Annotated in this window: 99 protein-coding genes and 1 tRNA gene (1 of these 100 running past the window's edge); 41 read left to right on the plus strand and 59 right to left on the minus strand. The window is 60.8% G+C overall.

Features of this window, described 5'->3' with window-relative positions:
• Positions 1-137: 137 nt before the first annotated feature.
• The 13 genes from JKL48_RS08495 to JKL48_RS08555 form a co-directional block, all read right to left on the minus strand.
• A complete protein-coding gene (locus tag JKL48_RS08495) occupies positions 138-971 on the minus strand; it encodes a transglutaminase-like domain-containing protein (RefSeq protein WP_201981370.1) in 834 nt (277 codons plus the stop codon).
• Positions 972-1201: 230 nt separating this feature from the next.
• Complete coding sequence (gene poxB / locus JKL48_RS08500) at positions 1202-2929, minus strand: ubiquinone-dependent pyruvate dehydrogenase (RefSeq protein ID WP_201981371.1); 1728 nt, start codon at positions 2927-2929, stop codon at positions 1202-1204.
• A gap of 191 nt (positions 2930-3120) precedes the next feature.
• Positions 3121-3846: a hypothetical protein gene (locus tag JKL48_RS08505; RefSeq protein ID WP_201981372.1), complete on the minus strand. Its 726-nt coding sequence runs from the start codon at positions 3844-3846 to the stop codon at positions 3121-3123.
• A complete protein-coding gene (locus JKL48_RS08510; RefSeq protein ID WP_201981373.1) occupies positions 3843-4250 on the minus strand; it encodes a GntR family transcriptional regulator in 408 nt (135 codons plus the stop codon). The genes JKL48_RS08505 and JKL48_RS08510 overlap by 4 nt, the downstream gene beginning before the upstream one ends.
• 15 nt (positions 4251-4265) lie before the next feature.
• On the minus strand, positions 4266-5057 hold the full coding sequence (locus JKL48_RS08515; protein ID WP_201981374.1) for a hypothetical protein: 792 nt from the start codon (positions 5055-5057) through the stop codon (positions 4266-4268).
• The gene (locus JKL48_RS08520) at positions 5041-5898 is read right to left on the minus strand and encodes an ABC transporter ATP-binding protein (protein WP_201981376.1); all 858 of its coding nucleotides are present in this window, start codon (positions 5896-5898) and stop codon (positions 5041-5043) included. Before JKL48_RS08520 ends, JKL48_RS08515 begins: the two co-directional genes overlap by 17 nt.
• Before the next feature lie 198 nt (positions 5899-6096).
• Positions 6097-6654 carry a hypothetical protein gene (locus JKL48_RS08525; protein WP_201981379.1) on the minus strand — a complete coding sequence of 186 codons (558 nt, stop codon included), beginning with the start codon at positions 6652-6654 and terminating at the stop codon, positions 6097-6099.
• Between the two features lie 300 nt (positions 6655-6954).
• Entirely contained in the window at positions 6955-7260 is a 306-nt protein-coding gene (locus JKL48_RS08530) for a hypothetical protein (protein ID WP_201981382.1), read from the minus strand.
• Between the two features lie 177 nt (positions 7261-7437).
• Positions 7438-7734, minus strand: coding sequence for a HigA family addiction module antitoxin (locus JKL48_RS08535; RefSeq protein WP_201981385.1), 297 nt, complete (start codon positions 7732-7734; stop codon positions 7438-7440).
• Positions 7735-7843: 109 nt separating this feature from the next.
• Complete coding sequence (locus tag JKL48_RS08540) at positions 7844-8812, minus strand: hypothetical protein (RefSeq protein WP_201981388.1); 969 nt, start codon at positions 8810-8812, stop codon at positions 7844-7846.
• Between the two features lie 73 nt (positions 8813-8885).
• On the minus strand, positions 8886-10514 hold the full coding sequence (locus tag JKL48_RS08545; protein WP_201981391.1) for an acyl-CoA carboxylase subunit beta: 1629 nt from the start codon (positions 10512-10514) through the stop codon (positions 8886-8888).
• A gap of 210 nt (positions 10515-10724) precedes the next feature.
• Positions 10725-11732, minus strand: coding sequence for an MlaD family protein (locus JKL48_RS08550; protein ID WP_201981394.1), 1008 nt, complete (start codon positions 11730-11732; stop codon positions 10725-10727).
• Positions 11733-11860: 128 nt separating this feature from the next.
• Entirely contained in the window at positions 11861-12604 is a 744-nt protein-coding gene (locus JKL48_RS08555; RefSeq protein WP_317191917.1) for an N-acetylmuramoyl-L-alanine amidase family protein, read from the minus strand.
• 182 nt (positions 12605-12786) lie between these two features.
• On the opposite strand from JKL48_RS08555, the gene JKL48_RS08560 reads away from it, so the two are divergent.
• The gene (locus JKL48_RS08560; protein ID WP_201981397.1) at positions 12787-15966 is read left to right on the plus strand and encodes a putative LPS assembly protein LptD; all 3180 of its coding nucleotides are present in this window, start codon (positions 12787-12789) and stop codon (positions 15964-15966) included.
• 31 nt (positions 15967-15997) lie between these two features.
• On the opposite strand, the gene JKL48_RS08565 is transcribed toward JKL48_RS08560, so the two are convergent.
• Positions 15998-17431, minus strand: coding sequence for a TlpA family protein disulfide reductase (locus JKL48_RS08565; protein WP_201981399.1), 1434 nt, complete (start codon positions 17429-17431; stop codon positions 15998-16000).
• Positions 17432-18226: 795 nt separating this feature from the next.
• Between JKL48_RS08565 and JKL48_RS08570 the strand changes: the two genes are divergently transcribed.
• From JKL48_RS08570 to rplS, 9 genes are all read left to right on the plus strand, one after another.
• Positions 18227-18562, plus strand: a complete 336-nt coding sequence (locus tag JKL48_RS08570) for an ANTAR domain-containing protein (protein ID WP_201981402.1) — start codon at positions 18227-18229, stop codon at positions 18560-18562.
• A 356-nt stretch (positions 18563-18918) separates the two neighbouring features.
• Positions 18919-19734, plus strand: coding sequence for a 3-methyl-2-oxobutanoate hydroxymethyltransferase (gene panB / locus JKL48_RS08575; protein ID WP_201981404.1), 816 nt, complete (start codon positions 18919-18921; stop codon positions 19732-19734).
• A 193-nt stretch (positions 19735-19927) separates the two neighbouring features.
• Positions 19928-21406 (plus strand): cell envelope integrity protein CreD, encoded by a 1479-nt coding sequence (creD, locus tag JKL48_RS08580; RefSeq protein ID WP_201981407.1) that lies wholly within the window; start codon positions 19928-19930, stop codon positions 21404-21406.
• Between the two features lie 156 nt (positions 21407-21562).
• Positions 21563-22273, plus strand: a complete 711-nt coding sequence (locus JKL48_RS08585; RefSeq protein WP_201981408.1) for an RluA family pseudouridine synthase — start codon at positions 21563-21565, stop codon at positions 22271-22273.
• A gap of 212 nt (positions 22274-22485) precedes the next feature.
• Positions 22486-23274: an acyl-CoA desaturase gene (locus tag JKL48_RS08590; protein ID WP_201981409.1), complete on the plus strand. Its 789-nt coding sequence runs from the start codon at positions 22486-22488 to the stop codon at positions 23272-23274.
• Positions 23275-23519: 245 nt separating this feature from the next.
• Complete coding sequence (locus tag JKL48_RS08595; protein WP_201981410.1) at positions 23520-24065, plus strand: 30S ribosomal protein S16; 546 nt, start codon at positions 23520-23522, stop codon at positions 24063-24065.
• A gap of 93 nt (positions 24066-24158) precedes the next feature.
• Positions 24159-24731 carry a ribosome maturation factor RimM gene (gene rimM, locus JKL48_RS08600; RefSeq protein WP_201981412.1) on the plus strand — a complete coding sequence of 191 codons (573 nt, stop codon included), beginning with the start codon at positions 24159-24161 and terminating at the stop codon, positions 24729-24731.
• Positions 24732-24807: 76 nt separating this feature from the next.
• Positions 24808-25482 carry a tRNA (guanosine(37)-N1)-methyltransferase TrmD gene (gene trmD / locus JKL48_RS08605; RefSeq protein WP_201981414.1) on the plus strand — a complete coding sequence of 225 codons (675 nt, stop codon included), beginning with the start codon at positions 24808-24810 and terminating at the stop codon, positions 25480-25482.
• A 169-nt stretch (positions 25483-25651) separates the two neighbouring features.
• Positions 25652-26032 carry a 50S ribosomal protein L19 gene (gene rplS / locus JKL48_RS08610; protein WP_201981417.1) on the plus strand — a complete coding sequence of 127 codons (381 nt, stop codon included), beginning with the start codon at positions 25652-25654 and terminating at the stop codon, positions 26030-26032.
• Between the two features lie 108 nt (positions 26033-26140).
• Here rplS and JKL48_RS08615 read toward each other — a convergent pair whose 3' ends face one another.
• Both JKL48_RS08615 and JKL48_RS08620 read right to left on the minus strand, forming a co-directional pair.
• Positions 26141-26545, minus strand: a complete 405-nt coding sequence (locus JKL48_RS08615) for a hypothetical protein (protein WP_201981418.1) — start codon at positions 26543-26545, stop codon at positions 26141-26143.
• 155 nt (positions 26546-26700) lie between these two features.
• On the minus strand, positions 26701-27408 hold the full coding sequence (locus JKL48_RS08620; RefSeq protein ID WP_201981420.1) for a hypothetical protein: 708 nt from the start codon (positions 27406-27408) through the stop codon (positions 26701-26703).
• Between the two features lie 265 nt (positions 27409-27673).
• On the opposite strand from JKL48_RS08620, the gene JKL48_RS08625 reads away from it, so the two are divergent.
• The 4 genes from JKL48_RS08625 to JKL48_RS08640 all read left to right on the plus strand — a co-directional run bounded on the left by JKL48_RS08625 (position 27674) and on the right by JKL48_RS08640 (position 30192).
• On the plus strand, positions 27674-28081 hold the full coding sequence (locus JKL48_RS08625) for a 6-pyruvoyl trahydropterin synthase family protein (RefSeq protein WP_201981629.1): 408 nt from the start codon (positions 27674-27676) through the stop codon (positions 28079-28081).
• Complete coding sequence (gene folE, locus JKL48_RS08630) at positions 28074-28733, plus strand: GTP cyclohydrolase I FolE (RefSeq protein ID WP_201981423.1); 660 nt, start codon at positions 28074-28076, stop codon at positions 28731-28733. The genes JKL48_RS08625 and folE overlap by 8 nt, the downstream gene beginning before the upstream one ends.
• A gap of 104 nt (positions 28734-28837) precedes the next feature.
• On the plus strand, positions 28838-29752 hold the full coding sequence (locus tag JKL48_RS08635; protein WP_201981424.1) for a TIGR01777 family oxidoreductase: 915 nt from the start codon (positions 28838-28840) through the stop codon (positions 29750-29752).
• Between the two features lie 149 nt (positions 29753-29901).
• Entirely contained in the window at positions 29902-30192 is a 291-nt protein-coding gene (locus tag JKL48_RS08640; protein WP_201981425.1) for a hypothetical protein, read from the plus strand.
• Positions 30193-30831: 639 nt separating this feature from the next.
• Here JKL48_RS08640 and JKL48_RS08645 read toward each other — a convergent pair.
• From JKL48_RS08645 to JKL48_RS08680, 8 genes are all read right to left on the minus strand, one after another.
• The gene (locus JKL48_RS08645; RefSeq protein WP_201981426.1) at positions 30832-33225 is read right to left on the minus strand and encodes a transglycosylase domain-containing protein; all 2394 of its coding nucleotides are present in this window, start codon (positions 33223-33225) and stop codon (positions 30832-30834) included.
• Between the two features lie 133 nt (positions 33226-33358).
• On the minus strand, positions 33359-33817 hold the full coding sequence (locus JKL48_RS08650; RefSeq protein WP_201981427.1) for a hypothetical protein: 459 nt from the start codon (positions 33815-33817) through the stop codon (positions 33359-33361).
• A 61-nt stretch (positions 33818-33878) separates the two neighbouring features.
• Positions 33879-34271 carry a hypothetical protein gene (locus tag JKL48_RS08655; protein WP_201981428.1) on the minus strand — a complete coding sequence of 131 codons (393 nt, stop codon included), beginning with the start codon at positions 34269-34271 and terminating at the stop codon, positions 33879-33881.
• A gap of 281 nt (positions 34272-34552) precedes the next feature.
• Positions 34553-34906 carry a hypothetical protein gene (locus tag JKL48_RS08660; RefSeq protein ID WP_201981429.1) on the minus strand — a complete coding sequence of 118 codons (354 nt, stop codon included), beginning with the start codon at positions 34904-34906 and terminating at the stop codon, positions 34553-34555.
• 132 nt (positions 34907-35038) lie between these two features.
• Complete coding sequence (locus JKL48_RS08665) at positions 35039-35260, minus strand: hypothetical protein (RefSeq protein WP_201981433.1); 222 nt, start codon at positions 35258-35260, stop codon at positions 35039-35041.
• Positions 35261-35447: 187 nt separating this feature from the next.
• Positions 35448-37076: a DUF4153 domain-containing protein gene (locus tag JKL48_RS08670; RefSeq protein WP_201981435.1), complete on the minus strand. Its 1629-nt coding sequence runs from the start codon at positions 37074-37076 to the stop codon at positions 35448-35450.
• Between the two features lie 396 nt (positions 37077-37472).
• Entirely contained in the window at positions 37473-37766 is a 294-nt protein-coding gene (locus JKL48_RS08675) for a winged helix-turn-helix domain-containing protein (RefSeq protein ID WP_201981437.1), read from the minus strand.
• The gene (locus JKL48_RS08680; RefSeq protein WP_201981438.1) at positions 37763-38431 is read right to left on the minus strand and encodes a hypothetical protein; all 669 of its coding nucleotides are present in this window, start codon (positions 38429-38431) and stop codon (positions 37763-37765) included. The genes JKL48_RS08675 and JKL48_RS08680 overlap by 4 nt, the downstream gene beginning before the upstream one ends.
• Positions 38432-38528: 97 nt before the next feature.
• Between JKL48_RS08680 and JKL48_RS08685 the strand changes: the two genes are divergently transcribed.
• The 5 genes from JKL48_RS08685 to JKL48_RS08705 all read left to right on the plus strand — a co-directional run bounded on the left by JKL48_RS08685 (position 38529) and on the right by JKL48_RS08705 (position 41657).
• Positions 38529-38828, plus strand: a complete 300-nt coding sequence (locus JKL48_RS08685) for a hypothetical protein (protein ID WP_201981440.1) — start codon at positions 38529-38531, stop codon at positions 38826-38828.
• A 114-nt stretch (positions 38829-38942) separates the two neighbouring features.
• Positions 38943-39140 carry a hypothetical protein gene (locus JKL48_RS08690; RefSeq protein WP_201981442.1) on the plus strand — a complete coding sequence of 66 codons (198 nt, stop codon included), beginning with the start codon at positions 38943-38945 and terminating at the stop codon, positions 39138-39140.
• 48 nt (positions 39141-39188) lie between these two features.
• A complete protein-coding gene (locus tag JKL48_RS08695; RefSeq protein ID WP_201981444.1) occupies positions 39189-39998 on the plus strand; it encodes a class I SAM-dependent methyltransferase in 810 nt (269 codons plus the stop codon).
• Between the two features lie 63 nt (positions 39999-40061).
• A complete protein-coding gene (locus JKL48_RS08700; RefSeq protein ID WP_201981445.1) occupies positions 40062-40934 on the plus strand; it encodes a UbiA family prenyltransferase in 873 nt (290 codons plus the stop codon).
• A gap of 84 nt (positions 40935-41018) precedes the next feature.
• Positions 41019-41657 carry a hypothetical protein gene (locus JKL48_RS08705; RefSeq protein ID WP_201981447.1) on the plus strand — a complete coding sequence of 213 codons (639 nt, stop codon included), beginning with the start codon at positions 41019-41021 and terminating at the stop codon, positions 41655-41657.
• A gap of 7 nt (positions 41658-41664) precedes the next feature.
• Here JKL48_RS08705 and JKL48_RS08710 read toward each other — a convergent pair whose 3' ends face one another.
• Together JKL48_RS08710 and rho are read right to left on the minus strand one after the other, a co-directional pair.
• Positions 41665-42333 (minus strand): DsbA family protein, encoded by a 669-nt coding sequence (locus JKL48_RS08710; protein ID WP_201981449.1) that lies wholly within the window; start codon positions 42331-42333, stop codon positions 41665-41667.
• A gap of 224 nt (positions 42334-42557) precedes the next feature.
• On the minus strand, positions 42558-44777 hold the full coding sequence (gene rho, locus JKL48_RS08715) for a transcription termination factor Rho (protein WP_201981451.1): 2220 nt from the start codon (positions 44775-44777) through the stop codon (positions 42558-42560).
• A gap of 446 nt (positions 44778-45223) precedes the next feature.
• Here rho and serS point away from each other — a divergent pair, with 446 nt between their 5' ends.
• Positions 45224-46498, plus strand: a complete 1275-nt coding sequence (gene serS / locus JKL48_RS08720) for a serine--tRNA ligase (RefSeq protein ID WP_201981453.1) — start codon at positions 45224-45226, stop codon at positions 46496-46498.
• A 182-nt stretch (positions 46499-46680) separates the two neighbouring features.
• On the opposite strand, the gene JKL48_RS08725 is transcribed toward serS, so the two are convergent.
• Together JKL48_RS08725 and JKL48_RS08730 are read right to left on the minus strand one after the other, a co-directional pair.
• Entirely contained in the window at positions 46681-46959 is a 279-nt protein-coding gene (locus JKL48_RS08725) for a hypothetical protein (protein WP_201981456.1), read from the minus strand.
• Between the two features lie 3 nt (positions 46960-46962).
• Positions 46963-47229 carry a UBP-type zinc finger domain-containing protein gene (locus JKL48_RS08730; RefSeq protein WP_201981458.1) on the minus strand — a complete coding sequence of 89 codons (267 nt, stop codon included), beginning with the start codon at positions 47227-47229 and terminating at the stop codon, positions 46963-46965.
• Positions 47230-47447: 218 nt separating this feature from the next.
• Here JKL48_RS08730 and JKL48_RS08735 point away from each other — a divergent pair, with 218 nt between their 5' ends.
• The 3 genes from JKL48_RS08735 to JKL48_RS08745 all read left to right on the plus strand — a co-directional run bounded on the left by JKL48_RS08735 (position 47448) and on the right by JKL48_RS08745 (position 49549).
• On the plus strand, positions 47448-48176 hold the full coding sequence (locus JKL48_RS08735) for a dioxygenase family protein (protein WP_201981461.1): 729 nt from the start codon (positions 47448-47450) through the stop codon (positions 48174-48176).
• Between the two features lie 139 nt (positions 48177-48315).
• On the plus strand, positions 48316-48852 hold the full coding sequence (locus JKL48_RS08740; RefSeq protein ID WP_201981464.1) for a hypothetical protein: 537 nt from the start codon (positions 48316-48318) through the stop codon (positions 48850-48852).
• Positions 48830-49549, plus strand: coding sequence for a pirin family protein (locus JKL48_RS08745; protein WP_201981466.1), 720 nt, complete (start codon positions 48830-48832; stop codon positions 49547-49549). The genes JKL48_RS08740 and JKL48_RS08745 overlap by 23 nt, the downstream gene beginning before the upstream one ends.
• 279 nt (positions 49550-49828) lie before the next feature.
• On the opposite strand, the gene JKL48_RS08750 is transcribed toward JKL48_RS08745, so the two are convergent.
• Both JKL48_RS08750 and polX read right to left on the minus strand, forming a co-directional pair.
• Positions 49829-50842 (minus strand): glycosyltransferase family 9 protein, encoded by a 1014-nt coding sequence (locus JKL48_RS08750; RefSeq protein WP_201981469.1) that lies wholly within the window; start codon positions 50840-50842, stop codon positions 49829-49831.
• 146 nt (positions 50843-50988) lie between these two features.
• The gene (gene polX / locus JKL48_RS08755; RefSeq protein WP_201981471.1) at positions 50989-52728 is read right to left on the minus strand and encodes a DNA polymerase/3'-5' exonuclease PolX; all 1740 of its coding nucleotides are present in this window, start codon (positions 52726-52728) and stop codon (positions 50989-50991) included.
• Positions 52729-52870: 142 nt separating this feature from the next.
• On the opposite strand from polX, the gene JKL48_RS08760 reads away from it, so the two are divergent.
• From JKL48_RS08760 to JKL48_RS08795, 8 genes are all read left to right on the plus strand, one after another.
• The gene (locus JKL48_RS08760) at positions 52871-53278 is read left to right on the plus strand and encodes a hypothetical protein (protein ID WP_201981472.1); all 408 of its coding nucleotides are present in this window, start codon (positions 52871-52873) and stop codon (positions 53276-53278) included.
• Between the two features lie 237 nt (positions 53279-53515).
• A complete protein-coding gene (locus JKL48_RS08765) occupies positions 53516-54211 on the plus strand; it encodes a thioredoxin family protein (RefSeq protein WP_201981473.1) in 696 nt (231 codons plus the stop codon).
• A gap of 97 nt (positions 54212-54308) precedes the next feature.
• Complete coding sequence (locus JKL48_RS08770) at positions 54309-55364, plus strand: FAD:protein FMN transferase (RefSeq protein WP_201981474.1); 1056 nt, start codon at positions 54309-54311, stop codon at positions 55362-55364.
• A gap of 19 nt (positions 55365-55383) precedes the next feature.
• Positions 55384-55626 (plus strand): DUF4266 domain-containing protein, encoded by a 243-nt coding sequence (locus tag JKL48_RS08775; RefSeq protein ID WP_201981476.1) that lies wholly within the window; start codon positions 55384-55386, stop codon positions 55624-55626.
• A 203-nt stretch (positions 55627-55829) separates the two neighbouring features.
• Positions 55830-57212 (plus strand): DUF3570 domain-containing protein, encoded by a 1383-nt coding sequence (locus JKL48_RS08780; RefSeq protein WP_201981478.1) that lies wholly within the window; start codon positions 55830-55832, stop codon positions 57210-57212.
• A 104-nt stretch (positions 57213-57316) separates the two neighbouring features.
• Positions 57317-57727 carry an EVE domain-containing protein gene (locus tag JKL48_RS08785; RefSeq protein ID WP_201981481.1) on the plus strand — a complete coding sequence of 137 codons (411 nt, stop codon included), beginning with the start codon at positions 57317-57319 and terminating at the stop codon, positions 57725-57727.
• Between the two features lie 114 nt (positions 57728-57841).
• Positions 57842-59440: a hypothetical protein gene (locus JKL48_RS08790; protein ID WP_201981483.1), complete on the plus strand. Its 1599-nt coding sequence runs from the start codon at positions 57842-57844 to the stop codon at positions 59438-59440.
• 263 nt (positions 59441-59703) lie between these two features.
• Complete coding sequence (locus JKL48_RS08795) at positions 59704-60258, plus strand: DUF4252 domain-containing protein (protein WP_201981486.1); 555 nt, start codon at positions 59704-59706, stop codon at positions 60256-60258.
• Between the two features lie 265 nt (positions 60259-60523).
• Here the strand turns inward: JKL48_RS08795 and JKL48_RS08800 are convergent, their stop codons facing one another.
• From JKL48_RS08800 to JKL48_RS08820, 5 genes are all read right to left on the minus strand, one after another.
• Entirely contained in the window at positions 60524-61816 is a 1293-nt protein-coding gene (locus JKL48_RS08800; RefSeq protein WP_201981487.1) for an aminopeptidase P N-terminal domain-containing protein, read from the minus strand.
• A 116-nt stretch (positions 61817-61932) separates the two neighbouring features.
• A complete protein-coding gene (locus JKL48_RS08805; protein ID WP_201981488.1) occupies positions 61933-62367 on the minus strand; it encodes a hypothetical protein in 435 nt (144 codons plus the stop codon).
• Between the two features lie 289 nt (positions 62368-62656).
• Complete coding sequence (gene trxA / locus JKL48_RS08810; RefSeq protein WP_196286315.1) at positions 62657-62986, minus strand: thioredoxin; 330 nt, start codon at positions 62984-62986, stop codon at positions 62657-62659.
• A gap of 274 nt (positions 62987-63260) precedes the next feature.
• Positions 63261-66974, minus strand: a complete 3714-nt coding sequence (gene dnaE / locus JKL48_RS08815; RefSeq protein ID WP_201981489.1) for a DNA polymerase III subunit alpha — start codon at positions 66972-66974, stop codon at positions 63261-63263.
• 162 nt (positions 66975-67136) lie between these two features.
• Positions 67137-69605, minus strand: a complete 2469-nt coding sequence (locus tag JKL48_RS08820; RefSeq protein ID WP_201981490.1) for a LysM peptidoglycan-binding domain-containing protein — start codon at positions 69603-69605, stop codon at positions 67137-67139.
• Between the two features lie 164 nt (positions 69606-69769).
• Between JKL48_RS08820 and JKL48_RS08825 the strand changes: the two genes are divergently transcribed.
• Positions 69770-71506 (plus strand): T9SS type A sorting domain-containing protein, encoded by a 1737-nt coding sequence (locus JKL48_RS08825; RefSeq protein WP_201981491.1) that lies wholly within the window; start codon positions 69770-69772, stop codon positions 71504-71506.
• A 208-nt stretch (positions 71507-71714) separates the two neighbouring features.
• Here JKL48_RS08825 and JKL48_RS08830 read toward each other — a convergent pair whose 3' ends face one another.
• The 6 genes from JKL48_RS08830 to JKL48_RS08855 all read right to left on the minus strand — a co-directional run bounded on the left by JKL48_RS08830 (position 71715) and on the right by JKL48_RS08855 (position 79318).
• Positions 71715-74630, minus strand: coding sequence for an outer membrane beta-barrel protein (locus JKL48_RS08830; RefSeq protein WP_201981492.1), 2916 nt, complete (start codon positions 74628-74630; stop codon positions 71715-71717).
• Positions 74631-74716: 86 nt separating this feature from the next.
• The gene (locus JKL48_RS08835) at positions 74717-75367 is read right to left on the minus strand and encodes an O-methyltransferase (protein WP_201981496.1); all 651 of its coding nucleotides are present in this window, start codon (positions 75365-75367) and stop codon (positions 74717-74719) included.
• A 129-nt stretch (positions 75368-75496) separates the two neighbouring features.
• On the minus strand, positions 75497-75973 hold the full coding sequence (locus tag JKL48_RS08840; RefSeq protein ID WP_317191913.1) for a YDG/SRA domain-containing protein: 477 nt from the start codon (positions 75971-75973) through the stop codon (positions 75497-75499).
• A complete protein-coding gene (locus tag JKL48_RS23540; protein WP_201981499.1) occupies positions 75966-76904 on the minus strand; it encodes a YDG/SRA domain-containing protein in 939 nt (312 codons plus the stop codon). Before JKL48_RS23540 ends, JKL48_RS08840 begins: the two co-directional genes overlap by 8 nt.
• 7 nt (positions 76905-76911) lie before the next feature.
• A complete protein-coding gene (locus tag JKL48_RS08850) occupies positions 76912-78150 on the minus strand; it encodes a M16 family metallopeptidase (RefSeq protein ID WP_201981503.1) in 1239 nt (412 codons plus the stop codon).
• A gap of 94 nt (positions 78151-78244) precedes the next feature.
• Entirely contained in the window at positions 78245-79318 is a 1074-nt protein-coding gene (locus tag JKL48_RS08855) for a glycosyltransferase family 9 protein (RefSeq protein ID WP_317191914.1), read from the minus strand.
• A gap of 166 nt (positions 79319-79484) precedes the next feature.
• Between JKL48_RS08855 and JKL48_RS08860 the strand changes: the two genes are divergently transcribed.
• Complete coding sequence (locus JKL48_RS08860; protein WP_201981506.1) at positions 79485-81410, plus strand: SPFH domain-containing protein; 1926 nt, start codon at positions 79485-79487, stop codon at positions 81408-81410.
• Between the two features lie 193 nt (positions 81411-81603).
• Here the strand turns inward: JKL48_RS08860 and JKL48_RS08865 are convergent, their stop codons facing one another.
• Together JKL48_RS08865 and JKL48_RS08870 are read right to left on the minus strand one after the other, a co-directional pair.
• Positions 81604-82068 (minus strand): Lrp/AsnC ligand binding domain-containing protein, encoded by a 465-nt coding sequence (locus JKL48_RS08865; protein ID WP_201981508.1) that lies wholly within the window; start codon positions 82066-82068, stop codon positions 81604-81606.
• Between the two features lie 405 nt (positions 82069-82473).
• Positions 82474-84690, minus strand: a complete 2217-nt coding sequence (locus tag JKL48_RS08870; protein ID WP_201981510.1) for a cytochrome c biogenesis protein CcdA — start codon at positions 84688-84690, stop codon at positions 82474-82476.
• 266 nt (positions 84691-84956) lie between these two features.
• Here JKL48_RS08870 and JKL48_RS08875 point away from each other — a divergent pair, with 266 nt between their 5' ends.
• Complete coding sequence (locus tag JKL48_RS08875) at positions 84957-86291, plus strand: hemolysin family protein (protein WP_201981512.1); 1335 nt, start codon at positions 84957-84959, stop codon at positions 86289-86291.
• A gap of 159 nt (positions 86292-86450) precedes the next feature.
• On the opposite strand, the gene JKL48_RS23080 is transcribed toward JKL48_RS08875, so the two are convergent.
• Positions 86451-87077, minus strand: coding sequence for a TM2 domain-containing protein (locus tag JKL48_RS23080; protein WP_236668689.1), 627 nt, complete (start codon positions 87075-87077; stop codon positions 86451-86453).
• A 193-nt stretch (positions 87078-87270) separates the two neighbouring features.
• Entirely contained in the window at positions 87271-87810 is a 540-nt protein-coding gene (locus JKL48_RS08885; protein ID WP_201981515.1) for a gamma carbonic anhydrase family protein, read from the minus strand.
• A 68-nt stretch (positions 87811-87878) separates the two neighbouring features.
• Here JKL48_RS08885 and JKL48_RS08890 point away from each other — a divergent pair, with 68 nt between their 5' ends.
• Positions 87879-88370 carry a hypothetical protein gene (locus JKL48_RS08890; protein WP_201981518.1) on the plus strand — a complete coding sequence of 164 codons (492 nt, stop codon included), beginning with the start codon at positions 87879-87881 and terminating at the stop codon, positions 88368-88370.
• Positions 88371-88447: 77 nt separating this feature from the next.
• On the opposite strand, the gene JKL48_RS08895 is transcribed toward JKL48_RS08890, so the two are convergent.
• The 6 genes from JKL48_RS08895 to accD all read right to left on the minus strand — a co-directional run bounded on the left by JKL48_RS08895 (position 88448) and on the right by accD (position 93677).
• Positions 88448-89431 (minus strand): radical SAM protein, encoded by a 984-nt coding sequence (locus JKL48_RS08895; protein WP_201981522.1) that lies wholly within the window; start codon positions 89429-89431, stop codon positions 88448-88450.
• A 130-nt stretch (positions 89432-89561) separates the two neighbouring features.
• Positions 89562-90335 carry an endonuclease III domain-containing protein gene (locus tag JKL48_RS08900; protein WP_201981525.1) on the minus strand — a complete coding sequence of 258 codons (774 nt, stop codon included), beginning with the start codon at positions 90333-90335 and terminating at the stop codon, positions 89562-89564.
• A 147-nt stretch (positions 90336-90482) separates the two neighbouring features.
• Positions 90483-91199 (minus strand): OmpA family protein, encoded by a 717-nt coding sequence (locus tag JKL48_RS08905; protein WP_201981528.1) that lies wholly within the window; start codon positions 91197-91199, stop codon positions 90483-90485.
• Positions 91200-91417: 218 nt separating this feature from the next.
• Positions 91418-91696: a YMGG-like glycine zipper-containing protein gene (locus JKL48_RS08910; RefSeq protein WP_201981531.1), complete on the minus strand. Its 279-nt coding sequence runs from the start codon at positions 91694-91696 to the stop codon at positions 91418-91420.
• A 213-nt stretch (positions 91697-91909) separates the two neighbouring features.
• Positions 91910-92656: an OmpA family protein gene (locus JKL48_RS08915; protein WP_236668690.1), complete on the minus strand. Its 747-nt coding sequence runs from the start codon at positions 92654-92656 to the stop codon at positions 91910-91912.
• A gap of 118 nt (positions 92657-92774) precedes the next feature.
• Positions 92775-93677 (minus strand): acetyl-CoA carboxylase, carboxyltransferase subunit beta, encoded by a 903-nt coding sequence (accD, locus tag JKL48_RS08920; RefSeq protein WP_201981534.1) that lies wholly within the window; start codon positions 93675-93677, stop codon positions 92775-92777.
• Between the two features lie 533 nt (positions 93678-94210).
• On the opposite strand from accD, the gene JKL48_RS08925 reads away from it, so the two are divergent.
• Both JKL48_RS08925 and JKL48_RS08930 read left to right on the plus strand, forming a co-directional pair.
• Positions 94211-95248, plus strand: coding sequence for an OmpA/MotB family protein (locus JKL48_RS08925; protein ID WP_317191915.1), 1038 nt, complete (start codon positions 94211-94213; stop codon positions 95246-95248).
• A 107-nt stretch (positions 95249-95355) separates the two neighbouring features.
• Positions 95356-96798, plus strand: coding sequence for a hypothetical protein (locus JKL48_RS08930; RefSeq protein WP_201981540.1), 1443 nt, complete (start codon positions 95356-95358; stop codon positions 96796-96798).
• A 161-nt stretch (positions 96799-96959) separates the two neighbouring features.
• Here JKL48_RS08930 and JKL48_RS08935 read toward each other — a convergent pair whose 3' ends face one another.
• The 8 genes from JKL48_RS08935 to JKL48_RS08970 form a co-directional block, all read right to left on the minus strand.
• The gene (locus tag JKL48_RS08935; RefSeq protein WP_201981544.1) at positions 96960-97949 is read right to left on the minus strand and encodes an MBL fold metallo-hydrolase; all 990 of its coding nucleotides are present in this window, start codon (positions 97947-97949) and stop codon (positions 96960-96962) included.
• An 80-nt stretch (positions 97950-98029) separates the two neighbouring features.
• Complete coding sequence (locus tag JKL48_RS08940; protein WP_201981547.1) at positions 98030-98755, minus strand: hypothetical protein; 726 nt, start codon at positions 98753-98755, stop codon at positions 98030-98032.
• Between the two features lie 103 nt (positions 98756-98858).
• Entirely contained in the window at positions 98859-99578 is a 720-nt protein-coding gene (locus tag JKL48_RS08945) for a GDSL-type esterase/lipase family protein (protein WP_201981552.1), read from the minus strand.
• Positions 99579-99666: 88 nt separating this feature from the next.
• Positions 99667-100299, minus strand: a complete 633-nt coding sequence (locus JKL48_RS08950; protein ID WP_201981554.1) for a hypothetical protein — start codon at positions 100297-100299, stop codon at positions 99667-99669.
• Entirely contained in the window at positions 100299-101132 is an 834-nt protein-coding gene (locus tag JKL48_RS08955; protein WP_236668691.1) for a metallophosphoesterase family protein, read from the minus strand. The genes JKL48_RS08950 and JKL48_RS08955 overlap by 1 nt, the downstream gene beginning before the upstream one ends.
• A gap of 105 nt (positions 101133-101237) precedes the next feature.
• Positions 101238-102068: a maleylpyruvate isomerase N-terminal domain-containing protein gene (locus JKL48_RS08960; RefSeq protein WP_317191916.1), complete on the minus strand. Its 831-nt coding sequence runs from the start codon at positions 102066-102068 to the stop codon at positions 101238-101240.
• A gap of 109 nt (positions 102069-102177) precedes the next feature.
• Positions 102178-104763 carry a T9SS type A sorting domain-containing protein gene (locus JKL48_RS08965; protein WP_201981559.1) on the minus strand — a complete coding sequence of 862 codons (2586 nt, stop codon included), beginning with the start codon at positions 104761-104763 and terminating at the stop codon, positions 102178-102180.
• Between the two features lie 268 nt (positions 104764-105031).
• Positions 105032-106171 (minus strand): cystathionine gamma-synthase, encoded by a 1140-nt coding sequence (locus tag JKL48_RS08970; protein WP_201981561.1) that lies wholly within the window; start codon positions 106169-106171, stop codon positions 105032-105034.
• Positions 106172-106284: 113 nt separating this feature from the next.
• Here JKL48_RS08970 and JKL48_RS08975 point away from each other — a divergent pair, with 113 nt between their 5' ends.
• From JKL48_RS08975 to JKL48_RS08990, 4 genes are all read left to right on the plus strand, one after another.
• A complete protein-coding gene (locus tag JKL48_RS08975) occupies positions 106285-107007 on the plus strand; it encodes a TVP38/TMEM64 family protein (RefSeq protein WP_201981563.1) in 723 nt (240 codons plus the stop codon).
• 107 nt (positions 107008-107114) lie between these two features.
• A tRNA-Arg gene (locus JKL48_RS08980) sits at positions 107115-107188 on the plus strand.
• A 1018-nt stretch (positions 107189-108206) separates the two neighbouring features.
• On the plus strand, positions 108207-111695 hold the full coding sequence (locus tag JKL48_RS08985; RefSeq protein WP_201981565.1) for an ATP-binding protein: 3489 nt from the start codon (positions 108207-108209) through the stop codon (positions 111693-111695).
• A gap of 525 nt (positions 111696-112220) precedes the next feature.
• On the plus strand, positions 112221-115343 hold the 5' portion of the coding sequence (locus JKL48_RS08990) for a tail fiber domain-containing protein (protein WP_201981567.1). The gene runs 264 nt beyond the window's last position; only the first 3123 of its 3387 coding nucleotides appear in the window; it begins with the start codon at positions 112221-112223; the stop codon falls past the right edge of the window.

The raw sequence follows: 115343 nt of genomic DNA on the forward strand, positions 1-115343 counted from the left end.
TCCGCCCATTCCAGGAAGGACCCCCCCCCGGGCCCCCCCGAAACTTTCCCCCCCCTTCCCTCCTTCAGCCAGGATCCCCCCCCGGAAAAAATCCCTCCGACGGCGCTCAGCAGGACGTTCGGGTTTTGTCTTGTTCCTTACTCCAGAATGCTCAGCAGCACCGCTACTTCCGCCGCTTTCATGGGCTCCTGCAGCTTTTCGAAGCTCATTTGCAGGTTGCGCAAGGCACGACGGACGATGTCGAGGTTCGAGCAGGGCTCGTAGAACATCGGGTTGGAGGAGATGTTGAGCTGGCTGACGTAATGCTCGATATCGGTGCGCGAAAGCACCAGGCCGCGGTTATAGCAATTGATGTAAAATGGCTCGGCCCCTTTTAGCTCGGGGCGGAAAGTGAGCACAAAGAGGTTGGGCAGATTCACGCCGAAGACCGGCAGATTGAGCCGCTGCGCCACCAGCAGGTAAATCACGCAGAGCGTGAGCGGGTTGCCGCGCTTGGTTTCAATCACGCGCTGCAGCATGGAATTGGCCGGCGAGTGAAAATGCTGGGTGTTGGCCGCGAACTTGTGCACCCGAAACATGATGTAGTTCAGGGTCTGAACCTGGTCGGCGGGGTGCATTTCGGGGCGCAGGGCCGTCCAGGCCTCGAAGCGGAGCTGCTCGATGGCGCGGTTCAGGGCCTGGTAGTCGGCATCGGGATATTGATACGTATTCAGCAGCCACATACCTTCGAGCAGGTCGGCAGCGCCGGCTTCGCGCCACACTTTAAGACGCTGCTGCAGCCCCTCAAATTGCAGGTGGTGAATTAAATCCTCGAGCCGCTGCTGCTGCTGGCCATCGAGGGTTTCCTCCCACGACTCCTCCAAAAACGGAATAATGCTTTCGCCCAGGTTCTGGATTTTGTCCTGAATCTGGGGCGCGATTTCGGGGTCATCGAGCAGCGAGATGAGGGCTTTTATTTCTTTGTTGGTCATTGGATGCGAAACGGCCGCCGCTAGGGTTGCGGGGCCGAATTTAACACGCGGCAGGGCCTTTTGGGTTTCGTAGTGGGGTACGTTGGGTGGTATTACATACAAGAACGTCATGCCGAGCGCAGCCGAGGCATCTCGCGTGCCACCACTAATCAACAACGATTGAATTACTGCTGCACGCGAGATGCCTCGGCTGCGCTCGGCATGACGTTCTTTTTGTTCGACGTTGCGGCCTACCGGAACAAGTTCGTTTTGGCCAGTTCCACCAGCTCGCTGCCCTTGCCGTTCATCAACGCTTTCAACGCATAAAGCCCAAAGCCCTGCGCCTGCTTCAGCTCGATGCTGGGCGGCATGCTCAGTTCCTGCCGCTTCACCACGGCGTCCACCAGCACGGGGCCGTCGTGGGCCAGGGCTTCGCGCAGCACGCCTTCCAGGTTGGCGGGGTCGCGCACGCGGAAACCTTTGAGGCCAGCCGCGGTGGCCAGCGCACCAAAGTCGGGGTTGTCCAGCTCGGTGCCGTATTCGATGATGCCGGCGGCCTTCATTTCCAGCTCCACGAAGCTGAGCGCCGAGTTGTTGAAAACGATAATTTTGACGGGAATTTTATGCTGCCGAATGGTCAGCAATTCGCTCAGCAGCATGGCCAGGCCACCGTCGCCGCACATGGCGATGACCTGCCGACCGGGCTCTGCCAGGGCCGCACCGTAGGCCTGCGACATGGCATTGGCCATGCTGCCGTGCACGAACGAGCCGATAAGCCGGCGCTTCCCATTCATGCGCAGGTAGCGCGCAGCCCAGATGGTGGGCGTGCCCACGTCGCAGGTGAAAATGGCGTTTTCGGCGGCTATTTCATCCAGCAGGCGCGCTACGTGCTGGGGGTGCAGGCTGGTATCGCCGGCCTCGCCGGTGGCCAGCTCGGCGAGGTGGGCGTCGTCGTCGCGGTGGCGCTGCTGGGCTTCTTCGAGGTGGGCGCGGTCGGTGCGCGGCGTGAGGTGGGGCAGCAGCTGGCGCAGGGTTTCGGCCACGTCGCCGGCCAGGCCGATTTCGACGCGGGTGCGCCGGCCGATGTTTTCGGGCCGGATATCGACCTGCACCACGCGGGCATTTTCGGGGTAGAACTGGCGGTACGGGAAGTCGGTACCCAGCATCAGAACGGTGTCGGCGTCCATAAGGGCATGGTAGGCGGCGGGCATGCCCAGCAAGCCGGTGAGGCCCACGTCGTAGGGGTTGCCGGGCTCCACGTGCTCCTTGCCGCGCAGCGCGTGCACCACGGGGGCTTGCAGCGCAGCAGCGGTGTGCACCAGCTCATCGAGCGCACCAGCACAGCCAATGCCGGCCAGAATGGTCACCTTTTCGCCCGCGTTCAGCAGCTCAGCCGCTTGCCGGATATCGGCTTCCGATGGCCGCAGGGCGCTGCGGCGGCCGTGCGTAGGCAGCAGCACCTCGGGAGCTTCGGTTTCGAGGTATGCCACGTCGCCGGGCAGCACCACCACAGCCACGCCGCGCTGGCCCAGCGCGGCAGCCACGGCACTCTCAATGGTGCGCACGGCCTGCTCGGGCACCGAAATCAGCTCGCAATAGTGGCTGCATTCTTTGAACAGGCGCTCGGGGTGGGTTTCCTGGAAATAGCCCGTGCCGATTTCCACATTTGGAATTTGGGCGGCGAGGGCCAGCACGGGCACGCGGCTGCGGTGGCAGTCGAACAAGCCGTTGATGAGGTGAGTATTGCCCGGCCCACAGGAACCGGCGCACACGGCCAAATCGCCGATGAGGTGGGCCTCAGCGCCGGCGGCGAAGGCCCCACCCTCCTCGTGCCGCACCGCAATGAATTCGATGTCGTGGCGGGTGCGAATGTTGTCGGTGATGCCGTTGAGGGAGTCGCCCACCACCCCGAACACGCGCTTCACACCGGCGGCTACAAGGGTATCAACAATGATTTCGGCTACGGATTTTTTGGGCATGATGAATTGGGCTTTTCCACTTCGTGTACGCAGAATCTGGGTTCGGCGCTGCCAGAATTAACCAATTTGCGAATCGTCCAAAAGCGGTAGTCTAGGATGGGCCAAAGCCCAAAAAGGCCGGCAGTAACGAATCCATAGATTCGCCCACTGCCGGCCTTTTGATGCAGAAAAAGATGAGAAAAGCTTCGTGCTTAATGTTGGCCCAGGCTGCTCAGCCCGGCGCCTGTGAGGAGGGCTTTGGTGCTATCGCCAAACTGGGTGCGCAGGCTGGCAATGCCACCGGCGTCCAGCTTCAGCTGGCCTTCGTTTTGCACGCTCAGTTGGGCCGACGCAATGCGGTTGCTGTTTTCGATGTGCAGCGTCGGGCGGCTGCCGGGGCTGTGGCCGGCCTCGGCCCGCAAAAAGCCCAGCTGGTTGCGCGCCAGCTCTACCTGCGTGCCGTGGTCCTGGCGCACAAGCAGGCTGTCCTGATGAAAGCCTTCAATGCGCAGGGTTTGACCTTCGGGGTGCTTTTCGGTCACGGTTTTGCCATTCAGCAGGTAGGTGCCGGTGGCCGTAAGTTGCGTGAGCTGCGGCAGGCTGATGGTCATGGTCTGGCGGCCGCCCATGGGCTGGCGCCCGTCGGGGAAGGCCACCGCAATGGTCAGCCGCCGGCCCTGCTGGGTCACCTTCACATACTTTTCGGCGGCCTTGTTCAGGCGCATGCTGTAGGGGCCCGACACCACTTTCAGGCCCACTATGTTGGCCGCCTGCAGGTCGATTTCCGTGAAATCCTTGAAGTTGAGGGCCACGGTATTGTAGCTCGGGTCCTTGTAGGCGCCTTTGCGGTACTCGGCGCGCAGGCCCATGTTATAGGCCGTGAGCGAGCCCAGCAGCAGCAGCAGCGCCGCCAGCAGCCATTTATTACTGGTTTTCATTGTCCATTTGGGATTTCGGTGGAAATGGGAAGACTTGCCAATTGCTCGGCCTTGAACTGGGTGTAGCGCTGCTCCAACTCTTCTAGGCTGATATCGAGCAGGAAAATGGTTTTGAACACCTCCGGCAGCTCCTGCTGCAGAAAGCGCGCCCGGCGCATCTGCTTCACCTTCTGGCCGGCATCGGGTGCCACGAAGAAGCCGATGCCGCGCTTATTGTACACCACGCCCTGGTTTTGCAGAAATTCGTAGGTCCGCATCACCGTGTTGGGGTTCACTTGTAGTTCGCTGGCCAGGTCGCGGACGGACGGGATTTTGTCGTCGGGCGGCCACTGCTGGCGCAGGATTTTCTCGCTCACGTACCCGGCTATTTGCAGGTAAATGGCTTCGTTGTCGCGGAATTCCATAGGGATTGAGGAAGATTAAAGCTGCTTTTCCGCCACCCGGAAGTACGAGGCCACCCACAGCAGCCCGGCCAGCAGCAGCGGCACCCAGCCCAGCCAGTTCATCTGGCCATCGGGCAGGCCCAGTTGCGTGGCCTGTTGCCCCTCAAACAGCGTGGGCGAGGTGAACGGCGGCATCGGCCTTAGCCCCGGAACCAAGTGCTTCATCACTTGAAAATTGAGGACTGATAGCACGCCCATCAGCAGCAGCACGGCGAACGCGGTTTTGATAAAGTGCGCTTTCTCAAAGTAGATGGCGCCCCACAGGCCCACGCCGTTCAGCAGCGTCAGGAACCAAAGCACAGCCCCCATTTCCTGGCGGGCCGAAGCGGCGAAAATGTTCACCACCTCGGGCGCTTGCCCCGGCCCCACCCCGGCGTACACCACCGCCGCATCGGCCAGGTAAAACAGCGGCGTGAACGCCAGCAAAAAAATCGGCAGCGAGTAGAGCCACGCAACCAACCATTTCTCGAAGTGCGAAGCGGGCAGCAACAAGGCCACCGAGGCCCGCCGGCGCTCGCCAAACTGCGCGAAAACCGTGCTGGCGAAAACTATTCCGCCGGCCAGCAGAAACAGCGTGAAGAAAATACCCTGCGCGGTGGTGCTGGGGGCACTTTTTTGCAGGTAGGTGAGAAAGCCCAGCACCACAAACATGAGGCCCAGGCCCACGGCGGCCATCATGAGGTAGGCGGGCAGGTGCTCGGCCGTGTGCCGGCCAAACAAGCGCGCAAAACGCGGAAAGCTGAAAGTTTGGTTACTGGACGGACGCATGGCTGGGCTGGTTTAAGTAGGAATACAGAGAAGCGGCATCGGCGTCGGTGAGGGCATTGAAAAGCAGCTCCAAATCGACGCGGCTGTAGGCACCGGTTTCGTTGGGCCGAATGGCCACCGGCCCGCGCACCGACGAGCCCATGTGAAAGGCACCCGGCGCCTCGGCCGCCGCCCCCGTGGCGAAAGTGAGCCGCTCGGCCAGCTGGTCGATTTCCTCGTTGAGCACGATTTCGCGGTTGTGCACCACCACCACGGTATCAATCAGGCTTTCGAGGTCGCGCACCTGGTGGGTCGAAATCACCATGCAGCGCTCCTCGCTCAGGGCCGACGCTAGGATTTTGCGAAACTGCACCTTGCTCGGAATGTCCAGCCCGTTGGTGGGCTCGTCGAGCACCAGCAGGCCGGTGTTGGCGGCCAGCGCGAAGGCAATCATGAACTTCTTCTGCTGGCCGTGCGAAAACTTGTTCAGCTTGGCACCCCGCGGCACCTCTAGCTCCTGCAGGTACTCATACAGTTGCTCGGTGCTGAAGCGCGGATAGAAGCCGGCCGTGTGCGCCACAAACTGCTCGGCCGTGAGGGCCGGCGCATACACTTCTTCGGGCAGGAAAAACAGGTCTTCCAGCACCTGGGGCCGGCGGGCGGCAGCCGGCTGCTCGTCAATCAGGCAAGTGCCGGCCCAGGGGAAAGCCAGCCCCACAATGTTCTTGAGCAGCGTGGTCTTGCCCGCCCCGTTCTTGCCCAGCAGGCCGTAGATGTGGCCCCGGTCCAGCGAGAGGTTGAGGTTTTGGAAGAGCGGATGCCTGCGGGCATACCCGAAGTGGAGGTTACGAATGCGAACCATGCGCTGTCTGTTTTAGTGTATTACTTAACTAGTACACTACAAACATAAGCAAGGTTGTTGGTGGCGCAATGACAATCCAGAAATATATCTTTCGGACGCAAAAAAGCCGCTGATAAAAGCGGCTTTTCCGGGTGCTATACGCGGGCACGGGCTATCGAAGAAGATGGAGCTCAACCCGAAAGCTCCTACTTTCTACCCTTAAAACCGCACGCTATACGGCCCACAGCCGGCCTTAGGCAGCTTGTAGGTTTTCAGAAACATTTTCAGCGCCGCCGGGTCGTGTCCGAAAGCCAGTATCTCAGCCTCCAGCTGCTTGATTCTCTGCTCCAAGCCCAGCTTTTGCATCTGATAGTCCGCTTCCATGGCGGCGGGCGTGGGCGTGTGGTAGTAAGGCTTGCCGGTGAACTGTAACAGGTCGGCCTGCTCGTGGTAGAGGGTTTCGTCCAGCTCGCGGGCCTGCTCTTTCAGCAGCTTGTTGTAGTATTTCAACTGGCTTTCGGCCAGGTTTTCGAGGTGGCTTTGGTCGATGCGCTGTAGCTCCAGCTGCAGGCGCAGGAGGGTCAGCAGCTCATTGGCCTCGTAGGCGGTGGTGACTTGCTTGAGCAGTTCGGTTTTGCGGTTTTTTTCGGCCTCGTCGGGCTCGCGGTCGGGGTGCAATGCCTTCACCAAGTCCACGTAAAGCGTGCGCACGGCTTTGGTGGTATTTTTCTCCTCGGCCTGCTTTTTTTCTTCGGCCGCCTGCTGCCTGGGGCTCATTTTGCGCCTGGCCCGGCGCTCGGCGGCCTAGGCTTCCTGCTTTTCGTGCTCGGCGTCCTGCTCGGCAAACTTCTGGTCGACGTAAGCCTTGAATTTCTCCTGGGTGCTAACGTCCACCTCGGGGTCGAATTCAATGCCGTACTGCAATGCCGTACTGCATCGTAAATAACTTTTTCATCAGCTCCGCCGTGGCTTTGTCGGCTTCCCGCTCCTCTTCCTCCGTGAAGGGCGGCGCGTGCTTGTCGATGATGGGCCGCAGGTCGGCGTGGCCGCGGTCGAGCAGGTCGGCGCACTGACCAATTAAACTGGAAATTTTATTTTTTTCGCCTTGGTGAGCTTGTAGGCGTCAAACGTCTGGTCGAGCTGCCGCACCAGCGCGGCGCGGCCATCGTTGTGCCGGGCTTGCAGGGGGCGGTACTCGTGTTGCACCCGCTGCCGCAGTTGGGTGGCCGCTTCGCGGAAATCGGCCACTTCTTTTTCCAGCCGGGCAATTCGTTTGGTGAGGCGGTTAAATTCCTTCTGGGCCTTGGAGAGCGAATCGGCGCCCGTGCCGGGCGATTGAATATGAACGAGTTGGAACTTATGTGCAGCAGGATTCTTGGCCATTATCGTTGCGAGACTGATAGCAGGCAAAAATAGCTACTGGTTTCGTTGCCAACCAATCGGGGCTCGCGGCAAGCCGGGCAGCGGGGTGAAGGCGGCGGCTTTGCGTGCGCCGTTGCAGGCGGCTGGGAGGTAGTGGGTTTTCGTGGGTTGAAAACGGGTGGCAAAAAAATCGGCTGGCTAAGTGGCTTCTCTGAAAGGGTGAACTACTTCCAAGTCAGCAACGTGGTTGATTTGCTCTTCTTCCAAGTCATAGTCATTCTGCAAGCCCAGCCAGAACTTGGGCGAGTTGCCGAAGTAGCGCCCCAACCGCAAGGCAGTATCCGCCGTGATGCGGCGCTTACCTTTCAGGATGGCCGCTAAGCGGGTTTGGGGAATGCGCAAGTCCTGCGCCAGCCGGTAGGCGCTGATGCGGAATTCGTTGAGAAATTCCGCTTGCAGGATTTCGCCGGGGTGAATGTTGGGGAGACGGTCCATAATCGATTTAGTGGCTTGCTCGGCGCTCTATTAGCATACTTCGCATTTAAACCCGCGCCAGTGAAGCAAGATACGTGATGCTATTATCGATGCGTCTTCAGTAAAGTCATTAATCAGTATTCCAATACGCTGTTTCTGCCTCTTCATCTGACAAGTCACGCCATGGATTATTGTCAAACGTGCTATATACCACATCGCCCCAATCTTGATAGTCACCATACTCATCATAATACGCTTGTGAATACTTGCCAGTATCATTGTTATTTTCTTCAAATATTTCAACTGGCTGATTTATAAACATAAAATAATTTTGGGCAAGAATATCTACAAAATCATTGAACACATCTTTGTCTATTGCTGCTAATTGCTTCTTCAAAAGTGCTTCAAAAGTATTTATGTTTCTAAAATTATTAAAAGCCCGCACAAGCAAATTACGATTTTGTATATGTGTCAAATCAAACTTAATACTTTTCCTGAAACATGTATTTTGAAGTAAAGCACCACAACACGTGCTGCTCACATTAGACAAGAAGCTTTTGTATATATCTTCAATTCCATCCAAAGAAAGCTTTTCTTCTTTAAGTTTGCCTACAAAATATAGAACCTTATTTCCGCCACCCAAATTTTTGGCTGTATTAAAATACTTAATAGCCGATTTAGCAGCTATTTTAGGAGCATGATTATCAAGTTGCAAAGCAATTATTCCTTTTATAAGGTTACCATAATAATTATTATTAGTCAACATGTACTTATCAATACAATAATTTGATATGTGCAATAAATCCCTATTATTACTATAGCTAAAAACAAAAGCTTTACAAAAATAATACTCACTTGGAACACATTTTTTCTCATAAATCTCATCGAAGACGTTTTCGATATCTGCATTAATAATCCATTCCTTTTGTTCGCATTGACAAGTGGTTAAATCAATGCCCTTCAAAAGGAATTCGTATGCCTTCCCAAACTCTTTACGGCAAATAAATATATATGCCTCTTTCAAAAACAATCTGCCAATAGAATCAGTATCGTTTTGATTGAGTAAGTCAATAATGCTTGGATTTTGATGTGTATGCATAAGTGATATTTGATTTTAGTTTAGAAGACTGAATGCTTGCTCAATTTAGGAACATAAATAAAACAGAGCAACCTCACACCTGAATCACCCCGACGTTGTAGGCCTTCTCAATCGGCGCGTGGTTGGCGGCGGCAATGCCTTCGGAAATGACTTTACGGGTTTCCAGCGGGTCAATTACGGCATCGACCCAGAGGCGGGCGGCGGCATAGTAGGGCGAGAGCTGCTCCTCGTAGCGGGCCTTGATGCGGTCGAGCAACTCCTTTTCGGCTTCGGGGGTGATGACTTCGCCTTTGGCTTTGAGCGAGGCCACCTGGATTTGCAGGAGGGTATTGGCCGCCGCCGCGCCGCTCATTACGGCCAGCTGGGCAGTGGGCCAGGCCACAATGAGGCGCGGGTCGTAGGCCTTGCCGCACATGGCGTAGTTGCCGGCGCCGTAGCTGTTGCCCACAATGACCGTGAATTTGGGCACCACCGAGTTGCTCATGGCATTCACCATCTTGGCGCCGTCCTTGATGATGCCGCCCTGCTCGCTCTGGCTGCCCACCATGAAGCCCGACACGTCGTGCAGAAACACCAGCGGAATGCGCTTCTGGTTGCAGTTCATGATGAAGCGCGCCGCCTTGTCGGCCGAGTCGGAGTAGATGACGCCGCCCATCTGCATGCCGGTTTTCTTGCTCTTCACGATTTTGCGCTGGTTGGCCACGATGCCCACCGCCCAGCCATCGATGCGCGCCAGCCCGCAGATAAGCGTCTGGCCGTACAGGTCCTTGTAGGGCTCAAACTCCGAGTTGTCGACCAGCCGGTTGATGATGTCCATCATGTCGTAGGGCTTCACCCGGTCCGAGGGCAGCAGGCCGTAGATTTCCTGCTCGTCCTGCGCGGGTTTGGCCGGGGCCACCCGGCTAAACCCGGCCGTGGCCTGCCCGCCCATCTTATCGAAGATGTTGCGGATGTGCGTGAGGCACTCCTCGTCGGTATCGAACTTGTAGTCCGTGACGCCCGAAATTTCGGAGTGCATGCTTGCGCCGCCCAGCGCCTCGTTGTCGATGCTCTCGCCGATGGCCGATTTCACCAGGTAGGAGCCGGCCAGAAACACCGAGCCTGTGCCGTTTACAATCATGGCCTCGTCGGACATGATGGGCAAATACGCCCCACCCGCCACGCACGGCCCCATAATGGCCGAAATCTGCACGATGCCCATGCTGCTCATCACCGCATTGTTGCGGAAAATGCGGCCGAAATGCTCCTTATCGGGAAAAATCTCATCCTGCATGGGCAGGTATACCCCGGCCGAATCGACGAGGTAGATGATGGGGAGCTTGTTTTCGATGCTGATTTCCTGGGCCCGCAGGTTCTTTTTGGCGGTGATGGGGAACCACGCGCCGGCCTTCACGGTGGCGTCGTTGGCCACCACCACGCACTGCCGCCTGGCCACGTAGCCGATGACGACGACTACGCCGCCGCCGGGGCAGCCTCCCTCCTCCTTGTACATGCCTTCGCCCGCGAAAGCCCCAATTTCAACCTGGGCCGAGCCTTTGTCCAGCAGGTAGTCAATTCGCTCGCGGGCGGTGAGCTTGCCCTTCGCCTTGTGGGCTTCGATGCGCTTGGGGCCGCCGCCGAGGGCCACTTTCTGGAGCTTTTGGGTGAGGTTGAAGCTGAGTTGCTTGAGCTGGTCTTCGTTGCGGTTGAACTCGACGTTCATAAGAAAGGCGGGGTGGGAATTTGGTGGGATGGGCACAAAAAAATCCGCCCGAAAGCGGATTTCAAAGGTACGGCTGGTTTTGAACGTTAGGCAGGCTGAAAGCATAACGTCATGTCGAGCGCAGCCGAGACATCTCGCGTGCAGTAGTAATCCAATCGATTCCACGAAGCGGGCGAGATGTCTCGGCTGCGCTCGACATGACGGCCTATATTACTTGCCAATCGAAGTCGTTTCCACTTTTTTTACTTCGGTGGTTGTGCTGCCGTCGGGCTTTTTGGTGGTTTCTACCTTGCTTTTGTCCTTGCCACCGCCAAACACCGAGAAGTGCACGTAGCGCTTGGGATTGGCTTTGAGGTCGAGCAATAGGTCGTTGGAGCTAGCGGTGGTAGCGGCCAGGTTGTTGTAGAGCGTAGAATCGTGCAGCAGACGGCCCATCGAACCCTTTTGGTCGCTAAGGGCCGTGTTGAGGCTTTGCACGGTGGTTTGGGCATCGGCCAAAGTGGAATTGAGGCGGCGCAGGGCCGGGCCTACGGGCGCGCTTTTCAGCGAGTCGGACAGCTGGCCGAAGTTCACCGCGATTTTATCGAGCTTGCCGGTGGTCTTGTTCAGGGCGGTGCTCATCTGGGCCAGGTTGCGGGTGATGAGGGCCACGTTGGCCTGGTTGGCCACAATCAGCTTTTGCAGGGCCTCGGTGCTGGCGCGGGCTCCTTGCAGCGTGCCCTGGATGTTGGTTTGGGCGTCCTTGTTCAAGAAGCCATTGATGTGGGCCAGGGTGGCGCCCACCGTATCGAGCACGGGCAGGGCCTTGGCCTGAAAGGCATCGGCAATGCCGGAAGGCGTTACGGTCCGGATTTCTTCGCCGCCGCTGAAATTCTTCGAATTCTTTCCCAGCGTGAGCGTGATGCCCTTAGAGCCCAGCAGCGAGCCGCCGAGGCTGGCCGTGGTGGAGTCGCCCACCACAATGTCCTTCTGCAGCTCCAAGGCCACGCGCACGGAATTGCCTTTGTCGGGCTGCAGCTCCATGCTCTTCACCTGGCCCACTTTAATGCCGTTGAGGGCCACCAGGGCGCCCACGTTCAGTCCGTCAACTTTGGGGTAGGTGGCGTAGTACGTATGGTCGGAGGAGAGCACATTGCTGCCGCGCAAAAAATTATAGCCTATTACGAGCGCGGCAATGGCTACCAGGGCCAGAAGCCCCACCTTTATTTCTTTAGACACGAGAGAGTAGTTGAGTTATGCAGTAATTGAGTGAACGTACGATGAAACGGCGGCGGCGGCTCAAATGGGGTGCGTTACGACTGATACTCCCTTCATTCGGGCTTTCTCAGCCGCTAATCGTGCGTTGCCTAGCCGCCTTCCAGCTCGCGCTTGTATTCGCGGAAGGCGCGGTAGATACCCGCTGCCATATACGATTGATTGGCTTTATCGTTGAGGTACCGTTCCTCGGTGGGGTTGGTGAGGAAGCCCGACTCGATGAGCACCGAGGGCATGGTCGACTTCCAGAGCACCAGAAAGCCGGCCTGCTTCACGCCGCGGCTGGGGCGCTGCACGCTGGTGCGCAGCTGCCGGTCCACGCGCTGGGCAAAGCGCAGGCTGTTGGTGATGTAGGCCGACTGAAACAGCGAGAACAGGATGTGGCTTTGGGGCGAGCGGGGGTCGAAGCCGTCGTAGCGGGTTTTGTAGTCCTTTTCCTGCAGAATCACCGAGTTTTCGCGCTGGGCCACACCCAGGTTGGCGGTGGTTTTGTGCAGGCCCATGGTCCAGACCTCGGTGCCGTGGCTTTGGCTGGGGCCGGCGTTGCAATGGATGGAGATGAACAGGTCGGCGTGGTTGCGGTTGGCAATGGCGGCGCGCTCGTCGAGTTCCACAAACACGTCGGTTTTGCGGGTGTAAATCACCTTCACGTCGGGCATGTTTTCCTGAATCTGCTTGCCCAGGGCCAGAATCAGGCTCAGGGCCACGTCGGCCTCGCGGGCACTGGCGCCGGCGCAGCCCCGGTCCTTGCCGCCGTGGCCGGCGTCGAGCACCACCGTGCGCAGGCGGTAGCGGTAAGGCGAAGCCGGGTTTGAGCCCGCCGAATCGAGCACTATTCGGGTCGAGTCGGGCGTGGTCTGGGCTTTCGCGTTCCATTCGCCGCTGCCGGCGCCCAGCAGCAGCAAAGCGGCACTGGCCAGGATGACAATAATCCGCACGTTGTTCGTTGAAGGGGCGGTAGCGACCTGCTACCTTTGTAGAAGCCCCAAAAGTAAACGAATTTAACCGCTACTATACTTTGCCTGTTTGGTTTGGCCTTCGTTTTGAAGCCGTTTTTCGGTCCCGGCCGCATTGCCCGGCCCCGCTGCGGCCCGGCATGGGGCGGCGCGGGCTGCTGCCTTTCTGCCTGCTGTTGGTGCTGGCCGCAACGGTTCACGCCCAAACGGTGACGCCCGCCAAGCCCGGCCCTAAACCGGCCAAACCCAAGCGGGCGGCCAAAATCCAGGCCCGCAAGGCGCGGGTCAAGGCTATTCTGGCGGTGCCGTCCACGCCCTCGCGCGACACCGTGACCGTGGCCCCGCGCAAGCCTACGCCCGTTGCCAAGCCCGGCCAGCGCCCCGGCAGCGCCCCTACCCCGCCGGTGCGCAACATTTCCATCGACCCGCGCGACCCCGTGGGCCCGCCCCCGCCCGGCGTGCGCAACGCCGGCCAGTCGCGGGTGCCCGGCGCCTCGCACAAACCCGTGCCCGATACCCTGGCCCGCCCCCGGCCCGCCCGCCCGCTGGGCCTGCTTTCGGATACCACGCGCCGCGCCAACGACTCGTTGCAAGTGGCGGCCAAGCCCAAGGGCCAGATTGAAACCACCATCAACTACACGGCCAAGGACTCCATTCAGTTCGACGTGACCAAGAAGGTGGCCCGGCTCTACAATGCGGCCAGCGTGGTGTATGGCGAAACCGACCTGAAGGCGGCCCTCATCACGGTGAACTACGGCACCAACACCATGCAGGCCGAGGGCAAAATGGACTCGGTGAAAAACCGCGTCATCGGCCAGCCCATTCTCAAAGATAAAGGCACCACCTACCAGGCGGGCACCATTGCCTACAACTTCAAGAGCAAAAAGGCCAAGGTGACCGAGGCCGTGACGGCCCAGGGCGACGCCTACGTGGGCGCGCAGGTTATCAAGCGCCTGCCCAACGGCGACATCAACGGCCTGATGGGGCGCTACACCACCTGCAACCTGGCGCACCCGCACTTCTACATTCAGGCCAAGAAAATGAAGGTGATACCGGGCGAGAAAGTCGTGACCGGGCCGTTCAACCTTGTCATTGGCGACGTGCCCACGCCGCTGGGCTTCCTGTTCGGCTTCTTCCCGATGCCCAACAAAATCCGGGGCTCCGGCCTGCTGATTCCCACCTTCGGGCAGGCCTCCGACCGCGGCTACTACCTCAGCAACGGCGGCTACTACTTTGCGCCGAACGACTACATCGGCATTCGCCTCACCGGGGATATTTACGCCGGCAACGCCCAGACCTTTGGCGGCTGGGGCGCCACGGCCGACATTTCTTACCTCAAGCGCTACACCTACCAGGGCAACTTCAACCTGCGCTTCTCGACGCGGCCCAGCGCCCAGATTCTGGCCACCGACGCCCTCACCACCAGCCCGGTCTACATCAAGCCGCCCTCGGCCAACTCGTTCTGGATTACCTGGAGCCATACGCCGGTGCCCAAGCCCGGCGGCGGGCGCTTCTCGGCCAGCGTGAACGCCGGCACCAGCAGTTTCAACAAGGTCAACAGCCTCGATGCCCGCCGTTATCTGTCCACGCAGTTCAGCTCCAGCATCAGCTACTCCAAGCAGATTCGCAACTCGCCCGTCAACTACGACATCCGCCTGAGCCAGAGCCAGGGGACTGATGGCTCCATGACGTTCACGCTGCCCGACATCAGCGTGGGCGTGGCCCGGCAGTACCCCTACCAGTGGTTCGGCGTCAAGCCGGGCGCGGGCGGCAAGCTGGGCGCCAGCACCTACGAGCAGTTCACCATCAGCTACAACCTGACGGCCAGCAATCAGGTGAGCAACGTGGTAGCGGCGCGCTCGCTTGCCAACGGCCTGCCGCTGCTGGGCGGCACCACCACCTCGACTAGCATTCCGGTAAGTTTCGGCAACATTGGCCGGCTGCTGAAAAACTCCCGCAACGGGGTGCAGAACCAGTTCGGTATTGGCTTGGGTTCCTACACCCTGGCCCAGCATTTCAAGCTGAACCCTTCGGTGTCGTACAGCAACGTGCTCTATGCCCAGAAGCTGAGCTACAGCTACAGCCCCGTGGCCCAGGCCGTGCGCATCGATACCACCTACGGCCTCAACAGCATCAGCAGCTACTCGGCCGCTATGAGCCTGAACACCGCGTTTTATGGCACCATTGTGCGCAAGGGCACACACAAGATTCAGGCCATCCGGCACAAGGTGACGCCGAGCGTCAACTACAGCTACTCGCCCAATTTCCTGGCAAATCAGGACGTGTATCCGCAGGGCGCCAATATTCTAAGGGGCTTGCGCGACCAGTTTGGTCAGGTGCTGCCCAACGGAACCGACATTGAGCGCGCCGTCCTCAACCGCTACGCTTTCAACAGCTACAACGGCTTCATCTACGGGGCGCCCGGCGGGGGCAAGCAAAGCCAGGTATCGTTCAGCTTGCAAAACTCGGTGGAGATGAAAATCCGCGACTCGCAGGATACGACCGGCCTCAACCCCTTCCGCAAGTCCAGCCTGATTGACGGGCTCGATTTCAGCATGGGCTACAACTTCGCGGCCGACTCGCTGCGCCTGTCGCCGCTGGGCGTAAACTTCCGCACCCAGGTGGCCAAGAAGCTGAACCTGAACACCACCGCCAGTTTCGAGCCCTACCAGCGCGACGCCACGGGCCGCACCATCAACAAGTATTTGTTTGAAGCCGACCCGCGCCGGCTGCTGCGCCTGGCCTCGGCCAGCTTCGGCACCACCTACACCTTCAACCCCGCTTCGGGCAAAAAGAAAAGCGTGGTGCCGCGCGCCGTGGCCCCCACCAACGACCCCACCCTGGGCACCGTGGGCCCGCCCAACTACTACGCCGACTACGTCGATTTTGAGATTCCGTGGGAGTTGGCCCTCACCTACGCCGCCGGCTACACCACCAATTCGGTACCGCTCACGCCCAAGGATGCCCGCCCGCCCCTGCTGGCCCTGCACACGGTGGGCGTCACGGGCTCGGTGAAGCTCACGCCCAACCTGCGCCTGAGCTACAACCTGGGCTACGACATCACGCACCAAACCGTGACCTACCCCAACGTCACGTTCTTCCGCGACCTGCACTGCTGGCAGATTAACGGCACCTGGATTCCGTTCGGAACCATCAAGGGCTACAATTTCACCATCGCGGCCAAGAGCAGCCTGCTCCAAGACCTCAAACTCAACCGCAACCGCCAGGCGCAGTACCAATAGCATTGGTTGGCCAGCCCCGCGTGGCCCAGGTTTACTCCGCCTTGGTTAGTTGTCCCTGAGCTATGGGAAGCTTAACCGCCCGAAAGGCTGCAGCCCGGCCAAACGCCGCTCGGATATCGTCGCGCAGCAGCTGGTGGCTGGGCCGCCGGGCCCTGAACTGTAGAATGCTACCGTCTTCGGCCAACAGTACGGCGGTGGGCATGGCGTCGAGCTTGTAGGTGTCGTGCACCGTTGGGCGGGCCAGGGAAGGCACCAGCACCTGCACCCCCGGCAATGGCGGGGCACTAGCCATCAGTTTGCGCCACGCGTCCTCCTGCTCGTTCAGTGCCAACACCAAAAAAGTGATGGGCTGGCCACTAAATTCCCGAATCAGCGCTTTCAGGAAAGGAATTTCGCGCTGGCAGGCGGGCTTTTGCGTGTCCCACAGCAGCAGGTACACCACCTTGCCTGCGTAGTTGCGCAGCAGCACCGTATCGCCCTGCGCTGACAGCAGGCCATCGGGCAGCAAGGGCGCGGGGCTGCCGGCGGCATATTGGCGATGCGCGGCCAGTTGCTCGCGCAGCTGCTGCACCCAGGCGGCCGGGGCCCCGCCGTTGGTGGCATAATCAGCCAGCAGCGCTTCGGCGTGGGTCCGGTAGCCGTTTCGAATGGTTTCGAGCAACACCATGCCCTGCACCACGGCGCGCCCTGCCCCCTGTGGCAGGTGGCCGGCTTCCTGGTAGCAGGCCGGGTAGTACCCCACATTGTCAATACCCAGCCCGGCTTTCCGCGCTTGGTAGTGAACGTAGTTGAGCATAAACTCCTGGTACTGCGGGCTGGCGCCGGCTTGCACATTGCCGGGCAACAGGCCGGGGTCGCGCAGGAATCCGTAGAAGTCGGCCGCAATGGGGAGGGTTTCGTTGCCCACCACCTCCGTGCGTAGTTCCGGGTACGTCAGGTGGTCGTTGGCGGTGGCGTAGCGGATTTCGGCATCGGCGAAAGCCAAAAAGGCGGCCGTCACCTTGTCGCTGGTCAACTCGCCCGCTAAAAACTTCCGTTCCTGCTTCTGGCGATAATCCAGAAACGACATAAAGGGCTGCTCCGTCAGGTGGATGTTCTCGGGAAGTGCCTGAAATTCAGAATCGTTAATGAAGCGCCGGCTAAATTCAGCCAAATAGTTGTTGGCCGCAGCGGCCGCGGCGTGGGCGGGTCCATCGGCCGATTGAAAGCGGAATACCGCCTCCTCTTTACCCTCGTGCATTTTCACGCGCAGGGCATCGCCGGGCTCCAGAAAAACCGGCGTGTCGCTCTCGCCCACGCTCAGTTGCGCCAGCAGTATGCCGCCCGCCGGCACCGGCACCTGAAGCTGAAACTCACCGCTCGCGGACGGCAGTCCTCCCACCATGTGCTCATGTTCATCAAAAGGGGTGGCGCGCCAGGTGACCAGCACGGAATCGGTGGTGCCAGCAGCCAGGTGGCCACTCAAAGTTGCTTCCTGCTGAGCCCATGCGGGCGAAGCCGCTGCAGCAAAAAGCCCAAAAATGATTATCCAAGGGCGCAACATGAAAGATAGCAGAAAAAAGGGTGCATAAAATAGAAGTGTGCTGCTGAAACCGGCCGTTGCCCGGTCCGACTCGTTGCCGCTAAGCCCCTCAGCTTGCTGGTTCGGACGGTGCTGGCGGGCCTTGGTCGGACCGCCTGCGGCAGTCCGACCAAGGCCCGCAAAAGGGCTTAAATGACCGGTATTCAATATTAATAGTAAAAATATTAATATTTATTAAATTTCTTACCATCTATTATCCCCTTTATGCATTTGCAGATTATCGAAAGCGAATTAACTCAAAGGCATTGCTGACGAATGCATTACAGCCGTTTCGAAGTCAGTGTCCGCGCGGTCAGTAGCGCGAACGTTGTCGTTCGCGTGCCAGAACGAGCTAGCGGCGCGGGGACGCGAACGACAACGTTCGCGCTACTCTACACCAACCCCGACACCGCGCTAGCCAGAATTACGGCCACGGTGCTGCTTGAGAAGAAACTGCCCGCACCACCAGGTCGTCGGCGGGCGGTTTATGGGCTCTCCTTACTCCTTCTCCGCTACGTCCAGAACTACTCTGTACTGGCGTCAAGCCCTCGCCCATTGGCCTGCCCTGGCGCCCTCTCCGGTTGTCGTTCGAGTGGTTTTTGGTGGCGTTGGCGGCATCCAGCTGTGGCATTGGTCGCTTCTGCCAGCAGCTGGGCCGTAGGGTTTTGTTTCTTGGGGTATACTTCCTTTCCCAGAGTTATGACTCCCTACCTGCTGCGTGTCGTTTTAGCGGTTGCCCCCGCTCAACAAGCTTATTTTGAGCGCTACCTGCGCGATGCCGGCCACGAAGTGGTAGCCGTAGAAGCCCGCGGCGAAACCGCCTTCAAAGCCGCGCGCCTGGTGCACCCCGACGTGGTGGTGCTCAGCGGCCCGCTTCAGGGCCCCCTCGATAGCGTGGCCCTGGCAGCGGCCCTGCGGGCCACCGAGGGCATTGTGCCCGTGGTGCTGGCCACCGACCCCGCCGAGCTGCCCGAGCTATTGGCCCGGCAATTCGAGTTGCCGGCTTTTATTGGCCCAAGGCCCCCCGACGCGTAGGTTTTGGGGCGCATGCAGGTGCGGCTTACTTTACTAGCGCAGTTTCGGGGTCGTTGTATAGTAGCGCGAACGGTGTAGTTCGCGTCGCCGCGCCGTTTGCCCTTTCTTAACGGCACGGGTTAACGGCGCGGGGTACGCGAACTACACCGTTCGCGCTACTACTGCCGTTGCTTCGGAATGTACCCTGATGCCAAAATTGCCCTAATGCGTGCTTTAGCTCCCCAACGTTTTAGCCCCTGCGCCCCGGCCAGGGGCTTTTTGCTGAGCCGGCGGCGCCGGATAACGAAATTGTTGCCAGCTTTGCGGCCCCAAGCGGCGTCTTTTCCCCAAAACACCAGCCCACGCCGCCCCACCTCATGTCCCAGCACAAGGAAGTTAAGCTCGTCACCACCCACCAGATGCACGCCATGAAGGAGCGGGGAGAAAAAATCTCCATGCTCACGGCCTACGACTACTCGATGGCCCAGATTCTGGACGGCGCGGGCGTCGACGTATTGCTCGTCGGCGACTCGGCCTCCAACGTCATGGCCGGCCACGAAACCACCCTGCCCATCACGCTCGACCAGATTATTTACCACGCCCAGGGCGTGGTGCGCGCCGTGAAGCGCGCCTTCGTGGTGGTGGATATGCCCTTCGGCTCCTACCAGGGCAATTCCAGCGAAGCCCTGCGCTCGGCCATTCGCATCATGAAGGAATCGGGCGGCCACGGCGTCAAGCTCGAAGGCGGCGCCGAGGTGAAGGACAGCATTATCCGCATTCTCACGGCTGGCATTCCGGTGATGGGCCACCTCGGCCTCACGCCCCAGTCCATCTACAAATTCGGTACCTACACGGTGCGCGCCAAGGAAGAAGCGGAGGCCCAGAAGCTGCTCGAAGACGCCCGCCTGCTCCAGGAAATCGGCTGCTTCGGGCTGGTGCTGGAGAAAATTCCGGCCGCGCTGGCCAAGCAGGTAGCCGAGGAGCTGACCATTCCCGTCATTGGCATTGGGGCCGGGCCCGACGTGGACGGGCAAGTGCTGGTGGTACACGACCTGTTGGGCATTACCAAGGAATTTAAGCCCCGCTTCCTGCGCCGCTACGCCGAGCTGCACGACATCATGACCGAAGCCGTACAGCACTACGTGGCCGACGTGAAAAGCCGCGAGTTTCCCAGCAAGGAGGAAGGCTATTAGTCGCCCGCTCCGGTCCGACCGCCTAGGGCGGTCGGACCGGAGCATCCTTGACTCAACGCCCAGCGCCACAAAAAGGCCGGGGCCGACGCGCATTGCTGCGCGTCGGCCCCGGCCTTTTTATTTTCCATCCTCATATATCAATTATTCCAATCCCAACGTTAACTTTGCAAATCAAAGTACTTCACAAAACAACATGAATCCTTTCGCCGCCCCCGCCCGCCAGAATTCCTCGGTCAGCTGGACCATTACCATTAAGCTCGTCATCATTGCGGTGTTGCTGGTGCTGCTGCTCATCCCGTCGAGCATGGTAGAAGGGCTGATAACCGAGCGGGCTGAAAACCGCGACGCGGCCACCGCCGAAATCAGCAGCCAGTGGGGCGGGTCGCAGCTGGTGCTGGGGCCGGTGCTGGTGCTGCCCTACACGGTCCGCTCGATAAGCGAGAAGAAGGTAATAAGCGAGGAAACGCGCTACCTCAGCCTGCTGCCCGACACCCTGGCCACCACCGGCACGCTGGCGCCCGAGCGTCGGCACCGCGGCATCTACGAGGCCGTGGTGTACCGGGCGGGCCTGCACGTGCGGGGCGCGTTTCAGGCGCCTCCGCTGGCCGACCTGGGCGTGCCAGCCGCCGATGTGCGCTGGTCCGAGGCCTTCGTGGCCGTGGGCATTTCCGACATGAAAGGCATTCGCAATGGTTTGGCGCTGAACTGGGACGGCCGCAACCATCCCTTCGAGCCCGGTGTGCCCAACGCCGCGGTATTGCCCGCGGGCAGCGCGCCCACCGTTTCTACGCAGTTCAACACGGTGCTGAACGAGCGGCGCCGCTATTCCAAATACCACGAGGACGACAACGAAGCGAACAACGGGGCCGCCACCAACGGCCTGAGCGTGGCCATCCCCCTACCCGACGAGGCGGCCCTGGCGCGCCGCCACACTTTTTCCTTCGACCTCGACCTGAACGGCAGCACCGGCCTGCTGCTGGCGCCCCTTGGCCGCCAAACCACCCTGCACCTCAGCGCTCCGTGGGCCGACCCCAGCTTCATTGGGGCGTTTTTGCCCGTGCGCCGTACGCTGAACGGCCAGAATTTTACGGCCGACTGGCAGGTGCTACACCTCAACCGCAACTTCCCCCAGCACTGGCGCACCGACACCGACCGCCCCGCCGTGGACGAGTCGACCTTCGGCGTGCGCCTGCTGGTGCCGGTGAACGAGTACCAGAAAACCATGCGCGCCGCCAAATATGCGCTGCTGCCGCTCACGCTTACTTTCCTCATTTTCTTCTTCGTGGAAGTGCTCACGCGGCGCCGTTTTCACCCGTTTCAGTACATCTTGGTGGGGTTGGCACTGGTCATTTTCTACGTGCTGCTGCTTGCGCTGGCCGAGCAAATGCCCTTCAATGCAGCCTACGGCGTGTCGGCACTGGTCATTGTGGGGCTGGTGACGGGCTACGCGGCGGCCAGCTTCCGGCACGCACGCCTTACGCTCGTCACGGCCGGCGTGCTGACGCTGGTGTACGGCTTTATTTTCGTCCTGCTTCAGCTGCAGGATTACGCTCTGCTGGTGGGCAGTGTGGGCCTGGTGGTGGTTTTGGGTGCGGTCATGTTCCTCTCGCGCAACGTGAACTGGTACAACCCCGCGCCGGAGCTGCCCGGCGAAGCGCCGGCAGCGGCCTAAGCCGCTTCGGTTTCGCTTCCGCGCGGCTTCGTATCTTCGTCCCAACAATAGCAAGAGCGGAGCGCCCGGTGAGTGTGGTCTGATGACGTGCGGAAGCCCCCGAGGGGCCCTGGCCCGCTCCTGCTGACACCCATACATCCCGCCCGCCCCCGCCGCGTGAATCGTCCCAACCTCTGGTCCGAAGGCAGAGAAATTCTGTTCGAAGACAACCACCTTCTCGTCATCAACAAGCCCGCCGGCCTGCTCGTGCAGGGCGACGCCACCGGCGACGAGCCCCTCTCCAAGAAAGCCGCCGAATACCTGCGCTTCAAGTACAAAAAGCCCGGCGAAGCCTTCGTCGGCGTGTGCCACCGCATCGACCGGCCGGTTTCGGGCATCGTCATTCTGGCCAAAACCAGCAAGGCGCTGAGCCGGCTGAACGAGATGTTCCGCGACGACAAGATTCACAAAACCTACTGGGCCCTCACCGGCCGCCCGCCGGTACCGGAAAGCGGCACCCTGGTGCATTGGCTGGTGAAGGACACCGTGCGCAACGTCACCAAAGCCTATCCCGACAAACATGGCCAAGGCCTGCGCTCCGAGCTGAACTACGAGCTGCTTGGCCCCGCCGGCAACCGCTACCTGCTCCAAGTGAACCCCGTGACGGGCCGCCCTCACCAGATTCGGACGCAGCTGGCCACCGGCCTCGGCACGCCCATCGTGGGCGATGTGAAATACGGCTTCATCGCCCCGCTGCCCGACGTGAGCATTGCCCTGCACGCCCGGCAGCTGCAATTGCAGCACCCCGTCACGAAAGAAGCGCTGACTTTCGTGGCGCCCTTGCCCGATGCCCCGCATTGGGACGCCGCCCGCGAATACTATCCATAGCCGCACTGAGGGGCTAGCTTGGGTGCATTAAAGTCCTTAGCAGACAAGCCTTTTTGCCTGCAAACCATTGCAGCCCGGTGACGTGCAACATTTTGGCCTTCCGCACGGTGGACACCAGCCCGCATATCGGCCGGCCGTAATTTTGTGTTCATAGGACTGAACCTAACCCCGACGTATTCCCTTTTGCGGGCAGTTCTGCTTTGCACCACCCCATGGCCATTCTCGTCTTTTTCGTTGCCCACTATTACCTGTCGCTGTTCACCCAGACGTTTTACCTGCACCGCTATGCGGCGCACAAGATGTTCACGATGAATAAGTTTTGGGAGAAATTCTTCTTCCTATTCACGTACATCTGCCAGGGCAGCAGCTTCCTCTCGCCACGGGCCTATGCCTTGCTGCACCGCATGCACCACGCCTACTCCGACACGGAGTTGGACCCGCATTCGCCCATGTTTTCGAACAATGCGTTCGATATGATGTGGAAGACCAAGAACATCTACAACGATGTGCTCAACCACAAGCACGAATTGGCCACGCGCTTCGAGGGCAATATTCCGGAATGGAACCTGATTGAGAACATCGGCGACAAATGGTACTCGCGCCTGGGCTGGGGCACGGCCTACGTGCTGTTCTATATCAATTTCGCCACGGCCTGGTGGCAGTACCTGCTGCTGCCCATTCACTTCCTGATGGGCCCTATCCATGGCGCCATCGTGAACTGGGGCGGCCACAAATACGGCTACCAGAACTTCGACAACCACGACCACAGCAAGAATACCCTGGCGCTGGATTTCCTGGCCTTCGGCGAGCTGTTCCAGAACAACCACCACAAGCTGCCCATGCGCGTCAACTTCGGCGTGAAGTGGTGGGAATTTGACCCCACCTACGTCGCCATCTGGGGCCTCGACAAGGTTGGCATCATCAAGGTGAAGCGCAAAAACATGAACTTGAATACCATTTCCAAGCTGGCCAAGCCCAAACGTGAGGCCATGGCAGCGTAGCACTTCTGTCATCCTGAGCGCAGCGAAGGACTTCATCACCGATACACGACCTGCAGTGATTCAAGCGTAATAAGGTCCTTCGCTGCGCTCAGGATGACAAACGAAATGAAGAAGCCCTGGTAGCAGCCAGGGCTTTTTTTGTGTTTAACGCTAGCTAATGCGCTGACCAAACGCTACCTTTGCACTCCCAATTTCGGGAAACCCTCACCAGATGCACGAGTTGCATCGCACAACCCCACCGGTTTATGGCAGTTAAAATCCGCCTCGCCCGTCGTGGCCGCAAAAAGGCTTCGACTTACGACATCGTAGTAGCTGACGCCCGCGCTCCGCGCGACGGCCGTTTCATCGAGAAACTCGGCACCTACAACCCCCACACCAACCCCGCCACCATCAACTACGACGCCGACCGTGCGTTTTACTGGATGATGACCGGTGCGCAGCCCACCGACACCGTTCGGGCCATGCTCAGCTACCGCGGCGTGCTCTACCGTCGTCACCTGCAGCTGGGTGTTGATAAGGGTGCCATCACCCAGGAAGTAGCCGACCAGCGCTTCAGCGCCTGGAAAGAGGAGAAAGATGCGAAAATCGAAGGCAAGCGCACTGGCTTGGTTGACGCCAAAGCCGATGCTCGCAAAGCTGCTCTCGCCGCCGAAACCAAGGTGAAAGAAGCACGCGCCGAAGCCCAGCGTCAGAAAGCCGCTGCCCTGCTGGCCGCCAACGCGCCCGCTCCGGCTGCTGAGGAAGCCACCGAGGCTCCTGCCGCCGAGGCGACCGCCGAAGCTGCCGAGTAGTTTTTAGGCATCTGAAAACCGAAAGAGTTTGGGAGTTGTGAGCCGGACCGGCTGGCAACCCCCAAACTCTTTTTCGTTACCTTCCCCTCAGCCATGACCCTCGACGACACCTATCAGCTCGGCTACGTGCTCAAAACCCACGGCCTGCGCGGCCACGTTGCCGCCCACTTCGACGTAGACGACCCGGCTGCCTACCTCAGGCTCAAAACCGTGTACATGGCCCTGCCCGGCGCCCCTGCCAAGCTGGTAGAGCACCAGGTGGAAAAGGTGCAGGCCCAGTCCGGCGCACGCGTCCTGCTCAAGCTGCGCGGCATCGACCGCATTGAAGAAGCCGAGCCTCTGCGTGGCTCGCAGCTCTACCTGCCTTTGGCCGAGCTGCCGGAGCTGGAAGACGACCAGTTCTACTTTCACGATGTCATTGGATTTACCGTAGTAGATTCAACCCTGGGCCAGCTGGGTACCGTGGAGAACTTCTATGAACTGCCCCAGCAGGATATGCTGGCCATGCGCTACCAAGGCCAGGAAGTGCTGATTCCGGTGGTAGATGAGCTGGTGACGCACGCCAACCAAGAGAAAAAAGAGATTTACGTGAACCTGCCCGACGGCTTGCTCGACGTGTACCTCAAGCCTACCACCCGCCAGCAGGACGAAGCCAACGAAGCGTAACGTAGCGTGGACTCTGCGAGTCAGCGCCTAGGCGAACGTGCTACAAAACGCGGACTCACAGAGTCCTCGCTACATTATGAGAATCGACATCCTCACCTGCCTGCCCGAGCTACTGGCCAGCCCTTTCGCGCATTCTATCGTGAAGCGGGCGCAGGACAAAGGCCTGGTCGAAATTCACGTGCATCAGTTGCGCGACAAGGCCATCAACAAGCACGGGCAGATTGACGACGCTGTGTTTGGCGGCGGAGCTGGCATGGTGCTGCGCGTGGAACCCATTGCCGCCTGGATGGATGAATTAATGGCCCAGCGGACCTACGATGCCATCATCTACCTCACCCCCGACGGTGAAACCCTGCGCCAGCCGCTGGCCAACCGTCTTTCGCTATTTCAAAACATCATCATGCTCTGCGGCCATTATAAGGGCATCGATGAGCGGATTCGCCAAACGTACATCACCCACGAAATCAGCGTGGGCGACTATGTGCTGAGCGGCGGCGAACTGGGGGCGGCCATCCTGGTCGATGCCGTGGTGCGGCTCCTGCCCGGCGTGTTGGGCAACGAAGAGTCGGCTTTGTCGGATTCTTTTCAGGACGATTTGTTGGCGCCGCCCGTGTATACGCGCCCGGCCGAGTGGCGCGGCCAGCTCGTGCCGGAAATTTTATTATCCGGCAATACGCCCAAGATTGAAGAGTGGCGGCACGAGCAAGCGCTGGCCCGCACCCAGCAACGGCGCCCCGAGCTGCTCTCGTAGAACATGCGTTAGCGTAAACTGCCTGTTTATTAACAGCAAATCAATGAACAAGCTAACGCATGTTCCACAAAGCACTTGCTATCCTCAACCGAAAGCGCTATCTTTGCGCTCCGTTTCGATAAAATACTAATTCCCGACGGCGGCGCCGTCTTTCGCAATTTTCTCAGCCATGAGCGTACTACTTGACTTTATCCAGGCCGAATCGCAGGAGCGCCGCGCCAGCTTCCCCCAGTTCGCCGCCGGCGACACCATCAACGTGCATGTAAAAATCCGCGAGGGCAGCAAGGAGCGCATTCAGCAGTTCCAGGGCGTGGTGCTGCAGCGCCGCAACCCGAGCTCGAACGGCGAAACCTTCACCGTTCGCAAAATTTCGAACCAAATCGGCACCGAGCGCATCTTCCCCCTGCTGTCGCCTAACATCGATAAAATCGAAGTTATCCGTCGCGGCAAAGTACGTCGTGCCCGTCTGTTCTACCTGCGCGGCCTGTCGGGCAAGCAGGCTCGTATCAAAGAGCGTCGCTTGAACCAAGTAGCCAAGGCTACTGCCTAAGCACTGGCACAGCCCAAAGGCTGTACTGCATACAAAAAGCCGGCTCCATGCGTGGGGCCGGCTTTTTTAGGTTTGGCATGGGCCAATTCCATGCTTACGTCCGACGGCTTAGTCGTGCGACGACATATCCTGGGGTACGGTTCCGTCGGGAGTGGCAGTCCCGCCTTTCAGCTGTTGCGCCACCGCGGTAAGGACTTCGCCCAGTTTGGCTACACGGGGCGCCGTATTGCCCTCGGCAAAGTTGGCGGCCTGCGTGGTTTGCGTGCCCAGCCGGGCCAGTAGTGGAGCAATAACGTCCACATCAAGCGTACCGCTGCCGAAATGCGCCTTAAGGGCTTGTAGGTCAACTACCAATTCATGAAAAGCGGGGTTATTGGCTTCCTTCAGGTCTTCAATCCACCGCTGCAATTGATTGTCTAGCCCGCTGCGGTCGGCTTCTTGAGCCAGGTCGCCGGTGAGGAGGTGGATGGCACTGTCTAAATGCACTTGGTGCTGGACTTCTTTCTTTTCCATGGGTGGGGTGTTGGTGGTCTGGTGTGCGGCAGCAAGGTTGCTGTCGATATGGCCAACGTAGTTCCAGACCGTGGGGTTGGCAAGGGCACCAAAACACAACGCCCCGCCAGGAGGTGGCGGGGCGTTGCGGATGCTGAAAAGTTAACCGTGGTGGGCTATTCAATTTTGTTCATGCGCTCCTTCACGGCCTCCAGGGCCACGCGCATGTTCACAATGTCGCCACGGGCGGCCTCCTGCTCTTTCAGGTTGGCGTCGATGAGGTTGTTGTACTGCTGAAGCTCGGCGGCATTGGCGGCCAGCATCTGCTGAATTTCAATTTTGCGCGCCTTGTTCTTTTCGATGTCCTTTTTAATTGTATTTGCTTTCTCAATGACGGCCATGTGGTTGTTCTGCGAGGCTACGAGGGCGCGCTCGGCTTCGGCAATCTGCGAAACCAGGTCTTCGCGGTACATCATGCGGGCAAAATCCTTCAGGTATTTCTCAGCCGACTTCCATTGCACGGGCGTTGATTCTTTGCCCAGGTAGGCACTGCCCAGGTCGATGCTCCACCACACGGTGGTGCCGGTGGGCGTGGCGTCTACTTTGCTGATGACGCGGATGGGGTTAGGTGCAATTTCTTCGATGATGACGCCGTCAAGGGTCAGGATGCCTTTGTTGTTCTTCAGCTTGCTGCCGAACTTCTCGTTGAGCTGCTTGAGCCAGGCGGCTTCCACGCGGCGATTGTCGAGCTGCATGCTCACCCGCTGACCTTTGCGCGGGATGTTGTTAATGGTCATATCTGCCTCATCCACAGGAGATTTCTGCGCAAAAGCACCCAGTGTAGTGAAGCATATAAGCAATAGGATGAGTAGGCTTCGTTTCATGGTAATAATAACTGTAGAAAGACGTAAAAATCGTTGCGCAAAAAACATTGGCAAAAGCACCGTTGTCCGGTTTCTCAAATTTAAGGTCTTTATTCTATGCAAATTCTTCTCGCTGTTACTTTTTTTGAATTATGGCCATTTTTATTCATTTAATCATAATTACCCGACTTAAAATCATACTATAATTCAGCAGCTAATTGGATTTATCGTTGGCAGTTTTCGTAAAACCGCAACAAACCTTCCCATGCAAGTGTTGAAAGCACCTATGCACGTCACCATTTGTCGTACCGAGCACTTTAACGCCGCCCACCGCCTGCACAACCCGGCCTGGGATGCGGAACAAAACCAGCGGGTGTTTGGGAAATGCAACAACCCAAACTACCACGGCCACAACTACAACCTGACCGTGCGCCTAACGGGAGCAATCGACCCGGAAACAGGGTATGTATATGACCTTAAACACTTAAGCGACCTCATCAAGCGCGAAGTGCTGGACCGCTACGACCACCGCAACCTGAACCTAGACACGGAGGAGTTTCGTAGTCTGAATCCCACGGCCGAAAACATTGCCGTGATAATTTGGCAGCGCCTGCGCCTGCACCTGGCGGCGGACTTGGCCCTTTCGGTCACGCTTTATGAGACGGACCGTAACTTTGTAGAATACCATGGATAACCCTTCCGGGCCGGCTCCGGCAACCGATTCGCACTTGCCCTTGAGCCTGCGCACCCCGCTTCGCCCCGATGCCTTTGCGCAGGATGACGAAGCCAAGATTACGGCTATTAGCACTCATTTTGAGGCCATTATGCGGGAGCTTGGTCTTGACCTGACCGACGACAGCCTGGCCGGCACTCCGCGCCGCGTGGCCAAAATGTATGTGCAGGAATGGTTTAAGGGGCTGGACCCGAAAAATCGGCCCGATGTGCGGCTATTTGAAAACCGCTACGACTACCACCAGCTATTGGTAGAGCGCGACATTACGCTGTTTTCGTGCTGCGAGCACCACTTTGTGCCCATCATTGGCAAGGCCCACGTGGCGTATCTGCCGGCCGAGCATGTGGTGGGGCTGAGCAAGCTCAACCGCGTGGTGCAGTACTATGCCCGCCGGCCGCAGGTGCAGGAACGCCTCACGCGCCAGATTTCGGAAGAGCTGAAGCAAAGCCTGGGCACCGACGATGTGGCGGTGCTCATCGAGGCCGACCATTTGTGCGTGATGAGCCGGGGCGTGAACGATACCAGCAGTTCGACGCTAACCAGCGAGTACGGCGGCCGGTTTGCTACTGACGAAGCATTGCGCCGGGAGTTTTTGCGGCAAATTGGAAAATAGTTGTCAGTTGTTTGTTGTCAGTTTTCGGACTGTTTTGAGAAAGATGGTTGAACTTTGACACCTTTTCCCTGACAACCGACAACGAACAACTGACAACTAGCTCAATGAAAGTTCTCATTACCGGAGGCACTGGTCTTATTGGTACTCGACTGGCTGAAATGCTGATTGACAGCGGCTACGAGGTGGCGCTATTGAGTCGGGAACCGGCCAAAAGCAGCCATTTTCGCAGTTTTCGGTGGGACCCACAGGTAGGTACAATTGACGAGGCCGCTATTCCATATGCCGACTACATTGTGAGTCTGGCCGGAGCCAGCGTGGCCGATGGCAAATGGACCGATGAGCGCAAGCGTGACATCATGACCAGCCGCCTGGGCGGCCTAGCGCTGCTCAGCCGCGAGATGGCTAAGCCCGGCCACCACATACAAGCGGTTATTTCCGCTTCGGCCGTGGGGATTTATGGCGATGCCGGCGAGCAATTGGTAGATGAGGAAACGCCTCCTGCAATACCCACAAACGATTTTCTGGCGGATGTCTCGAACCAGTGGGAACTGGCGGCGGCTCCCATTGCGGCCTTGGGCATCCGCACGGTAATTCCGCGCATTGGCGTGGTGCTAAGCACCGAAGGCGGGGCCTTACCCCAAATTGCCCGACCGGTGAAGCTAGGTGCTGGGGCAGCATTGGGCAGTGGGCGGCAATACATGTCCTGGATTCACTTGGATGATTTATGCCGCTTGTTCATCAGCATGTTGGAAGACTCTGCTTGGCGTGGTACCTACAACGCGGTAGCTCCGCACCCGGTGACAAACAAAGAGTTTACCGAAACATTGGCCCAAGTGCTGCACCGGCCGCTGCTGCTGCCCAAGGTGCCGGCCTTCGGCCTGAAGCTAGCGATGGGCGAAATGAGCGAAATCGTGCTGGCTTCGCAGAACGTGAGCGCGGCCAAGGTGCTGGCGCAAGGCTTCCGGTTCGAGTATCCGGAGCTGCGCGGGGCGCTGGAGGCGCTTTATGGGGGGGAGTGAGTTTGGACCTGCGCGTCACGGGCCAAGGAGCTGGACCGCATGACCGTGCGGACGGTGTATGCGGCCATTGAAGCGTTGGGTAGCTGAGGTGGCGGGGCTACACTTTGATTTAAATACAAGTTAGCAATCAAGTCAGCTGCATCATTCTTATGGAAAGTCCTTGTTTTCTCGCTTTAGAGCAATACCATTTATCGAAAGGTGAAGCTAAAAGAATCGTAATTGAAGCGCTATTGAATAGTGGTACAAAATCGCCCAAAGGTGGATGGGAAAGGGCAAATTTTAATATTCAAAACGGTGAAAGCAAATCATCCGTTTCTTTTCACGAATTATTAGAAGCAACCAGAAACACTGGAGTAGTACCCTATTTACAGTTTTCTATAGATAGGTCTGATGATGTTTTGGAGGCACGTTTGGCTTTTCAACGCCCTCTATGCTATTAGGAAAGATAACATCATCTTACGCGGGTTACTCTAAAGAACATACTCCTCCTATGACTAATCAGCCCGTTGAATGGGCAATTTCAGAAGACATTATGTTTTACAGAGAAGAGTCGTGCTTATACAGCAACGAAGATGACTTTGTCTTTTGTACAAGATACTACCGAGCCTATTTGACAGCTTGCATCTCCTTAGTTGACGCCTTTATCAACAGACACATCCTGCTTTACGATTTCCGCGGCCTAAATTCTGCTGATTTTCAAGAATTGAAGAAAACCTCAAGATTAGAGGATAGACTTAAATTATTTGCTAAAATTTCAACAGGAAAAGATATTAAGTGCGATAAATGGAGGTGATGAATGGATTCACTTTAAAAAATTAAGAGTCCTGCGCAACGAAATAACCCATATCAATGGTCCTTCTTTAGGATACTCAATTGCAGATTTTGCAGAGCACTTTAATTATGTCAGAAAAGGTATTGGAGGGCTGCTTCAAAAGGTTAGATTCCTTCAGAATAAGCCATCCCTTACATTCATAGAAGTCCTAAGGACAGCACCAGTTGTTTATTTTAATGAAATAATACACCGCGCAGATGGCAATCATATTGTTAAAAGGAGAAAATAATTTTCTCCTCTTTTCACGCTAGCGCCGCAAACTATCCGGCACGCCGCCCCCGTTGTTCATCTGCTCCAGCAGGTTGTCGGCGGCAATGGTGTCGACGGCTGCGGCGCGGCGGCGCGGCTCCGATTCGGACACGCAGGTATACTTCTTGGTGATTTTGACGGTGGGCTTGGGGAAGTGGCCGGGCGTGTAGCCCAACTCCTTGTCCTGGTAGATTTTCTCCATGAACTTGCCGAAGATGGGCAGGGCCGTGCGGCCGCCCTCGCCCTGCTGCGAGCCCACGAAGTGGATGCTGCGGTCTTCGCCGCCCACCCACACGCCGGTCATCAGGTCCTTGGTCATGCCCATGTACCAGCCGTCGGAGTAGTTGGAGGTAGTGCCGGTTTTGCCGCCGATTTGGTTGTCGTTGTGCCAGAGGTCGTAGTCCCAGAGGGCCTGGGAGGTTCCTCCCGGCTCTTCCATGCCGCCGCGCAGCATGTAAGTCATCAGCCAAGCGGTTTCGGCCGGGATGGCGCGGTGCTGCACGGGGTCGAACTGCTTGATGACGTTGCCGTTGCGGTCCTCGATGCGGGTCACGAGGCGCGGGTCGGAGCGGAAGCCGTTGTTGAGGAAGGTGCTGTAAGCGTCCACCATTTCGTATACGCTCACGTCGCCGGCCGAGCCCAGGCCGATGCTGGGCACCGGCAGCAGCGGCGAGGTGATGCCCACTTTATGGGCGTACTTGGCCACGTTTTCCCAGCCCACTTTCTCGGTCAGCTGGGCCGTCACGGAGTTCACAGAACGGGCCATGGCGTGGCGCAGGGTCATGTTGATGCCGGTGTATTCTCGGGTCACGTTGTCGGGCTTCCACTCCATGGGCTGGCCGTTTTCGACGTAGTTGATGGTGACGCGCTGGTCCCGAATGCGGTCGCAGGGCGAGTAGCCGTTGTCGAGGGCCGTGAGGTACACAAAGGGTTTGAACGTGGAGCCGGCCTGGCGCTTGCCCTGCTTCACGTGGTCGTACTGGAAAAAGCGATAGTCGAGCCCGCCCACCCAAGCCTTAATCTGGCCGGTGAAGGGGTCCATGCACATCATGCCCGATTGCAGGAAGTGCTTGTAGTAGGCCAATGAGTCGAGCGGCGACATCACGAGGGTTGTGTCGTTGTCGTCGTGTTTCCAGGTAAAAACCTTCATCGGGCGCTTGGCGTTCAGAGCCGAATCGAGGCGCTGGGGCTGGTTGCGGTAGCGGTTGGCGAGGGTTTTGTAGCTTTCCGTCCGCTTCATCTGAGTGAGGATGAAATCCGGGATTTCATTGCCTTCGTCGTCCACCCACGGGTTTTTGTCCCGGTTGCGCCAGAAGTTATCGAACTGGCGCTGCAGGGCTTTCATGCGCTCGTGCAGGGCCTCCTCGGCGTGGGCCTGCATGCGCGAGTCGATGGTGAGGTATATTTTCAAGCCGTCGCGATACATATCGTGGCCGGTGCTGTCGCACCACGCGTCGACGAACTGGCTGATGGCGCTGCGGAAGTAGGTGTCGGGCCCGTCGATGTGCTTTTCGACGTGGTAGTCGAGCACAATGGGCGTGGCTTTGAGGGCATTTATTTGGGCGGCGGGCAGCACGTTGGCCTGGGCCATGCGGTCGAGCACCACGTTGCGGCGGCGCAGGGCGGCGGCCGGGTGGAACTTGGGATTGAAGGCCGTGGGGTTGTTGAGGACGCCCACCAGCATGGCTGCCTGCTCGGGCTTGAGGCTGTCGGGCGAAGTATTGAAGAAGGTTTTCGCGGCCACTTTGATGCCGAAGGCGCTGGAGCCATACTCCACGGTGTTGAGGTACATCCGCAGAATTTCTTCTTTGGTGTAGCGCTTTTCCAGGTCCACGGCCGTCAGCCATTCCTTGGTTTTGGCCACAATGGTGCTTACCACCGGAATGTAGCCCAGGGCACCCCGGCTTTGCTGACGGCGAATCTTGTAGAGGTTTTTGGCCAGCTGCTGGGTGATGGTGGAGCCGCCGCGCTTCTCGCCACGCAACGACGAGAACACCCCGCCCAGCACGGCCTCCAGGTCGATGCCGGAGTGCTCGTAGAACCGCACGTCCTCAGTGGCAATGAGGGCTTTGATGAGGATGGGTGACATTTTGCTCAGCGGCACCGGCGAACGATTTTCGCGGAAGTACTTGCCAATCAATACCCCGTCGGAGGTGTAGAGCGTAGACGCCTGCTCGACTTTGGGGTTTTCCAAATCGGATAGACTGGGCGACTTTCCGAAGAGGAACATGAAATTGGTGCTCACCAAAAACGGGTACACCAGAAACAGAATGACGACGAGGCCGAACCCAACCCAGGCCCAGCTTGCCACCCGCAGAGGCCAGCGGCGGCGCGGTGCTTTGGGTTTGGGACCCGAAGAAAGGGAAGAGCTTGTCGGTTGGGAGTCGGCCATGCGGGGCAACGGGTGGAAGGCGGGGCCACGGCCCCGCCACGAGGAAGGGCAAATATACCAGCCCGCAGCCCCAGTGAGGCAAATGGGCCGGGTAGCGCGAAATTTCATTTCGCGGTACTCCGCCTTGCGGCTTCTAGCGGCGCTGGCGGGCGGCCAGGATGGCTTGGTGATGCACGTTGCGCCGGGCTTTGGCCCGCTGGCGCTGCCAGCGCCAGGCCAACTCCCCCAATGCCAGCAAGATGATGCCCAAGCCCAGGAAGTAGCTCCAGTGTAGCATCCGGATTTGGCCGTGCGTAGGAGCCTCCAACTCCTTGAACAGCAGCAGGCCCCAAAGCTCATCGACCAACGTAAACACCCACACCGCCATGGCAAACACGCGCCCCACGCGCCCGAGGGCCAGTTGCCAGTGCAGCAGGTAGAGCACCACGCCCGGTAGCGCCGACAGCAACACCAGCGGCGAGGCTTTTACCAAAGGCAGACCCAGGAAAATAATGGTCAGGGTTTCCTTCAGCACCTGCGCGCTGGCCAAGGCCCGCCCAAAGCGAGATATTTTGGGGATGACGGGCAGCGGGTGCAGGTGCGAGGTGGGCATAGCGCAGGCAGAACAAACAAAAGAAAAGGGCCAAGTAGGGACCAATATACTGCGCGGCTGCCTAGTACCGACGCGTCATCATGCGGGTAGCCTGGCAGCGCCAGGCCAGGATGACAATGAGGAGGCCTTTTACCGAGTCAAGCAACAGGTTTTCGGGCTTGCCAAAGGCATAATAAATGCCGATGCCAATGCCTATCCACCACACACCCAAGAGGTAGCACCAGGTGCCATACGTGCGCCGACGCTGCCACACCTGCCCCAGGGCCACCGCCGCCACCAGCGACACGAACCCCAGCAGCCACGCCACGATGTAGGCCAAAAATGCGGTTGCGGGGCCGTATTTCACCCCAAATTTTGCAAGTGTGAAAACCGGCGCAAAAAAAGCCCCTCCCGTCAGGGCCAACTCCAATACCAGCGCAATGAAAAGCACAACCAGGAGAAGCGTACGGGGCATGAGGCAACGACAATAAGGCAGCCGTCACAGGCAATTCTCAGTCTGGGAAGCCCAACGGACTGCCAAGCTAGACAATAAACTTCAATAAGTCATTATTTCAAGTTCCAGAGCTCGGCTTTGCCTGGCAAAGGCCTGAATAGTGGTTGCCATTCTCGCTTATTTTACCAAGGCACGCACGCGGTGTGTCTGTCGTTCCAACGAGCGTTTTTTGCATAAATACCGTTAAAAAGTCCTGCAAGCGGCTTGTTGCCAATGCGCAATTGAACAGCTTCTCTCCTCCGCTACTGCCGCAGCAGTTCAAGGCTTGCGATGAGACAAACCACCAGCAACGGCATCATCAGTATGGCTATTCCAATGCTGACGACCGTTGAGACTGCTCGAATAAGCAGCCGCAACCAGGCAGGGCCGGCGCAGGAAACGGCCCATTGCTTTAGGGCTGCCATGGTTTGGCCACCAGCGGCCAAGAGTAGCAGGGCCAGCAGGGCCAGATTCCAACTCAGCGCCTGCCGGTGGTGCGGCCACAGCTCCTTCCTGAAAATCAGACTGAGAATGGCCAGCCCAATAGCGAGGCCGGTGAGCCAGAGCCGAGGCGGCAGTTCCGGCCCCAGCGCCAGCAGGTATTTAAGCCGCTGCATGGTTGAAGAACGGTTGTAACTCAGAGGCTCTTGTCGACTGGCGAAAGGCATTCACAAAGAGTGTCATCAGAGGGTTGGGAGATAAATAAAGTGGAAATGAAGGTTATCGAACTGCGTCCGCTGGCGCAGTTGCTAGTGAGGGGCCCATAGCAGCATTACCTGCGTGAAAGCCAGCAACAATAGGCCCAAGAGCACGGCCACGGCGGGCAGCACGCCGCGTACCAGCCGCTGCCACCGCTCGCTGGGCGTGGGGGCCCGCTCCTGCCAGGTCAGCAGAAAGCCCAGTGCGGCCACGTCGCCAATGCAGAACAGCACGCCGAGCAGGGTGAGGGCAAATTGAGGAAGGGAAGTCATGGGGTTGAGAAGAGGTTAGTGGGAAATGAGCGGGCGGAGCTGCTGTAACGGGTTAGTAATTCGGGTTTTTGCCGCTTGTCATCTTGAGCTTGCGAAGGACCTTATCAACCCAGCACGACCGTTGTTCTGACATAAGAAGGTCCTTCGCAAGCTCAGGATGACAGGATTTTTAACTTGCTGATAAGATTCACTGTAGCGCCCGGCGGGTTTGCCAGTCGGCCCAGGTGAGACCCTGCCAGTGGTCGTAGGCCGCGTAGCGGGCGCGGGCGGCCGTGAGGGCCAGGTCGAGGCGGCGCTGGGCTTCGGCGGCGTCGATGCGCTCGGTAGTGCCGTATTCGGTTTCGACGGTGAGCTGGGACGTGTGGTTGAGCACGGCGCGCCGGGCCTGCACGGTGGGCAGCACCCGGTCGGGCATGTCGAGCAAGAAGCCGATGTCGATGCTGGGGAAGCGGCTCTGGAGGTTGTATTCAGCAATCCAGACTTCCCAATTGCCGGAGGCCAGCAGGAGCAGCACGGCATAGGCGGCCAGGGAATTGAGGCGGAAAAGGCTGTAGGCCGAGCGCCGCTGCCAGATTTTGAGCAGCACCGTGACTAGGCCGAAAAATGTGAGCAGCAGAAAGAAGCATACGCCAATGCGCTTGTACGCCAGCCCGCAATGCAGAATGTAGTAGTAATTGCGCAGCCCCACCGACACGGCCAGCACGGCATTCTGCACCACCCACACCGTAGCCCCGCCGCGCAGCAAAGGCAAACCGGGCTGGTAGAAGTTGAGGTTGCGCCGGAAAAACCACAGCACGATGCCCATGGCCAGCAGAATGCTGAAAATGAGCACATAAGTACCTTCGTGCACAAACTGCGTGAGGTTGAACCCCGGCGCGGGCACGAAGCCAAACCACAGCCAACGAATGTCAATGGCATTCACCACCAGCAGCAGCACATTCACCAGCCCGAACACCGCCGCGGCGGCAATGAACTCCTTGCGCAAATCGAGGGCGCGCACGGTCTTCAGGCGGAAATCGGGCCGACGCACGCCCAGCGAGGCCACCCTATCGCGCTGCCGCCGGATGAACTCGCCGAACCGCGACTCCTGGTCGGCAAAGAAGTATACCGGCACTGCCACGATTACACCGGCCGTGACCAGAAAACCTAACAGAATAAACAGCAGGTGGCCAAAGGAAATATCGGGCAGCAGCCGCACCAGCCAGTCGCCCAGCACCGCCAGGGCCCGGCCGCTCAATCGGTCGTACACGGGGTTAGCAATGGCAAACAGCAGGTGGAAGGCTCCCAGAATGACCAGCGGCACCAGCAGCAGCCGGGCATAAAACCAGCTTCGGCGCACGCCCGCGCCGGTATTGCGCGGGGCGCGCAGGCCGCGCAGCACCCGCAGCCAAGCCTCGGCCACACTGCCCACGGCCGTAATCAGGGCAAAGGGCAGCAGCCGGAGGTGGGGCTGGTTCACATAACCCAGCAGCAGCAGCACCGAGGCCACGCAGGCCAGCGCCGCCACTTCGGAGCCGTACACGGCCATCATGGCCCCACCGAAAAGGCTGCCGCCCACCATCAACCAGAAGTAGCCGGAGCGCCGCACCGCCGCGTGGCGCGGCAGCATCAGCAGCTGCGCCACCGCCACAAAAACGGTGAAAACAAGCATGTTCAGCCCGCCTTTTTCCAGCCAGAAAAGCCAGTTGAACAGAATGATGCCCAGCGGCAGCAGTAACTTTTGCGCAGTAGTGAGGGGCGTAACGACAGTGGCAGCAGGAGCAGCCCGGAATCGGCCGGGAGCTGCATCATTGGGCAAGGGAAAGACGGGGTTCATAGGAAGAGTATTGGGTTGGTGATTGATGGCTTGAGAAATTATTGACAGATTGATGCTGACTTTATAAAAGAACTTTGTATTTCAAAGTGCTGGTGCAAAAAAAAGAGCGGATAAAAATTCTCCGACCTTTTCTGTCGAGGTTGTGGTAGCGAAGCTGTTTAGAAAGTCAAAATCGTTGTCATCCTGAGCGCAGCGAAGGACCTTATCACGGCAGAACAACGCCTATTCTGCCGTGATAAGGTCCTTCGCTGCGCTCAGGATGACAGACGTGTAGGCAAATCAGACGTTCTAAACAGCTTCAGCATTTCTACCGCTTCGTTGAATCAGCATTGAATTAGGTACGCGGCAGAGATGCTTCGACTACGCTCAGCATGACGTTCTAATTCCTCGCCTCCCCTACCCCCGCAGCAGCTTCTCCAGCGTTTCCAGATGCTGCTGAAACGCGACTTTGCCAGCGGCGGTGGCTGAATAGGTAGTATTGGGCTTTTTGCCAATAAATTGCTTGCTGACCAGCACGTATTCGGCTTTTTCGAGAGCGGCGACGTGGCTGGCGAGGTTGCCGTCGGTGAGGTCGAGGGCGTCCTTCAGGTCGTTGAAACTTACGGATTCGTTGGCCATCAGCACGGCCATCACGCCCAGCCGCACGCGGTGGTCGAAAGCCTTGTTGAGGGTGTGGATGAGGTGCTTCACGAAGAGACGACGGGTTTACGAGCCGTGCCCGGCCGCTCGTAGCGGTTGTACATCACCAGCCCGTAGCCGATGTGGCCGAGCCCGAAACCCAGCGCAAAGAAAATCAGTCCCCAGCCGGGCAGCAACATGCACAGCAGGCCCAGCCCAATTTGGGTGAGGCCGAGCCAGCGAATTTCGTCCAGGGTGTACTTGCTGGCGTTGAGCAGCGCCAGGCCGTAGAACACCATCAGGCCGGGCACCACCATGGCCGCGTCGCCGCCCACGTACAGGCGCAGGCAAAACAAGCCGCCCGCCACCAGCGGCACGGCCAGGGCCACGGCCAGACGCCGACCCGGCGCCGCCCACAGCTTCTGCCCGTCGTGGTGCGTGCGCCGCTGAGTGAAGTAAAATGCCACCAGCAGCGCCAGCCCAATCATGGTGCCGGCCAGCAGCAGCAGAAACGGCAACGCCGCGCGCCGCTCCTGCACCGAGCTCTGCATGAGGCGCAGGTAGCCGTCGGGGTAGTGGCTTTGCAGGTAGAAATGGCCGGCCGCCACACCCGCCAGCGCCACCACGCCCGCCCCCACCCCGCTCAGGCCGGACAGCGACAAAAAGCGCGAGCTGCGCTCCATGATGGCGCGGATTTCGGTGAGCTGGGCAAGCGGGTCGGGATTGGCAGGCTTCATAACCATTGAAGTACTTTGTGATGCAAAGTTGAAGAAAATCTTTGATACATTTGCAAGGCACTACCTATTTTATTTTTCAATGTCCCCTCCCCATACTATGATAGCCAACCCCTGGCAATTGGATTATACCGTCTGGGGAAGCAGCGCTTTGCTCAATACGGCTATTTATATGGCTGGCTTCGCGCTTTTCGGCGGAAATGCGGGTATTGAACTGGGCTGCTTTGTTGGTTTGGTGAGCGGTATGGTGTCATTGCCAGCCATTGTTATGCTGCGCTGGGTCATGCCTCGGCTGCTCGCCCTGAAAACGCGCGCGAAACGACTTTTAAGCGTGATGGGCTTGGTGGTTGCACTTTTTTTATTGAAGTTGTTTAGAAAGTCAAAATCGTTGTCATCCTGAGCGCAGCGAAGGACCTTATCACGTCAGAATAGGCGTTGTTCTGACGTGATAAGGTCCTTCGCTGCGCTCAGGATGACAGACGTGTAGGCAAATCAGACTTTCTAAACAGCTTCATTGTTTGCCCTGCCCACCGGCATGGTTGCCGCAATCGGCGCTGACGATGCTAATCCAATCAAAACAGATTGGGCAGCTGCCCTCACCATCCTGGTTTTTATGCTGCCTTGCCTAGCAGGAGCACTGCTTGCCACCGGCTACAGTTGTCGCGCCTTGTTGTTTCAGCCGGAAGCTTTGCCGGAATCAATAGCCAACTGATAAGCTGCTGGCACACCGCATAGCGCCTTTTTGTCGTATGCTCGCGCTATGCGCCTACGCCTTCGGATGTTTGAGTTTGAGGACTTGCCGTGGTTTCCGGCCGTCATCCGGGCCGGGATGATGGATTATTTGCGGTTCATGATTTCCACTTTGGGCACCTACCGGCCCATTGCACCGCTGCTGGCCGAGGGACTGGCCCGCACTGGCCAAAACCACATTTTGGAGCTGGGCGCCGGCGCCGGGGGTGGCACCGAAACCGTACTAGCCGCCCTGCGCACCGAAGGCCAGCCCGATATCACTATCACCCTCACCGACCTGTACCCCCAGCCCGCCGCCTGGGCCGACATTGCCCGGCGCACACACGGCGCCATCGGCTTCGAGTCGGCTGCGGTGAATGCGTTGGCTGTGCCGGCGGAGCTGACGGGTTTTCGCACCATTTTCTCGGCCTTTCACCACTTCCCACCTCAGGCTGCTGAGGCAATGCTCCGCGACGCCGTGCGGGCCGGCACAGGCATGGGTGTGTTTGAGGGCGCCGGCAAGCATTGGGTGGAACTGCTGCTGGCCTGGACGGTACTGCCGGTGGCCCAATTGCTGCTCACGCCGTTTTTTCGGCCGTTTCGGCTTAGTCGGCTGGTGTTTACTTACCTCGTTCCGCTCATTCCATTGTGCACCATCTGGGACGGCACGGTGTCGCTGCTTCGCATGTACTCCACCGATGAGCTGCTGGCACTAGCGCACCGGGCCGACGCTGAAGGCCACTTTGCCTGGCAGGCCGGCAAAAAACGCCACTGGTGGGGGCCGCAAGTTACCTACCTCATAGGCTGGCCGGAAAAGCGCAAAGTAGCGCGAACTTTGTAGTTCGCGTCCCCGCGCCAATTGCACGATGGTGCTTGGGGACGCGAACTACAAAGTTCGCGTTACATGCTTGCCCATTACAAAAAGGCGCTGCCGCTGCTGCGCATCCCGTTTTCCATTTACCTCATGCCGGTGTTCTGGTTTGGGCTGAGCGCGCTGCGCGGGCCGTGGAGCGGGTGGCGGGCCGTGGGTGTGTTTGTGGTGCTGCACCTGCTGGCCTATCCGGCCTCCAACGGCTACAACTCCTACTATGATAAGGACGAAGGCAGCATCGGCGGCCTGAAAACGCCCCCGAAGGTGACGCCGGAGCTGCTGCACCTGGTGTGGCTGTTCGATGCGCTAGCCGTGGGGGGCGCGGCGCTGGTCTCGCTGGCGTTTGCCGGCATGGTGGTGGTGTACCTGCTGGTGTCGAAGGCCTACAGCTACGAGGGCATTCGCCTGAAAAAGTACCCGCTGCTGAGCACGTTTGTGGTGGTGATATTCCAGGGTGCGTTCACGCTGCTAATGACGCAGGTGGGCGTGGGGGCCACTGCGGCGCAGCTTTTGGAGAAAACCAACCTGCTGCTGGCCTTGGTGAGCACGCTGTTTTTGTGCGGTTCCTACCCGCTCACCCAAGTGTACCAACACGAAGAAGACGCCCGGCGCGGCGACCGCACCCTGAGCCTGCGGCTGGGCATCCGGGGCACATTCATCTTCGCGGCGGTGGGGCTGCTGGCGGGCGCGGCAGCGCTGGGGCTGGCCTATTGGCTGCGGCAGGAAATCCGGCCGCTGCTGATTTTTCTGGTGGCTACCGGGCCGGTGGTGGCCTTGTTCAGCCGCTGGGCCTGGGCCGTGTGGCACGACGAACGTGCCGCCGACTTCGAGCACACCATGCGCATGAACCAGGTATCGTCGCTGTGTTTGAGCGCGGCCTTCATCGCCATGCTGCTGTGGCGCTAAGGCTGCCGGCCGAGCAGGTTGCGTAACTGCCCGGCCGGAAAATTGCGTACTATTCAAGTGGTTCCACTCTCAACCGGCTTCGTCATGCGATTCTCTTGGTTTGCCCTATTGGCGCTGTTGGCGGCTTGTAATTCTACCCCTTCGGCTGTGAATGAAGGCGCGGTTTCGCGTGCTGCTGAGCGTACGGGCCAAGACATCCAGGATACTACCGCGCTGCCCCCGCCCGATACCGCTCGCTCCAAAGCGGTTTCAGCCGTGAGCGACACGCTGCGGGTGGTGCGCCAGCAACACAATTTCAGCAATCCGCAAGGCCCACCCGACAGCTTCCGCCTGGTATTCCGGGGCCCGTCCCTTCTGGAAGGCACCGGCGAATTCACCATTACCGATGCCCACGGGCAGGTTATTTTCCGGGAGATGCTCACCGAGCCCGACCTGGAAGCGGCCCTCGTCTACGAAATGAAAACGCCCACCGCCACCCGCGCCGAACGCGAAACCTTCGTGATGCGACGCATCGACCGGTTTTTTCTGCCCTCGCAATTCCACACCCCGGCCGTTGCCCGAAATGCCGCCTTCCCAAACGGCACCGAAAACCTCGACCAAACCACCTGGAATGACTTGCGCCAACGACCCGATGCCATCGGCTTCGATTATCTGAAAGGCAAAGAAAACGGGCAGCGCATTGCCTGGTCGCCGCTCAAGAAACAGGTGGTGCGGGTACGGTAGCCGCGCGCTAGCCGCCGGTTTCTTCGCGCAACAGTTGCTCCAGTCCCGCCCGCATTTGTTCGTAGGGTTGGTAGCCCCGGGCCAGCACGTAGCCCTGCTCGCCGATGCGCACCACGGCCGTGGGAAAGCCCTCCACGCCAATGCGGGCCACGGCAGCAAACTCCTGCTGGGCGGCGCGGGCCGCTTCGGGCGCCGCCCAGCGGCGCTGAAACTCCACCACGTCAACCCCAAATGGCGCCAGCAAATCGTTGTAAGCGGATGGGTTGTTTAGGTCCTGGCCGTCGCGGAAAAGGGCCGCTTGCACGGCGTGGGCGAAGGCTACGGCACGCGCGGGGTCCTGCGTGAGCTGGCGGAACGTGGCAATGGCCCGGCACGGGGGCTCCGAGTCGTAGCGGTAGTCGCCGGCGGCGCCCAGCGCCTTGAAAGCCTCGCCAAAACGCACGCCGGTTACTTCTTCCACGTCGTTCAGGTTGGTTTTCAGGCTATCCCAGCTTTCAGATATAGGACCTACGTCCTCCCCCTTCACCATGCCGCCGCAGAGCACCGACACGTCAATGCGCCCCGCAAACTCTTCCTGCAGGCGCTTGATAACCGGGCTCGTGCCGTAGCACCAGCCGCAGAGCGGGTCCTGGATGTAGAGCAGTTCGGGGAGGTTGGCAGGGAGCGCAGGCGTCATGGCTGGAGAAATAATAAGCCGCAAAAGTAGTCCTTATCTGCCCTGGGCGGCTATTCCTTCAAAGCCCATCAAAGTTTCGGGCTACCGGTGAATTTATTTGCTGGGCCGCCGGTTTGCCCAGTGCTAGGTTAGCTTATCGATAGGACAATTAGTTATCGTGATTTATAGAAAAAGGCCCGCTGCATTGCTGCAACGGGCCTTTTTTAGGTGCATTCGGCGCGGCCTTAGCCGTTCATGGCCAGCAGGAATTCTTCGTTGTCCTTGGTGCCTTTGATGCGGTCCTTGAGGAATTCCATGGCCTCGGTAGCCGTCATGTCCGACATGAACTTGCGGAGCACCCACACGCGGCTCAGCTCGTCCTTGGTCATCAGCAGGTCTTCGCGGCGGGTGCCGGAAGCCGGGATGTCGATGGCCGGGAACACGCGCTTGTTGGCCAGCTTGCGGTCGAGCTGCAGTTCCATGTTGCCGGTGCCTTTGAATTCCTCGAAAATAACCTCGTCCATTTTGGAGCCGGTTTCGATGAGGGCCGTGGCAATGATGGTGAGCGAGCCGCCGCCTTCCACGTTGCGGGCCGCCCCGAAGAAGCGCTTAGGCTTTTGCAGCGCGCCGGCGTCGATGCCCCCCGAGAGGATGCGCGACGAGCTGGGCTGCACCGTGTTGTAGGCCCGAGCCAGGCGGGTAATGGAGTCGAGCAGAATCACCACGTCGTGGCCGCATTCTACCAGGCGCCGTGCCTTGTCGAGGGCCATTTCGGCGATTTTTACGTGGCGGTCGGCCGTTTCGTCGAAGGTCGAGCTCAGCACTTCGGCCTTCACGGTGCGGGCCATGTCGGTTACTTCCTCGGGACGCTCGTCGATGAGCAGCACCATGAGGTAGACCTCGGGGTGATTTTCGGCAATGGAGTTGGCCACTTCCTGTAGCAGGACGGTTTTACCGGTTTTGGGCTGGGCCACAATCAGGCCGCGCTGTCCCTTGCCGATGGGCGCAAACAAATCGAGCACACGGGTACTGATTTGCGAAGGCTTGGTGCTCAGCTTGAACTTAGAATCGGCGAAAAGCGGCGTGAGGTGGCTGAACGGCACCCGGTCGCGTACTTCCTCCACGGTGCGGCCGTTCATGCTTTCCACGCCCACCAGGGCGAAATATTTCTCCCCCTCGCGCGGCGGCCGAATGGTACACACCACCGTGTCGCCGGGCTTCATGGCAAACTGCTTCACCTGCTGCGTCGACACAAAAATGTCGTCGGGCGAAGCCAGGTAGTTGTAGTAAGGCGAGCGCAGGAAGCCGTAGCCGCCGTCGGGCATCAGCTCAAACGTGCCGCCGCCGGGCACCACCAGGTCAATATCCTGGCGCTGAGGGCGCTGGGGCTCGCGGGGCTGCTGGTTCTGGGGCGTGTCGGTGCGGGGCGAGCCGTCGGGGTTGAGGGCGCGTTGCTGGCGCTGGAGGTCGCGTTGGGCGTAGCGCTCCTCGCGGGTCAGGTTGCGGTCGTTGCGCGGCTGGTCATTGCGGGGCTCGCGGGGCTGGCCGTCGCGGTTTTCGCGGGGTTGGTCGTTGCGCGGCTCGCGGGGTTGATTTTCGCGGGGCTGCTGATTGTCGCGGGCCGGGCGCTGGTCCCGGTTGTCGCGCACTTCGCGGTTGTCGCGCTCAAAGCGGTCGGCGCGGTTTTCCCGGCGGTCGGCAAAGCCGTTGCTGCCAAATTCGCGGCGGTTGTCACGGCTGCCCTCGCGGGCATCAGTACCATTTTCGGCGGCAGTTGCGGCAGCCGCAGCGGCGGCAGCCTCATTCGCCGCTTTTTCGGCGGCCATTTCGGCGGCGCGCTGCTCCGTGATGGGGCGGCCGGCGCGGTCAACCCGCTCGCGGCGCGGGCGGTCGGGGCGGGGGTTGGTGCCGTTCACAGACTGCTCACCGAACTCAGTCGAAACCGGCGCATTATCTGGACTAACTGGAGTAGCATCCGGCGCTGATGCATCGGCCAGGGAAGCACCCGTGGCCTCAGTGGCTGGCACTAGGGCCAATCCTTCGAGAGGGTCCAGAATTTCTACGGTTGGCTCGGGCGCTACCGGCGGCGCTTGGGCAGCAGGTGCCGCAGGGGCTTCGCGGCGGGGCTCGCGCGGGGCACGGGCCGGGGCTTTGGCAGCGGGCGGCGCTACATCGGAAAAGGGCCGTTCGGTGTTGTTGGGCGTGGGACGGCGGGCGGTGTTGCGGGCCGGGCGGGGAGCAGCGGCGGGAGCAGCTTCGGCCACCAGCGCCACGGGGGCGGCGGCAGGGGTAGCAGCTGGCGCGGCGGGCTGCTCGGCCACGCCGGGGGTCAGGGCCTGCTGGTCGAGGATTTTATAGATTAAATCCTGCTTGCTGAGCCGTTTGAAATTGCCCACGTTTAGTTGCTCGGCAATTTCTTTGAGGTCGGACAGCAGCCGGTCCTTCAACTCGTTAATGGTGTGCATAAAGGGAATAAGGGGAAAACATCTGCGTAAAGCAAGAAGGGGCTGGCTGCCCGCTATGGCCCACCGGGGGCGCAAAAAGCCAGCTACGACACGGAAGCGGCCAAGCCGCAGTAGGACATTCGCAGGGGGCGCGGGCTACAGCAATAGCAGCGCGCGGAGCGCAATGAATAAGCAGGAAGTTAGGTGCAGAATGGGGCCGCGGGCGGTTCAGCAAAAAGTCGAGACCGGAGGCGGGCGCTGTGGCCCGCTGGCCCAGCCACGGCGGCCGGTTGCTCCCGCAATGTTAGGGCATTACGAGCAAACTGCCAAATCGGATGCGCACGTCTTGGCATTTAAACACGGACGGTGGCAAATTAAGTTGCCGCTCGTTTCGGCGGTAGGCGGCTGGGCTGTGGTACCGGTCGGTTTTACTTACGACCTTTGCCCGGCATCCCCCAACCTGCTTTATGCTGCAACTTTCCGTTCTCCGCGACCAGACCGACCTGGTACTGGCCGGCCTCGCCAAAAAACGCTACCCCACCGGCCCCGCCGATGTAGCGGCCATCCTCGACCTCGACCAGCGCCGCCGCGCCCTCCAAACCAGCCACGACTCTTCCCAAGCCGAGGCCAACAAGCTCGCGCAGCAAATCGGCGGCCTGATGAAAGCCGGCGACAAAGCCGGCGCCGAAGTCCTCAAGGCCCGCACCGCCGAGCTGAAGCAGCGCACCCAGAGCGCCGCCGCCGAGCTGGCCCAGGTAGAAAAAGAGCAGCAGCAGTTGCTTTATAAACTGCCCAACCTGCCCCACGCCAGTGTGCCCGAAGGCCGGGCCGCTGCCGATAACGAAATTGTGCGGGAGCACGGCGCCAAGCCTGAGCTGGGGGCTGATGCATTGGCGCACTGGGAGTTGATTAAGAAGTACGACATCATTGATTTTGAGCTGGGCGTAAAAATCACCGGCGCGGGCTTCCCGGTGTATAAAGGCCAAGGCGCCCGCTTGCAGCGGGCCCTCATCAACTTCTTTCTGGACGAGGCCCGGGCGGCGGGCTACACCGAGATGCAACCGCCCATTCTGGTGAACGAGGCCAGCGGCTACGGCACCGGCCAGCTGCCCGACAAGGAAGGCCAGATGTACCACGACGCCAAGGACGACCTTTACCTCATTCCCACGGCCGAGGTGCCGCTGACCAATATTTACCGCGATGAGATTATTCCGGTGGAGAAGCTGCCCATTCGCATCACGGGCCACACGCCGTGCTTCCGCCGCGAGGCCGGTTCGTGGGGCGCCGATGTGCGCGGCCTCAACCGCCTGCATCAGTTCGACAAAGTGGAAATTGTGCAAATCACGGAGCCGGAGCACAGCTACGCCGCGCTGGATACCATGGTGGCCCACATCGAAGGCCTGCTGCAGAAGCTGGAGCTGCCGTACCGCGTGCTGCGCCTCTGCGGCGGCGACATGGGCTTCACCAGCGCCCTCACTTTCGACCTTGAAGTGTGGAGCGCGGCGCAAGGCCGCTGGCTGGAAGTAAGCTCGGCCTCGAACTTCGAAACCTACCAGGCCAACCGCCTTAAGTGCCGCTACCGGGCCGACGGCGGCAAAACGCAATTGCTGCACACCCTCAACGGCTCGGCCCTGGCGCTGCCCCGCATTGTGGCCGCACTGCTGGAAAACAACCAGATGGCCGACGGGATTGAGTTGCCGGCGGTGTTGCACAGCTACTGCGGGTTTAGCAAGATTGTCTGAACCGTTCACGTATAGAAAACGGCCCGCTCAATTTCGTTGAGCGGGCCGTTTTGCTTGTTAACTTTCTAGAACAGCTCTGGCCGGCGCTGCACCAGCGGCAGCGAATCTGCGTCAACCTCCTTCTGCCCAAATCCACAGGCGGCGCAAAAGCGCGCTTTTTTTGTACGAAGCGGCTTATGGCACTATGGGCACGGCGGCCCGTATTGGTCTACCTCATGATGCAGGACTGCATTGGGATTGGTTTCCACAAAGCCTGTGAGCAGCCGATACATTTCCAGCATCGGCTGTCGGAATCGCGCGCTGCCTTCCAACTGCATTGGAATTAGTGCACGGCCCCGACGCTTGGCTTCCGCTTCAACAACTGCCATCCCGCCTAGGTGCGCCTGCCGGACTAAAGCGGCCTCGGCGGTTTCCAGCATCAGGATTTCCTGTTGGCAGCGCCAGCACCACAGCATTTTCACGGCCTAATACTCTGCCATTTCCTCATCCACATAGCACCAGAGCCACCTTTCGCCGGGCTCGGCAGAGGAAATGACGGGGTGTTGGGTGGCGTGGAAATGCTTGGTGGCGTGTTGGTTCTTGGAATTGTCGCAGCAACCCACATGGCCGCACTCCTGGCACACGCGCAGGTGCACCCAGGTGTCGCCGAGGGCAACGCATTCGGGGCATAAGTAGGATGGCGCGCTTTTGAGGCTGCGGAGGGAGGTGAGGTGTTGGCAGGGTTCGGGCATGGGATGAAAGTAAGGTTTTTTGGGCAATGTAGGACACGGCGGGTATATGCCCAACCGGCAGTTGGGCCGCTCCGCATTCCTGGGCCCAAATCGGTCAACCGTAGATGCCGGGTGGCTACTCGCCGATTGGAGCAGGCGGAAGGGAATGATGATGTGCAGTTTTGACTTAGCCACTCAGCAACGGTTTTATCTCTGTTACCCAAACCCACTCGCGCATCATGGAAAGAAAACACTTTTTGAAGAGCCTTTTGATGGGGGCGGCGTCAGCCCCGGTGCTGCTTTCGGCCTGTGGCAAAGACACGGTTTCGCCTACTTCGAGCACCACTACCACGGGCACGACCGGAACCACCGGCACTGGCTCCGGCAGCTGCACCGTGGCCCCGACGGAAACCGAAGGACCTTTCCCGACGAAAGTGCCGGCTTCGTACGTGCGCAGCGACATCAAGGACGGCAAAACCGGCTACGAGTTGGGCATTACCATCAGCATTACGAACAGCAACAGCAGCTGCGCGGCTTTGGCCGGCGCCTTGGTCGACATCTGGCACTGCGATGCCGAGGGCAACTATTCGGAGTACGGCGGCTCGGGCATGCAGGCCACCAACTACCAGGCAGTGCATTTCCTGCGCGGCCGGCAAACCACCGATGCCAACGGCCAGGTAAAGTTCACCAGCATTTTCCCCGGTTGGTATTCGGGCCGAGCCACCCACATCCACGTGCACGTGTACGCGGCCAACGGCACGTCGCTGAAAGTGACCCAGATTGCCTTCCCCGAAGGCACGGGCTCGGCCGTGGCGGCCGTGAATGGCTACGCCAAGGGCCTGAGCGGCTACACTGCCAACGCCAGCGACAACGTGTTCAGCGACGGCGTGAGCCTGGAAATGGCCGCGGTGACGGGCAGCACCACGGCAGGCTTTCAGTTGGCTATTTCGCTGGCCGTGCCGGCGTAGGTCAATACGGCATTCTGACAGTCATGCAGAGCGCAGCGAAGCATCTCGCATGCTCAAGTAATCCAATCGATTGAGTCACTATTGCGCGCGAGATGCTTCGCTACGCTCTGCATGACCGTATTTAGGTCCTTTCCGCCATATGCCTGTCCGCACCATCACCCTGTGCTATCGGAAAATAATGGATGCCAGCGCTACCCGGCCCTGGGACAAGCTGGTGTGGGACGACAGCTACGCCGAATTTCGATTGCAGGCGCAGACGTTTAATCCCGGCAACCGGTACCGTTCGTTCGGGGAAATCCTGCACTACGTGCCGAACGCCGAGCGGCTGCACTTCCTAGTGAGCGGGGCCGTGACGGGCTATGTGCAGCAACTCAACGAACGAATGCCGGACGTTCTGGACAATTTGGGACGCCAGTTTTTGAAATTCAACCGCTTTCAGTTCGAACTCATCAATTCGGACTTGCAGGATAAAAGCAAGCACCAGGTAGCCGTCAATTTTGTATCGGAGCCGCTGCGGTGGCACGACACTGTGGGGCCCTACCTAGTGGTATCAGAAGCTAGACCAGCCGCTGCACCGACGGGAGAAATCCTGACGCACCTGGTGCAGCTGCAGCCATTTCTCAGCATCTATTCACTTCTTCCCGCTGCCCCCGATGCCTCAGCAAACGCCGGGTAAAATCTTCCTCGCCGAGGAGCGGGGCTTGGCCGAATCGGACCGGTTTCGGCGGTTTAGCACGTTTAACTTCGGGCCGTTTGCGCACGCGCACAAGGGGCCGTTTGGCCGCCTCTATGGGCTGAATGAAGAAACCCTGGCCGGCGGCCACGCGCTGGATTTCACGGTCGCGGAGGCGTCGCACGTCCTCATCCTGCCCCTGACCGGGGCGGTCACGCTGAACTGCGTCGGCCCGCCCGCCACCACCGTCGACGCCGGGCAGTTACTGATTTTAACCCTACCGGCGGCCAGCGTGCTGCACGTAAAAAATCCGTTTGCAACCGAACTGGTCGGCTTCCTGCACATTTGGCTGCTGGCCGATTCGCCCGTTTCTGCAGTAGCTGCCCGCCGCGCCGTGTTCAGCCTCGACGATTCGCCCAACCAACTGATTCCGCTGGCGCCGGTGCCGGCTCCGCCCGCCGCCCGGCCCCTACCGCTGGCCGTGAGCGTAGGCCGGTTTGCGGGCCGGCACGAGGCCATTTATCAGCCCAGTGGTTCGGATTCGCGTTTGTTTGTTTTTGTTTTAGCAGGGGCTTTTGAAGTAGAAGGCCGGCTGATGCACGCCAATGACGGCCTGGCGCTGTGGGATGCAGCCAATGTTGAACTCGAAGCCCTCAGCAACGACGCGGTACTAATGGTGCTGGAGATAGAAGCTTTTTAGACCATCATGCCGAGCGCAGCGAAGCATCTCGCGTGGGTTGCTGGCTCAATCGGTTGGTTTAAGTCGTCAAGCAAACGTAAACGGATAGTAAAGAGGTGGTCATGCTGAGCTTGTCGAAGCATCTCTACCGCAGTAGTAAATGAATTACCGGCGCGGTAGAGATGCTTCGACAAGCTCAGCATGACGGTCGAGCGAATACGGTTACTTATGCACGAGTCCTTAGTTGGGCACGCGAGATACTTCGCTGCGCTTGGCATGACGGGCGGCCGTGGGTCGCTCCTACTGGCCAGCGCCGACCATTGACCAATCCACTGACAGGTTTTGCTCGCGCATGCACTTGAAATGGCCTTGCGGACACTTGGCAAACCCAATTTTGGAGCATGGCCGGCAGCTGAGACCCTGCACTTCCAACGCTTGGTATTTGGTGCGGTACGGGTACATGCCAAATTCGGGCACAGTATTGCCCCACACACTGAAAATCGGCTTTCCGAAGGCTGCCGCCATGTGCATCAGGCCAGTGTCGTGGCTCACCACGAAATCGGCCTGCCGGAGCAGCGAGGCCGACTGGTGCAGCGAGTAGCGCCCGCAGCCATTTTCAATGGCTGAATGGGTGGATGGGTGAATGGGTGGATGGCTATTTGGGGAGGGCACGGCGCTGATAATAGCGTCCGCCACAGGAGCATCTTCCGGGCCACCGAGCAGTATGATGGGGCGCGGGGCCAGCCGCTGGCATAGTTCCACCAGCTTCTCCAAGGGCAGGCGCTTGGTGGCATGCTGCGCCCCGATGGCCACGGCCACGTAGCCCTGCTGAAACGGCGCGGGCAGCGTGGCAAGGCTTACTTCCTGGCCTGCGGGAATAAAATAATCGAGGCCTTGGCCGTCGTCTTTGATGCCCAGCGGCTGGGCGGCATTCAAGTAGCGCTGCACAATGTGCACGTCGGGCAGGCGGTTGATTTTGAAATTGACCAGCAGCCACTTCTGCCAATTCAGCTTATCGAAACTGCTCGATTTCACCCCCAGCCGCAGCTTGATGAGGCGGGTCCGCAGGTTGTTGTGCAAGTCGATAACGTAATCGAACTGCTCGGTTTTCAGCTGCTGCACCAGCTCGCCCAGGCTGCCGGTGAGGCAATGCACTTTGGTGATGTAGGGGTTGGGTTCGAGCAGGCTGCGGTAGGCGGGCTTGGTGGCAAAGTGCACCTCCGCCTGCGCCACTTGCTGCGCCAGGGCCCGCACCACCGGCGTGGTCAGCACGATGTCGCCAATGGAAGAAAAGCGGAGAACGAGGATTTTCATTTTTAGCTATTAGCCGATAGCAATAAGGCTGTCATGCTGAGCGCAGTCGAAGCAGCTCTACTGCACAAGTATCCAATCGGCTGCACCGAAGCGGTAGAGATGCTTCGACTGCGCTCAGCATGACGTTCGAGTTTTCTCCCAATTACCTACTCAAACAGCGACTTCTTGTATTCCAGCGGCGGCTTGATGTTGGCTTTGCGCGCTTCGAAATAGGCTGCCACTTCTTCTACCGACTTGGCGTTGAAGGTCATTTCCTTGGTCAGGTGGCCTTTGCGGCCCATCAGCACGCCGTAGCGCATGTCTTCGTAGCCGTTGGTGTGGTGGGCGTCGGGGTTGATGCTGAGCTGCACGCCTTGGTCGAGGGCGTAGCGCACCCAGCGCCAGTCGAGGTCGAGGCGCCAGGGGTTGGCGTTGATTTCGATGATAACCTGGTGTTGGGCGCAGGCATCAATGACAGCTTTGTAGTCGATGGGGTAGCCCTGGCGGCGCAGCAGCAGGCGGCCAGTAGGATGCCCCAGCATGGTGGTGTAGGGGTTTTCGATGGCGCGCAGCAGGCGGTCGGTGGCTTTGCGCTCGTCCATTTTCAGGTTGGAGTGGATGCTGGCCACGATAAAATCGAAGCTGGCCAGCACCTCATTGGGGTAATCGAGGGAGCCGTCGCTGAGAATGTCGCTTTCGATGCCCTTGAAGATGCGGAACGGGGCCAGCTCGGCGTTCAGCTGGTCAATTTCCTTGTGTTGCTGGCGCACGCGCTCCGCGCTCAGGCCGTTGGCATAATGCGCGGCCTGGCTGTGGTCGCACAGGCCCAGGTACTCGTAGCCGTGGTCGCGCAGCCAGGTCGCCATCTCGCGGATGCTGTGGTTGCCGTCGGACCAGGTGCTGTGGTTGTGCAGGGAACCGCGCAGGTCTTTATCCTCCAGTAGATTGGGTAGCTTTTTTTCCGCTGCAAGGGCAATTTCGCCAAGACCTTCGCGCAGTTCGGGCACTATGAATTGCAGGCCGGCCTTCTCGTACAGGGCCTCTTCCTGCTGAAACTTCTCGCGGCGCGCCAGTTGCCGGAGTGTGAATGGCGCAGCCGTGAGTGGTTCGCTCAGGTGCGCTTCGGCGGCCGAATTCAGGAAAACTTCGGTGGTAAATTCCTCCGGCTTCACCAGCAGCACTTCCACTCGCACACCCGATTCGGTGGCCGTGCCGCGCCAGGCAAACGGGCCAGAGCGGCGCGGGTCGGCGGTGAGGCCGGCGGTGGTATTCAGCAGCTGATGGGCTTGGTCGGGCTGGTCGGTGGCGGCCACGAGGGCCACCGTTTCTACTGTTTCGAGGCGCCGCCGGAGTTCGCCGGCCACGGCTACCTGCTCGGTTTTCAGGGCATCGCGCAGGCGCTGGGCCAGGTCGTGGGCGAGGCTTTCGGCTTGCGGGTAGAGTAGCTTGCCCTTGCTTTGGCCGGCAAACTCCAACGCCTCCAGAATGCCTTCCTGGGTCTTTTTGCCAAAGCCTTTCAGCTTGCTCACCTGGTCATTCTCGGCGGCCTCGCGCAGCTGCTCGGTGCTTTCGATGCCCAGCTCATGCCACAGGGCGCGGATTTTTTTCGGCCCGATGCCCTTGATACCCAGCATCTCGACCACGCCGGGCGGCGTCACGTCCAGCAGGCGCTGCAGGTCCGAAAACGTGCCGGTATCGAGCAGCTCGGCTACTTTGGCGGCGGCGGTTTTGCTCAGGCCGGTGCGGTCGGGCAGGCCGGAACGCTCCACTTCCGACACCGGGAAGCTCAGCGCATCGAGGGCGTTGGCCGTGCCTTCGATGGCGCGAATTTTAAAGGGGTTTTCGTCGTGCAGCTCCATCAGCTGGGCGGCCAGCTTGAAAGCGCGGGTCAGGGCGCGGTTATCCACGGGAATTGGGGGCTTTTGAAGAAACGAATGTAGCGTACAAGGGTCCTTACGCGGACGGGACGGGTGGCGGCCACGGGCATCCGCCGCCCCTACCCTGCTGATTCGCCTTACCTTGCGCTCCCGCCATTCTTTGCAAAAAGCCATGCTCCGGCCTGTTTTCTCCCGTTTGCTGCCCCTGGTACTGCTGCTGGCCGTGGCCTGCCATCAACAGAAGCCGGCCATCGTCACCACGTCGCCCACTTCCATGAAACAGCTGGAAGGAACCTGGCTGAGTTCCCTGGAAGACAACCAGGGCGATACGCTGGCCTACCGGCTTAACACGCACACCTTCAAATCGGCACAACACCGCACGGGCTTTGCTATCCGGCCCTACGGGCGCTTCGAGCAGTTCGATATTGCGCCCGCCGGTGGCCTGACCGGCCGCCCCGGCACCTGGACGCCCGATGGCCCCACGGGCCTGCGCATCCACCTCCAAGATGGGCAAACGCCCGACTATACCCTCGAAGTGCTGGCCCTGCAAAAGCAGGTGCTGAAGCTGCGGCGGCACTAGCCAGCGGGTGCCCGGCGGCGCGGGCGTTGGCAGTTGGCAGATGCTGCCGGGCAAACCGGCGATGAAATTCCGGGGATTCATTTGCGGTTCATCAAGCAGCCGGACTTTCGAAATGATTTCCGGCGCTCCTCAAGGCTTGCATACGCGGCCGGATTTAACCTCGGGCAGGCTGCGCCGTAAGCACTGGGCAGCATGCCGACGCGTTGCTTCGGCCCTTCACTTCATTGGTCATTTCGTATGTCATTCGCAGCTATTTTTAGCCCCGTGCGGGCTCTGGTATTCGGTTTGGCGCTGGCGGGCACGCTCCCGGCTCTCGCCCAAAAAACCGTTATCAAAGCCAAAAACAACAAGGTCAAGGCCAAAACCACCGACGCGGCCGGCACCACCAGCAAAAGCAAAACGGTGGCCGCCACCACCGCGCCCCAGCCCACTTCGCCGGTGGGCTCTGCTCCGCAACTGGTACTGCCCGCGGCCCCAAGCATCGAGCCCACCGCCGCTGTGGCAGCCGTCGCCGCAGCGCCAAATGAGCCCAAAACGGAAGGCATCAGCGGTTGGATAACTGATTTGGGCGCGGCGCAGGCACAGGCCAAGGCCACCAACCGGCCCATGCTGGCCGTTTTCTCGGGTTCGGACTGGTGCAAGCCCTGCATCATGTACGAGCAGGAAGTATTTGCCAAGCCTGAGTTTGCAGCGTTTGTCAAGGACAAGCTGGTGCTGGCGCACTTCGATTTCCCGCGCATGAAAAAGAACCAGCCCAGCGCCGCTCAGCTGAAGCTGAACGAGGCCGCCGCCGCCCAGCTCAACCGCGAAGGCGACTTCCCGCTGGCCGTCGTCATCGCGCCCGATGGCAAGGTGCTGGCCAAAACCGGCTACATCGCCGGCGGCCCCGCCGCTTTCGAAGCCTACCTCAAAAAGGTGGTGCCTACGCTGTAAAAGCAGCAAAGTCGGTTTTTTTGTAATTTTTGAGATTTAGCGTAGGGGTCGACAGCCAGTAGTGCATCTACCTGTTATCTCATTCTTGTATCGCATTATGCCGCGTTGGAAACCCGGACCGGTGCTGGGCTTATTGCTGGGGCTGCTCCTGCTGGGTAGCCAGCCGGGCCGCTCCCAGTCGGGCCCCTCAACCAGCCGCCACACCTTCACCCGCAGCGCCCACCTGATGGGCTCGCACTTCACCTTCACGGTGGTGGCCGAGAACGACTCGGCCGGGCAGCGGGCCCTGCGCTTGGGGCTGGGCGAGGTACGACGCATCGACCGCCTCATGTCGTTCTGGGATTCGACGTCCGAAGTGGTGCGCATCAACCGCCTGGCCGGTGTGCGGCCGGTGGCGGTGTCGGCCGAAACCTTCGACCTCATCAACCGCACGCTGCGGCTGTCGAAGCTCAGCGACGGGGCGTTCGACATCACCTTTGCCAGCGCCGACAAGCTCTATAAATTCGACCAGCAGGCCCACCCGGCCCTGCCCGATTCGGCGGCTATCCGGGCCTCAGTGCGCCGCATCGGCTGGCAAAAAATTCAGCTCGACGCGGCCAGGCACACCGTGTTTTTGCCCGAAAAAGGGATGCACATCAACCTGGCGGGCATTCTGCAAGGCTACGGCCTGCGCCGGGCCAAGCAGGTGCTCGACGGCCTCGGCATCAAGGGCGGGCTGATGAATGGCTCGGGCGACATTTACTGCTGGGGGCGGCAGGCCGACGGCTCGCTCTGGCGCGTGGCCATCGGCGACCCCGACCACCCGCGCAGCGTGGCTGCCTGGGTCGACGTGACCGACGTGGCCGTGGTGACGGCCGGCAACTACGAGCAGTATTTCACTGTGGGCGGGCAGGTGTACGGGCACATCATCAACCCGCACACCGGCTACCCGTCGGTGGGCCTGCGCTCGGTCACCATCATTTGCCCCGACGTGGAATTGGCCGACGGGTTGGACGAAGTCGTCTTCGTGAAAGGCCCAACCGCCGGTTTGGCTTTTATCAACAGCCTGAAGGGCGTTGATTGCACGCTGATAACCGACGACAACCGCACACTGGCCTCCAAAGGCATGACTCTGAACTACTACCACGGCACAACGCCCGCCGCCCATCCCTGATTTTCCGTACTCCATGTTTATGAAGAAGTCCCTGCTGCTTACCTATCCTCGCCTGGCGCTTGGGCTACTGCTGCTGCCGCTGGGGGCCGCGCTGCCCAGCTGCGTGACGGTGGCCGCTTACCAGAAAGTGTACCTCAACGACGAGGACATGAAGCTGGCCAGTAAAACCGTGGAAACACCCGAAACCAACTTCGAAAGCTACCGTGAGGGCGCCGGCGGCGCCAACGGCGGCAAAGTAGGCGGCGGCTGCGGCTGTAACTGAGCAATGAGCAATGAGCAATGAGCAATGAGCAATGAGCAATGAGCAATGAGCAAAAGGAACGTCCTGCTGAGCGAAGTCGAAGCATCTCTACCGCAATACTAAATCACTGCAACGAAGCAATAGAGATGCTTCGGCTGCGCTCAGCAGGACGTTCAGTAGCCTGACCGTTCAAATAGCATGACGTTCGATAATATATCCCTTCTTTGAAAAAGCTACTTTTCCCCTTACTGGCCCTGAGTGCCCTGTCGGCCACCCCGGCCCTGGCGCAAACCGGCACCACGCAAAACCCCAACCGCATCGACGGCTACGGCGCGCCCGTGAGCCCGTCGGTGCCGGTGAGCCGGGCGGCCGATGAAACGACCATCGACATCATCGGTGGCTACTACCAGCAGGAAGGCACGCACGGCGCCGTGGAAGGCGGCCGTGGCACCCAGCACCTCACCGATGTACCGCCGGCCATCATCGTGAACATTCCACTGGATACTGTGAGCCGCCTTACGGCCAACGTAGGGGCCGATTTTTACGCTTCGGCGTCGACCGACCGCATTGACTTTGCCCTGAGCACGCCCTCGGCCCACGATGTGCGCTACCACGGCGACTTTGGCTACAGCCGCGAGCACAAGGCCAAAGGCACCATCTGGGGCGTGGGCGCGGGCGTTTCGAAGGAGTACGACTACTTCTCGTTCAACGCAACCGCTTCCTTCGCCAAAACCTCGCACGACGGCAACCGCCAACTGAGCGTGGCCGGCCAGGTTTTCCTAGACCAGGTGACGCTGATTACGCCGCTGGAGCTACGAACCACCTACGTGGCGGGCGCCACCACCAACGCCCGCGGCGGCGGCCAGAACGAATACGGCTCCGATACCCGCCAGACCTACAATTTCACGGCCACCTACTCGCAGGTGCTCACCAAGCGCCTGCAAGCGGCCATCAGCACCGAGCTGGTGTCGCAGAACGGGCTGCTCAGCACGCCGTTTCATCGAGTGTACTTCAAAGACAATACGGCCGTCAATCTGGAGCCAACTACCATAGGCGGCGACTTTTCGACGCGTTTCCCTACGGCGGCCCGCATCGAAAACCTGCCCCGCGCCCGCTTTAAGTACCCGGTGAGTTTGCGCCTGAACTACTACGCCAGCGACCTGATTCAGGTGCGCGGCTTCTACCGCTTCTACAACGACAATTTCGGCATCACGGCCCACACCCTGGAGCTGGAATTGCCGGTGAAGGTGACGCAATTCTTCGCCGTGTACCCCTTCTACCGCTACCACACCCAGACGGCTGCCACCTACTTCGCGCCCTTCGCGCAACACTCCGTCAACGACACCTATTACACGTCCGACTACGACCTGTCGGCTTTCTCGGCCAATAAATTCGGCGTCGGCCTGCGCTATTCGCCGGTGTATGGCATTGGCCGTTTCCACGTGCCGGGGCAGGACGCGCAGGGCCGGCAGCACGTCATGCGCCTCAAGTCGCTGGACTTGCGCTACGCCAATTACCAGCAAACCGGCTCGTCCATCTACAGCGCCGCCGACCGGGCCGACCTGAAGGCCAACATCGTGAGCGTGGATTTGGGCTTTGCGCTTTAGGCGCTGAGGTGTGAAATGGTGAGGTGGTGAGTTTACTGTTTGGCTTATGCAAATTGCGCCGCCAAAACATCAACTCACCACCTCACCATTTCACACCTCACCATTTGAAACACTGGCTCGTTAAATCTGAACCTGAGAAGTACTCCTGGGCCACTTTTGTGCAAGAAGACGGCACTGCCTGGACCGGCGTGCGCAACTACCAGGCCCGGAACAACCTCAACCTGATGCAGCCCGGCGACCTCGTGCTGTTCTACCACAGCGTGAGCGAGAAAGCCGTGGTGGGCATTGCCGAAGTAGCGGCCCTGGCCGCGCCCGATGCCACCGCCGAAGCGGGCTCGCCCTGGGTGGCGGTGCACCTGCGCCCGGTGCAGCCCCTACCCCTGCCCGTGGGCCTGGCCCAGCTCAAGGCCGATGCCCGCCTGAGCGAGCTGGCCCTGCTGCGCCAGTCGCGCCTGTCGGTGCTGCCCGTGCGGCCCGATGAATTTGACGTGATACTGACTTTGGGCGCGAACTGAGGGCTGAAATAAACCCACCAGCACGGGCGCAGAAACGTCCTTTTCGGTTGTAACTTTCGCATAGCAACCGCTCGTTGGAGTAGGTATTCCAGCCGCTTTTTTCGACGTACGGGCATGAAACTCCGCTACCTTTTTCTACTGCTGCTTTCGGTTGGGCAGTTACCCGGTGCTGCCGGGCTGCACGCGCAAAAACGGCCGCTGCCGCCCCCACCCGCCAACGCCCCGGTGCAAAATGCCCGCACCGAGCTGCCGCTGCAACCCGCCGATAGCGAGGTGCACGTGCAGCCCCTGGCCGCCGACAGCACCGTGGTGCTGCTGCTGGGCCGCAACAAGCCGCTATCAAGCAAAGTCAGTTTCGTATTTCAGCAGTACGACCATACGCTGCACCAGCGCCACGAACTGCCCCTGGAAGTGCCCGACGAGTTCAGCTTCACGCGCATGTGCGCCGAGAGCAACACGGTGTACGCCCTGTTCACGTCGCGCAACGTGCCCGGCCGGCTGTGGGTGGCGGCCTACAACGGGCCGCTGGAGCAGGTGCGTACCCAACAGTTCGAAACCAAGCTCAGCCGCGAAGTGGTGGAGCTGAAAGCCCTCGACGGCCGCCTGTTTGCTACGGTACTGCTGAACGACCAGCTCCACGTAACTGCTCTGCTGCTCGACGTGCCTACCGGCCAGATGCAATACCTAGCGTCGGTGTACGAGCCGCTGCCGGTGCAGCTAACCTTCGTGGCCGATGCCGCCACCCGCCGCGCCGAATACGTGCTGAGCCAGACCAACGGCCGCAAAAGCCGCCTGCTGCTCAAGCAGCTCACCGATAAGGGCCAGCTGGTGAGCTCGGAGTTTGTGCAGGCCGAGAGCGACCGCAGCCTCATCACGGCCCAGGTGACGCCGCCGCAGGACACCACGGCCCGGCTGCTCATGGGCACCTATTCGCTGCGCGACCCTACCTACGCCCAGGGCCTTTTCGCCACCGACCTGCGCCCGGCCGTGGGCACGGGCGTGAAACCGGCCCTGCGGTTCTACGATTTCCTGCACCTCAAGCATTTCTTCGACTACCTCAAGCCCAGCCGCCAGGCCCGCCTGCGCCTGCGCACCGAGCGCCGCCTGGCCCGCAAGCTGCCGCCCCTGCGCTGGCACTACCACCTGCTGCTGCACGAGCTGCTGCCCCAGCCCGACGGCGGCTACGTGCTGGTGGCCGAGGTGTACTATCCGCACTACCGCTACAACAGCTACGGCAGCTACGTGGGGCCCTTCAACAGCATTGGCAACCAATACGGCACTTCGCCCTATGCCAACTCCCGCATATTCGATGGCTACCAGACCACGCACGCGCTAGTGTGCGGTTTCGACCGCGCCGGCAACCTTATCTGGGACAATAACTTCGTGGTCGAAAACCTACGCCGCTCCGAGCTGGAGGAAGGCGTCCGCATTCAAAACCTGCCCGACGGCCGCTTGGTCCTGGCCTACCTCGACGAAGACAAGCTGCGCTACAAGGTGATAAACCGCGCCGATACCTCGCCTAATGACGAGCAGGTGCCCATCAAAACCGGCAGCGCCCCCGACGACCAGCACGCCGAACGCACTACCGAAACGTCCCAGGCCGACCTGCTGCCGTGGTTCGGCAGCCGCTTTGTGGCCGCTGGCTACCAGCGCGTGCGCGTAGACCACGGCCCCGACCGGGAGGTATTTTTTCTCAATTCGGTAGTTTTTTGAGAAAATCCAGACAGGGGAAGGGCTGAACAAGAAAGAACGTCGTGCTGAGCTTGTCGAGGCGTCTCTGCCGCGCCATTTGTCATGCTGCCGAAGGAAGCATCTTCTCCCATTCTGTCGATTCGTTCCGAGGTGAGAAGGTCCTTCGCTCCACTCAGGATGACAAATGGCGCGGCAGAGATGCCTCGACTGCGCTCAGCATGACGTTCTTTTTTTCGTTTGCGTACTACTGTACGACCCTCGTTTTTCAACCCAACTTTTTTTGCATGATTACCAAACTTCGCCTTCCCCTTCTCTTGGTGTTTTTGCTGCTAGTAGGCTGCCGCGCCGGTGGCCCCAGCACTCCAGCCAAAACCGTTGCCTCATTTTTCTCTAAATACGAAGGCCGCGAAGGCTTCAAAACCACCGAATGGTCGGCCGACTTGCTTCAGCGCCTAGCCTTGGTGAAGGCCGCCAAGCTGCTCGGCGGCTCCGACCTGACCAATGCCATCACCGGCATTCGCTCGGCCAAAGTCATCAGCTTTGCGCCCACAACCGGCAGTGCCAAAGAACTGGCCCAGCAGGGTCTGCGCGCCGAAGCCAGCGGCATTCTGCAAAGCAATAAGTATGACCCATTGACCACGGCTGGCTTTGGCGGCAGCAGCTACGCCATTTCCACGCGCGGCTCCGGCGATAAAATCTCGGAGTTCGCCGCCCTCGGCAGCCTCCCCGACGTGGCCGATTCCTTCGTGCTGGTGGCGGTAGATGGCAATTTCACCCGCTCGCAGGTGGAGGCGCTGAGCAAATACCTGCCGCAGATTGTGCAGGCTACAGGGAAATAAATGAAGCTGTTTAGAAAGTCTGATTTGCTTACACATCTGTCATCCTGAGCGCAGCGAAGGACCTTATCACGTCAGAATAGGCGTTGTTCTAACGTGATAAGGTCCTTCGCTGCGCTCAGGATGACAACGATTTTGACTTTCTAAACAGCTTCAATGTGAAAATGTGGGGGAATGTGAAAAATGTGGCAGATGCGAAAATCTGAGAAATTCATCGATGCATCGGTTGAACACGGTCACATTTTTACATTCCCCCACATTTCCCACATTATTTTCTCGCCATCAAATCCTCAATCACATCGGCTTGCAGCGGAATGTCGGCCATCAGGTCCTCATTGCCGTTGGCCGTGAGCAGAATATCATTCTCCAGGCGAATGCCCAAACCCTCTTCGGGAATATAAATGCCGGGCTCCACAGTGTACACCATGCCGGCTTCGAAGGTGCGGTACTTGTAGCCCACATCGTGCACGTCGAGGCCGAGGTAGTGGCTAGTGCCGTGCATAAAATACTTCTTATAGAGCGGGGCAGCGGGGTCCTGATTTTTTACATCGGAGGCATTCAGCAGGTCGAGCTTGATGAGTTCCTGCTCCATGCACTCGCCCACCTGCTTGTGGTATTCCTCGATTTCGGTGCCGGGAATGAGGCGCGTTTTGGCGAAGGCCATCACGGCCAGCACGGCATCGTACACCTGCCGCTGACGTAGGGTGAACTTGCCATTGACCGGAATGGAGCGCGAAAGGTCGGCCGCGTAGTTGGCGTATTCGGCCCCGAAGTCGAGCAAAATCACGTCGCCGTCCTGGCACTGGTTGTCGTTGGTGGTGTAGTGCAGCACGTTGGCGTTTTTGCCGCTGGCCACAATGCTGCCGTAGGCGGGGCCCCGGCTGCGGTTGCGCATGAATTCGTGCACGATTTCGGCCTCAATCTCGAACTCCCACACGCCCGGCTTCACGAAGCCCAGCAACCGCCGGAAGGCCTTGCCCGTGATGTCGCAAGCCTGGCGCATCACCCGGATTTCCTCGGGGCTCTTGATGGCGCGCAGCTGGTGCAGCAGGCGCGACGCCCGGCGGTAATTGTGCAGCGGGTATTGGCTTTGCAGCATTTTGATGAAACGGGCATCGCGCGTTTCCACCTCTACCACGGCCCGAATGTGCTCATTCGTGTTCAAATACACGTTTTCGGCCTCGTTCATCAGCGCGGGCAGCACCGATTTGAAGCTGTCCAACCACATAATGGTCTGGATGCCCGAATTCTGGCGGGCTTCGTCCTTGGTCAGCTTGTAGCCTTCCCAAATGAGAATGTGCTCGGAAGTTTCCTTCAAAAACAGGATTTCGCGGTGCTGCGGCAGCCGCGCATCGGGAAAGAGCACCAAAATGCTTTCTTCCTGGTCGACGCCGGAGAGGTAGAACAGGTCGTTGTTTTGCCGGAAGGCCATGGTGCCGTCGGCATTGGTCGGCAGGATGTCGTTCGACTGAAAAATGGCCAGCGAGGCTGGCGGCAGCAACTCGCGGAAGCGGCGGCGGTTTTCAACGAATAATTCGGGAGCGAGGGGGGCGTAGCGCATGGATGAGGTGTGGTTGGGAATGGGAGGCGCAAGTTAGGCAGGCCGCGGCAGGCCGCCGGGCATAAAAAAACCCTTGCCCGGTCAGAGCAAGGGTTTTCAGCAGTCAAGCCCGAAAACTACATCTTGGTTTCGGTCTTTTTAACAGTCGTTTTGTTGGCTTTGTAGCGCATGTCCGGCGTGCCGTCGGCCTTCATGGGGCCGGTGTGCACTTTGGTGGTTTTGCTCGATTTATTTTCCGAGTACCGCATGTCGGGCGTGCCATCGGCCTTCATTTTGGTGCTGGTCGAGGTTTTGGTCATGCCCGAGGGCGTGGTCATGGTGCTCGACTTGCTCATCGTGCCCGAGCTTTTGCTCATGGTGCTCGATTTGGTCATGCCCGCCGGGTTCTGCATCGTGCTCGACTTCACGGTAGTTTTGGTGGCCGGCGCTTGCACGGAGCGGGTGGTCATTTTCGACGAGTTGCTGCTCGTAGTCGTCGTGGCTGGCGTTTGAGCCGCGGCAGCGCCACCGAGCAGGCTCAGGGAAAGGAGGAAACCAACGATGCGTTTCATGGAATGGGAATTTTGATGAAGGGTTAAAGATGCAACTCCTACGCAGTCTACGGCCGAGTAGTTGGGGGCCAATGTAGCTATTTTTTGTCCGTCGCCGCCCTTCCTACTGCACCCATCAGCAAACGGTTAAATCTCAGTCACTGGAAGCCCTCCAACCGGTGTCTTTTCACCGCATGCGTTGCGCCCGCTACTGGCCAAAGCCGTTCCGGGGCCGCTGAAAGACAAGCAAAAAAGCCCTTGCCGGTGAAGCAAGGGCTTTTTCTATATTCTATTCTGGCAAGCAACGGGATTAAGCTGTTACCTGAGCTTCCAGCTTCTGGGCGAGTACGTGCTTGGGCACGGCGCCTACTTGTTTATCAACGATTTGGCCATTTTTGAAGACCAGCAGCGTGGGGATGCTGCGGATACCGAACTTCATCGAGGTTTGGGGGTTGGCGTCTACGTCAACTTTGCCCACCACGACTTTGCCTTCGTATTCGCCGGCCAGCTCCTCTACCACGGGGCCTACCATGCGGCAGGGGCCGCACCATTCGGCCCAGAAGTCAACCAGTACGGGTTTGTCGCCGCCGATGATTTCTTCGAAATTGGCGTCGGTTATTTCAATTGCTTTGTGTCCCATTTCAATTTGGGTTGGGGTTAATGAAAGTCTGGCGTATACGGCCAACGGGGTCGCAAGGTAGCAGATTGGATGAGTAAACAGTGAGGGCAGTGGAAAGTTCAGCGCGGCCGGATTGGCACGGTGAACGGATGGTTTTTCTATCTGAACGCTGAAAAGAACGTCATGCTGAGCGCAGCCGAAGCATCTCGCGTGTGGTAGTAACTCAATCGTTCAACGATGCGAGCGAGATGCTTCGGCTGCGCTCAGCATGACGTTCCGTTTGTTTACATTACACCTAAATCAGCGTGCAAACTTCCATATCCAGCTCCTTCATCTTCTCGATGAAAGCCTTGGGCTCAATCTGAAAGCGGCGCGAGAACATATCCACGGCCAAATGCTCGTGCGGCTCCACGAACTGAATTTCAAGGCGCTTGCCGCCGGGCGCGTGCTCGATGGCTTCTTCTAGCCGGTCGAGCATGGGGGCGGTCACGGTGCGCAGGTCGAGGCGCACGCGGACGCCTTTGCTGCGCTTTTCGGCCACGTCGGCCAGCGGCTCCATGGTCAGGATGCGCAGGTCCCACTGGTCCTGGGTGTGGCGGCGCAGCTCCTGCTTGAGCTTCACGTACATGGGCGGCACCTGCTCGTTGGGGTAGTTGCGCGGGTTGATGAGGGGCGCGAATTTGGTGTAGTCGTCGCGGAACAGGGCCGGGTTGATGCTCGTCTCGTAGTCCTCCAGGGTGAAGGTGCAGAATGGCTGGCCGGTTTTGGTGGTCTTGAATAAAACGTTGGTAATGAGGCCGGCTACGGCCATTTCCTTGTTCTTGATTTCGTCGACTTTCTCCAGTCCGCAGGTGCAGTAGGCGTCCAGCTCCAGCTTGTAGCTGTCGAGCGGGTGGCCGGATAGGTAGAAGCCCACGACTTCCTTTTCGCGGCGCAGCTGCTCGGTTTTGCTCCAAGGCTCCATCTCGTGAATTTTGGGCATGGGCGCGGCCACCGCGCCGAATGCGCCCGCGCCAAACAGGCTGTGCTGGGCCGATTCCTTGGCCGCGGCGTGCTGCTGGCCCACGCGCATGGCCTTTTCAATCAGGTTTTGGTCGCCGGCCGGGGCATCGAGATACAGGCGGCGGTGCTTGCCGAAACCGTCGAAGGCGCCGGCCTGGGCCAGGCTTTCGAAGGTTTTCTTGTTCACGGTGCGCAGGTTCACGCGCTTGGCGAAATCAAAAATATCGGAGTATTCGCCGGTTTTTTCGCGCTCCTGCACCATGCTTTCCACCGCGAGTTCGCCGGCCCCTTTCACCGCGCCCATGCCGAAACGGATGGCGCCCTCCTGGTTCACGTTGAATTTCAGCAGGCTTTCGTTCACGTCAGGGCCCAGCACGGGCACGCCCTGCTTGCGGGCCTCCTCAATGAAGAAGGTCACCTTCTTAATGTCGCCCATGTTGTTGGTGAGCACGGCGGCCATGTACTCGGCCGGGTAGTTAGCCTTCAGGTAACCAGTCTGATAAGCTACTACCGAGTAAGCGGCCGAGTGCGAACGGTTGAAGCCGTACTCGGCAAATTTCTCCATCACGTCGAACACGTCGTTGGCCTTCTTGGCCGGAATACCGTGGATGGTTTTGGCGCCTTCGATGAATTTCTCCCGCTCCAGAGCCATCTTTTTCATGTCCTTCTTACCCATGGCGCGGCGCAGCAAGTCGGCGCCGCCGAGGGAGTAGCCGGCCAGAATCTGGGCCGTCTGCATGATTTGCTCCTGGTACACCATGATGCCCTGGCTGTATTCCAGGATGGGTTTCAGCAGCTCGTGCGGGTATTCTACTTCCTCGCGGCCGTGCTTGCGGTTGATGAAGTTCGGGATGAACTGCATCGGGCCCGGGCGGTAGAGGGCGTTCATGGCAATCAAGTCCTCGATGTTGGTCGGCTTCAAGTCCTTGAGGTACTGACGCATCCCTTCGGATTCAAACTGGAATGTGCCGATGGTATCGCCGCGCTGGTAGAGTGCGTAGGTCTTCTCGTCGTCGAGCGGAATGTTGTCGATGTCGATTTTCACGCCGTGGTTGCGCTCAATCAGGTTCATGGCGTCCACGATGACGGTCAGGGTTTTAAGCCCCAGAAAGTCCATCTTCAGCATACCTGCCGATTCAATCACCTTGCCGTCGAACTGCGTGATGAGCAGGTCGGAGTCCTTAGAGGTCGAAACCGGGATGTACTTCGTGATATCGTCGGGCGCGATGATGACGCCAGCCGCGTGGATGCCCGTGTTGCGCACCGAGCCTTCGAGCTGGGTGGCGAGGCGCAGAATCTGGCCCTTGAGGTTATCCGGCGATTCGTCGCGCCGAATCATGTCCAGTTCCTGATTTTCGGCGAAGGCGCCGGCCAGGGTGGTGCCGGGTTTTTCGGGCACCATCTTGGTCAGGTCGTTGGTTTGCGGCAGGGGCAATTCCATGGCGCGGGCCACGTCTTTGATAGACGATTTGGCGGCCATGGTACCGAAGGTGATAATTTGGGCCACCTGCGTCTTGCCGTATTTATTCACCACGTAGTCAATGACTTTCTGACGGTTCACGTCGTCAAAGTCAATGTCGATATCGGGCATCGACACGCGCTCGGGGTTTAGGAAACGCTCGAACAGCAACGAGTACTTGATGGGGTCGATGTTGGTAATGCCCACGCAGTAGGCCACGGCCGAGCCGGCGGCCGAACCCCGGCCCGGGCCCACGGCCACGCCAATGTTGCGGCCGTGGTTGATGAAGTCCTGCGTGATGAGGAAGTAGCCCGCGAAACCCATCGTCTGGATGATGCGGAGCTCGTAATCAAGCCGTTCCTCCACCTCGGGGGTGCGCTCAGAGTAGCGCGGCGGCTTGCTCATCGTCACGACGCCCTTGCCGGCGCTGGGGCCGAACGCGCCCACGTAGGTCAGCTCGCGCAGGAATTCGTCGGCGTTGGCGAAGGGCGCGGGAATGGGGAAGTTGGGCAACAGAATGTCGCGCGCCAGCTTGGGCGGCGTGATTTTGTCGACAATCTCATTGGTGTTGTCCACGCTCTCGGGCACGTCGGCGAACAGCTCGTTCATCTGCGCCTGGGTTTTGAAGAAGAACTGGTCGTTGGCGAAGCCGAAGCGGGTGTGCGGCTTGGGCTTCTGCAGCTCCTCGTCGATGCGGCGCAGCTGGCGCTGGGCGTTTTCGTCGCGGCTGTGGTCGCGGCGCAGGTTGTCGAGCAGGTCGTATTTCACCTCGCCCTTGCCCGTCATCAGGGTGTAGTAGTTGGTGCGGATGTCGCCGACGGGGATGCTGTGCTCCTCGCCGGTGTTCACGCACAGCAGCAGGTCGTGGGCGGCGTAATCGGTCTGGTCAACGTAGTGCGAGTCGTTGGTGCAGATGACTTTAACGTTGTATTTCCTCGCAAAGCCCAGCAATATCTGGTTCACGTCTTCCTGGCTTTTGCCGGTGCCGTCGAAATTCATCAGGCCGTGGCGCTGGATTTCGATATAATAGTCCTCACCAAACAAATCGAGCCACCACTTCAGCTTTTCCTCGGCCTGGGCCTCGGTGCCGAAGAGAATAGTTTGGGGAATCTCGGCGCCGATGCAGCACGAGGTGGCAATCAGGCCCTCGTGGTATTTTACCAGCAGCTCCTTGTCGATGCGCGGGAACTTGGAGTACACGCCCTCGATAAAGCTCATGGAGCAGAGCTTACTCAGGTTGTGGTAGCCGGCCTGGTCCTTGGCCAGCAGCAGCTGGTGGTGGCGGGTGTCGCGCTCGCCTTTCTCGCGGCTGAAGGCTTTTTTGTGGCGGTCTTCCACCAGGTAGAACTCGCAGCCCACAATGGGCTTCACGTTGTACTTGTTGGCCTCGGCCACGAAGTTGAACGCACCGAACATGTTGCCGTGGTCGGTGAGGGCCACGGCGGGCATGCCGTCCTTCTGGGCCTTCTTCATCAGGGCTCCGATGCTGGCCTGGCCATCAAGAAGCGAATACTGCGTGTGCGAGTGAAGGTGTGAGAACGTGGGCATCAGGCGCTGCGCTTAATGAGGAATGAGGAATGAGGAATGAGGAATTGTCGTTTGAGAATTCCTCATTCCTCATTCCTCATTTTAGTAAAGATACCCCCGGCGGGGGAGCTTTGCCAAACGCCATTTCCCTGCTGCCTGATTCCCTGAGCGCTGCGTTTTTGCTTACTTAGCTGGGGCCGATACGCGCAGCACCTCTCCTATTTTCACGGCACCGTCCGGCTTGTTGTTCCAGGCTTGCAGGTCGGCCACGCTCACTTTGTAGAGACGGGCAATGCTGTATAAAGTCTCGCCCTTCGCTACGGTATGCTGAGCATCCGTCGTGACCGAAGCTGGCGCGGGCGCTGAGGCAGTACCGGGTGAACCAGTAGCCGAAGCGCCTTTTTTGGGCACGTATAGTAAGGCAGGGTTAATGTGGCCGGTCGCACGGCCAGACGGGGACGGCACGGGAGCAGGCGCTTGGGTAGCTTGGGCCGCGGGCGCCGTTGGCTTGGCTACGGCGCCCGCGGCCGGAGCAGGCTGGGTGTCCGTAGCCGTTAACGTCAGCACTTGGCCCACATTCAGTCCATAGGGCGGCTGCAGGTGGTTGGCGGCAATGAGCGTAGCGGGCGGCATGCTGTAGAGACGGCTCACCGAGTACACTGTCTCGTGCGCCTCGACCACATGCGTGCCGGTGTTGGGGACGGTGCGAGGCCCCGGAGTCGTTGGCTTGGGCGTGGCTACAGCATTAGACGGCGCGGGCACAGAAACAGCCTTAGGCGCTACAACCGGAGCAACCGCCGCGGGAATTACTTCCTTTGCTGGCCTGGGCACCGGGCTGGGGGCGACTGGCAAAGGCTTAGCCGCAGCCGGCGGACGCTTGACAGCAGGCTCGGCAACGGCCACATCGGCCGGGCGTGGTTCATCAGCCAGGGGCGCGGGGGCTGGCACGGCAACGGGCGGCGGCAAATAAGTAGCCTTGGCGGAGGAGGGACGAAGGGGCGCGGGCACCGGGCGAGCCGGCGCCGAGGCGGGCATGGGCACCGCGGGTGCTACGGCTGCTGGCGCAGGAGCGGGCGTCGGCGTGGCTGCCGGCACCACGGCTACCGGCGCAGGCGCAGGAGCAGGTGCTGGAGCCGCTGCAGCGGTGGTGGCAGTAGAAAGCGTTTCGCCCCAGCCATCGGCATCTTCGGTGGTGACGCGCTTGGTTTTACCGGCGTCGCTCTTGACTTTAATTTTTACCTTCACCTGGCCGCTTTCGGTAGCCACGTCGCGGCGAATAGCTACTGGGGCATTGGCCTGATTTAGCAATACATCCGTTTCAGTTTCGGCGGCCGTGGCGGCCACGATGGGCCGCTCCAGAGCGGCGCCTTCGGGCAGGGTACGGTACTCAATAGCTGTTTCGCGGGGGCGGGTGTGCTGCAGCCACAGCACCCGGCCGGGGCGCAGCTCCTCCACGCGGGCCATGCGGTTTTTGCTCAGCACGGCTTTTTTGCGCATGCCGTACTTCTGGGCCACGTCAAAAATGGATTCGCCGGGCTGCAGCACGTGGTATTCCACGGCGGCGAGGTCGCGCTTTTTTTCCAGAAAATACGGCCGGCCGGTCACGGCGACATCGAAACCGGATATTTCGTTGTGATGCAAAAACTCACCCAGGCGCTGGTGGCCGCGGCGGGCCAGGTCGGCGGTAGATTCGCCGGGCAGGGCAATGAGGGCGCGCAGGTTGTTGACCCGCACTTCGGCCGAGCTGGCCGCGAGCGTGGGCATGGCCAACAGCTCTTTGCTGCTTTGCAGGCGCTGGTTGGCGGCAATGCCGGCGGCCTGGGTCACGTCGCCCACGGGCACGATGAGCGTATAGGTCTTGTCGGTGGGCACGGCGGCGGCTAGCAGCCAACGGTTGTGGGCGGCCAGCGCGGCCGGCTCCACGTGCAGGGCCAGGGCCTGGCTTTGAATGGTTTGGCCGGCCACGGCGGGAAATTCCTGGAGGCGCAGTGCCGGACTGGGGTTGAGGCCACAGGCGGGCTCAAACGCAATTTTCTGGGCCAGAAACATCAGCACGTAGGGCGCCGTGGCCTCCGTGATGGCCATTTCGGTGGCGTCGAAATCGGTGGGCAGGGTGTAGGGCTTCACGCCGCCCAGGCCCGTGTAATAGCTCAGCAGGGCATTGAGCCAATTGTGGAGGCTGGTGTTGCTGCGGGTGAGGTAGCGGGCGGCGGCGCGGGTGCTGGCCGTGAGGTGCTGCCGCTCATCCACGGCTCCGTTCACGAGCAGGCCCAGGTCGGTAGCGGTTTCCTGCTTGAGCTGCCAGTAGCCCACGGCTTCGTGGTTGCTGCGGGCGTCGCCTTGCAGGGCGCTTTCCTGCAAGGCCAGGTAGCGGAAATCGAGCGGCACGCCTTCTTCCTTCAGCACCCGGTCGATGATGGGAAACGAGGCATCGGCCAAATCGACGCGGGCCTGGAACGACGGCTGGTGGCGGCACAGGCCGTCGGCTTTCTGCTGCACCAGGCGCTGGGCTTCTTCGTTCAGCACCAAGTGGATGCCAGCAACGTTCATCGCGGCGGGCACGTCGGGGTGCAGGCGCGGGGCCAGGGGTTGGGCGGCCAGCGGGCCGGTCAGACTGACAAGTATGAGGAGAAAAGCAACGGGATTTCGCATAGGCAACGCGGGCAGGCAGTCGCCACAGCGGCGGCTTTCGGCCCGGAAGCTACAAAGAACCTGAATTTTGAGCAATTTGGGCGAAAGGTGCGCGCTAGGTCACTTCAGAACCGGTGCGCAGGGTCGGACTATATTTGATAACACTTATTCTTTTCCCTTCTTCCATGAAATCTTTCTACTCCCTGTTTCCCGTGGGCCTGCTGGCTCTGCTACTCCTCGCCAGTTGCCTGCCAGTGGCAGCCCAGGCACCGGCCTGGCAGTCGGCGCAGGCCGTGGCGGTGGCCTCAGGGGCGGCTACCAACCCCTACTCGGTAGTAACGGCCACGGCTGTCGATGCTGCGGGCAATGTATTCCTAGCCGGGCAGTTCACGAATACAGTGGCACTTGGCGGCACCACGCTGACCAGCCTCGGCAGCTATGACGTGTTCGTGGCCAAATTTAACCCGGCCAGCAACCAGTTCGTGTGGGCGCAACGGGCCGGCGGCACGGGCACAGACTATGTCAGGGCGCTGGCCGTGAGCGGCGCCAGCCTATACGTAGCGGGGGCTTTTGCCAGTGCCACGGCGGGCTTTGGTCCCACCACGCTAACCAACGCAAGCGCCAGCAGCTCTGGTGATGTGTTCGTGGCTAAGCTCACCGATGCGGGCCCTACTGGCAGCTTCGCCTGGGCACAGCGAGCCGGCAGCACAGGCGACGATATAGCGTACGCGCTGGCCCTGAGCGGCACCAGCATATACGTAGCGGGGGCTTTTGCCGGTGCCACGGCGAGCTTTGGCCCCACCACGCTGACCAACGCGGGACCCAGCAACTCTAGTGACGTATTCTTGGCTAAGCTCATCGATGCGGGCGCTACCAGCAGCTTCGCCTGGGCGCAGCGGGCCGGCGGCACGGACATTGATTATGCCAATGCGCTGGCCATAAGTGGAAACAACGTGTATCTGGCTGGCACTTTTGCTGGCGCTACGGCCGGCTTTGGCTCCATTACGCTGACCAACGCGGGCGCCGGCGCAGGCACTCCCGACGTATTTGTGGCCAAGCTCACCGATGCAGGCCCCACCAGTAGCTTCGCCTGGGCGCAGCGGGCCGGCGGCACGGACTACGATGTTATCAACGCGTTGGCCGTGAGTGGTACCAGCGTGTACGTGGCCGGCGGTTTTGGCAGTTCCATAGCAGACTTTGGGCCTGCCACCTTGGCCAGTACAGGCTTTTTGGACGTATTTGTGGCCAAAATCACGGATGCGGGCAGCACCGGTAGCTTCGTGTGGGCGCGACGGGCCGGCGGTACGCAATTCGACACTGCTTACGCGCTGGCCGTGAGTGGCACCGGCGTGTACTTAACAGGCACTTTCGGCAGCCCCACGGCCGGCTTCGGCTCCACCACCCTGACCAACGCGGACGCTACTACCGGCTTCGCCGACACATTCGTGGCCAAACTCACTGACGTAGGCAGCACGGGCAATTTCGTATGGGCGCAGCGGGCCGGTGGTATGGGAAGCGACGTGGCAACCACGATGGCCGTGAGCGGCAGCAGTGTGTATGCAGCGGGATACCTTGACAGTCCCACGGCCAGCTTCGGCCCTGCCATCATTACCAAGCCGACTGCCAACTCCTTCCTCGGCTTCCTGGCCTCCCTCACCGACCCCACCCTGACGGCCACCACGGCCGCTGGGCCTCGCGAGCCGGCCGCCCTCTTCCCCAACCCGGCCCGCCACGCGGCCACCCTGCGCCTGCCCGTCGGCACTGCCCCCGCCCCGCTCACGCTGAGCGACGCGCTGGGCCGGGCCGTGCGCCGCTACCCCGCCCCGACCGGCCCCGAGGCCGTGCTCGACCTGCGCGGGCTGCCCGCCGGCCTCTACCTGCTGCACGGCGCCGGCTCGGCTCAGCGCCTGGCAGTGGAGTAGCGCGGAGGGCGCAAACCAAGTGGCGGATTGGCCGCGTAGCGGCGGCAGGTTTGCCGTATCGATTCAACGCGAAAGGAAAAGCCGCGTAGGGGTGACAGAACGTCTCGCGCCTCTGCCACCGCTACGCGGCTTTTCCAATCTTCATAAACTGGTTGCTACAAACCTGCCGCCGCTATGCGGCTAGCGCAGTACGTTGCAACTTGGGTTTCTACTGCGGACCGCCGCCACCTTGGCCGCCTCCGCCGCCGGGGCCACCTCCCCCACCCGGCCCGCCACCGTCGGGACGGCCGAAGCCACCACGACCTTCGCCGCGCCCGCCGCCTTCGCCTGGCTGCGGGGCTATCACGTTGCCGCTGCGGATGTTGTAGGTGAACATCAGCATGAAGTAGCGCTGCAGAATGGTGGTGCTCACGTCCTCGTAGTAGGTGCTGTTCACGTTGCGCGAGATGCTGCGGTTCTGCCCCAGAATGTCGAACACGTACACCTTGATTTCGCCGCGCTGGCCGGGAAACAGCTTCTTGCCGAGGCTGGCGTTCCAGAGCGCATACGGCTGGTTGTAGCCGGCCGAGAGGCCCGCGTAGTACTGGTGCACGAGGTCGGTGGAGAAGTTGATGCCGGGCCCGATAATCCAGCCCAGGCGCAAGCGCGACACCTGCGAGAAGTAGTTGGTATTGAGCTTGGTTTGCAGGGTGTTGATGACGTAGTTCTGGTTCGAAGTCGTAGAGGCCGTGAAGTCCAGCTCGGGGCTGATGTTGGAGCTGAGCGTGAGGCCGGCCCCGAACGAGGGCGAACGGGCGTAGTTCAGGCCGCCGTTTATCAGGCCCGGCGACTGACTGTAGCTGCCGTTGGCGCTCAGGTTCACATTGGTTTTGATGGCTTTGATGGGGCGGCCGTAGCTTATCAGCGTACGTACTGAGTACTCGTGGTCGAGGTTGGTGGGCTGGGTGAGTTGGGCGCCGGCCGGCAGGCGCACGGGGGGCGCGCCCTCGGGCGTCACCGTGGTGTCGCGGATGGCCACCTGCGTGCGGTTCGAAATCGGGTTCATGTTGAACGAGCCCGACAGCACGGCGAAAAAGTTGCTCGATACTTCGGGGTTTGAAGACGAGTAGCGCATGTTGAGCGACTGCTGGAACTCCTGCCGCAGCGTGGGGTTGCCGATGGTGAGCTGCAAAGGGTTGGAGTTGTTCACCACGGCCTGCAACTGACTCACGCTCGGTGGGTTGGTGTTGGTGCGGTAAAACAGGCGCAGGTTTTTCTGGCGCGTGAAGCGCACGTTCAGGTTGGCGTTGGGCAGCACGTTCACGAAGTAGTAGCGCCCGATGCCGGGGCGCGGAAATTTCGCGTCGCTGTACAGCTCCGAGTATTGGCCCGACAGGCCCACCCCGGCCTGCACCTTGGGCGTAATGTGCCGGTAGGTAACACCGCCGGAATTCGTAAAGTAATAATTATCAAATACGTTGCTCAGGGCATTGTTAGGCAAGCGGCTATTGTCGCCCTGCACGTCGTAGGTGTATTTCTCCGAATTGTTGGGCGCGTAGTTGATGGTGTAGTTGGCCTGCACCTGGTCTTTGCGCGTGATGGCCTCGGTCACGGCCAGGTTGGCCGTAATGTTGCCGCCGTGCTGGGTCAGGTCGCTGGCCTGGTTCAGGTTGTTCAGGGCCGAGCCTGTGTCGACGGTGCGCAGCGTGGTTTCGGCCGTTTTCTGGTTATAAGAGCCCCCAATGCTGAGGCTGGCCGTGCGGCCCACCTTGCGGAAACGGTGGCGCAGCAGCAGGTCGCCGCCGGTATTCAGGCCGCTGTTGTTGGCGGCGTAGGTGCTGTTGATGCGGCTTTGCTCTTCGCCGCTCCGGCGCGTCACGCCATTCACCAGGCTGCTGGCGTCGTTGCTCTGCGAGCTGAAGCGCGGCCGGAACAACAGCGAATTGGCCGAGTCAATCTTCTGCTCCAGGCGCAGGTTGAAGCGGTTGTTCATGTTCAGGCTGTTGCCGGTGGCGTCCTGCGTGTAAGTAGTATTGGCCTGCGAGGGCAGCACGTAGTAGCGCTGCGTGCTGCTTTTCAGCGCGTTGTTGGCCCGGTTGAAGAAGTAGCTGCTCGACAGCTCGGTTTTCTTGTTCCAGTTGTTGGAATAGTTCAGGCCGGCCGCGTTGGTGGTTGTGATGCCGCCGTTCTGGTTCACCAGGAAGTCGCCGGCGTTGCCGCCGTTGCCGCCCCCGCCGCGGTTGCCGCCGCCCCCGCGGCCCCCGCCACCGGTATTGGAGTTGCCCACCACGCCCAGCAGGTCTTCGGTGCCGAAGTTCTGCTCGTTCACGTTGTTGCTCTGCGCCAGCACCGACATGCGCTGGTCGCCCTTGAACTTGTTGATGTTGCCGCTGGCTTTGTAGCGGTCAGGCCCGGCGCCGCCCACCACGCGCCCAAAAGTGCCGTTGCGGAATTCAATCTTGGTCACGATGTTCACCGTCTTCGTCGTGTTGCCATCATCGAATCCCGAAAAGCGGCTCTGCTCGCTGCGTTGGTCAAATACTTCGACTTTGTCCACCATTTCGGCGGGCAGGTTTTTGAGCACGGCGTCGGGGTCGGTGCCGAAGAAAGGCTTGCCATCGACCAGCACCTGGGTCACGGTTTCGCCCTGGGCCTGGATTTTGCCGTCGGCCCCACGGCTTACGCCGGGCATCTTCTCAATGAGGTCGCCGCTGGTCGCATCAGGGTTGGTTTTGAAGGCGCGGGCGTTGTACTGGGTGGTATCGCCCTTCTGGATGCTCTGGGCAGCCTGGCCGGTCACCACCACACCTTTAAGCTGCACGCCCCCGGCCTGCAGCGCCAACGCCCCCACCTGCACGGGCGCACCGGCCACGGTCACGCTTTGGCTCAGCCTTTGGTAGCCCACAAAGGAGGCATCGAGCACATAGCGCCCGGCGGCCACGTTATCGAACTGGAATTTGCCATCCGTATCCACGGCGGTACCGCGCTTCACCGAGTCGGGCAGGTGGATGAGCAGCACGTTGGCCCCGATGAGGGCCGATTGGTCCTTGCCATCGGTCACGCGCCCGCTCACCGTGGTGGGCGCCTGCGCGCGGGCCGTAACGAGGCCAAATAACAAAAAAACAAGCAGGGTAAAATGCCGCATAGAAAGGGAAAATAGGCAGTCGAAACTTATCTGACGGTAGTTGTCCGCCTAAGGTTTGTTATTCACTCAATCGATTGTGTAGGCTGCTACTTCTTCCGCAGCAGCAGCAGCCCATCGCGCAGAGGCAAAAAAACCGGCTCTACCCGCGCATCCTGGGCCATTTTGTCGTTGAAGGCGCGCACCAGCGGCGTGTCCTTATCGCCGGTTTTTACCTCGTGCGCGGGCAGCACCTTGCCGCTCCAGAGCACGTTGTCGACGATGAGCAACCCGCCGGGCCGCACCTGTTCAATAACTGCTTCAAAGTACGCCTCATTGTTACGCTTGTCGGCGTCAATAAAGACCAAATCCCATACTTCATCGACCAGGCCCGGCAAAACATCGAGCGCAGCACCAATAGTTAGCCGCACCTGCTCGGTGAAGCCGCCGGCCGCTACGTAGCGCCGGATGCGGGCTTCCCGCTCGGGGTCTATTTCAATGGTATGAATCAGGCCCTTATCGGCCAGTCCCTCGGCCAGACACAGCGTGGCGTACCCGCAGAATGTGCCGATTTCGAGAACGCGCCGGGGCCGCATCAGGTGGCTCAGCATGCTCAGGAAGCGGCCCTGTACGTGCCCGCTGCTCATGCGCGGCATCAGTAGCTGCAGGTGCGTTTCGCGGGTGAGCTGGGCCAATAGCGGCGGCTCGGGGGTGGTGTGCAGGGCCGCGTATTGTTCGATGGGGTCGTCGTTGGAAGACATTGTGGCGCGAAATAGTGTAGAGACGCAATATTTTGCGTCTCGTCGTTGCTGATGTTGTTTAGTTGGTGCAGTTCGTGCAGTTCGGCGTGGTTCCGGTCGTTCAACTACGAGACGCAAAATATTGCGTCTCTACGCCGTTCTGAACGGCTGCAGCCGGAACACATACACTTGGAAGCCCGATTTCCCCGGCCCGTAAGTAGAGCCCACCACTCGGTACAGCCCCTCGTAGCGGTACACCTCCAGCCCGCCGTCTTCGGCGGGTACTTTGCGCAGCACGCGCACCGGCAGGCCGGTTTCGACGCTCCGCAGCAACGCCAGGATGCCGGTAGTCGGCACCTGGTCCATGATTTGGCGGCCGGTTTTGGGGTCGCGCCCGCCGTTGCCGGAATACAGAATTTCTTCTTCGCTGAAATCATCCTCCTCGTACTGCCCGGCCAGCACGATACTTTCGGCCCCGAGTAGCGGGGTACCGCACACGCCGGCCCGGCGCGGCCGGTGCACACCGCTCAACGCCAAGTCGATGCGGTTCTGGAAGGTGTCGCCCGGCCGGTAGGTGCCGACGTGGCCGAATTGCCTACTTAATCCAGTGCGCTCAATCTTATTCACCTCTCACCTCTGCATTGGGTTGATAGAAATGGAGGCGCTGATAAGCCAGAAACGCAGGATTTAGTAGGTGCTTTTTGTGTAGTCGCAGCCTGCCGGATAGCCCGAGTAGCTGCCCGTCATCGGCCACACTAAAACTACCCAAGTCAAACAGCACATGATGGTTTGGGCACAGACATAGCACATTTTCCAACACATCGGGCCCATGATGCGGCGCACCTAACGGCCGGATGTGCGCCGCCTCGGCGTAGGGCCCGGCAGCGCCGTGAAGCCGAACGCCACAAACTTGGCAGCAGTAGTTATGAAGCAGCTTCACGCGGCGCGTCACGGCGGTGTCGCGCACAATGCGCAAGGTTGTAACCTCTTGGCGCGGGGCGGGGCCATAGCTGGCAGTTGGCTCAGCCATCGCCTGACCAGCCAAATCAAAAAGGGCCGTCTGACCTGTCGTAACTGAAGAAGGCGCTTGCTCCACAGCCGCTGCTTCCGGAAGCAATTCTAGTCGAAAACGCCATACACGGTGGCCCGATTTACCATTTTCGGCCCAATGACTTACCACGCGGTAGAGGCCGGCGTAACGATAGAAGCTGCTGTGCCCGGTGGTCACTTTCCGGGTCACTCGCAGCGGCAAGCCGAGTTGCTCATTACGCACCAGTTCCAGGTTGGCGCCGGTAAGTGTCTGGTCGGCTACTTGCTGGGCTGTTTCGGTACTGCGCCCACCCCGTCCTGTATAGATGATAACAGCACCTAAGTCTTCATCATCTTCATAGCCCCCTGATAATACGATGGATTCCGCTCCCCTATCCTGCCGGGCACTGATACCTGCCTGTGTTTGGCGATGCACGCCTGCGCTCCACAACTCCAGCCGGTTGGCGAACTCATGGCCTGGCGCAATGCCATCAATTGGCCCAAAGACGGGTGGAGAGGACTTCGGCACAGTGTGGTTATTTCCCTTCTGGCACGTATTGCAGCACGCTTAGGTGGTCCTCGGTCAGCACCTCATTGGCCATCTCGCGCAGTTCAGCAGCCGAAATCCGCTCGATTTTCTCGAAAATTTCGCTCAACGGCTCCACGCGCCCCAGGTCCAGGGTGCTTTTGCCCAGGAGCTGCATCATGCCGCCGTTGCTTTCCTCGCTCATCGCGAGCTGGCCCATGAGCTGGTGCTTGGCCGTGTGCAGCTGATTGGTGGTCAACACTTTTTCGCGCAGCAACTTCAACTCCTTCTGCACCAAGCCCAGGGTGCGTTTCACCTGCTTGCCCTCAGTGCCGAAGTAAATGCCGAACAAGCCCGTGTCGGTGTAGGGCGAATACGTGCTGTCGATGGTGTACACGAGGCCGTATTTCTCGCGCACCGCCAGGTTGAGGCGCGAGTTCATGCCCGGCCCACCGAGAATGTTGTTCAGCATGAAAAACGGGATGCGGCGCGGGTCGTTCAGCGAATAGGCGGGGCCGCCCACCAGGCAATGCGCCTGGGTGATGGGCCGGGTTTCGACCTGGGTTTTGCGCGCATACGCGCCCACCGGGCGGCGTACCCGCGGGCCCAGCCGGGCCGGCAGCGGCGCCAGAAACTTGTCGGCCAACTTCTTCACGGCCTCAAACGATAGGTTGCTCACCGAGCTGAACACCAGCCGGTCGGTCCGCATCTGCTCCTGCAAAAAGGCGTGGAAGTCGGCCGTCTGGAAGCGACTCACGCTTTCGCGGGTGCCCAGGATATTCACGCCCAGCGGGTGGTCGCCAAACACCACCGTATCGAAGTCGTCGATGATGGCGTCTTCCGGGGCATCCTGGTACATGCTCATTTCTTCCAGAATCACGCCCCGCTCCTTCTCCACCTCGCGGCCGGGAAACACGGAGTGAAACGTGAGGTCGGTGAGCAGCTCAAACGCCCGCTCGAAGTGCGTGCTCAGCAGCGAGGCATAAAAGCAGATTTTTTCCTTGGTGGTGTAGGCGTTCAGCTCGCCGCCCACGGTTTCGAGGCGGTTGAGGATGTGAAACGACTTGCGCTTCTCGGTGCCCTTAAAGGCCATGTGCTCCCAGAAATGGGCCAGCCCCTGCTGGTGCGGCGCCTCATCGCGCGAGCCAATGTCAAGCAAAAAGCCGCAATGCGCTATTTTAGTGTGCAGTACCTGCTTGTGTAAGAGGCGGATACCGTTAGGATATTCGTGAATGTGATAATCGAGCATAAGTGTACAAAGGTACCGGACGCTGCGCTTAATGAAGAATTAAGAATGAGGAATGGAGAATTACCGGGTGTCCCTCATTCTTCATTCATCATTCTTAATTCTTCATTGATAAAAGGAGTTGCCCCACCTCAATGCCATACGCACAGCGAAAGTGCCCCAGCGGACAGGCGCCGTGCCCGTGCAGCCCGCAGGGCCGGCAGGCCAATGCTTCCTTCGTTTCGACCACGAACGAAACCGGCGCCAGCGGCCCAAACCCAAAAGCCGGTACCGTACTGCAAAAAATAGCCGTAACCGGCGCGCCCACCGCCGAGCACAAGTGCATGGGCGCCGAGTCGTTTACGTAGTTCATCACGGCCCCGCGCATGAGCGCCGCCGAGGCCAGCAACCCGATTTTTCCGGCAATGCTCACCACGTTTCCCCGGCCGGCGGCAGCGGCCAGGCGCTCACAGGCGGCCACATCGGGCGGACCGCCCAGCAGGTACACGCGCAAGCCGGCCGGCAGCGCGGCCAGTAACTCCAGCCACTTCGCTTCCGGATACTGCTTGGTGAACCAGACCGAAGTGGGCGCCAGGCAGATGTAGGGGCCGGCCGCAGCGTATGGGGCCACGGCAGCTTCATCGGCGGCCGAGGGATAGAGCCGGGGGGGGTACGCTGCGCTTAATGAGGAATGAGGAATGAGGAATGAGGAATCATCCCGCGTCCTCAATTCTGCATTCCTCATTCCTAATTCCTCATTAAGCAACCGCAGGTTGCGCGTGACCTCGTGGGTGCCGTCGCCAATGGTGTGCGGAACGCGCCGCGTGAAAAACCGGCTCAGCGGGTTCTTGGCAAAGCCCACCCGCTGCGGCGCCCGCGAAAACGCCGTGAGAAAGCCCGTGCTGGCGAAGCGCTGCAAGGTGACGACCCGGCCGTAATGGGCCGCCCGAATCTGACGCAGCAACTGCCACAGCGCGGCGTATTTGCGGTGTTTCTTGTCCCAAATCAGCACCTGGCGCACGTAGGGGTGGCCGGCCAGCAGGCCTTCGTTGCCGCGCCGCACCAGCACATCCACGGGCGTGGCGGGCTCCGTCTGGTGCAGGTATTCCAGCAGCGCTGTCATCAGAATCACGTCGCCAATGAAGGCGGTTTGGATGAGCAGCGTAGCGGGTGAAGCAGAATTCGTGGGCACGGGACAAAATTACAGCGCCTTAGCGGGCAAAGTAATATGCCGGTTAGAATGCTATATTTCTGCCGACAAATTAAGCTACTGATTTACCGGCGGCTGTAATACGCAACAGCAGGTTGTCGATTCACTCACTACAAACCCTTTTTTCTGTGCTCTTTTTCTTCCCCTTATGCTCCTAGCCCTTACTGTTTCCATTTTCTACGCTTTTCTGGGGGTGCTGGTCGCCCTGTTACTGGTCATGCTGTTGGCCAAGTCGCTGCTGGGCATCGTCGTTATCGGCGAAATGCAGGTTGGCGTGGTAGCCAAGAAATTCTCACGCCGCAACCTGGCCCCCGGCCGCCTCGTGGCGCTGGAGGGCGAGGCAGGCTTCCAGGCCGATACGCTGGCGCCGGGCTGGCATTTCTTCCTGTGGCCCTGGCAATATTCGGTCACGAAGGAATTTGTGGTCGTTGTGCCGCAGGGCGAAATCGGCCTGGTGGTGGCCAACGGCGGCGAACCTATCCCGCCCAGCCACATTCTGGCCCGCGAAGTCGACTGCGATAACTACCAGGATGCCCGCGCCTTCCTCACCAAAGGCGGCGAGAAGGGCCGGCAAATCGGTATGCTCACGGCCGGCACCTACCGCATCAACACGGCCCTGTTCACCGTCATCACCCAGCGCAACGCGGCCAACATGGGCATGCGGCCCGAAGAATTGTTCATCTACCGCGTGGCGCCCGATGCCGTGGGCATCGTCACCACCCTCGACGGCATCCCCATCATGCCCGGCGAAATTGCCGGCCCCGTTATTCCCAACCACAATAATTTTCAGGATGCGCAGGCCTTCCTCAACGCCGGCGGCAGCCGCGGCCTGCAGGAACAAATCCTGCTTTCCGGCTCTTGGAACCTCAACCCGTGGTTCTGCCGCGTCGAGCAGGTGCCGATGACGGAAATTCCCATTGGCCACGTCGGCGTGGTTATTTCCTTCGTGGGCAAGCCGGCCATCGACGTCAGCGGGGCCGATTTCACCCACGGCAACCTCGTCGAAGTGGGCCACAAGGGCATTTGGGCCACGCCACTCTATCCCGGCCGCCAGCCCCTGAATACGCACATTATGAAAGTGGAGCTCATGCCCACCACCAACATTGTACTCAACTGGGCGGTGCGCACCGAAGCCCACCACTACGACGACTCCCTGAGCAGCATCACGGTGCGCTCGCGCGACGGCTTCTCCTTCAACCTCGACGTGGCCCAGATTATCCACGTCGCTGCCCTCGATGCGCCCCGCGTCATTTCCCGCGTGGGCTCGATGAAAAACCTGGTCGACCACGTGCTGGAACCCATCGTGGGCAACTACTTCCGCAATTCCAGCCAGGAATTCACCGTGCTCGACTACCTCACCAACCGCGCCGAGCGCCAGCGCGAAGCCGCTGCCTATATCCGCAACGCCCTGCAGGAATACAACGTGCAGGCCGTTGACACGCTCATCGGCGACATTGTGCCGCCGGCCCAGCTGATGACCACCCAAACCGACCGCAAGCTGGCCGAAGAGCAGAAGAAAACCTACGAAGTGCAGCAGGCCGCCCAGACCCAGCGCCAGGCGCTGGTGCGCGAAACCAGCATCGCCGACATTCAAAACTCGCTCGTGCAAAGCGAGCAGGGCGTCAACATCGCCGAGCTCAACGCCAACGCCCAGGTGAAAAAAGTGCGCGGCGAAGCCGAAGCCGCCAAGCTCCGCGCCGGTGGCGAGGCCGAAAGCACCCGCCTCCGCGCCATTGCCGACTCCGAAGCCACCCGCCTGCGCGGCGTGGGCGAGGCCGAAGCCATTCGCGCCATCGGCAATGCCAAGGCCGAAGCCTACCGCGTGGGCGTGGAGGCCCTCGGCACCCGCGAGTTCACCGGCCTGCAGCTGATGCAGATTATCGGCGACCGGCAGGTGAAGATTGTGCCCGAGGTGCAAGCCAACGGTGGCGGCACCGGCGCAGGCGGCGGGCTGGTAGAAGCCTTGATTGGCTTATTGGCCCAGCAGCAGGCCAGCCAACTCACCAACCCGGCGCCGGCTGCTCCAGTTACTCCGGCCGCGCCCGAAAAGCCCACTCCGCCTACGGAGGCGTAATTGAGCCTGAAAAAAGTTGTTTGAGGAAACAGGCGGAGTACCCCGAAATTTTATTTCGGGCCGCGCAACTACCCGTTCACCAAAGCATACGGCCCGAAATAAAATTTCGGGGTACTCCGCGTAAGCGAAAACGAGCGTCGCGCTTTCTCACAGCACGACGCTCGTTTTCGCTTTAGGCCGCTCCGCTACTGTGCTACGTCAGCTGAGTGGGGCGGTTGATAACTTCCTCCAACGATATCAGTGTCTCGGTGCGCTCGATGCCGTCGATGGGCTGAATGCGGTCGTGGAGTACGTCGCGCAGGTGCTGGGTGTCGCGGCACATCAGCCGGGCAAACACGCCGTAGGCCCCGGTGGTGAAGTGGATGTTCACGACTTCGGGAATGTCGCGCAGCTGCTCGACCACGCTCGAATACACCGAGCTTTTGAGCAGGTAAATGCCCAGAAAAGCATTTACGCCATACCCCAGCTTGTTAAAATCGATGCGCAATGTGGCGCCCTGCACAATGCCGATTTCTTCGAGCCGCGCCATGCGGACGTGCACGGTACCGCCCGAAACATTGACTTTGCGGGCAATTTCGGTGTAGGGCATTTTGGCATCCTGAATCAGCAAGTTCAGAATGTTCCGGTCAGTGTCATCAAGTTCGTAATTTCTAGCCATTTTTTACAGAAAGGAATTGGAGAGATTATAAAATTAAGTGGTGAATTTTAAATTTATAATAAATTTTGCGTTATCGAGCAAAATTATTTGCATCATCTCAGACGCCCTCTTACATTTGTTACAATCCTAGGCAGAAGGCCGCGGCAACAAAGTAGTAGAGCAAAGCACGCAATAAACCCCGGATTTCCGGCTGTATTGTTCGCTAACTCTTTTATGAAAGGCAATTCCTTTCACTACGGCTGTGGTTGGATACGGAGGAGAAGAGGGGAAAACGAGGCCGCGCATCTGGGTGGGTGCGCTCCTCACACTGGTAAGAGGCGGCCTCTGGGTGGGGGCCGCCTCTTCGTGCTTTAAAACGATTGCGGGAATCATTCGCTTCTACTGCCCAGCTTATCAGCGGGTTGTTTACCGAGCAGCCACCGGGGGACGCTGGGTGTGAAACTGTTGCACGCCGGTCCGCAAAAAGCTGCTGAACTGCGCCACATCCGGCTCGTAGGCAATGGGAGCTACCAGGGGCTTGTTGGTGGCATCGTTGGGGTCGAGCAGCACGTAATACGGCTGGGCATTCATTCCGTAGCGCGATACCTGCAGGTCGGCATTCTGCTTGCCAAGGGTGGTTTTCAGTTGCTTATCGTAGGGCGAGGTGTACCACTCTTTTTGCGGCAGCTCGGTTTTGTCGTCTACGTACAGGGCCACCACCACGTAGTCGTTGCGCAGTTGCTCCAGCACTTGCGGGTCGCTCCATACGGTGGCTTCCATCTTGCGGCAGTTCACGCAGGCGTGGCCGGTGAAATCAATAAAAATCGGCTTGTGCTCGAGGCGGGCCACACGTTTGGCCTGTTCCAAGTCGAAATAGCCGTTGAGGTTGTGGGGCAGTTCGAGGAAATCGCCGAAGCGGGGTGCTTCGCGGGCCGTCGCCGGGCCGGTTGAGGCAGTGGCCGCACCACCGTTTTCGGCGGTTGCCAACGAGAAATCGTGCTTGCTCTGGGGCGGCAGGTAGCCGGCCAGCAGCGGCAGCGGCGCGCCAAACAGGCCCGGCACCAGGTACACGGTGAAGGAAAAGGCCAGCACCGCCATCAATAGGCGACCCACGCTGAGGTGGTCGAGGGGCGAATCGTGCGAGAGGCGGAATCGGCCCAGCAGGTAAAAGCCCAGCAGGGCCGAAAGCACAATCCAGAGCACGATGTACACGTCGCGGCTTAGCAGGTGCCAGTGGTAAGCTAAGTCAGCCATACTCAAAAACTTCAGCGCCAGCATCAGCTCCACAAAGCCCAGCACCACCTTCACGGTGTTGAGCCAGCCGCCGGAGCGGGGCAGATTTTTCAGCCAGGCCGGGAAAATGGCAAACAGGGTGAACGGAAGCGCAAACGCCAACGAAAACCCAAACATGCCCACCACCGGCGTGATGCGCTGCCCGTGCGCCGCCAAACTCAGAATACTGGCCACAATGGGCCCGGTGCAGGAAAACGATACCAACACCAGCGTAAAAGCCATGAAAAAAATGCCAAACCAGCCGCCTTTGTCGGCCTGCGCGTCGGCTTTGTTCACCATGCCGCTGGGCAGCGTAATCTCAAACAGCCCCAGAAACGAGAGCCCGAACACCACGAATACGACAAAGAAAATCAGATTGGGAAGCCAGTGCGTACTAATCAGGTTCAGCCCATTTTCGCCCAGTACGACGGTCACGGCCAGCCCGATTACCACGTAGATGAAGATGATGGACAGGCCGTATACCACTGCCTTCAGAATGCCCTCGGCCCGGCTGTTGGCACCGCTGGTAAAGTACGATACCGTCATGGGTATCAGCGGGAAAACGCAGGGCGTCAGCAAAGCCCAGAGTCCGGCAATAAAAGCCCCGAAAGCAAATGTCCACAAGCTGCCGGTAGCTGCCTCGGCAGCCGGAGCAGCCGCTACCGCACTAGCGGCTGCTGGTGCAACAGCGGCAGCGGAGGGCGCAGCAGGCGTTTCGGCCGGCGCCGGTACCGCTGCTGCGCTGGCTGGCCGCTGCAAGGCGGTATCGGCCGGGGCGGATGGCGAAGCAGCCACCGGGGTGGCTTTTGCCGGCGGGGTGGCTACGGCTGTCTCCGTTTTGGCGGGCGCGGCCGGCGGCACGGCGCCGGTAGTTTTGGTCGGGGCGGCCCCTGCCACGGTCAGCGGACCAAATTTCAGGGTTTCGTTGCCGGGCACGCAGCGGCCGTCCACATCGGTGCAGGTTTGGTAGTCGGCGTCGGCCGAGATGGTAAGGGCACCGGGCTGGAGGACTTTGATGCGCTGCCGCATCTGGCCGGTTTTTTCCCAAAAAGCCACTTCGCCCTTAAATACCTCGTCTTGCTCGTGGTGCGATTTGATGGCTTGGAGCTTGCCCACCAGCGCGTAGGCCGGGCTGGGCTTGAACTTGAGGGTGAAGACTACAGGCCCCACGTCCTCGCTGAAATCGGAAGCGTAGAGGTGCCACTTGTCGTCGATGCGGGCATTCACGATGAGTTCCACCTCCTCGCCCACTTTGGCGGTGGGCTTGCTCAGGGCGGTGCTCAGGTGGGTAGGCACCAAAATTTGAGCGGCGGCCGGGCCGGCCAAGCCCAGCCAGAGCAGCAAAAACGCAAACATCCAGGAATTCTTCATTAGCTATAATTATCTGGCACAGGGAACAACCTTGCGGGTTGCGGTATAATCGAAGAAGGCGGGCTCTCACAGCCGTTCCGGCAGGCACAGGGGCCGGAAAGCCGACCAGACCAGCGTTTCCGTCCCCGCACTTCGGCCCACAAAATAAGGCTGCCCAGATGACAAACTGGTGAGCCGAAAGTTCATTATCCTAACCACCTGTGCCAAACGTGCGTACTTTTGAAGAACAATGGCCCCCAGACCGACCGCGTCGCGGGGCCGCCGACATGGGTTTACAACTACTACTTACCGTTTTTCTGGTTCTGATAAACGGGTTTTTCGTCGCCGCCGAGTTCTCGCTGATTCGCGTCCGCCTGTCGCAACTAGAGCTGAAAGCCAAAGAGGGTAGCCGCATGGCCGGCCAGGCCCTGGGCGTACTGCGCAAGCTCTACGACTACCTTTCGGCCACGCAGCTGGGCGTCACCATTGCCTCGCTGCTGCTGGGTGCGGTGGGCGAAGAGTTGTTTACGGAGATATTTAAGGGCCTGCTGCCCCGGCTCGGACTGCCCATCTCGGAGCTCACCGCCCACAGCATTGCGGTAGGGTTGGGCCTGATTGTGCTCACGTTTATGCACGTTTTGTTCGGCGAGCTGTTTCCTAAGGCGCTGGCCATTCAGCGGCCCGAGGCGGTGAGCCTGGCGCTGGTGCTGCCGTTGCGCGGCTTCTACTACATCACCCGCCCCCTGACGTGGTTTTTGTCGAAGGCCAGCAACCTGCTGCTGGGCGCGGTGGGCATTCAGAACGTGCACGGCACGGAGGCGCATACGTCTGATGAGCTGCGCCTGCTGATTGACCAAAGCAAGGAAAGCGGCGAGATTCAGGACTCGGAGCACGAGCTGATTGAGAACGTGTTTCAGTTCAACGACCGCATGGTGAAGCAGATTATGGTGCCCCGCACCAAGCTCTCGGCGCTGGATTTGAACGCGCCGGCCGAGCAGATTCTGGACATGGTGTTCAGCGAAGGCTTCTCGCGGATGCCGGTGTACGAGGGCAACATCGACAACATCGTGGGTGTCCTCAACGTGAAGGACCTGCTGCCCATCATCCGGCGCGGCGAGGCCGTGGAGCTGGCCCGCATCATGCGCCCGCCCTACTTCGTGCCCGAAACCAAGAAAATAAATCGCCTGCTGCGCCAGTTTCAGCGCAAGCACATTGTGATGGCCATCGTGAGCGACGAGTTCGGCGGCGTGTCGGGCATCGTCACCATCGAGGACATTATGGAGGAGCTGGTGGGCGAAATTCAGGACGAGTACGACAACGAGGTGCCCGTGGTGGAGAAAATTGCCGAGGACGAATACCGCGTAAACCCCGCCACACCCATCCCCGACGCCAACGAGTACCTCCCCTACCCCCTGCCCGAAGGCGAGGACTACGAAACGGTGGGCGGCCTGCTCAACGTCATCTACGGCAGCATCCCGGAAGTAGGCGACGTGGCCGTGCTCGACCCCTACGAGTTCCGCGTGCTACAACGCTCGCGCCGCGCCGTGGAACTCGTGCAGCTTCGCGTGACCACGCCCTTGGAACGCGAAGCCCCACGCGGGGAATTAGACGGCGAGTTGTAGAAAGCGCTTTTCCGGACAATTATCTGCAATAGCGGATACAGCGCCGGAAACAGCGGCTGCTACGCGACCAGCCCGCTGACGCATCCGTCAAAGCATAAAAAAGCCCCTCTCCGGTTGGGAGAAGGGCTTTTTTGTGCAATAATTACTCGGGCAGAAGAATTACAGCTTTGAGGCGTAGTCGCCGTTCTTGGGCTTTAGACTGCCCGTCAGAATGCGAATCAAATCAATGATTACCAGAATAATGCCCAAGCCAAAGAGCAGGGTCAGGAAGATTTGCAGGATGCCTTTGCCAATGTAGCCCAGGTAGAAATCGTGCACGCCGATACCGCCGAGGAAGAAGCACAGCAGCGCAGCCACCAGCTGGCTTTTGCCTTCAGCCGAAATGCGGCTGGGTGAGGTTGCTTTCTTTTGCTTGATGATTTGCCGCAGGGCTTGCTTCATTTCCTTGCGGTCGGCTTTGGTGACCGCGGGCCGGGCACTAACGGTTTCCGTCGAAGCCGCAGCGACATGGGCGGGCCGGTGGGCCACCCGAACCTTAACCGGAGCCGCGAGCGCAACGGTGGCTGCCTGAACGGGCAGCGCCGCGGCCGGAGTTGCCGAAGGGGCTTCAACAGCTATTGCTTCTGCCGTGTTCGGGGCCGCAACTGGAGCAGACGCTCTTGCGTGCGTGGTGCCTAAGTACGCCGGCGCGGCGTTGTTGAAAGAATAAGTTGCCCGGCTGCACGAGGACAGCGAGGCAATGGCTACGCCAAACGATAATAGCGTGGTGAGGTACGAGTTGCGCATAAAACGAGATGGGGTGAAAAAATGAAAACGGCCCGAGCAAACTACCGAATGGTGGCAAGCGAACAAATATATGTAGCGGCAACCCCGACACAACCCAACTGGAAAAGTTATTTTCAGTCAGTCCTTCGCCCTATTTTCGTTCTTTCCCGAACCACCAATCACCTCTCGGCTTTCTGCCGTCTCTTGCGCCTTTTCAAGCCCGTGGTTTTGCGGGGTTTTCTGCTGCCAGCCAGCTGGCATAGGTCTGATAGTTGGCGGCGGTGCGCTTCAGTCCTTCACGCTGCGCTTCCGTCACGGGCTTAATTTTTTTGGCAGGAACACCAGCATACAGAAAGCCCGGCTCGCACACCACATTTTCCAGCACTACGGCCCCGGCCGCGATGATGCAGCCCGTGCCCACCACGGCGTGGTCCATCACAATGGCGCCCATGCCGATGAGCACGTCGTCCTCCACGGTGCAGCCGTGCACCAGCGCCCGGTGCCCGATGCTGACGCGGCTACCGATGCTGAGCGGCGCTTTTTGGTAGGTGCAGTGCAGCACCGCGCCGTCCTGGATATTGGTTTCGTCGCCGATGCGAATGCGGTGCACGTCGCCGCGAATGACGGCCGTGAACCAAACGGTGCATTTATTTCCCAGCACCACATCGCCGATGATGGTGGCGTTATCGGCCACGAAGCAATCGGCCGGAATGGTGGGCATGATGCCATGAACAGGTAATATAAGGGCGGGCATGGCGATACAAGGATTGGTTCGGCCGTAAATATGCGGCGGTTTGTGGTTCACCTGTTTTTTATCGACTCATGCTGTTTCAGGAACGTCAGGTTTTCATCCGCCGCTGGTGGCCGCTGCTGCTGGCGCCAATTATCGTGGTGGGCACGCTGGTCTGGCTGGTGCCGGCCAAACCCTTTCGCGCTGATTGGGCCGCCGTGGTGGCTGGCGTCGCGGTGGCCCTTAGTATCGTCTTGCTGCTCACGCTTCGGCTCGAAACCCGCCTAGATGACGCCGGGATGCATTACCGCCTTTTCCCGCTGCAATGGAACTGGCAGTCTCGCCCCTGGACGGAAATTTCCCAAGCCTACGTGCGCGCCTACGACCCGCTGGGCGAGTACGGCGGCTGGGGCCTGAAGGGTCGGCGCAGCAACCGCGCCCTCAACATCTCCGGCGACCAAGGCCTGCAGCTCGTGCTGCGAGACGGCACTCGCCTGCTGTTGGGCACCCAGCGACCCGCTGAGATAAAGGAGGCTCTTGAGCAACTGGCAGTGCCAAGACCAGACGCCTCTGGCACGATGTAGGGGCGGGGCCTGCCCCCGCCCGGACGTTGAATAAAATCGTTGTTTCGGCGCGTAGGGGCGGGGGGCAGGCCCCGCCCCTACGCGCCGATGAGCCGTTTCCACGTCCCCTTTTCCCAGTTATACTTGAGCGTGCTGGGCAAAGCCTGCCAGAAGTACTTGCTGGTTTCGACCGCGAAGCTGGGCTGCATGTAGCAGTTGATGGTGCAGCCCTCGCAGGCAGGCAAGCGGCCTTCCAGCACGGCCAGGCGTTGAGTTTCAGGCGCGTGGTAGAGGTCGAACAGATGGCCGTCGATGGGGAATTTCTGCTCGCCGAGGTGGTAGCAGGGCAGCACCAGCTCGTTGCTGGGCGAGATGACCAGCGTGGTGCTGGCGGCCCGGCACACGGGCGCGGCCACGTGGTTGCCACCATCGCGCCGCAGCTGAATGAATGCCTCGTTCAGGTACACGCCCTTGCGCTTGCCGAAGGCGGAGAGGTAGTCCAGCTCCTCGGGCGTGAGCTGCTCGCCGGTTTCCACGTCGCCGTACTCGAAAGCGGGGTTGAGGATGAGCACGAGGCCGTTGGGCTGGGTAATGTCGCGGTACACGGCCTCCAGGTCCGCCAGGTTTTTGCGGAACACGGTGAAGAGAATGTCCGGCCGCTCGCCCAGCTCTTTGGCCACCCGAATGCTTTCGAGCACAAAATCGTAGCAGGCCACACCACGGCCCAGGTCGTGGGTGTCGCGGTCGGCCGAATCCAGCGAAAAGTGCAGCATGTCGACTTTGCCGCGCAGCTTCTCCGCGTTTTTGGGGTAAAGCAGGCCGTTAGTCGTGACGGTCGTGATAAAACCCATTTCCCGCGCCAGGCCCAGAAACTCGGGCAGCTGCCGATGCAGCAGCGGCTCGCCGCCCGTGAAGTCAATGACGGACACGCCCAGCCGCTTCAAGTCGCGCAGGTTCTGCGTCACGTCTTCGAGCGTGATGTAGGGCGAGGGCTTCTCCCAGATGTCGCAAAACGCGCACTTCGCATTGCAGCGGTACGTGACGTAGTAATTGCAGAGGACGGGGTGCTTGACAAGGCGCATGGCGTAAAGGTACACCCCTCTGAACGTCATGCTGAGCTTGTCGAAGCATCTCTACCGCCATAGTAAATTGAATTACTCACACGGGAGAGATGCTTCGACTGCGCTCAGCATGACGTTCAGATAATCGTTATTAATGCGGCAGCTTGCCCCAGGCGGCAGCATCCCACCTATCGGGCGTGGCGGCCAGCGCCTCGGCCGTAGCTTCTCCAAAATGCTCTTGGTAGTAGTTGCAAAAGCCTTTCAGTGGGCAGCGGGCACAGTTCGGCTTCAGGAAAAAGCAAATCTGCTGCCCGTGCCAGTAGTTGTGCTTGTGGAAGTTGAATAGCGTTTCGGCATCGGCTGGGAGCAGGGCCAGCAGCACGCTGTGCGCCTTCTCTACCGATACTTTTGGGCCAAGAAAACCCACCCGCTGCGCCACCCGATGGACGTGCGTATCGACGGGCAAAACGGGCTTGTGGTAGTTGAAAAGCAGCAGCAACGACGCAGTTTTCAAGCCGATGCCGGGCATATCCGTGAGCCAGGCCATTCCTTTTTCCGTGGGCCAGTCAGCCAGAAAATCCAGGTCGAACGGCCCGCCCGTTTCGGCCCGGATGCGCCGCAGAATTTCCTGAATGCGTGGGGCCTGCGTATCGGGCCAGCGCGTGGTGCGGATAGCTTGGGCCAGTTCTTGGGTGGGGGCAGCCTCCACCCCGGCCCAGTCGCCAAAAGCTTCCAGCATGCGGTCGTAGGCCAGCTCCTCGTCGGCGTGGGTGGTGCGGTGCGAGAGGACGGTGGAAACCAGCTCGCGCATGGGCGTGCGGCGGGGCTCAGGCGGCAAGTGGCCGTAGAAATGGTCGAGAATCTGGTGGTCGGCCCAGGCTTTTTCGGCGGCGGGCGAGGTATAGGTGGCGTCGGGAGAAGGCATGGCCGGTTGTACCGTTTAGCCCCAGGCAAAGTTGTCCGGCCGCTGCCTCTCGGCATTCGTTCCGTGTTTTACAGCATAAAAAAAGGCGGCCAAACCGGCCGCCTTTTTTAGTTGAATACCGGCGGCTCTTACACCGCCGGCTTTGGCTTACAGCTGGCCTTTTTTGGCAGCCTTCTGCATCTTCTCGTTGGCGAAGATGGCCACCTCTACGCGACGGTTGGCGGCTTTGCCAGCGGCGGTGCTGTTGTCGCCCACGGGCTGGGTCGAGCCGTAGCCTTTGGCCGTGATGCGGGCGGCATCAACGCCCTGGCCCTGAATTTCATTCGACACAGCCTGCGCGCGACGCTCCGAGAGGGGCTGGTTGATGGCATCCGAGCCGGAGCTGTCGGTGTGGCCTTCAATCACGACGTTGGTGTCGGCGTATTTCTTCAGGGTCGTGGCCAGCTGGTCGATGTTGCCGGCCGCTTCCGGGGTCAGGCTCGACGAGTTGGTGCCGAACAGGATGCCCGAAGCAAAGGTGATTTTGATGCCTTCGCCGACGCGCTCCACGGTAGCGCCTTCCAGGTCGCGGCGCAATTCAGCGGCGGCTTTGTCCATTTTGCGACCGATGAGCGCACCGGCGGTACCACCCACCACGGCGCCAATGATAGCGCCTTTGGCCGTGCCCGACTTGCCGCCAATCAAACGGCCGGCCACGCCACCCGCTACCGCGCCACCCAGGCCGCCAATGATGCCGCCCTTCAGGGTTTTGCTCATGCCTTTCGGCTTATCCGTCGAAACGGTGGTGGTTTGGGCCTGCGCAAAGTTGTTTACCAACAGCAGCAGGGCCAGGAGAAATGTGAGGGATGAACGAAGAAATTTCATGTTTAAAAAGGGGTTTGGATAAAAGATGCCGACGAAAAGCCTCGGCGAGTGCAATTGGCCGGCAAGTACGCTATTTGCAACCACCTTGCCAAACTCTCCAAGCTCAACACGAGCCCCCACCCGTTTAACCAAGTGGGTATGGCGTTCAACCAAAAAAACGGCCCCACCGCAAGGGCAGGGCCGTTTTTTTGTATTAGCTGTTCGCTGATAAGTTCGGGCTATTTCTTGCCCTTGTAGGCGTTGTAGCGCGCAGGGTCTTTTTTCTTGTCCTTATTACGCCCAATCAGGCCCCCGCCTACCACGCCGGCTGCGGCACCAATCACGGCCCCTTTGCCACCGCCCAGCACGGCCCCAGTCACGGCACCAGCGCCGCCGCCAATGGCCGCGCCTTTGGCCTTATTGCTCCAGCCTTTTTTGGGCGTCTGGGCCTGAGCAGCGCCGCCAGCCAGCATGAGGAACGAGAGCAACAGCAGGAAATATATCTTGAAAGTTTTCATGATGAACAAGGATAAAAGTGGAGGTTGGAAAATGCCAACGGGGCTTAAACGCGGCCTAATTCGCCGAGGTTGTGTTCGGACCAGCAATTCTGGAAGCGGCACCCAGCGGCGGCGTTGAGCACAAAAAAAGCCACCCATCGGGGTGGCCTTTTCTGGTAATCTGAGTAATTCGTAGCGCTTAAGCGAGCAGTGAAAATTACGCAGTGAGTGGCTTTACAAGGTGCCGTTTTCAGCAGCCTTTTTCATCTTCTCGTTGGCGTAGATGGCAATTTCTACGCGGCGGTTGGCCTGCTTACCTTCGGGCGTGGTGTTATCGCCCACGGGCTGCGTCGAACCGTAGCCTTGGGTAGTGATGCGGCTCGAAGCCACGCCTTTGGCAATGGTGGAGTTGGCCACGGCCTGGGCCCGACGCTCGGAAAGCGGCTGGTTGATGGCGTCGCTACCCGAGTTGTCGGTGTGGCCTTCAATCAGCACGTTGGTATCGGGGTATTTCTGCAAAATGGCGGCCATCTTGGTGATGTCCGTTTCCGAAGCCGGACGCAGCGTAGCCGAGTTGGTATCGAAGAGGATGCCCGAGTCGAAGGTGATTTTGATGCCTTCGCCCACGCGCTCTACCTTGGCGTTCTGCATGTCTTTCTGCAGGTCAGCGGCCTGTTTGTCCATTTTCCGACCAATAATGGCGCCGGTGGTGCCACCTGCCGCGGCGCCCACAATGGCGCCAATGGCCGTGCCCTTGCCGCCGCCCAGCAGCCCGCCTACCACGCCCCCAATCACGGCTCCACCACCGGCGCCCAACAGGCCGCCTTTGGTGGTTTTGCTCATGCCGGTTTTACGGGCGCCGGTGCCGTTATTGGTCGAGAGGTCGGGCTGGGTAGTGCTGGCTTGCTGCGAAGTGGCGCACGAGCTGAACAGCAGCACGAAAGCCATCAATACGGAAAGAAAAGATTTGGAAGTGTTCATGTGAAAATGAAAAGTGGGTGAAGATATTCCGGAGCTTATACGGGAAAAACCCACTCCGGTACCGGAAATGGGTTTTTCAAGAAGTGTGCCGAAATAAAAAAACCTGCTTTTCAGCGTTCTAATGCGCTTTTGCGGAGGAACGGCGCGGCTCCTTACCCGCCGGGGCAGCCACCGAATCGGGCCGGAGCATGCCCAGCAGGTCGGCCAGCCGCTGCTTCAGCTCGCGGCGGTCCACTATGAAATCGAGGAAGCCATGCTCGAGCACAAACTCCGCGCTTTGGAAGCCCTTGGGTAGGTCTTTGCCAATGGTTTCCTTGATGACGCGGGGGCCGGCAAAGCCGATGAGCGCGCCCGGCTCGGCAATGTTAAAGTCGCCCAGCATGGCAAACGACGCCGTGACGCCGCCCGTGGTAGGGTCCGTGAGCAGGCTCACGTAGGGCACGCCGGCGGCAGACAGCAGCGCCAGCTTGGCCGAGGTTTTGGCCATTTGCATCAGCGAGTAGCCGGCCTCCATCATGCGGGCGCCCCCGGAGCGCGAAATCATGAGGAAGGGGATGTGGTTCTGGCGGGCGAAGTCGATGGCGCGGGCAATTTTTTCGCCCACCACCGAGCCCATCGAGCCGCCGATGAACTTGAAGTCCATGGCCGCCACCACCAGCGGCTGGCCGGCACTCAGGCCGTGGGCGGTACGCACGGCATCTTTCAGACCGGTATTGCGCTCGGTGGCCACAATGCGCTGCGGATAGGCCTTGGTGTCGACAAAATGCAGCGGGTCGCCGGAGGTCAGGTCGGCATCGAGTTCGGTAAACTCGTTATTATCGAACAGAAACTCGAAGTAGTCGGCCGCGTCGATGCGGTCGTGGTGGCCGCAATTGCCGCACACGTACAGCAGGCGCTTGTGCTCGGCCATGGTGGCCACGGTTTTACACTCCGGACACTTGTACCAGAGGCCGTCGGGGGTCTCTTTTTTCTGCTCAGTAGGGGTAACGATGCCCTTCTCTACGCGCTTAAACCAGGCCATTTTATGTTCGCTTTCGGCTGTTAGCGGGAAGGCTAGCAGCTTTTATTTTTTTAGGGAGTGCCGCAAGCTTCGGGCTTGCCGTGACTGATAAACAGGGCGTCAAAGATAAGTCATGGGCTCTGCCTTACACTACTGCCGGCAAGCAGCTCATGCCCCATTGAGGTTTACGCCAGCGTGATGGTTGGGTTAAGGTACACATCATTGGACGGGATGCAATAATTCGACGCCCTCCGTGGGCAGCTGCCGGGCGGATGGGGCTGGTCTTTGCTCACCCTGGCCGCGTGGGCACACAAAGCCTCGTTTTAGGGGTTTGGGGTTAGCAAAAAAGTCATCATGCAAGAACGGAGCAGGTGGCGCGGGCAAGGCAGGCGCCTATAGAAAGGAGGTGAACAAATATAGCCCGAAAACGAAACGCCCGGCAGCAACTGGCTGGCCCGGATGCGCCCCCAATGCCCTTCCGGCGCTACCTTGCCACGCCAACGCGGCCGGACAGTCCGGTTGCCGAAGGCCCGGCTTACTGCCTCGTCCATTCTGTGAAACGCTTCTCCCCTGCCCTGCTGGCCCTGTCGCTCCTCGCCGCCCCCGTCCTCCACAGCTGCGTGACGGCCAAGCGCTACGACGACCTGAGCGCCCGCCAGCGCGCCGACGCCGAAGGCAAAGCCGCCGCTGAGCGCCAGTTGCGCAACGCCACCACTGAGCTGCAAAAGGCCTCCGACGAACTCGCCCAGCTGCGCCTCAGCCAAAAGCGCCTCGTGGTGGACTCGACCGAAACCGGCAACGCCTACCGCAAAACCCGGATGCTGTATAACGAGCTGAACAACAGCTACGACAAGCTGCTCAAAAATAGCGACCGGGAGCTGGCCAATAAGTCGTCCGACTACAACAAAGTGGCCAGAGACCTGGCCCGCCGCGAAGCCGAGCTGGGCGAGCTGGAAACCACCCTGCAAAAAAGCAAGGCTGCCAACGACCGCCTCGCCGCCGACCTGCAAACCCGCGAGGCCCGCCTCACCGAGCTCACCAAAGCCCTGGCCGATAAGGACCAAGCCGTGGCCGACCTAAAGGCCCGCGTGAGCAAGGCCCTGCTCAGCTTCAACAGCAGCGACCTGCAGGTGAAGCTGAAAGACGGCAAGGTGTACGTGTCGCTTTCGGAGCAGCTGCTGTTCAAATCGGGTTCTACCAAAGTGGACCCTAAGGGCCAGGAGGCGCTGAAAAAGCTGGCCGCCGTGCTGCAGGAGCAGAAGGACGTGAACGTGGTGGTGGAAGGCCACACCGACAACGTGCCCATTCTGCGCGGCACCGCCGGCATGACCGATAACTGGGACCTGAGCGCCCTGCGCGCCACCGAAATTGCGCGCCTGCTCACCACGGCCGGGGTTTCGCCGGAGCGCGTTACGGCGTCGGGCCGGGGCCAGTACGTGCCGGTAGCGGCCAATGACACGCCTCAGAACAAGGCCATGAACCGCCGCACCGAAATCATTCTCACGCCCAAGCTCAACGAGCTGTTTCAGATTCTGGACAGCAACTCCAGCACGCCGGCCGCGCCGGTGGCCCCGGCCGCGCCGGGCAAATAAATTATTGCGCTCCGACAGGTCGGATTATCTTGATTATTACTATCTTCACCAGCCCGGCAGCCGTTGCCGGGCTGGTGTTTGGTTTCTACCCTTTTCCAAGCTGAGTCATGCGTTTGTCTTTCCTCTTTCGCAGCGTAGTGGGTTTCCTTTTTTGCTGGACTAGTGCGCTCATTGCTCACGCCACACACGAGTTGGGCAGCGAATTAACGTATCAGTACGTGGGCACGGTGGCCAACCCCAACCTCTACCACATCACGGCACGCTTGTTTCGAGACCCCAACACAGTAATTCAGACTAATAATGTGATAGTGACGTGCGGACGGAACGAGTGCGGCAATACACTGCCCGGCAGCTTTACGGTCCTGCTGACCCTTACCAGTAGTGTACTGAAAACCAACGGCTGTTCGGGGAGCGTGGGGATTTCTTACCGCCTCATGACGCTGGAAGGCGATGTTCAACTGCCACCGGCGCGCTGGACGCTAAGCATCCAGGCCACAAACCGGCGTTCCGACATCATCAACGTACCGCAGTCATCGCAGCAGAATTTTTACGTGTCTTCCGAATTGGATAACACCACCGGATTGGTCGATTCTTCGCCGCGCTTCCTTACAACCCAGCTCATTCTGCTTAGCAGCACGCAGCCGCAACTGCACCAAAGCCTTAGTGCCTTTGACAGTGACGGGGATTCGCTGGTGTATCAACTGGTACCGTCTTTGGGCACAGCTTCCACGATTTCAGCCTGTGCCACGGGCACCATCGGTACCGTTGCGCCGCATTTTCAATTAAACGCGGCCACGGGAGAGCTGCTCACGCTGGCAGGTCCTACCCAGCAGGGCTTCTATGACCTAGCAGCACGAGTGGACGAATACCGACGGCTGAATGGTAGCTGGCAACGGATTGGCAGTGTCACTCGCGACATTATGTATCTGGTGGCTCTGAGTAATAATCAGCTTCCTGCCTTCAACCGCGTTGCCTTGACCAGCAACCCCACCGGCCAGCTCCTCGGCCAAACCATTCGCGTAAACCCTGGCCAAACGCTTTCGCTCACCCTCACCGCCGCCGACCCCGATGCCGGGCAAGTACTTACCTTGACTAGTGACGTAGCAGGCCTGGTACCCGGTGCGACGTTCCAGGACCAGGGCAATGGCCAGGGCCTGCTTACCTGGCAGGTGCCGGCCGCGCAGCCGCTGGGCCGCTACACCCTCACCGCCATGGCCGCCGACAATGCCTGCCCGACAGCCGGCGCCACCGCCGTTACGCTGCCGATTCTGGTGACCCAGCAGGTGCTCGCTACGCAACCCGCTCATCAGAATCTCGCCCAGCTACCGTACCCCACGCCCTTTTCGGAAGAGGTCCGGTTTCAGCTCCAGGGTGCTGGCCGCCAGCCGGTGGCCATTGTTGACGGGCTAGGTCGTACAGTAGCCCACCTCGCCACTGATGCCAGCGGCAATGTGGTGTGGCGACCAGAAGCTGGCATTGCAGCCGGCCTGTATTTCGCTCGCAACCTCGATGGAAGCCAAGTAGCGCGCCTGTCATATAGCGGCCGGTAGGTTGCTATTTGGTTCTGGATGGTATTTGTGCAGCAAGCGCACGGTCATGCAGCGCGCAGCGAAACATCTCGCGTGCGGTGGTAATTCAATCGTGTTGGTTAGTGGAGGCACGCGAGATGCTTCGCTGCGCTCTGCATGACCGTGTTTGACCAGATACAGGCTTATTTCTGCCACCACTGCGAGTTGAACGACCCGGCAGCTACGTCGACGCGCTGGCCGGGCGCGGGCAGCAGCAGCGGCACGTCCGGGCCGGCTTCGGCAATGAGTTGCTGCACAGGGGCACGCCAGGCGTGAAACGCGAGGTTGAAGGTGCCCCAATGCAAGGGCAGCAGCGGCCCGCCGCCCAGCAGCCGATGCGCCTGGAGCGCCACAGTCGGGCCCATGTGAATATCGGCCCATTCGGCATCAGCAGCCCCGATTTCCAGCATGGTCAAATCGAAGGGACCATAGGCGGCCCCAATCTGCCGGAAGCCTTCCTCGAACGGGCCGGAGTCGCCGCCGAAAAATACTTTGTGGTGCGGCCCCAGCAGGCACCATGAAGCCCAGAGGGTCTTGTTGCGGGTGAGGCCCCGGCCCGAGAAATGCCGGGCCGGGGTGGCTACCAGCCTAAAATCGTCGGCCAGCTTGGTCGATTCCCACCAATTCAGTTCCGTGATTTTGGCGGCCGGCACGCCCCAGCGGTGCAGGTGCGCGCCCACGCCCAACGGGCAATAAAACGGCACTCCGGTGCGGCCTAGCTGCCGGATAGCGGCTTCGTCGAGGTGGTCGTAGTGGTCGTGCGACAGCAGCACGGCGTCGAGTTGGGGCAGGCTGGCCAACGGCAGCGGAGGCGCAAAAAACCGTTTCGGCCCCACCAGTTGGGACGGCGACACCCGCTCGCTCCACACGGGGTCGGTGAGGATGCGGCGGCCGTCTATTTCGAGCAGCGTGCTGGAATGGCCCAGCCAGGTGGCCCGCAGCGCGGTGGGCGGCACTGGCAATGCCAGCGCAGCCGCATCGGCCGGAAAAGGACCGAGCGGCGCTTTGGGCTCCCGTTCCTCCTTGCCCAGCAGGTAGCGTTTCAGCAGCGCGCCGTAGCCAGAAGGCGGATTGACGCTGGTAGGAAGGGCATTATGGTAAATTTTACCGTCGTATCGGGCCTGAAGTTGCATGCGGGAATGAGGAGGCTAAGCGCGGCCAGCCAGCGGCCGCGCTCGGGTAAGACGCATAGCTTGTCCACATGTTTTGCGGGCTACCGCAGCCGGTAGGCCAGTCCCAGCCGCAAAATGCGCGAATACACCATTGGGCTTGCGCCTACCACGCCGCTCTGGTAGTTTCTGAAGCCATACGAATAGCTGGCATTTACGCCAAACCGATGGAACCATACCGTGGCATCGCCCCGCAGGCGTGGGTCCACAATCTGGCGTTCCCAACGGTCGTTGTCGATATTCCAGGCCTGGCTGCCATCGTAGGTGCCGCTGCCTTTTTCGCGAAAGTCAAACGCATAGGCCACTTCCGGGCCGGCCAGCAAGTCGATGTCGACGACAGCTGTTTTCAAGCGATAACCTAGTCCCAGGAATGCAGCCAGGTGATTGGATGCCAACGAAATAGTGCCGGTGGCTGGGCGCGCAGTATTCGAGACACCGTCGTAATAATTGAGTGCGCTAATGCCGGTGTGGGTGCGCAACCAGTCGTAGCCAAGGTCGAAAGCAAACATGCCGCCCCAGGCGCTGACCTGCTGCAGCCGCCCGGCCAGGCTGATGCCGGTGCCCAGTTGGCTGCCGTAGGGGCTGTTGGTGTAGCCGGCGGTGTAGCCGTTGTAGCTGGTATAGTTTAGTTGGGAGGTGGCCACGGCGTCCTTGCCGGCAAATTGCATCAGCCCCACGCCTACCCGCCCGATGATTTCAGTGTCTTGGGCGGCACCCGGAACGGCCAGCGCCAGCAGGGGTAGAAAAGGGAATAGAAAGTATTTTCTCATGGATGGGAAGGAACGAGCGGGCCCTGCGGACGAAAGATAGCCGCGGCCGCACATTGGCCCCTTGACCGACTGCCACCGCCTCGGGTTACATCCTGGCCGGCCCTTATGGCAGCAGGCCCCGTACCACCGGCAGGGCCAGCGCGGCCCAACGCTGCGTTTGGGGGCCGGAATAGTGCAGGCCGTCGCGGGCGAACTGTGCGGCGTCGCCGGCCGCCGCACGGGTCAGGGGCGTGATGTCGATGTAGGCAATGCCCGCCTGGTGGCACTCGTCCTGGGCCACGGCGTTGAAGTGGTCGATTTCGGCGCCGACTATGGATGGTTCAACACCCGACCGCCGGGCAAAAGGCGCCTGGCCCCAATCGGGAATGGAGAGCACAAACACCCGGCCCGGCCGCCCGCCGGCGAAGCGCACGGCCGTATGAAGCAAGTCCCGAAACTGCTGCCGATAAAGCACCCCTGACTGCCCCCGGAACTGATTGTTTACCCCAATCAGCAGCGATACCAGGCCGTAGGTGCGCTGGTTGTTGGCCGCGCTGATGGCTGCTTGCAGCTCGGCCGTTGTCCAGCCGGTGCGGGCTATGATATCGGGCGCTTGCAAGGCAATGCCTTGGCGGCGCGCCAACGCGGCCAGCTGCACAGGCCAGCGCTCAGCAGGGCCCACGCCTTCGCCAATGGTGTACGAATCGCCCAGGGCCAGGTAGCTTATCTCAGCGCCACTGACTGTGCGCGGCTCAGCCGCCAGCGTGGCCGGTTGCTGAACCGCGCACCCCTGAAATACCCACAGAAAGCACGGAAATAAGAGGAGCGGTAGGCGCAGCAGCATGGGGTATCGGAAAAGCCAGCGGGATGTACGCCGCTGGTCCGCTCCCAGATTGGCTTGCGGCCCGCGTTGAGTAGGCACGCCTCTCGCCCTAAAAATCCATCTTCACCCCCAGCGCCAACGTCAGCAGCTGGCCAAAGCGCAAGCCGCCGTTGCGGTTGTTGAAGTAGCTGGCCAGGTACAGGTCGTTGGTGCCCAGCTCATAGTAGGCCGAAAGCTTGCGCGGCTGCCCCGTGGCGGCCACCGGCGCCCCCAGCAACGTAACGCGGCTGCCCAGCATTGGTCCGTAGCGCGTATCGGTCGAAAACCAGTAGTAGTCGCTCGCATACTGGCCCTTCAGCTCGTCGTTGAGAGTGCCGTGGGTGTAGCTGAAATACGCCCCCACCGTGAGCGGCACCACTTGCAGCCTCTCCCCCACCGGCAGCCGGAAAGGCGAGTACATAAATTTCAACGACGCCAGGCTGAGCGTGGAGCCCGCGTAGTACCTGGGCACATAGCCCAGCAAAACGTCGGTTTCGAGGCGGCCTTTTGCGTATTCGTAGCCAGCCCCGGCGGCCACCATGCCCAGGCCACCGCCGGTTTGCAGGGCCAGATGCGCGGGGCGGTACCATGGCCGGGCCGGGCGCGGCGCAGCAGCCGGGCCGGCCGCAGCGGTATCGGGTGGCGTGGCGGCAAAAGTGCCTCCCAAGGGCAGTAACAGGGCCAATAGCAACGTTTTTTTCATCAGAATGCTACCCGTTTAATGCGAAACTGCCGGTCGCCCCACACGGTGACCACCATGTAGTGCCGCTCCGAAAAAGCGTCGGAATTGACGTAGGTAACCCCGTCTTCGTAGGGCTGGCCGATGCTGTAGGAATGGTTGTGGCCATTCATTTCGAACACCAGGCCGGGGGCCTCGCGCAGTGCCGCCACGTAGGGCACCCGCAAGGCCGGGTCGAAGTCGTTGTTGGTGGGCGGCACGTGGCAGATAACCACCTGCCGGCGGGCGCCGTCGAGGGTGCTGAGCTGTGGCCGCAGCCACGCCATGTTGGGAGCCGTGCCGTCGAAGTTGTACTCGCGGCCGTTGGTGTCCACCATGGTGAACTTGGTGTCGCCGTACACAAACGAATAGTTGAAGGCGCCGAAAATATGCTCGTACGTGGGGCGGCCGTTGCCCACCAGGTCGTGGTTGCCGATGACCGTGACGTAGGGCACCGCCAGGCGGCGCAGCTTTTCATCTACCCACTGCATTTCGCGGGCCAGGCCGAAGTCAGAAATATCGCCGGCCACCACCAGAAACGAGATGCCTGGCTGCTGATTCACGCTGGCCACCAGCGCCTCGGCTTCGTCGTAGAATTTCTGGGAATCGCCGGTAAAGACAAACCGGAGCGTGTCGCCGGCTGGCAGCGGCCGGGCCGCCAGCTTGCTGAGGTTTTTCGCGGTCAGGTTGGTAAACGCTTCCGGAACGCGGTGGTCGTTGGGACTGAATTCAATCAGTTCGCAGCCCGTCAGCCCCAGGAGTGCCACCGCGGACACCACCCCTCGCCAACGATGCCAAGCAGGAATAAAACGCATCATAACAACACCAGCAGCTGGCCGGCCCTAAAGCATAAACAGGCCTTAAACCCCGTTTGCAAACGCTGGGTTGGGTATTAATCCGCTTTTAATGCCAGGCACCTGAGGCTAGCCCATCACGGCAACCAGTGCCAGCGCCGCTTCCGCCAGCCGTTCCTCGCCGCTGAGCTGCACCTGCGGCCGGGCCTCGGCCGGGCTCATGCCTTTGGTAAACAGGCGCCACGCCACATCGGGACTGAGCACGATTTCGGCAGCCGGCGCGGCCTCGGCCGGCGCAAGCTGCCAAGCGCTGGCCGTTTTCAGCAGCTGCCACACCCCGCCCGCAGCCGTGCCAATGCGGACCTGCACCCGCGTGCCTTCCGGCGCGGGCACGGCGCGGTAGGCATGGGGCAGGCCGCGCATTATCGTGGCCAGGAAAGGCTGAAGCAGCGCCGGCATCATCAGCGCCTCGGTCTGCCCCACGGCTGCACGAATTTGCTGCTGGTGGTGCCATTTTTCGGTATAGTCGCGGGCAATGTGAAACCAGTTCAGCGACTCCGTTTCGCCGGCCCAACCCACGGCCCAGGCCGCCGGGGCCCAGGGGTCGAGGGTAGCCAGATAAGCGCAGTATTCCGGCCCCGACTGCGCCAATAGCTCGACCAGCACGACCGGGCTAAGGCGCCGCAGGGCCCGCACCCAGTCGGCGTTCAGGCCGTTGAGGTAATCCACGAGGCCGGCATAGCTAAAGTCCTCCGGTGCTTCGCCAGCATATCCGTCGCGCAGCATCGAGAGCGTCCGCAGGTTGCCGTCGAGCAGGTGCGCGGCCACGTCCTTCACCGTCCACTGCCGGGCCAGGGTGGGGCGCTGCCAGTCTTCGGGCGTGAGACCTCGCAGCAGTTCCAGCAGCAGGCGGTCCAGCTCCGGAAAGAGCGGCAGGGTTTCGATGGGAGGAGTTTGCACACGCATTCCGAATAACCAGTATTCCTATTTTTCCCAGGCAGTGGCACTAGCTCCCAATGCTGCTGGGCCGCGCTGCCGACCGGAGCCGAAGCAGCGGCGCGGCCGGGGCTCATTCCACCACCAGCTTGCGGCTCACGCGGCCGGCGGCCGTGCGCAGACGCAGCGTGTACACGCCGGCGGCCACCTCCGCCAGCGGCAGGGCGTGGGCGGCAGGGCTGGCAGGCAGCGCGTAAGCGCGCACCACCCGGCCCAGCGCATCCACCAGCTCGGCCGTCGCGGCTTGGCCACGCAGCGCGGCGGGCAGCTCTACGGATACCGACCGGGCGGCCGGGTTGGGGTACACCGCCACCTGGGTGGCCAGCCCGGCCGGGGTGGTGCCCGTCCGGACCACGTTATTGTAAATGCCGAAGTTGGCCATCACCTTCGAGCCGTCGCCTACCGTCGTGAAGCCTCCCCCGGCATAAAGCCGGTTGGTACCCGGCGCGGCCAGCGCAAACACGCTACCATTCAGGCCCGTGCCCAGCGCGCTCCAGACCGTGCCGTTCCAACGGGCCACGCGGCTGACGGTCGCCCCCCCGGCCATGCTGAAGCTCCCCCCGGCGTACAGCTGCCCGCTACCGTCCACGGCCAGCGCTGACACGAAATTATCCAAGCCCGTGCCCAATGCGTTCCAATTCGTGCCGTTCCAGCACGCCACGAACCTGGCTGCCACGCCCCCGGCCGTAGTGAACTGCCCCCCGGCATATACGTTACCAATACCGTCCACGGCCAGCGCATTGACGGTGCCATCCACGCCCGCGCCCAGCGCGCTCGTGCCCAGTGCGCTCCAGGCCGTACCATTCCAGCGCGCCACGTAGTTGGCCACTGCTCCACCGGCCGTCCGAAAGTAGCCCCCGGCGTACACGTTGCTGCTGCCGTCCACGGCCAGCGCATACGCAGAAGCGTTTAGGCCCGTACTCAGCGCACTCCAGCTTGTGCCGTTCCAGCGGGCCACGTAGTTAGCCGCCCTGCCCCCGGCCGTGGTGAAGTCGCCCCCAACGTACACTTGCCCGCTACCATCCACGGCCAGCGCCCACACGGTACCATTCAGGCCCGCGCCCAGCGCGTTCCAGCTTGTACCGTTCCAGCACGCCACGTAGTTGGCCGCCACGCCCCCGGCCGTGGTGAAGCTGCCTCCGGCGTAGACGTTGCCGCTGCCGTCCACGGCCAGCGCCTGAACGTTACTGTTCATTCCTGTGCCCAGTGCGCTCCAGGCCGTGCCGTTCCAGCGCGCCACAAAGTTGGCCGCCACACCCCCGGCCGTGATAAACTGGCCACCGACGTACACGTTGCCGCTACCGTCCACGGCCAGCGCTAGCACGCCACTATCCACACCCATGCCCAGCGTACTCCAGGCCGTGCCATTCCAGCGTGCCACGTAGTTGGCCGCCACACCCCCGGCCGTGGTGAAATAGCCACCGGCGTACACGTTGCCGCAGCTAACCACGGCCATCGCATACACGATGCCATTCATCCCCGTACTCAGCGCACTCCAGCTTGTGCCGTTCCAGCGGGCCACGCGTTTGGCTGCCATGCCCCCAGCTGTGTTGAAGAATCCCCCGGCGTAGACGTTGCCGCTCCCGTCAACCGCCAGCGTCATCACGCCACTGTCCATCCCCGTGCCCAGCGTACTCCAGTTCGTGCCGTTCCAGCGGGCCATGCGGTTGGCAGCTGTGCCTCCGGCCGTGGTGAAATCGCCCCCGGCGTAGACGTTGCCGCTGCCATCCACGAGCAGCGTATTTACGAGATTATTCATCCCCGTGCCCAGCGTACTCCAGTTCGTGCCGTTCCAGCGGGCCATGCGGTTGGCAGCTGTGCCTCCGGCCGTAGTGAAGTCGCCCCCGGCGTAGACGTTGCCGCTGCCATCCACGGCCAACGCGCCCACGACATTATTCATCCCCGTATCCAGCGCGCTCCAGTTCGTGCCGTTCCAGCGGGCCATGCGGTTGGCAGCTGTGCCTCCGGCCGTGGTGAAGAAGCCTCCGGCATACATCTGCCCGTTGCCGTCCACTGCCAACGCCAGCACGGTGTTATTCATACCCGTGCCCAGGGCGCTCCAGGCCGTGCCGTTCCAGCGGGCCATGCGGTTCGCCGCCACGCCCCCAGCCGTGGTGAAGTCGCCCCCGGCGCATAGCTGCCCGTTGCCGTCCATGGCCAGCGCATTCACGGTGCCATTCATGCCCGCGCTCAACGCACTCCAGTTTGTGCCGTTCCAGCGGGCCAAGTTGTTGGCCGGTACGCCCCCGGCCGTGGTGAAAAGGCCGCCGATGTACAAATCGCCATTGGCGGCTCGAGCCATAGCATATACAGTACCATTCGTGCCCGGTAGGTCGAAGCCCTCCTGCCAGTGCTCATCGCCCGCGCCCAGTGTGCCGGCGGGGCGGAAGGTGGGCCGGCCGGTGGCCGCGTCGGTGCCCAGCGTGTAGCCGTGGGGGTCGAAGGAGCCGCGCAGGCCCGCTTGCAGGGTACCGTCGGGGTTCAGGGCTTCGGCCAGGGGCCGGCCCATCGGCAGAGCGGCGGCGGGCGGGGTGGCCAGCGGGCTGGTGGTGGGCGGCGTGGCGGCCCAGGTCGGGCCGGCTAGCAGCAAGGCCAGCGTCAGGGTGTGTAGCAGGCCGCGAAGGCTTCGCCAGGTACTTGCAGGGGTAGTTGTGCGCATAGACAGGAAAAAATTGGTAAGGAAAACCCTGTCAAATATAGGCCTGCCTTCCCACCCGTAACGTACCTGGGGCATTGGTCTAATCCAAGGTGTTGCGACGACGCGAAGCCGTCGCAACACTAGTCGTTGAGAGCCGCTGGCTTTTCGTGGGGTGGCAGGCAAGAGGTTGGTTTATATGCTGAACGAAGCAGAGGTAAAGCCAACCAGGTACGCCCTCGCCCCTACTCCCACTGACGCCAAAATGGCTCTAACTTTTAACTGCTCTACCCTACCCAATGGCCTGGGCCAAATCTGCAATCAAATCCTCGGCGTCTTCAATGCCCACGCTCAGGCGAATGAGCGAGTCGCTGAGGCCCGACTTGCGGCGCTGCTCGGCCGGGATGCTGGCGTGCGTCATGGTGGCGGGGTGGCCCGAGAGGCTTTCCACGCCGCCCAGGCTTTCGGCTAGGGTGAAGTACTGGAACTTCTCCAGCACGGCAATGGCGTCTTCCTGCCGGTCGCCTTTGAGCACAAAGGAAATCATACCGCCGAAATCGCGCATCTGGCGGGCAGCCACGGCGTGGTTGGGGTGGTTTTCGAAGCCGGGCCAGTACACTTTTTCCACTTTGGGGTGCTGGCGCAGGTACTCGGCCACGGCGCGGCCGTTTTCGCAGTGCCGCTGCATGCGGATATGCAGCGTTTTCAGCCCGCGCAGCACCAGAAAGCAGTCCTGCGGGCCGGGCGTGCCGCCGCAGGCGTTCTGGTAGAAGCTCAGGCGCTGGTGCAGTTCGTCGTCGTTCACCACCAGCGCGCCCATCACGGTATCGGAGTGGCCGGCCATGTACTTGGTGAGCGAGTACATCACGATGTCGGCCCCCAAATCCATGGGCGTTTGCAGGTAGGGCGTGCTGAAGGTGTTGTCCACGGCCAGCAGGGCACCCGCTTCCTTGGCAACTTGGGCGGCGGCCGCGATGTCGATGATGTTCAGCAGCGGGTTGGTGGGCGTTTCGACCCAGATGAGCTTGGTTTTCTCGCTCACCACGGCGCGCACGGCGGTCATGTCGTGCATGGGCACGAAGTGGAATTTGATGCCGAAGGGCTCGTACACTTTCGTGAAGAGGCGGTAGCTGCCGCCGTAGAGGTCGTTGGTCGAAATCACCTCGTCGCCGGGCTTGAGCAGCTTCATCACGCAGTCGATGGCTGCCATGCCGGAAGCGAAGGCGATGCCGTGCTTGCCGTTGTCGAGCGCGGCCACGGCGGCTTGCAGCTGCGAGCGGGTGGGGTTGTGCGTGCGCGAGTACTCAAAGCCCTGGTTCTGACCGGGCGAGGTCTGCACGTAGGTCGAGGTTTGGTAAATGGGCGTCATGATGGCCCCGGTGGCGGGGTCCGGGTGCACGCCGGCGTGAATGGCTTTGGTGGCGAATTTCATGGGGCAAAGGTAGTTTTTTCGGCATAGTGAGCGGGCCCTTACGTATTAGCCGACAGCGGCCGGCCCCGTGGCAGTTAGCCGGCATCCCGGCGCTGTTCACCACCTTTGCCTTCATGAGATTCCTGCGCGAGCTTTTCCAGAAAAACTTCTCCACGCTGCTGTCGATGGTACTGCTGGTGGCCGTGCCGCTGCTGGGCAGCTCCTCGCTCACGTTTGTGCTCTACCGCAACCAGCAATTCCTCGAAAACCTCACCACCGCCCAAAGCCTGCTCTACTTCATTATTGTAGGCATCGCCATGGCCTTTTCGCTCGTCAACACCACCGCCGTGGTGCTGATAACAGGCTTCTACCTGGGCTGGAGCGGGTTTCCGGGCATGGTAGTGGCCTATGCGCTGGCCGCGCTGCTGGGCTACCAGATAGCCACCACTCTCGACCACGGCAAGATGCTGGCTTTCCTCAGCCACTTCCCCAAGGCCGATGCCGTAATGAAGGAGCTGAAAACCGACAGCTGGCAGCTGATTTTTCTCACCCGTGTGTCGCCCGTCACGCCCTTCGCGCTTATGACGTTTGTGCTGGCCATCATGCGGGTGCGGCGCGGGCCCTTCCTGCTGGCCTCCATTGCGGGGATGTTGCCGCGCAGCCTGTTCTTCTACTGGCTCGGCACCAAGGCCAAAGACGTTTTCACGCTTTTGAAAGACCCCGGCACCGGCACCACCGGCAAGCTGCTACTGCTAGCGCTGGTGGTGGCCTCATTTTTCGGCATCTACTACCTTTTTAACCAGGCTTTGAAGCGGGCCCTCAACAAAGGCACCACAAACGCCTCAAAGCAAGCTTGATTGTGAGCACCTTGCGCAAAAAGCAAAAAAATGTTCTCAGAAATTACAGCACCGGCTTGTAAAGCCAGATTTCTCTTTCTTACCTTTGCACTCCCAACACGGGAAATGGTTGTGTAGCTCAATTGGATAGAGCATCTGACTACGAATCAGAAGGTTTAAGGTTCGACTCCTTACACGACCACAGAAAAGGCCCTCAGTATAATACTGAGGGCCTTTTTTATTTATTCCGTGTCATTTCATGTACTTGGCCACCGTGCTGGGAGGTATTTTTAGGGCGCGGGCAATGTAGCCGTTGGAATTGCCCTCCCCTTCAGGGGCCGCGCTTGCTCTACCGCCACCGGGGCCAGCACCCTGCCCGTGGAGCTGACGGCCTTCACGGCTACGCCCGCTGGCCCCGCCACTTCTCCGGTCATTAATGCATGCCCTAAGTGTAACTCGCCGCCAGGCTGCCAGGCAGCGGCAAAGCCCGTGTGGCAAGCTCAACTGTTAGAGAAACCCGGAGCTAGGCCCTTGAACATGCGCAAATCCCTGCCAAAATGCAGTACAAATGCTCGTTTGTGCAAAATTGGCAGAAATGCGCACATGCTTTGTTGTGGGAATTAGGAGCTTTATGTAAGCAGGAGCTAGCGGCTGTCGGCACATGCCTGACTCCCCTGGAGGCAGGGCCAACGATGGAATCTGGGCGAGATAGTACCCTGCGTAAAAGCCCGGGCGAAACGGCTTCGTTGGACCTCACCCATCCGTGAGTTTACCCACCTGCTGCCGCTAGCTTTCATTTTTTGACACTCTCGTTATTATAAATGATGAAGACCTTTTCTTCCTTGACGCCTTGCTTCTGCGAAGGCTCCAGCCAGTCTTTCTGCTCTGTCCGGGTTGCTACTGGGTACGCCGCTGCTGGCCCAGGTCCAGACCAACAACGTAGGCATCGGCACCACAGCACCCGACGTATCGGCAGTCCTCGAAATGGTGAGCGGCAGCGCAGGAAAAGCAGCAGGTGAAGGCGTTGGGAATCCGGTTTGGGCCAAAACCGCTTGCAAGCGACGCTGGTGCAGAAATCATGGCGCGCTGCATCGCAGAGCACGTAAGCCAGCCGCCGTTCTCCATTGAGCCTAACCGGTGAAAGAGGCGCGAAACAACAAGATTGAGACATACTTTTGACGCCTCTTAGGCCCGCGCACCGCGCTTGTTATGAAGCCGTTATGCACTTTGTTTTAGAGCTGTTCCAGCAGTTGGCTGGTCCGGGCCGCCGAAAAAATTTGATTCGCTGGCTATTTGGCGCGTTGCTACTACCTGGGCTTGCATTCGCCAGCTCCCGCCCGGCGGCCCCCGCCCACGACCTGCGCGGTATGCCGCCCGTGCGCGTGGCCCAAGCACACGGGGATGCCCGCCACGACTCCGTACAGCGCGCGCCGGCCAGCCGGCGCGCCGATACCCTGCGCCCGCGGCCCCGCTCCCTGGCCCTGCCACCACTCCGGCCCGCCGACCTGGCCCGCCTGCAAGCAACCCGCACCCGTTGGCCTGCCGACTCGCTGGCCCGGCTGCTGGCGTACGTTCGCTTGGCGAATGATTTTTTAGCTCTGCACCGCCCCGATTCCGCGTTCCATTACCTGGGGAGAGCCTGGCGGCTGGCCGGTGTCCGGCAAAGCAAGCAACAGCCGACGGAGGTAATAAAGTTGGCCCACACCATCGGCATACAGCACTATTGGCGAGGCAACTACGACAGCGCGCTTTACTACTACCAGCAGGCGGCCCGGCAGTTTCGCGTGGCGGGCTTCGACAGCAGTTCGGTGCCGTCCCCGGCCACGGCCCAGCCCGCCGCCATAAGCTGGCTGAGAGAAGCCCCGCTGGCCGGTATTCTGGCCAATACCGGCTCGGCCTACCGCGCCTTAGGCCGCTTGCCGCAGGCCCTGCGCTGCTACGAGCGGGCCCGGAACCTTTACCAGCAGCAGCGCATCTTGGCCGGTATTAGCTGGATGCAGTCCCTGATAGGCGAAACTTACGCGGCCCAGGGCAACTATTCCCAGGCCGAAGTCGCCTACGAGCACGCGTTGGCCACTGCCCGCCGCTACGAACAGCAACTCCCCGCCGGGGTCGGGGCGGGGGTGATACTGGCCGACGTGTTGCTGAACTATTACCTGCCCCTCGTGCTGGAGGGGCACAGCCGCCGGCCCGCCGCCGACGCCACCGCCCTGGTTGCCGAAGCCACGGCCCTGCTGGAGGCGGGGACCTCGCCCGCTGCCCGACGCGCCGACCCCAATGTTGCCCTGCTAATCACGGGCCTCAGCTTGGTGCCGGCGCAACTGGCGCTGCAGGCCGGAGCGCCCGCGAAGGCGGCCCCCTGGCTGGCCCGCGCCCGTGCCTGGCTGCCGCACGGGGTTTCGGCCCACACGACGACGGCCCTTTGGCAGGGCCAAGACTTTGCCTACACGGAGACGCGGGCTTTAACGCTGGGGCTAACCGCTTGGCAGCAGCAGGCGGCGCATCCCGAACGGGCCCGCCGCCTGCTGGCCGAGGCCGTGGCCCTGCTCACCCATGAAACCCACACCACTTCCCAGCGCAAGTCCTGCCAGAAGCTGGCGGGCTTTGCCCTGGCCATGGGGGAGCCGGTCGTCGCGCTGACCTTGTTGCGGCCCCTGCGGCGGAGTTATCAGCAGCTACGCAGCTCCCTCTCCCTAAGCCAAACCACGAAACTGCTGGCACAGGCTTATGCCCGGGTTGGCCGCTACGACAGCGCTTACCTGTACGCCTGCCGCACCCAGGGCATCACCGACACGCTGCGGCAGGCCCAGCAGTTTGCGGCCCTGGCCGCGACCGAGGGCCGGTTTCGCGCCCGCGAGCAGGCCACCCAAATTGCCCACCTCACCGAGCGCGAACGCCAGCAGGCCCGCCTAGTGCGCCTGGCTGGAGCTGGCGCCGGGCTGCTGGCCTTGCTGGCGCTGGCCATTTCGCTGGCCTTCTATATTACCCGCCGCCTGAACGGGCGGCTAGCCGTCCAAACCGCCCAGCTGCACGCCCAGGCCGAGCGCCTGGGCGAGTTGGACGCGGCGAAAAACCAGTTTTTCGCCAACGCCAGCCACGAGTTGCGCACCCCGCTCACGCTGGTGCTGGCCCCGCTCGAAGGTCTGTTGAGCAACCCCGCGCACAAGCTGCCGGCCGCCGTGCGCGCGCCCGTGGCCCTGGCCCACCGCCAAGCCCGGCGCCTGCACGAGCTGGTAAACCGCATTCTGGACCTAACGCGCCTGCAAGCCGGCCGCCTGACGGTGCAGCCCGAGCCCACGGCCGTGGCGCCCTTTCTGCGGCGGGTAGTGGCGTCGTTTGCCCCGCTGGCCGCCGCCCGCGGCCTGGCCCTGCACGGCGCCGAGCCGCTGCCCGAGAAGCTGAACCTGTTTTTCGACGCCGACAAGGTGGACCAGATTCTGACCAACCTGTTGGGCAACGCCCTGAACCACACCCCCGCCAGCGGCACCGTGCGCCTGACGGCCGCCTTGCCCGCCGCCGACGGCTACTACACCCTGACCGTGTGCGATACCGGCCCCGGCATCGCGCCGGCCGAGCAGGAGCGCGTGTTCGAGCGCTTTTACCAAAGCCCGCAAAAGCAGGCACAAGGCGGCACCGGCCTGGGCCTGGCCCTGAGCCGCGAGCTGGCCGAGCTGCTGGGCGGCACGCTCACGCTGAACAGCACGCCCGGGCAGGGCGCCGCTTTCACCCTGCGTTTTCCGGCGGAGGTGGCGACGCACGAGCAGCTGCAAGCCCAACGTGATGCCGTACAAGCGGCGCGATTTGAAGCCGGGGAAGCCGAAGTAGCAGAGCCAGCCACCGCAGTTAATGCCGTCGCTCCTTTCCCTGTTTACTTCTCCCGTCCGCGAGTGCTGGTGGTGGAAGACCAGCCCGACCTGCGCGAGTACCTAAGCGAGCTACTGGCCCCCACCTACGAGGTGCTCACCGCCGCCGACGGCCAGGAGGCGCTGGAGCTGCTCAGCCGCGAAGCACCCGTCGACCTCATCGCCACCGACGCCATGATGCCGCGCCTGAGCGGCACGGAGCTGGTGGCTCGCCTCAAGGCCGACCCCGCGCGGGCCGGCGTGCCCGTGCTCATGCTCACGGCCCGGGCCGATAACGCCCACCGCCGGACCGCCCTCACCGTGGGCGTGGACGACTACCTGACCAAGCCATTTGCCCCGGCCGAGCTGCTGGCCCGGGTGCGCACGCTGCTGGCCCGCCACGAGGTGCGCCGCCAATTTGCGGCCCAGCCGGTGGAAGTGGTAGAAGAGCCGGCCGCGGCTGTCGTGGCCGCGCCAGCCGCAGCGGAGACAAGCGGGGCCGAAGTCCCAGCCCCGCCGCCAGCCGGGGCGGGCAAGCAACTGGAGCAATGGCAGGCGCGCGTGGCCGCGCACTTGGCCGATGAGCGGTTTGGCCCGCCCGAGTTGGCCCGCCTGCTGGCCGTGAGCGAGCGCACGCTCTACCGCCGGCTCGGCGAGTTGGCCGGCCTTACGCCCGCGGCCTGGCTGCGCGAAATGCGCCTGCACCGGGCCCGGCTGCTGCTCGAAGCGGGTGGCTTCGGCACAGTGGCGGCGGTGGCCGAGGCGGTGGGCTTTGGCTCGGCCAGGAACTTTAGCGACCTCTACGTCGAGCGGTTTGGCCGCCGGCCCAGCGACTACCGTCCACCCCGTCCTGAGCGCGCCGCGTAGGCCGGCTCAGTGCGCCGTACGCCGTCACCACCGCGCCGGGCGGCGCGCCCGGGAGCGTTGTGGCGCCGCCGGGGGCTGGGTTGGGGCAGCGCGTGAGTGGGGAGAAATAAAAGCACGCGCGGGAAATCCCGACAGTGGCAGAAGCAACGAAGCAGGCACGCTGGGCATGTGCAATTTTCTGCCAAAATGCAGCGCAACCTTCAGTTTGTGCAAGATTGGCAGGGATGTGCACACGCGTTGGGCGGGAAGTGAGGAATTTTGTGTAGCAGTTGCGGCCACTGCCCCAACACCAACCCAACGACGGGCTACGGACGCGGCAAGCCCATGCGGGAAAACCTGACAGTGGTGGCTTCGCTGGCCGGGCATTGCCCCCTCTTGGCTCACCCCCCGGCCGGCGCATGCCTTGATTTTTGGGCATACCCCTCTACAAGCCAGCATGACCTCTTCCTCCGCGACGCCGCTGTTCGGCAACGCTGGCCCCCGCTACCCCACGCAGTATTCACCCATTCGCTTTTCGCCAATCCCATGTTCCGCTTTCTTATGCAGCATCTCTCCATTATTTCGGCGCCGCTGCGGCGCGGCGCGGGCCGGGGCCTGATGCTCCTGGCCGGGCTGCTGCTCGCCGCCCCCCTTGCCGCCCAGGCCCAAACCGGCGGCGTGCGCATCGGCACCCCCGGTACCCCCGACGTATCGGCGGCGCTCGACATCGTGAGCAGCAGCAAGGGTGCCCTGCTGCCGCGCGTGGCCGATGCCACGGCCATTGCCAGCCCGGCCAAGGGCCTTATTGTGTATCAGACCGGGGGCACGGCCGGCTTCTACTACAACGCCGGCACCCCGGCCACCCCCAACTGGCAGCAACTTGCCACGGCGGCGGGCGCGGCCGTGACGGCCAGCAACGGCCTGACCAAGACCGGGCCGGATGTCCGGCTCGGCGGAACGCTAACGCAGGCAACGACCGTCGACCAGGCCGGTAATTCCTTTAAACTGACCAATACGGGCAGCTCAACGAGCGTAGACCAGCAGCAGCTAACGTCCGGCCCGGTAACGGGCGACGCAGATATGTGGCAGTCGTTCACGGCCGGCATCAGCGGCCTGCTGACGCAGCTTGATTTGTATGTGTCGTCGCCCAACGGGGCCAACGGCGCGCCCGGTACGCTGAGTGTTTACGCGGGCGAAGGCACGGGGGGTGCCCTGCTCACCACGCAGGCCATCACGTTCAACAACGTGTACGGCGTCTTCCAGCCGTTTGTGCTGACCACGCCGGTGGCCGTAGTTGCCGGTCAGCAGTACACCTACCGCCTGCAAACCAGCGCGGCCGTGACGCATCTTTTTGTGGCGTTCGCTTCCAACGACCCCTACGCCGGCGGCCGGAACAACGTCGCGGCCACTTGGGACTTGGCGTTCAAAACCTACGTGGCCACCCCCATCACCCTGCCGGTGCTCACGGCCCTGCCGGGCGGTAACGTGGGCGTGGGCACCAGCACCCCCGGCCAAAAGCTGGAAGTGAACGGCCAGGTATTCAGCAGCGCTGGCGGGTTTCGCTTTCCTGACAATAGCGTCCAAACCACGGCTGCTTTCGACGCTCAACAGCTCAGCATCAGCGGTGCGACCATTAGCCTCACCAACGGGGGAACCGTGGCGGTGCCGGCCGATAACCTGGGCAACCACACCGCCACCCAGAACCTGAACCTGGGCACCAACCTGCTGGTGGGCAACGGCGGCAGCAGCGGCGTGGCCGTCAGCAGCAGCGGCAGCGTGGGCATCGGCACCACGCCGGCCGCCTCGGCGGCGCTGGAGGTGAGCAGCACCACGAAGGGCCTGCTCCCCCCGCGCTTGAGCACTGCCCAGCGCAATGCCATAGCCAGCCCGGCTACCGGGTTGGTTGTTTACAACACCACCACCAACAGGCTCAACACCTGGAACGGCACCAGTTGGGATGCCGCCCTGGCTGCCACCGAGCAGCCCTACCAGAACCCGAGCCAGGCCTTCGCCTATACCGGCACGGTGCAGACCTATACGGTGCCGGAGGGGGTCACCAGCCTGCGCGTCGATGCGGTGGGCGCCTCCGGCGGTGGCCTCGACTTCAGCGGCACCCTTCAGCGGGGCGGGATTGGGGCACGGGTGCAGGCCACACTCCAGGTGACGCCGGGGCAGGTTCTGCAGATTCGCGTGGGCGGGGCCGGGGCCTTCAGCAACACGGTCAGCGGAGCCGCTGGCGGCTACAACGGCGGCGGCAGCGTGGCAACGAACGGCGGCAGCGGGGGCGGGGCCACCGACGTGCGCGTCAGCGGCGGGGCGCTGACCGACCGCCTGCTGGTGGCCGGGGGCGGGGGTGGGGGCGGATACTCCCCTAACTATTCAGAAGGCGGTGCCGGCGGCCAGCCCAATGGCGGCAACGGCACGGCTACGTTCAACACCGGCCCCACCACAGTTAGCGCCACCGGCGGCACCCAAACGGCGGGCGGCAACAGCGGCGGCAGCCTAGGGCAAGGCGGGGGAACGTCCACCTTCAGTGGCGGCGGCGGCGGCGGCGGTTACTACGGCGGCGGCGGCTCGTACAGCGGGGGCGGCGCCGGGGGCGGGGGCTCGTCGTGGGTGACGCCCACGGGCAGCTCGTCCATCGTGATGTTAACGGGCAACAGCATTAATGGCAGCCTCACGATTACGCCGGCTCCGGTCTATGCGACTCCCGTGCTCGATGGCCGCAACTTTGTGAACGTGCCCGGCACCTGGAGCGTAAGCGGCCCTAATGTGTACCGCAGCACCGGCAGCGTGGGCATCGGCACCAGCGCCCCTACCCAGGCGCTGGAAGTGGCCGGGCAGGTATTCAGCAACACCGGTGGCTTCCGCTTTCCCGATAACACGGTGCAAACCACGGCCGCCGTGACCACGCCCGCCACTACGGCCAGTAATGGCCTCACCTTAACCGGGCAGAGCGTGGGGCTGGGCGGCACACTGAGCCAGGCCACTACCATCACCCAGGCGGGTAACAACTTCAGCCTGACGGGCGGCAACGTGGGCGTTGGCACCACCAGCCCGGTTACCACCCTGGACGTGCGCACCGCCGATGCCAGCGCGGCCGTTACTGTAGGCCAAACCGATAACACGGCTGGGGCGGTGTACTTTGGCAACCCCAGCCACGGGGTGAAGCGCAACTACAGCAACGGCAACGACGTGGGCCTCTACACCACCGCCGCCAACCTCTACCTCTCGGCCAACGGCACCAGCACCAGCCAGTTTGTGTTGCTCAACAACGGCAACGTGGGCATCGGCACCACGCCCGGCGCCAAGCTGCACGTGGCGGGCAACATGAAAATCGACGGCGCCAACACGCTGGAGTTCGGGGCCGGCATCAGCGGCAAAGAGGTGAGCGCGGGCAAAATCGGCTACGGCACCTTCTCCAACGGCAGCTCGCTCGACATCGTCGGCGCGGGCACGGGTAGCAACCGCGTGGTGCGGGTGTTCGCCGAAAACGGCTTGGGCGTGAACGGCGCGGTCAACGCCCAGGCGTTCAACACCAACTCCGACGCCCGCTTCAAAACCCACGTGCGCCCCATCGGCGCGGCCCTGGCCTCGGTGCTGGCCCTGCGCGGGGTGCGCTACGACTGGAACGCGCTGGGCATCCGGCGCGGCGGCAAAGCCGGCGCC

The sequence above is a fragment of the Hymenobacter rubidus genome (assembly GCF_016734815.1).
In the GTDB taxonomy this organism is placed as follows: domain Bacteria; phylum Bacteroidota; class Bacteroidia; order Cytophagales; family Hymenobacteraceae; genus Hymenobacter; species Hymenobacter rubidus.

Coding starts and splice junctions, on each gene's coding strand:
- JKL48_RS08495 (WP_201981370.1), bottom strand. CDS start 971: ATGACCAACAAAGAAATAAAAGCCCTCATCTCGCTGCTCGATGACCCC.
- poxB (WP_201981371.1), bottom strand. CDS start 2,929: ATGCCCAAAAAATCCGTAGCCGAAATCATTGTTGATACCCTTGTAGCC.
- JKL48_RS08505 (WP_201981372.1), bottom strand. CDS start 3,846: ATGAAAACCAGTAATAAATGGCTGCTGGCGGCGCTGCTGCTGCTGCTG.
- JKL48_RS08510 (WP_201981373.1), bottom strand. CDS start 4,250: ATGGAATTCCGCGACAACGAAGCCATTTACCTGCAAATAGCCGGGTAC.
- JKL48_RS08515 (WP_201981374.1), bottom strand. CDS start 5,057: ATGCGTCCGTCCAGTAACCAAACTTTCAGCTTTCCGCGTTTTGCGCGC.
- JKL48_RS08520 (WP_201981376.1), bottom strand. CDS start 5,898: ATGGTTCGCATTCGTAACCTCCACTTCGGGTATGCCCGCAGGCATCCG.
- JKL48_RS08525 (WP_201981379.1), bottom strand. CDS start 6,654: ATGAGCCCCAGGCAGCAGGCGGCCGAAGAAAAAAAGCAGGCCGAGGAG.
- JKL48_RS08530 (WP_201981382.1), bottom strand. CDS start 7,260: ATGGCCAAGAATCCTGCTGCACATAAGTTCCAACTCGTTCATATTCAA.
- JKL48_RS08535 (WP_201981385.1), bottom strand. CDS start 7,734: ATGGACCGTCTCCCCAACATTCACCCCGGCGAAATCCTGCAAGCGGAA.
- JKL48_RS08540 (WP_201981388.1), bottom strand. CDS start 8,812: ATGCATACACATCAAAATCCAAGCATTATTGACTTACTCAATCAAAAC.
- JKL48_RS08545 (WP_201981391.1), bottom strand. CDS start 10,514: ATGAACGTCGAGTTCAACCGCAACGAAGACCAGCTCAAGCAACTCAGC.
- JKL48_RS08570 (WP_201981402.1), top strand. CDS start 18,227: ATGACTCCCTACCTGCTGCGTGTCGTTTTAGCGGTTGCCCCCGCTCAA.
- panB (WP_201981404.1), top strand. CDS start 18,919: ATGTCCCAGCACAAGGAAGTTAAGCTCGTCACCACCCACCAGATGCAC.
- creD (WP_201981407.1), top strand. CDS start 19,928: ATGAATCCTTTCGCCGCCCCCGCCCGCCAGAATTCCTCGGTCAGCTGG.
- JKL48_RS08590 (WP_201981409.1), top strand. CDS start 22,486: ATGGCCATTCTCGTCTTTTTCGTTGCCCACTATTACCTGTCGCTGTTC.
- JKL48_RS08595 (WP_201981410.1), top strand. CDS start 23,520: ATGGCAGTTAAAATCCGCCTCGCCCGTCGTGGCCGCAAAAAGGCTTCG.
- rimM (WP_201981412.1), top strand. CDS start 24,159: ATGACCCTCGACGACACCTATCAGCTCGGCTACGTGCTCAAAACCCAC.
- trmD (WP_201981414.1), top strand. CDS start 24,808: ATGAGAATCGACATCCTCACCTGCCTGCCCGAGCTACTGGCCAGCCCT.
- rplS (WP_201981417.1), top strand. CDS start 25,652: ATGAGCGTACTACTTGACTTTATCCAGGCCGAATCGCAGGAGCGCCGC.
- JKL48_RS08615 (WP_201981418.1), bottom strand. CDS start 26,545: ATGGAAAAGAAAGAAGTCCAGCACCAAGTGCATTTAGACAGTGCCATC.
- JKL48_RS08620 (WP_201981420.1), bottom strand. CDS start 27,408: ATGAAACGAAGCCTACTCATCCTATTGCTTATATGCTTCACTACACTG.
- JKL48_RS08625 (WP_201981629.1), top strand. CDS start 27,674: ATGCACGTCACCATTTGTCGTACCGAGCACTTTAACGCCGCCCACCGC.
- folE (WP_201981423.1), top strand. CDS start 28,074: ATGGATAACCCTTCCGGGCCGGCTCCGGCAACCGATTCGCACTTGCCC.
- JKL48_RS08635 (WP_201981424.1), top strand. CDS start 28,838: ATGAAAGTTCTCATTACCGGAGGCACTGGTCTTATTGGTACTCGACTG.
- JKL48_RS08640 (WP_201981425.1), top strand. CDS start 29,902: ATGGAAAGTCCTTGTTTTCTCGCTTTAGAGCAATACCATTTATCGAAA.
- JKL48_RS08645 (WP_201981426.1), bottom strand. CDS start 33,225: ATGGCCGACTCCCAACCGACAAGCTCTTCCCTTTCTTCGGGTCCCAAA.
- JKL48_RS08650 (WP_201981427.1), bottom strand. CDS start 33,817: ATGCCCACCTCGCACCTGCACCCGCTGCCCGTCATCCCCAAAATATCT.
- JKL48_RS08655 (WP_201981428.1), bottom strand. CDS start 34,271: ATGCCCCGTACGCTTCTCCTGGTTGTGCTTTTCATTGCGCTGGTATTG.
- JKL48_RS08660 (WP_201981429.1), bottom strand. CDS start 34,906: ATGCAGCGGCTTAAATACCTGCTGGCGCTGGGGCCGGAACTGCCGCCT.
- JKL48_RS08665 (WP_201981433.1), bottom strand. CDS start 35,260: ATGACTTCCCTTCCTCAATTTGCCCTCACCCTGCTCGGCGTGCTGTTC.
- JKL48_RS08670 (WP_201981435.1), bottom strand. CDS start 37,076: ATGAACCCCGTCTTTCCCTTGCCCAATGATGCAGCTCCCGGCCGATTC.
- JKL48_RS08680 (WP_201981438.1), bottom strand. CDS start 38,431: ATGAAGCCTGCCAATCCCGACCCGCTTGCCCAGCTCACCGAAATCCGC.
- JKL48_RS08685 (WP_201981440.1), top strand. CDS start 38,529: ATGATAGCCAACCCCTGGCAATTGGATTATACCGTCTGGGGAAGCAGC.
- JKL48_RS08695 (WP_201981444.1), top strand. CDS start 39,189: ATGCGCCTACGCCTTCGGATGTTTGAGTTTGAGGACTTGCCGTGGTTT.
- JKL48_RS08700 (WP_201981445.1), top strand. CDS start 40,062: ATGCTTGCCCATTACAAAAAGGCGCTGCCGCTGCTGCGCATCCCGTTT.
- JKL48_RS08705 (WP_201981447.1), top strand. CDS start 41,019: ATGCGATTCTCTTGGTTTGCCCTATTGGCGCTGTTGGCGGCTTGTAAT.
- JKL48_RS08710 (WP_201981449.1), bottom strand. CDS start 42,333: ATGACGCCTGCGCTCCCTGCCAACCTCCCCGAACTGCTCTACATCCAG.
- rho (WP_201981451.1), bottom strand. CDS start 44,777: ATGCACACCATTAACGAGTTGAAGGACCGGCTGCTGTCCGACCTCAAA.
- serS (WP_201981453.1), top strand. CDS start 45,224: ATGCTGCAACTTTCCGTTCTCCGCGACCAGACCGACCTGGTACTGGCC.
- JKL48_RS08730 (WP_201981458.1), bottom strand. CDS start 47,229: ATGCCCGAACCCTGCCAACACCTCACCTCCCTCCGCAGCCTCAAAAGC.
- JKL48_RS08735 (WP_201981461.1), top strand. CDS start 47,448: ATGGAAAGAAAACACTTTTTGAAGAGCCTTTTGATGGGGGCGGCGTCA.
- JKL48_RS08740 (WP_201981464.1), top strand. CDS start 48,316: ATGCCTGTCCGCACCATCACCCTGTGCTATCGGAAAATAATGGATGCC.
- JKL48_RS08745 (WP_201981466.1), top strand. CDS start 48,830: ATGCCTCAGCAAACGCCGGGTAAAATCTTCCTCGCCGAGGAGCGGGGC.
- JKL48_RS08750 (WP_201981469.1), bottom strand. CDS start 50,842: ATGAAAATCCTCGTTCTCCGCTTTTCTTCCATTGGCGACATCGTGCTG.
- JKL48_RS08760 (WP_201981472.1), top strand. CDS start 52,871: ATGCTCCGGCCTGTTTTCTCCCGTTTGCTGCCCCTGGTACTGCTGCTG.
- JKL48_RS08765 (WP_201981473.1), top strand. CDS start 53,516: ATGTCATTCGCAGCTATTTTTAGCCCCGTGCGGGCTCTGGTATTCGGT.
- JKL48_RS08770 (WP_201981474.1), top strand. CDS start 54,309: ATGCCGCGTTGGAAACCCGGACCGGTGCTGGGCTTATTGCTGGGGCTG.
- JKL48_RS08775 (WP_201981476.1), top strand. CDS start 55,384: ATGAAGAAGTCCCTGCTGCTTACCTATCCTCGCCTGGCGCTTGGGCTA.
- JKL48_RS08790 (WP_201981483.1), top strand. CDS start 57,842: ATGAAACTCCGCTACCTTTTTCTACTGCTGCTTTCGGTTGGGCAGTTA.
- JKL48_RS08795 (WP_201981486.1), top strand. CDS start 59,704: ATGATTACCAAACTTCGCCTTCCCCTTCTCTTGGTGTTTTTGCTGCTA.
- JKL48_RS08800 (WP_201981487.1), bottom strand. CDS start 61,816: ATGCGCTACGCCCCCCTCGCTCCCGAATTATTCGTTGAAAACCGCCGC.
- JKL48_RS08805 (WP_201981488.1), bottom strand. CDS start 62,367: ATGAAACGCATCGTTGGTTTCCTCCTTTCCCTGAGCCTGCTCGGTGGC.
- trxA (WP_196286315.1), bottom strand. CDS start 62,986: ATGGGACACAAAGCAATTGAAATAACCGACGCCAATTTCGAAGAAATC.
- dnaE (WP_201981489.1), bottom strand. CDS start 66,974: ATGCCCACGTTCTCACACCTTCACTCGCACACGCAGTATTCGCTTCTT.
- JKL48_RS08820 (WP_201981490.1), bottom strand. CDS start 69,605: ATGCGAAATCCCGTTGCTTTTCTCCTCATACTTGTCAGTCTGACCGGC.
- JKL48_RS08825 (WP_201981491.1), top strand. CDS start 69,770: ATGAAATCTTTCTACTCCCTGTTTCCCGTGGGCCTGCTGGCTCTGCTA.
- JKL48_RS08830 (WP_201981492.1), bottom strand. CDS start 74,630: ATGCGGCATTTTACCCTGCTTGTTTTTTTGTTATTTGGCCTCGTTACG.
- JKL48_RS08835 (WP_201981496.1), bottom strand. CDS start 75,367: ATGTCTTCCAACGACGACCCCATCGAACAATACGCGGCCCTGCACACC.
- JKL48_RS08850 (WP_201981503.1), bottom strand. CDS start 78,150: ATGCTCGATTATCACATTCACGAATATCCTAACGGTATCCGCCTCTTA.
- JKL48_RS08860 (WP_201981506.1), top strand. CDS start 79,485: ATGCTCCTAGCCCTTACTGTTTCCATTTTCTACGCTTTTCTGGGGGTG.
- JKL48_RS08865 (WP_201981508.1), bottom strand. CDS start 82,068: ATGGCTAGAAATTACGAACTTGATGACACTGACCGGAACATTCTGAAC.
- JKL48_RS08870 (WP_201981510.1), bottom strand. CDS start 84,690: ATGAAGAATTCCTGGATGTTTGCGTTTTTGCTGCTCTGGCTGGGCTTG.
- JKL48_RS08875 (WP_201981512.1), top strand. CDS start 84,957: ATGGGTTTACAACTACTACTTACCGTTTTTCTGGTTCTGATAAACGGG.
- JKL48_RS23080 (WP_236668689.1), bottom strand. CDS start 87,077: ATGCGCAACTCGTACCTCACCACGCTATTATCGTTTGGCGTAGCCATT.
- JKL48_RS08885 (WP_201981515.1), bottom strand. CDS start 87,810: ATGCCCGCCCTTATATTACCTGTTCATGGCATCATGCCCACCATTCCG.
- JKL48_RS08890 (WP_201981518.1), top strand. CDS start 87,879: ATGCTGTTTCAGGAACGTCAGGTTTTCATCCGCCGCTGGTGGCCGCTG.
- JKL48_RS08895 (WP_201981522.1), bottom strand. CDS start 89,431: ATGCGCCTTGTCAAGCACCCCGTCCTCTGCAATTACTACGTCACGTAC.
- JKL48_RS08900 (WP_201981525.1), bottom strand. CDS start 90,335: ATGCCTTCTCCCGACGCCACCTATACCTCGCCCGCCGCCGAAAAAGCC.
- JKL48_RS08905 (WP_201981528.1), bottom strand. CDS start 91,199: ATGAAATTTCTTCGTTCATCCCTCACATTTCTCCTGGCCCTGCTGCTG.
- JKL48_RS08910 (WP_201981531.1), bottom strand. CDS start 91,696: ATGAAAACTTTCAAGATATATTTCCTGCTGTTGCTCTCGTTCCTCATG.
- JKL48_RS08915 (WP_236668690.1), bottom strand. CDS start 92,656: ATGAACACTTCCAAATCTTTTCTTTCCGTATTGATGGCTTTCGTGCTG.
- accD (WP_201981534.1), bottom strand. CDS start 93,677: ATGGCCTGGTTTAAGCGCGTAGAGAAGGGCATCGTTACCCCTACTGAG.
- JKL48_RS08930 (WP_201981540.1), top strand. CDS start 95,356: ATGCGTTTGTCTTTCCTCTTTCGCAGCGTAGTGGGTTTCCTTTTTTGC.
- JKL48_RS08935 (WP_201981544.1), bottom strand. CDS start 97,949: ATGCAACTTCAGGCCCGATACGACGGTAAAATTTACCATAATGCCCTT.
- JKL48_RS08940 (WP_201981547.1), bottom strand. CDS start 98,755: ATGAGAAAATACTTTCTATTCCCTTTTCTACCCCTGCTGGCGCTGGCC.
- JKL48_RS08945 (WP_201981552.1), bottom strand. CDS start 99,578: ATGCTGCTGCGCCTACCGCTCCTCTTATTTCCGTGCTTTCTGTGGGTA.
- JKL48_RS08950 (WP_201981554.1), bottom strand. CDS start 100,299: ATGAAAAAAACGTTGCTATTGGCCCTGTTACTGCCCTTGGGAGGCACT.
- JKL48_RS08955 (WP_236668691.1), bottom strand. CDS start 101,132: ATGATGCGTTTTATTCCTGCTTGGCATCGTTGGCGAGGGGTGGTGTCC.
- JKL48_RS08965 (WP_201981559.1), bottom strand. CDS start 104,763: ATGCGCACAACTACCCCTGCAAGTACCTGGCGAAGCCTTCGCGGCCTG.
- JKL48_RS08970 (WP_201981561.1), bottom strand. CDS start 106,171: ATGAAATTCGCCACCAAAGCCATTCACGCCGGCGTGCACCCGGACCCC.
- JKL48_RS08975 (WP_201981563.1), top strand. CDS start 106,285: ATGAGATTCCTGCGCGAGCTTTTCCAGAAAAACTTCTCCACGCTGCTG.
- JKL48_RS08985 (WP_201981565.1), top strand. CDS start 108,207: ATGCACTTTGTTTTAGAGCTGTTCCAGCAGTTGGCTGGTCCGGGCCGC.